Source organism: Prauserella halophila, assembly GCF_024171895.1.
GTDB lineage: Bacteria > Actinomycetota > Actinomycetes > Mycobacteriales > Pseudonocardiaceae > Prauserella > Prauserella halophila.
Genome location: NZ_JAMTCQ010000009.1, coordinates 152,661 through 268,003 on the forward strand (window position 1 = coordinate 152,661; position 115,343 = coordinate 268,003).

Below are 115,343 nucleotides of genomic sequence, written 5' to 3' on the forward strand. Positions count from 1 at the left end.
CGCTCCAGCGGCGTACCGGCCTGTCCGGAACTATCGCGTGGGTGACAGCAGGCGCTTGCGTCGTGCCCGAAGTGCATCGGAAATTTCGCGGTTTCCGTGCGCGGCGACGGCGTGGCTGTAGGCGTCGAAGAATTCGAGGTACAGCGGTATCAGCAGCAGTTCGAGCAGTCGGACGGCTTCCGCCTCGTCGCGAATTCCTCCATTTCGCCAGCCGAGCGCTGCGATCGCGAGTCCGGATGCGGTTCCGGTGGTGGAATACCACGAGACGGCGTCGCCGTTGTGGCCGATCCGGCCGGTTTCGAGGGTGTACAGGAACCGTGGCGGGAACAGTGCGGCTTTGGTCGCAGCACGGGCGCCCCGTTCGACCAATTCTGCGGGATTTCGCAGTGTGGCAAGGTAGTCGTCGTCGAACTTGGAGACCGCGAACCGCGCTCCCTCGGTCACGAGTTCGCTCGCCGTGGGCCGTACGGCAGGGCTGCGTGCATCGGTCCCGTGGAGTAGACGGCCCGATTGGAGCAGATCCAGTCGATCGATTGGCGGAAGGCGCTCGTACGGTTTCGGTTCTTGCCGGACTCCGTTCCAATCGGCCCAGAAGACGGAAAGCCGATCAGCCAATCCGTTCGGGCAATTCGCCCGGGTATCATGTTTGATCTGCTCGATTTGATCCGGCGAATATGCGGCACCGACGGGCGCGATCAATGCCACATCGATATCGCTGACGAGTGGCGCGAACCCGCCGTGAGCGAGGCTGCCGAGTGCGTACGCTGCGGCGAGCCGGTCGCCGAGTACTCCGATTGCAGCGTCCACCGCGGCTCGCAGTACGGCCTCGCCGTCGTCGGCGGCTTCGAGTGTCGAACTGTCCATGGCCTGATCATGACACCGCTTCCCGTGGCATGTTCTGTGCGCTCGGCGCCGGTGTCCGGGGTTCGGCTTAGAGTGGCGGTGTGACGTCGACGTGGTACTGCGCGCTGCTGCGGGGAATCACCCCGGGTAAGCCGAACATGCGCAACGAGAAGTTGCGCGGGGTGTTCGACGGTATGGGGTTCACCGGCGTAGCCTCGGTGCTGTCGAGCGGAAACATCGTGTTCGCTGCGGAAACCACCGACACGACGGCGCTCGAAGGCCGGATCAGGGGCGCCCTGCGTGGCGAGTTGGGAATCGGCGGCGAAACCATCGTGCGCAGCCGCAGCGAACTGGTGACCCTCGTCGACACGGAGCCGTTCGGCGAGCTGCAGCACGCTCGCGAGACGTACCTGACCGCGACGTTCCTGAAGGAGCCGCTCGAGCCGGTGCCCGAGCCGTTCCCCGAACCGGACGAACCGGCGGTGCGCATCGTCGGCTACGACCCCGGCGCGCGTGCGGTCCTGGCCGTCTCGGACAACACGTCCTCGTCGTCGCCGGACTTCATGGCCTGGCTGGAACGGCGGTTCGGCAAGGACATCACGACACGCACGTGGCTGACCGTCCACCGCATTCTGAAACGGATGCCGGACTGCGCGTAGCCCGCAACGCGACCCCCGGAACCCGCAACACGGTCCCCGGAACCCGCAACACGGCCCCTGGAATCCGCAACACGGCCCCTGGAATCCGCAACACGGCCCCTGGAATCCGCAACACGGGCCCCGGAATCCGCAACACGGGCCCCGGAATCCGCAACACGGGCCCCGGAACCCGCAACACGGCTGCAGCCGGTGCCGGCCGGCTGCAGCACCGAGTGCGATCAAAATTGGTAGTAGAGGAACGGGCTGAAGGTGCCCGTGGCGACGAGGATCGCGGCGTAGGCGATGCCGACCGTCATGACGCCGACGCGCAGGACGTTCGCCGGCTTCGTCCGCGCCGATTCGAGCAGCGGACCCATCACCGGACTCGCGGGCAGCACGAACACCGCCGCGGCGAGCAGCAGCAACACCAGCCGCTGGTTCGTCAGCGCCGAGGCGGCGACGTCCGTCAGACCCGCGACGTCCGGTACGAACATGTGCCCGATCATCGACAGCGCCTGGCCCAGGTCGGGTGCGCGGAAGAACACCCAGCCGATGATCACCAGCACGAGCGTCAGTGCGCGCCTCGCGATCCTCGGGCCTGCGGTGTCCGGCGTGCGCGCCCAGCCCGTCGCACGCTCCACGACGAGCAGCGCACCGTGGTACACACCCCAGATCACGTACGTCCACGCCGCGCCGTGCCAGAACCCCGTCAGTACGAACACGATCCACAGGTTGCGGTACGTGGCGTGGCCGCCCGAGCGGTTGCCGCCGAGCGGGATGTAGACGTAATCGCGGAACCAGCGCGACAGCGACATGTGCCACCGCCGCCAGAAGTCCGTGACCGTGACCGCCGAGTACGGGCGGGCGAAGTTCTCCGGCAGGCGGAACCCGAGCATGCGGCCCAGGCCGATCGCCATGTCCGAGTAGCCGGAGAAGTCGAAGAACAGCTGCAGTGTGAAGGCGATCGCGCCGAGCCACGCGATCGCGAACGTCATCTCGTCGGCAGGCGTGGCGAAGCACGTGGCGACGAACGGGGCCAGCGAGTCGGCGATGACGGCCTTCTTGCACAGGCCCAGCGCGAACCGCGGGAACCCGGCGGCGATGTCGTCCAACCGGTGGTGGCGGTGCTGCGGCAGCTGGTCGGCGATCTCGTGGTAACGCACGATCGGGCCGGCAGCCAGCTGCGGGAACATCGCGATGTACGTGCCGAACGACACCGGGTTGCGCAACGCGCGGCGCTCACCGCGGTAGATGTCGACGATGTACGAAATGTGGTGGAACGTGAAGAACGAGATGCCGATCGGCAGGGCCAGTTCGGCAACGGGGAAGTCGCCGCCGAACAGCTGCGCGAACCACGCGATCTGCTCGGTGGCGAATCCCGCGTACTTCCACACCAGCAGGATCGACAGGTCGAACCCGATGACGCCGATCAGCAGTCTGCGTCTACGAGTGTTGCTGGTCAGGCCCCAGTCGTCGGGTTCGAGCGTGGGGCCGGCGAGGAAGTTCACCACCATGCAGGCGATGAGCAGCAGGGTGAACGAGCCCGCGCCGGTGGCGTAGAAGATCAGGCTGCCGACGGCGATGATGCCGTTGCGCCACGCCCGCGGGCACACCAGCACCGCGATGAGCATCGCGGGCAGGAAGTACCACAGGAACAGTGGTGAAACGAACGACATCCGGCGGGCCCCCTCGGCTGATCCGAAGTGACCCTAGCTCAGCGCGACACGGCGTACGGGCGATACCGGTACGTTCCGGTGCCGGACTTGCCGAGCGTCACACCCGCCCGGCCGCACGGCGGCGCCGGGCGACCTCGGCCATCAGCACGGCGGCGGCCACCGATGCGTTGAGCGACTCGACCTCCGGCGACATCGGGATCGACACGGTGACGTCGCAGTTGTCGCGCACTAGGCGGGACAGGCCGCGCCCCTCGGAGCCGACGACGATCACCAGCGGATCGGTGGCGACGTCCAGTCCGTCGACGTCGAGCGTCGCGTCGGCGTCCAGTCCGGCGACCATCACGCCCTCCGACGCCCACGACTGCAACTGCCGCGTCAGGTTCGTCGCCACGGCGACCGGCAGCTTGGCGGCGGTTCCGGCGCTGGTGCGCCACGCCACGGCCGTCATGCTCGCGCTGCGCCGCTGCGGCAGCAGCACGCCGTGAGCACCGAACGCGGCGGCCGACCGGATCACGGCACCGAGGTTGCGCGGATCGGTCACGCCGTCGAGCGCGATGATCAGCGGCGGTTCGCCCGAGTCGCGCGCGGCGGCGAGCAGGTCGTCGGGGTGGGAGTACTCGAACGGAGGCACCTGCAGGCCGATGCCCTGGTGCACGGCGCCGCCGGTCTTGCGGTCCAGTTCGTCGCGCGGCACCTCGAGGATCGAGACCCCTTTGTCGGCCGCGAGCTGCACGGCCTCCTTCACGCGGTCGTCGGCTTCGATGTTCAGGGCGACGTACAGTGCGGTCGCCGGGACACCGGCGCGCAGCGATTCGACCACCGGGTTGCGGCCCGCGATGATCTCGGGGCCCTCGGCGGCCTTCTTCTGTGCGCGCTGGCGGTTGTCCTCGCGCTTGGCCTGCTGGACCGCCTTCTTCTGCTTCGGGTGCCCGGGGCGGTCCTCGCCCTTCGGCGTCGGGCCCTTGCCTTCGAGCCCCTTGCGGCGGTTGCCGCCGGAACCGACGACCGGGCCCTTCTTGGTGCCCTCTTTGCGGACCGCGCCGCGGCGGCGGGAGTTACCGGCCATGTCTGTCCTCAATCCCTCACTGTCCACGACGGACCATTGGGGGTGTCCTCCACCGCGATGCCCGCGGCGGTGAGCTGGTCGCGGATGGCGTCCGCGCGCGTGAAGTCCTTGTCGGCCCTGGCCTGCACGCGTTCGGAGAGCAGCGCGTCGACGAGCGTGCCCAGCGCACGGGCCTCACCGCTGTGGCTCGCAGCGTCCTGCCACTGCTTCGACAGCGGGTCGAGGCCGAGCACGTGGACCATCGCGCGCACCGACTCGGCGAACTCGAGTGCCTTCGTGTCGTCACCGGCATCGAGTGCGGTGTTGCCGTCACGGACGGTGTTGTGCAGCACCGCGAACGCCTGCGGTGTGCCGAGATCGTCGTCGAGCGCCGCGGCGAACTCGGCCGGAACCTCGCCGAGTCGCACCTCGCCACCGGCGCGGCGCAGGAACTGCTCGACGCGCCGGTATCCCTGCGCGGCCTCGGCCAGCGCCTCGTCGGAGTACTCGATCGTCGACCGGTAGTGCGGCTGGATCAGGTAGTAGCGCAGCTCGACCGGCCTGCACTTCCGCAGCATCTCGGGGATCGCCACGATGTTGCCGAGCGACTTCGACATCTTCTCGCCCGAGAGCGTCACCCACGCGTTGTGCAGCCAGTACCGCGCGAAGCCGTCGCCCGCCGCGTGGGACTGCGCGCGCTCGTTCTCGTGGTGCGGGAAGACCAGGTCGACGCCGCCGCCGTGGATGTCGAACTCCGAGCCCAGGTACGTCGTCGCCATGGCGGAGCACTCGAGGTGCCAGCCGGGACGGCCCTCACCCCACGGTGTCGGCCACGCCGGTTCGCCGGGCTTGGCCGCCTTCCACAGTGTGAAATCGCGCGGGTCGCGCTTGCCGTCGGCTGCCGTCTCGCCCTGCTGCACCTCGTCGGGGCGCTGGCCGGACAGCGAGCCGTAGTCGGGCAGGGACGTCACGGAGAAGTAGACGTCGCCGCCGGAGACGTAGGCGGCGTCACGGTCGATGAGCCGCTGGATGAGCTCGACCATCTGGGTGACATGACCGGTGGCGCGGGGCGAGATCGACGGTGGCAGGCACCCCAGCACGGTGAAGGCGTCCTCGAAGGCGCGCTCGTGCGTCGCGGCCCATTCCCACCACGGCCTGCCTGCGTCGGCTGCCTTGGTGACGATCTTGTCGTCGATGTCGGTGACGTTGCGGACCAGCAGCACGTCCAGTCCATTGTGGACGAGCCAGCGGCGCAGGACGTCGTAGTTCAGGGCACCGCGGACGTGCCCGATGTGCGGAACGCCCTGGACGGTGGCCCCGCAGATGTACATGGACGCCGTTCCGCTGCGCGCGGGCCGGAACTCCCGTACGTCCCTGGTCGCGGTGTCGTAAAGATGAAGGGCCACGCCCGAAATGGTACGGGTTACAACACGCCGTGCTCGCGGAGGGCGGCCCGCAGCCCATCGGCGCGCTCGGTCGTGGGTAGCGGCTCGACCAGCGCGAACTCGCATCCGATGGCGCGTGCGCCGCCGTCGGCGTCGGTGTGGTCGCCGACCATGAGGGTCGCCTCGGCGGGGCTGCCGAGCCGTTCGACGAGGATCCGGAACACCTCCGGATCGGGTTTGGTCACCCCGACCTCGTACGACAGGACGAACTCGTCGACACAGGCGTCCAGGCCCCGTGCGGTGAACGCGGGTCGGATGTCGAACGCGATGTTGCTGAGCACCCCGACCCGGACACCTGCGCTCGAGAGCTCCTTCAGCACGTGGGCGGTGTCCGGGTACGGCGTCCACTCGCCGGGGTCGATGAGCCTGCGGTACAGCGCCTCGGCCTGCTCGGTGCCGGGCACGCCGCTCTGCCGGAGAATCTCCAGGTAGGTCTTGCGGTGCAGCTCCGGGTCGAGGTCGCGGCGCTCCCAGGCGTCGCGGTGCTCGGCGTCGAGGTCGACGCTGAGGGTGACCGGTGTGGTCATCCGGCGCATCAACTCCGCCTGCTCGCCTGCGTCGAGTGGTGTTCCGTCGTCGTCGACGAGCCCGGTGAACCACGACTGCCGGTGTTCGAGCCGGAACAGCGTGCCGGAGAAGTCGAACATGACCGCCTGAATCGCCATGTCGACGACACTACCGAGGCGCCACGCCCGGCACGGCGCCGGACGTGATCACCGGGACAGGGGTGGTCACCGGGGCAGGAGCAGGGCAGTGGCGATGGCGGCGATGCCCTCACCGCGGCCCGTGAGGCCGAGGCCGTCGCTGGTCGTGCCCGACACGGCGACCGGACCGCCTGCGGCTTCCGAGAGCACCTGTTGCGCCTCGTCCCTGCGAATGCCGATCCGGGGCCGGTTGCCGATGACCTGCACGACGGCGTTGCCGACGCCGAAACCGGCGGTCTCGACACGGCGCCGCACCTCCGCGAGCAGCTCCGCGCCGTGAGCATCCGACCAGCGCGGATCCCCGGTGCCGAACACCGCACCCAGGTCGCCGAGCCCCGCGGCGGACAACAGCGCGTCGCACAGCGCGTGGGAGGCGACGTCGCCGTCCGAGTGGCCCGCACAGCCGTGGTCGTCCGGCCAGAGCAGTCCGGCCATCCAGCACGGCCTGCCTGCCTCGATCGGGTGGACGTCGACACCTTGGCCGATCCGGGTCATGGAGTGTTCTCCGTGCTCAGCAGGGCTTCGACGACGGCGACGTCGAACGGGGTGCGGATACGCATGCCGTGCGGATCGCCGGGGACGGCGTGAGCGCGACCTCCGAGGCGGGAGAGCAGGTCGGCGGGGCCGGCCGGGGCTCCGCCGGCGGCGAGCAGCTCCCCGAGCGTGTCGGCGCGCACGGCGACAGGGGCCTGTGCGTGGCGCAGCAGTGACCGGTCGCGGGTGCCGTGGACGACCCCGTCGGTGTCGACGACCTTGACGGTGTCGGCGACGGGTTCGACGGGAACAGCGGCGGGCGCGCCGTCCCGAACCGTGTCGACGACCGCCGCGACGACGGAGGCCGGGACGAACGCGCGCGTGGCGTCGTGGACCAGCACGACGTCGTCCGGTCCCGGGGCCGCGGTCCGCAGTGCCGATGCCACGGCTGCGCCGGACGGGACGGCTGGACCGGACGCGGGGCCGGACATCGAAGCGGGACCGGAGGTCGCGTCCCCGGAAGCCGTGTCGTTGCCGGAGGCCGCGTCGTCGGGAGCCGCGTCGTCGTCGGGAGCCGCGTCCCCGTCAGCCGCGTCGTCGGAGGTTTCGTCGTCGGAAACGACCACGACGCGGTCCCCGTCGCAGGTCAGAGGGGTGTGGACAGCACGATGCCGTGCCGGTCCCGCCACGACGATCCGGTCCACGCATCCGGAATCGAGCAGGCCGCGCACGGCATGTGACAACAACGGTTCCCCGTGAACAGGGAGCAACGCGCCGGAGCGCGAAGCATCCCCGTTCCCGAGTGGAACCAGTGCGATGACGTTCAGGGTCGTATGACCTTGTGCAATCGCTGGAGCTAGACGACCGCGGTTTCGAGAACCTCGTCGAGCAGCACCTCGGCCTTGCCTTCGTCGGTACTTTCGGCGAGCGCCAGCTCGCTCACGAGGATCTGCCGCGCCTTGGCCAGCATCCGCTTCTCGCCGGCGGACAAGCCGCGGTCCTTCTCCCGCCGCCAGAGGTCGCGCACCACTTCGGCCACCTTGTTCACATCGCCGGAGGCGAGTTTCTCGAGGTTGGCCTTGTACCGACGCGACCAGTTGGTCGGTTCGTCGGTGTGGGGAGCGCGCAGCACGTCGAAAACGTGATTGAGGCCGTCTTCGCCCACGACGTCACGAACACCGACGATCTCGGCGTTGTCAGCGGGAACGCGAACGGTCAGATCACCCTGCGCGACCCTGAGGACGAGGTACTGCTTCTCCTCGCCCTTGATCACGCGAGTCTCAATCGCTTCGATGAGTGCGGCACCGTGGTGCGGGTAGACGACGGTCTCTCCGACCTTAAAAACCATGTGTCCTCTGCCCCTTTCGCTGGATCCAGCTTAGCACGGCCGGTGTGTGTCCAGCCAGGCACCCGCGTTCGTCCTCGCAGGTCAGTGGGCTAATCGGGTACCAGTGGGGGCTTGACAACGACGGAATTCTCGTACTCGCCCAGGTGGGCCGGGATCCGTTTCCCGCGGCCCCGGAATCCATTATGGACATTTTTGCCGTCCGATTCCGGGTGAAGTGCCCGGTCAGGGGTGCCGGCCCCTGTGCCGCCCCTGCACAGTGTCGTGCTCACCACCAGGTGATGTCTGCGTGCGGCGGCCGGGATAGTCTGCCTGCAGACCGCTCCTCCCGGGAGGAGGTGGTGACGCGTTGCAGGCGCAAGGAAGGACTCGAGCAGTGAAACGTCGCATGATCGGTGCGGGCATCGCAGGTATCTCGCTCCTCGTCGCGGGATGCGGCGCAGGCCAGATCACGCAGACGGACACCCAGGTCGCCGGCGTCAACGGCGGTTCGTCGGACGTCGGTGCCATCGCCGTGCGCAACGCCCAGCTCGCCTTCCCCGAGGAGGTGGAGCCCGCCGCCTACCTGGAAGGTTCGGACGCGGACGTCGTCATGAGCATCGTCAACTCCGGCCAGCAGCCCGACGAGCTGGTTTCGGTGCGGAGCGAGTCGGCGGAGGGCACCGCCGTCGGCGGTACGACGTCGATTCCCGCCGACACCACGCTCGCCGTCGGCCCGGAGGAGCCGCAGGGCGGTGCGCAGCTGCACGCCGAGGTGACGCTCGAAGGCCTGCAGCGCGAGATCCGCCCCGGCCAGGACGTCACCGCGACCCTGACCTTCCGTGAAGCGGGCACCGTCGAGGTGGTGCTGCCGGTGAAGGTCCCGGACGAGCCGCGGCACGATGCGTCCACCGGCGAGGAAGAGCAGGGCGGGGGACACTGACCGGCTCCGCGCGCCGGCTCCGGCGCGCGTGACGGCGTGAGGCGGCACCGCCGGACTGTCGGTGGTGGCCGATACGGTCCCGGGCGTGGCCAAGAAGACGTCGAGTACCTACCGCTGCGCCGAGTGCGGTTACGAGGTCGCCAAGTGGGTCGGCCGATGCCCCGAGTGTCAGGCGTGGGGAACGATCGAGGAGCGCGGCGACGCGCGTCCACAGGTCGCCCGCGTGGCCGCGGGTGCGCCGAGTGCGCCCGCGCGTCCGATCGCGCAGGTCGACGTCGAGTCCTCACGTGCGTCGCCGACCGGCGTGTCCGAGCTCGACCGGGTACTGGGCGGTGGGCTCGTGCCCGGCGTCGTGGTGCTGCTGGCGGGGGAGCCGGGCGTCGGCAAGTCGACCCTGCTGCTCGAGGTCGCGTACCGCTGGGCCGCGGAGAGCGGTACGGCGGCGCTGTACGTCACGGGTGAGGAATCCGCCGGACAGGTGCGGCTGCGTGCCGAGCGCACCGGCAACGTCGACGACGCCATGTTCCTGGCCGCCGAGAGCGACCTGTCCGCACTGCTGGGGCACGTCGACGACGTCAAGCCAGGGCTGTTGATCGTCGACTCGGTCCAGACCATGTCGTCGCCGCAGGTCGAAAGCTCGCCGGGCGGTGTGCCGCAGGTCCGCGCGGTCACGTCGGCGCTCGTCGCGCTGGCCAAGGAACGGGGCCTGCCCGTGGTGCTCGTCGGGCACGTCACCAAGGAGGGGTCGGTCGCGGGGCCGCGCGTGCTGGAGCACCTCGTCGACGTCGTCCTGCACTTCGAGGGTGACCGGCATTCGACGCTGCGCATGGTCCGCGGCGTGAAGAACCGGTTCGGGGCCGCCGACGAGATCGGCTGCTTCGAACTGCGTGACGACGGCATCGCGGGCGTACCGGATCCGTCGGGGCTGTTCGTCAATCGGCATGCCGAAGCGGTGCCGGGTACCGCGGTGACCGTGACGGTCGAGGGCAAACGCCCGCTGCTGGCCGAGGTGCAGGCGCTCGTCGGCAAGTCGTATCTGAACCAGCCGCGGCGTGCGGTCAGCGGACTCGATTCCTCCCGGGTGAGCATGGTGCTGGCGGTGCTGGAGAAGCGCGGCGGGGTTCAGCTCGGGGACAAGGACGTCTACGTGGCAACGGTCGGCGGGATGAAGGTGACCGAGCCCGCGGTGGATCTCGCGGCGGCGCTCGCGGTGTCGTCGGCGTTCACCGATCGGGCGCTGTCGCCGAAGCTGGTCGCGATCGGTGAGGTCGGCCTGGCCGGTGAGGTGCGCCGGGTGACCGGCGTCGGCAGGCGATTGACGGAGGCGGCGCGCATGGGGTTCACGCACGCGCTGGTACCGCCGGACCCCGGGCCGCTGCCCGACGGCATCAAGGCCCTCGAGGTGGCCGACCTGGCCGGCGCCGTCCACGCCGTCGACTACGTCCCCGCGTAACGAACGTTTCGGGAGCGACCTGCGCTGCTCGGCGAACAGGGCAGCGGGAGAACAGGGCGGCGGGAGAACAGAGCTCCGAGCGCAGAGCGCCGGCCGGGGCGCCCCCGACGTACGCCCCGGCCGGCTACGCGGGGAGACGCATGCTCTCGGACGTGCTGCTGCATGTTTTCGGAATTTGTGATTCGAGTCACAGTTTTCGGGTTACAGTTTTCGAGTCACGCTTCCCGAGGTGCGACATCCGAGGCGCGGCGGTGGCGGGGCCCGGCGGCCGGAGCTCAGCGGGAGAGCAGCCTCGCGCAGCGGATGAGGCCGATGTGTGAGTAGGCCTGCGGGTGGTTGCCCAGCGACCGCTCGGCGACCGGGTCGTACTGCTCCGGCAGCAGGCCCGTCGGACCCGCTGCGTCGACGAGCTGGTCGAACAACTCCTCGGCCTCGGTGCGCCTGCCGGTGAGCAGGTATGCCTCGATGAGCCATGCGGCGCACAGATGGAAGCCGCCTTCGCCGCCGGGCAGGCCGTCGTCGCGGTGGTAGCGGTACACGGTCGCGCCGCTGCGCAGTTCGGCCTCGATCGCGGTGACCGTCTGCTGGAACCGCTCGTCGTGCGGGTCGAGCAGGCCTGCGAGGCCGACGAACAGCGACGCCGCGTCGAGGTCGGTTCCGTCGTAGGCCGTCGTGTAGGCCTTGACCTCGGAGTTCCAGCCGTTCTCGAGTACGTCGGCGGCGATCTCGTCGCGCAGGTCCGGCCAGCCGGCCGGGATCTCGCGGTCGTAGATCTCGCCGAGCCGGATGGCCAGGTCGAGCGTCTGCCAGCACATCACGCGGGAGTACACGCGGTGCCGCGGCACGTGGCGCTCCTCCCAGATGCCGTGGTCGGGTTCGTCCCAGCGGCCGCTGACGGCCTCGGCCATCGCCCGCACCATCTGCCAGTCCTCGTTGCGCAGGTCGCCGCGCGCCTCGGCCAGCGTCATGACGAGTTCGACGACGGGGCCGAAGACGTCGAGCTGCACCTGGTGGTTGGCGAGGTTGCCGACGCGCACCGGCCGGGAGCCCTTGTAGCCGGGCAGCGAGTCGATGACGGCCTCGGCACCGAGCTGCGTTCCGGCGAGCGTGTACAGCGGGTGCAGCCGCTCCGGGCCCGCGAGCGTCGACAGCACGCCGTGCAGCCAGCCGAGGAATGCCTCGGCCTCGTCGAGCGTGCCGAGCGTGACGAGCTCGCGCATGGTCATCGCGCCGTCGCGGATCCAGCAGTAGCGGTAGTCCCAGTTGCGGACGCCGCCGATCTCCTCGGGCAGCGAGGTGGTCGCCGCCGCCATCACGCCGCCGGTGTCGGCGTGAACCAGGCCGCGCAGGGTGAGCGCGGACCGGGCGACGAGTTCGGATTCCACGTCGGGCAGCTTCAGCGTGCCAGCCCAGGTGCTCCAGTACTCGCCCGCCTGTGCGCGGCGGTCGAGTTCGGGCAGTTCGTGCGGGTGCAGGTCGGTGGTGCCGCAGCGCAGTTCCAGCACCACCGGTGCGCCGGGCTCCGGTTGCACGAGCGCGGTCGCCGTGTCGTGCAGCCCGTCGCTGGTGATCTCCCAGCGCACGCCGGGCGAGCGCAGCACGAACGCTTCGGAGGTGCCGAGTAGCTGCAGTCCCTCCTCGTGGTTCACCAGCCGCACCGGCACGCCGCCGAACTCGGGTCGCGGCGCGAACACGACCTCAGCCGTCGCCTCGCCCGAGATCACGCGCAGGATGTCCGTGCGATGGGCGGGCGATTCGGGTTCCATGTAGTCGGTGACCAGTAGCCGCGACCAGCGCGTTTCCACGGTCATGGTGCCCGGCAGGTAGCGCTGCCCCAGCGGCAGGCCGCCCCGGTGCGGGGCGATGGTGAAGTGGCCCGCACCGTCGCCGCCGAGCAGGTCGGCGAACACCGCGGCCGAGTCGGGCCCGGGGTGGGCGAGCCAGGTGAGCTTCGCGTCCGGCGTCAGCAGGGCCACCGAGCGCGCCGAAGCCAGCATCGACAGTCGTTCGATCGGCGAGGCCTGTTCGCCGTAGAGCCAGTTGCGGCGTTCTTCGAGCAGGAACGCCAGGATCGTGGCGACCTGTTCGGTGTCGTCGACCCGGTGGTGCGCGAGCGTGTCACCGTCCCCGACCTTGATGCCCAGGTCGGGGCCCGTCAGCTGCTCGAACGCCTTCTCGTCGGTGACGTCGTCGCCGATGAAGAATGCGGCGGTGGCGCCCACCTGGTGGCGCAGCGTGTCGAGTGCGCTGCCCTTGTTCGTCTGCACGACCGAGAGCTCGACGACCTCTTTGCCGTCGGTGACCGACACGCCGTCCCAGGTGCAAGGTCCATTGTGGACCTCATTGACGATGCGGGCGGCGTCCTCCCTCGAGGCGCGGCGGACGTGCACGGCGACGCCTGCGGGTTTGACCTCCAGTTCGGCACCCCCGGCGCCGTCGACGATGCGCGTCAGCTCGGTCTCGATGCGGTCGTGCAGCTCGCGGGCCGCGTCGTCGAGGTCGTGCACGAAGCCGATGTCGAACTCGGAGCCGTGACTGCCCACCAGGTGCACCTCGGCCGGCAGTCGCGACAGGGTGGCCAGGTCACGCAGCGCCCGGCCGGAGATCACGCCGGCGGTCGTCTCGTGCAGTGCGGCCAGCGACCGGAGCGCACCGACCGATTCGGCCAGCGGCCGCGCCTCGTCGGGTACTTCGGTGATGGGCGCCAGTGTGCCGTCGTAGTCGCAAGCGATCAGCAGGCGCGGCGTCCTGGCGATCTGCATGATCGCGCGCCGTAGTTCGGCGGACAGGGCCTCGGCGGTCAACACGCCTCCTTGAAAACTGTTGAAAGTCCGCTTGCGTAGCGGTGTGGGTGGCAGAACCTCGGTCCCGGTCGTCGCTGCTCAAGGTGGCGCCTGCGCGCCGCCGTGGTTCCTCTCGAGGAGATGATCAGGAGCCGGTCCCGGCCCCGAGGGCTTCGAGGAACGAGCGCGCCCACCTGTCGACGTCGTGCGTCAGTACCTGACGACGCAAGGCGCGCATTCGTCGGCGACCTTCCGCGGGGTCGAGCTTAATAGCCTGTTCGAGGGCGTTCTTCACCCCGTCCAGGTCGTGCGGGTTGACCAGGAAAGCGCTGCTCAGCTCGGCCGCGGCGCCGGCGAACTCGGACAGCAGCAGCGCCCCGCCCAGCTCGTGGCGGGCGGCCACGTACTCCTTGCAGACGAGGTTCATGCCATCGCGCAACGGGGTCACGACCATGACGTCGGCGGCCTGGAACAGTGCGGCGAGCTCGCTGCGGTCGATGGACTGGTGCAGATAGTGCAGCACCGTGTGGCCGACCCGGCCGAACTCGCCGTTGATGCGCCCGACGATCTGTTCGATGTCGGCGCGCATCTGCTGGTAGTGCTCGACGCGCTCCCGGCTCGGCGTCGCCAGCTGGATGAACGTGACGTCGTCGGGCTCGACGCGGCCTTCCTGCAGCAGCTCGTGGAACGCCTGTAGTCGCAGGTCGATGCCCTTGGTGTAGTCGAGGCGGTCGACGCCGAGCAGGATCTTCTTCGGGCTGCCGAGTTCTTCCCGCACCTGCGCGGCGCGGTCGACGACGGACCTGGTGCGCGAGAGTTTGTCCAGGCCCGCGGCGTCGATCGAGATGGGGAACGCGCCGACGCGCACGGTGCGGTCGTCGACCTGCACCATGCCGGGCCGGGAGCGCACGCCGACCGACCCGCGGCTCGGTTCGAGGCCGATGAGCTGGCGCGCCAGCCACAGGAAGTTCTGCGCGCCGCCGGGCCGGTGGAACCCGACGAGGTCGGCGCCGATCAGCCCGCGCACGATCTCCGCCCGCCACGGCAGCTGCATGAACAGCTCCACCGGCGGGAACGGAATGTGCAGGAAGAAGCCGATGCGCAGATCCGGCCGCAGTTCCCGCAGCATCGTCGGCACGAGCTGCAGCTGGTAGTCCTGCACCCACACGGTGGCGCCCTCGCCTGCCACGGCTGCGGCGGCCTCCGCGAACCGCTGGTTGACGCGCACGTACGCGTCCCACCAGCTGCGGTCGAAGATCGGGCGCGCGACGACGTCGTGATACAGCGGCCACAGCGTGGCGTTGGAGAAGCCCTCGTAGTAGTCGCGGACCTCGGCCGAACTCAGGCGAACGGGGTGCAGGACGAGGCCGTCGTCGCTGAACTCGTCGACGTCCACGTCCGGTACGCCCGGCCAGCCGACCCATGCGCCGTCGCGGGAGCGGAGGAACGGTTCCAGCGCGGACACGAGCCCGCCGGGGCTCTGTGTCCAGCGCTGGTTCCCGTCCTCCGTGCGTTCGAGGTCGACCGGCAGCCGGTTGGCGACGACCACGAACTCCGCCCCTGCGCGTTCCCGCGGCCCCTTCGATTCCGGGGACGCCGTGGGCTCGGCGCTGCTCGAGGGCGCTGTTTCCGAGGGCGCTGTTTCCGAGGTCACTGCTTTCGAGGGCACTGCTTCGGACTTCTCCTGCGCTGGGGGCATGGGTCGACACTAGCGCGGTGCGGCTACTCCGGGTTCCCTCCCGGGTCGAGCGGCCCGGCCATGCGTGGCCCGGCGAGCTTGCGTTCCAGCCTGCCGAGTCCGGTTCGGACGGGCTGGGCGAGGAATTCGCCGAACACCACGCCCGCGGCGAGTGCGATACCCGTCGCGACTGCGCCCATCAGCGGCGTCATATTGCCGAAATCGGCCAATTCGGACAGTCCGCGGTACGTGGCGAAGCCGGGAAGCAGCGGGGTGATCCCGGAGACGGCGACGACGAGCGGCGTCACCTTCAGCCTGCGTGCCATGACGCCGCCGCCGAGGCCGACGAGCGTGGCCGCGACCGCCGCCGAGACGATCGGCCCCGCCGCGAGGATCATCAGCGTGCCGTAGGCGCACGCGCCGACTGCGCCCGCGCCCGCCGCGACCAGCAGCGGGCGGAGGCTCGCGTAGGACGCGAGCGCGAAGCACGCGGCCGCACCGATACCGGCCAGGACGACGATCGGCAGGTTCAGCACCTGCAGTGACGACACCGACGGCACGGGTGTGCTCGCGGCGCCGAGGTACTCGGCGAGCTGCATACCGCCCGCCACGCCGGTGATCAGTCCCGCCGACATCAGCGCGACTTCGAGACTTCGGCCCGCCGCGGTGACGTAGTAGCCGGTGATGGCGTCCTGCACCGACGAGACGGTCGACAGGCCGGACAGCAGCACCGTCAGCGCCGCAGCCACGACCAGCGTCGGTCTCTCCAGTGGCAGCACGTTCAGGTTGACCACGCCGATCGCCGACGCCGAGGCCAGCACGCCGCCGGTGATCTGCTGGAAGAAGAACGGCATGGACACGCGGTTCAGCATGCGGCCGATCCGGTCGGTCACCGAGCTGATCACGAAGGCGACGAGTGCGGTCCAGATGTCACCGCCGAGCAACAGCGCGATGAAGCCGGCCATGCCGCCCCACGCCAGCGTCGACACCCACCGCGGGTACGGGTGGCCGGCGCTGGTGACGCGGTGCAGTTCGGCGTAGGCCTCCTCGGCACTGAGCTTGTTACGGAGCAGCTTCTGCACGAGGCGCTCGGTGTCGGACAGCCGTGTGTAGTCGAGGCTGCGGGACCGGACCACGCGCAGGGCCGTCACCGGCGACAGTTCGCTGCCCCGGTGGCACGACACGGTGATCGACGTGAAGATCACCTCGACCTCGCAGTGGGGCAGGCCCAGTGCGCGGGTGAGCGCGAGGATCGTCGCGGTGACGTCGGAGGCGCCCGCACCGCTGGCCATCTGGACCTCGCCGATGCGCACGACGAGATCGAGCACCATGTGCACGGTCGGTTCGTCGGGAAGCTGGGGGCCGATCACGGTGTCGGGTTCGACCGCAGGGTGCTCGCCGGTGGGGGCTTCGAGGATCTGCCAGGCGCGCTGCCGGAGGTTACGGCCGCGATGCTGACGAGAACCACGGTTGTCGGTATCGTGCTTGCGATCCTCGGTCGGCGCTTCGAGGATCTGCCACGCGTGCCGGCGATGCCCCGCCGTCTTCGCGCGCGGCTTGAGTTTCATACGGCCCCACCTCCCTAGCTGCTCATCTGTTCCCTCATGGAATCGCCCACCGGGGCCGCACCGTTGCACTCCCGATCATGTGTCCTGTGACACGTTTCGGCGCGAGCCGTTGCACCGCGTCCAATTTACTCAATTGTAGGCGTTTTCGCAGGTGGGAGTGTGTGTTCGGCGTGTGTTGGACCGCTGTTTGTTGCGGGTTGCGGGAGGCTCGCGCGCGGCGGATCGCGCGGTTCTATACTGGGGACCGCGTCCCGCTCCGGCGGGGCCGTGCCGGCATAGCTCAGTTGGCAGAGCAGCTGTCTTGTAAACAGCAGGTCGCGGGTTCGAATCCTGTTGCCGGCTCCGTGTCGACCAGGGGGTTTCCGGAAACCGGAGACCCCCTGGTTCTGTTCGGTCTCAGCTCTGTTCTCAGCTCTGTTCTCAGCTCCGGTCTCAGGCCGGTCCCCGGTCTGGGCTCCGGCTTCGGCCTGGGGCTTGGCCCCGGCTCGGGCCTCGGGTCCGGTCCCGGTATCGGTATCGGTATCGGCTCGGGTCTTGGTCTCGGTTCGACGTTCGGATTCCGGTCACGTTGTCCGGCGGCGGGTGCGAACTCTCCCCCTCGTGATCGCCGAGTAGGTGCAGTCGAGTAACGGGTCCTGTTGTCTGGACGTGGAGCGGTCTCCATGGTTTCGCCGGCGCTTGTCCGAATTGTGTTTCCGGGTCGAGCTGTGTGCCGTCGAGGTGGATGTCGTCGAGGTGGATGTCGAGGTGCAGGTCGAACCGTCAGGGGATGAGCCGGTCGGCCGCGCCGGTCCGGTGAAGGTCGTTTCCCGTTTGGTGGATGTCATGTCGACCTTCGGTGTGTTTCGACGCGTGCCGTCGGTGGCTCAATCACCGGATTGTGTAATAGATATCTCGACCGTGTGTTTGATCAAGTAAAAATTGTGGACGACGTGAGGGAGAACATCGAGCGGCTCACCGCCTGGCCGCCACCCGTCCTCACCGGTCGGGTGGCGTTGTGAGCGGCAACCGCGCTGCGGTGACGAGCTCGTCGCCTTCGGCGCGTTCGTAGATCGCCCGTGACTCACGGCCGTCGATCTCGACGGTGGCGACGGCGTTGGGCAGGTGCGGGCCCCACACCCGTTGCCAGTCCACGTCGGCGGGTGCGACTCCGACCCGGCGTGCCCACCGGCGCATGACGGCCGCCAGCGGTCGCCACCACGCGATCCGGAAACCCCACGCGATGTAGGCGGGCGCCTCGTTGTGCACCGGCGAGCAGGTGAGCTGGTGGACCCGGGACCGCACCGGCTCACCGAACGTGGCTTCGGCGGCGTAGTGGTGGTGGACGTCGCCGGAGAGCACGGTGACCGAGGCCGGAGCGTCGCGGCGGCTCGCCACCCGGCGGATGAGGCGCGCGAGCCGGTCGAACGACCTCCGGAACGCCGCCCAGTGCTCCATGTCGAGAACCTGGCGGAGCATCTCCGCCCATCGGCCGCGCAGTCCTGGTTCATCGCAGGCGCGTTCGTTGATCGATTCCCCGTCGGAGATGGAGTGCGGCAGCAGCCACGGCAGCGAGGACCCGAGCAGCAGATGGTCGATCTCGCCCTCGGCGTTGTCCTCGATCCAGGTGAACTCGTCGTCGTCGACCATCGACCGGTCGCCGGGCTCGAGCATCCGCCCGGCCCTGGTGTCGATCATGAGCAGCCTGATCCGCCCGAAATCGCGTCGATAGGACCACCGGACGCTGGTGCTGTCGGCGTCGGCACGCTGCGCGAACTCGCGCAGCAGCGGTGCCGCATCGCCGTCGTGGCCGGTGACCGCCTTGAACACCTCGTCGTCGGCGAGTTCGTCCGGCCCGAGGTTGCCGAGATGCTGATACACCCAGTACGACACCAGCGCGTCGCGGATCCGCTCCGGCCACCACGGCTTCTTCGACATCTGCTCGCGCCACGCCCGCGAGGTGTTCCAGTCGTCGCGCACGTCGTGATCGTCGAAGATCATCGACGTCGGCACGGTCGAGAGCAGCCAGCGCAGCAGTGGTTCCGTCCAGCTCTCGTAGTAGAGGTGGGCGTACTCGTCGAAGTCGGTCACCTCGGCCCCGGGCGGCCGGCGCAGGTCCCGGCGGGTGGCCAGCCACTCCTTGGCCTCCGCGGTCGGCTCGTCGGCGTAGACCTGGTCCCCGAGCAGCAGCAGCGCCTCGGGCCACTCGGACTCGTCGAACTCGGCCATCCTGCGCGCGTACGCGATGAGCGCGTCGGATCCGATGCCGCGTTCGTGCCCCGGCCTGCGGCAGGAACCGAAAACCAGCCGGAAGGTACCCGCCCCCAGCGTCCGGATCCGGCAGGCCGGCAGGGCCGACCCCGGCTCCGGCCAGACGAGCTCACCGTCGAGCCGTACCTCGTACGGCGTGCTCGCGCCAGGCCGGAGCCCGTGGACGACGACCAGTGCGTAGTGGTGACCGTAGACCTCGAAGGTGCGGGCCGTGCTGCCCAGCACGTCGACCTCGCAGGAGGAGTCGGTCTCGACCCACACCGTTGCGGTGGTCTCGCCGACGTGCCTCAGCAGTGGTCCGAGTAGTAGTTGTGCCGTCACGCCAGCCTTCTTCACGAAATCGGGGTGGAGAGTTCGAGACCGGGCATCTCGCCGTTCCGGAAGGCGTCGGCGAACACGTCGACGATCTCGGCCTTGCGGTCACGCTCGCCCAGGCCGCTTTGCATGCTCACGCTTCTCGACCTCCGTCCGTAGCGGAGTGTGCAGCTTCGTCGGCCACGCTCGAAACACCCACCGGCGCCGCGACCGTCGGCGTCGATCCTGCCAGAACCGCGGGCCACGTGCCCCTGCGCTACGTGCCCGCGGAGGCCGCCGAGTGCAGGACATGCGGTGCCGAGTGCAGGACATGCGCGAAGGGGTGGGCCTACCCTGTCGCCATGCTGGATCTGCTGCTGCGCGACGTGCGCGCTCTGACGCTGAACCCCGCCCACCCGCGTGCCCACACGATCGGGGTATTGGGAGGGCGCATCGTCGGGGTGGACGACGAGGTCACGGAGCTACCCGCCCGCCACGTCGTCGACGGCGGAGGCGCCACCGTCACCCCGGGGTTCTCCGACGCCCACAACCACATGGTCTGGTACGGCCTGTCGCTCGCCGAGATGGATTTGTCGACCGCCACGACGCCGGAAGAGCTTTACGACGCGGTCGCGGCGGAGGCGGCGAAGCTGCCCGGTCACGGGTGGGTCATCGGTTCCGGATACGACGACTTCGCTCTCGGCGGTCACCCGGATCGCGCGGCGCTCGACCGTGCGGGCGGTGGCAGGCCGGTGTGGCTCAAGCACCGCTCGGCGCACATGGCGACCGTCAGCACGAAGATCCTCGAGTTCACCGGCGTGCTGGACGGCTCGGCCGTGGTCCCCGAGGGCGGGGCCGTCGAACGCGGCGCCGACGGCGCACCCACCGGACTGCTCGCGGAGCAGGCGCAGCAGCTCGTCGACCGGCTGGTGAAGCCGTACCCGGTGGGTGAGCTGGCGGACGCGATCACGCGCGCTTCGGCGGTGTATGCGGCCGAAGGCCTCACGCACGTCACCGAGGCGGGTATCGGTGGTGGCTGGATCGGCCACAGTCCCGCCGAGGCGGCCGCCTACCAGCTCGCGCGCGCCCGCGGGGACCTCAGCCAGCGCGTCGAGCTGATGCCTGCCCGCGAGGTGCTGCACGAGGTCGACGAGGCTTACGGCCTCGACCTGGGCCTGCGCACCGGGTTCGGTGACGAGTTCCTCCGCATCGGCCCGATGAAGATCTTCACCGACGGCGCGCTGTCGAGCCGCACCGCCGCGGTGACGGCGCCGTTCTGCGGGCACGGCGGCGGTGACGCCCACGGCCTGCTGGGCGACGACCCGGAGGTGCTCCGCAAGGCCATCCTCGCGGCACATCACGGCGGTTGGCGGGTGGCGGCCCACGCGATCGGCGACCGTGCCATCGACCTCACGCTCGACATCTTCGAACAGGCGCAGCGGGAACTGCCGCGGCCCGGGGTGCGGCACCGGATCGAGCACGCCGCCATGACGCGGCCCGAGCAGCTCGCGCGGATGGCCGAACTCGACGTGGTGCCGGTGCCGCAGCCCCGGTTCCTCTACGAGATCGGGGACACGATCGCCGACGCCATCGGCGAGGAGCGGATGCCGTGGGTGTACCGCAGCAAGTCCTTTGTGGACGCGGGGCTTCCCGTGGTTGGCAGTTCCGACCGGCCGTGTGTGTCGGCGGGTGCCCCGTTGCTGGGGATGCAATCGCTGGTCGAGCGTGAGACCAAGAGCGGCGCCATCGCCTCGCCCGGCGAACGCGTCGACGCCGAGCAGGCGCTGCGGGCCTTCACCACCGGCGCCGCCTACGCCGCGGGTCAGGAGAACGTGCGCGGGCGGATCGAACGGGGCATGTACGCCGACCTCGTGCTGCTCGACGACGACCCCACGGCCGTGCCCGGCTCGAAGATCGGCGGCATCGGCGTGCAGGCCACGCTCGTCGCAGGCCGGGCCGTGCACGGGGCCGACCGCTTCTCGTTCCCCGGATGAGCCGTTCGGCAAACCGCGGGCGCACGTGGTGAGACGAACCCGACACGCTACGTGGGGGCTGTACGGGCCTGCCGGCGGGTGGTGCGAGCCTGCGGGTGGCTGAGCGAATCGGGAGGTGCGTGATGAGGGAAACCGTGCGGGAACTGCTCGACGCGGTGGACAAGGCGTCGGATGAGGTCGGACGGGCCGCGACGATGCTGCTCGACTGCGTGGACGACGGCGGCGTCATCCACACGGCGGGTGCGGGTCACTCGGTGGCGATGGTGTGCGAGACGTTCTACCGAGCAGGCGGACTCGCCGCGGTGCGGCCGCTGTGGGATCCGGAGGTCGTCCCGCTCGGCGGAGCGCTGCGCAGCACCGCCGCGGAGCGGGAGATCGGCCGCGGGCGCTCGCTGGTCGAACGAGCACAGCCGACGCCACCCGACGTCGTGGTCGTGTTCTCCACGAGCGGGCGCAACCCGTATCCGGTGGAGATCGCGCAGGAGTCGGCTGCGCGCGAGGTGCCCGTGATCGCCGTCACATCGATCGCGGCGTCGGCGGGTTCGACGGATCGTGCGGGCACGCGGGTCGCCGACCACGCCGACCTCGTGCTCGACACGGGGGTGCCCGTGGGCGATGCCGTGTATCCGACGGCCGCGCCGCGTACGTCGGCGGTATCGACCGTTCTCGGCGCGTACACGTGGTCGGCGGTGCTCGCGGAGCTGCACCGGCAGGCGGATCAGCGTGGCAGCGTCCTTCCACTGTGGACGAGCGCCAACGTGTCCGGTGGCGATGAGCGCAACGCCGAGCTGTTCGCGCGCTACTCGGACCGCATCCCGGAACTGACGGCCGATCTGAGCTGAGAGTGGACTTGAGCTGACGGCGGAGGCTCGTCAGGGGTGCAGCGTCGCCACCGCGCCGAAACCGGCGAGCTCCACGATCCGCCGGGCCGGAGTGCCCGGCAGTGCGACGATGGCCAGTTCGGTCTGCAGCCGCTGCAACCGGCCTGCCAGGGTGAACAGGATGTGCAGTCCTGAACTGTCCAGATAGGACACTTCGGTCAGGTTCAGCGACACGTGCACCAGGTCGTTGTCGATCGCCTGGTACAGCTTGTCGCGCACCTGATCGGCGTTGGAGAGGTCGATCTCTCCGGTCACCGTGATCTCGACTCGCTGTGGTTCCGTTTCGTTGCGTGACTCGACGTGCGCCACCGTCATGACCGGTTCCCCAAGCTTCTGCGCAGATACACCGTCGTGCCCTCGTCGTCGTGGTCGATGCGCAGCTCGTCGCTCAGCTGCTGCATCAGCTGGGTCCCCCTGCCCCGGTTCGTGCCGCGGGCGGGCCGCCAGTTGCCGTGGTCCCGGACCGTCCCTTCGAGCAGGCCGTCCGAAGCCGTCAGCCGCAGCTCGAACCGGCCACCGGCCGGGCCGTAGGCGTGTTCCACGACGTTCGCGCCCGCCTCGCCGATGACGACCAGTACGTCGTCGAGGTCGTCGTCGGTGGCGCCGACCGTCGGAAGCCAGCGGCGCAGCGCCGCGCGGACCTCCGCGAGTGATTCCGGCACGGCGTCGAGCGTCAGTGTCAGCTCGGGCTGCACCGCGGCGGGATGACGCCGGATCGCCAGCAACGCGATGTCGTCATCGGTGGGGTCGGTGCCGACGAGGCGCAGCATCACGTTTGAGCACAGCGGTTCCGCAGGCCCCGACTCGACGACGTCGCGCAGCAGCGCCAGCCCGTCGTCGAGCGGTCGGTGCCTGCGCTCGACGAGCCCGTCGGTGTAGAAGAGCACGGTCGTGCCCGGGGCGACGTCGACGACCGTCGTCCGGCGTGGCCGCGGTACGGTGCCCGCGCCGACGGGCGGGTCGACGGGGATGTCCGGTAGCTCGGCGGGGGCGTTCTCGGGGGCCATCACAGGAGTGAGATGACCCGCCAGTGACAGATGCATGCGGCCGAGTGACGGCTCCCACATGGCATAGCTCACCGTGGCCATCATGTTCGGTTCGAAGTGCCGGATGTGGCGGTCGAGTTTGGTCAGGACCTCGGCCGGGTCGGCGGAATCGAGTGCATACGAGCGGGCGGCGGTGCGGAGCCGCGCCATGACGGTGGCGGCGTCGAGGCCCCGGCCGACGACGTCGCCGATCGTGGCGCACAGCCAGCCGGAGGGCAGTCGGAAGACGTCGTACCAGTCGCCGCTGGCACCGCCCGCTTCCCCGGGTGCGTACCGCGCGGCCATGTCGAGACCGGGAATCTCGGGAAGAGTGCCCGGCAGTAGCGTGCGCTGCAGTGAGAGTGCGGCGGCGTGCCCGGATCCGGTCAGCCGATTGCGGGTGACCATCGCGACCCGGTCGCCGGCCACCCGGAGGAACTCGACGTCGGTGTCGTCGAACTGGCACTCCGTGATTGAACCGACGTGCAGAACGCCGAGCAGTTCGCCGTCGGCTATGAGTGGAATGCCCGCCAACGACCGGATTCCGCGATGCCACAGGATCGGATTGACGACCGTCGTCTCGTCGACATGATTCAGCACGAGCGGTTCGCGTGTCGTCGCGATCCTGCCCGCGAAACCCTCGCCGAGGCGGACGCGGGCGCCCTGCCGGACCGCCTCCTCCATGCCGGACGACGCCGTGGTGACGAGATGCTGCCCGCTCGAATCGAGTAGCAGCGCGGTGGCCGTGTCGGCGGTGAGCAGTTCCCGGACCCGTTCGAGGATTTCCTCGAGCAGCCGTTCGACCTCCAGGTGGGCGAGCGCGGCGTCGGTGACCACCTCGATCCGGCGGAGGTGGTCCGTGACGCTGTCCGGGTGGGACTTCGGCATGGGGTTCAGGCTAACCCTCCGGCGCGTGCACGGCATCGGTTCGGTGCGGCCCTGTCGATTCTCCCTTCGTTCGTCGTGGGGCCGTGCTGTACGGGATGTCGACCGGTTGTCACCCGTGGTAGACGGTGTTTGCGCGGAGCGACGGGCGATCTGGGCCGAGAAGGGGTGCGAACAGGTCGCCTCGTGACGCTATGCGGTCCGTGGCCTCCGCGGCGGTGAATGTCACATCGCCCGGGTTGATGCAATCGGCAACTTCCTCCCATGCAACGGGAATGGAGACGGTGGGGTGAGGGCGTGCGCGCAGCGAGTACGGCGCGATCGTGGTCTTCTGGGGATTGTTCTGGCTCCAGTCGATCAGGACCTTGCCCGCGCGGAGCTTTTTCGTCATGCGGGAGACGACGAGGTCGGGGTGTTCGCTCTCCACTCGTTGCGCGAGACGTCTGGCGTACTCCCGCGGATGCTGCGAATCATTGGTGCGGATGGGCGAGTACAGCTGCATTCCCTTGGACCCGCTGGTTTTCGGATACGCGGCGAACCCGTCGTCGGCCAGTAGTTCGCGCAGCAGCCGTGCCACCCGGCAACATTCGACGACCGTGGCGGGTTCGCCCGGGTCGAGGTCGAACACGAGCAGATCCGGTTCGTGTACCCCGCCGCGGGGTCCGACGGTCCACTGTGGAACATGAAGTTCGAGACTCGCGAGGTTCGCCGTCCACACCAGTGTTGGGAGATCCTGCACGAGTGCGAAATCCGCGTACTCCGAGCCGCGGGAGCTGCCCGGAGTGTCGATGCGCACCGTGCGAATCCAGTCGGGGGCGTGGCGGGACACGTTCTTCTCGAAGAACGACGCGCCGTCGACCCCGTCGGGGAACCGCTTCAGCGTCAACGGGCGGTCCCGGACGTGCGGCAGCAGTACGGGCGCCACGGTGACGTAGAAGTCGATGACCTCACCCTTGGTGAAACCCGCGGCCGGATACAGCACCTTGTCCAGATTGGATAGACGAAGGGACCGGCCGTCGATGTCGACGACCGGGTTGTTCGGATCTGCGTTCACGACGGCAACTCCTCCGGAGCGCGATCGGGGCGGAGCCCGCGCCAGGACGGCGCGCGCAACCGGCCGTCCTCGGTCCACGCCTTGTACGCGACCTCGCCGACGAGCACCGGGCGCACCCAGCGTGCCCCGCGGGCCCGCTCGTGCGGAACGTCGTCGGCGGCGAACGGACGGTCGGCCGTTTCGAGCTCGCTCAGCCGGGCGGACAGCTCGGCGAGCATGTCGTCGGTGAATCCCGTTCCCACCTGGCCGATATAGCGCAGCGGGCGCCCGGCCGCGCCGCTGCCGCTGTCGGACCCGCTGCCGGAGTCCTCGGCAGGCAGTCCCAGCAGCAGCGAGCCGAACGTCCTCGCGCGCCTGCCCTCGCCGGGTCGCCAGCCGCCGATGACGACCTCCAGTGTGGCGTTCTCGGTGACCTTCACCCAGTCGTTGCTGCGCTGCCCCGGCCGGTACGGCGAACCGCACCGTTTGGCGACCACCCCTTCGAGGCGTTGCCACGAGGCGGCTTCGGCGACGGCCGTTCCGTCGTCGAAGCGAGGGGAGACCGCCGCGTGCGGTCCGGCGATCCCGAGCGATTCGAGCAGCTCGCGGCGCTCGGCGTACGGCGAGTCCAGCAGCCCGTGGCCGGCATGGTGCAGCACGTCGAAGACGACGTAGGTCACCGGAATCTGCGCGGCGAGTTGCAGGGCACGGGCGCCACCGGCGTGCATGCGCTGCTGCAGTGCGCCGAACGCGGGAACGCCACCGGTCAGCGCGACGATCTCCCCGTCGAGCCACACCGGTGCGGCCAGCTGCGAGGCGAGTCCCGCCAGCTCCGGGTAGACGCCGGTGATGTCACCGCCGCGCCGGGAGAACACGGCGAACTCGTCGCCGTCGGCGCGGACGAGCGCGCGTACGCCGTCCCATTTGAATTCGTACGACCAGCCGTCATCGCCGGGCAGCGTGCCCGGTGTGGCCAGCATCGGCAGCAGGACAGGGGGAAGCGGTTCGGGCTCTTCGGGGGCGTCGATGTCCGCCGTCATGGGCGACGGTCTACCCGATCCGGCCCGGGTTCACCCGCCGAGCCGCCGGCGCGCCCTTGCTGCGCCGCGACCCGGCGAGCCCGGCCAGTGCCGCCGAGTGGTTCGTGCCTGCCTTACCTCGCGCGCCGATTCCCGACTCTTGCAGGGGTATGCCCGCCCTCGCGCAGGCATGCGAAAGACTGCTCGATGATCTTGTTCCCGATACTCACCGGAGGACGACTCCTCGATGATGGGCCGCACGCACGCGCTCACCGGCTGGTGCGCCGGACTCGCCGTCGCACCGCTGGCCGGCGTCACCTCGTTCGCCCAGACGCTGGTGTTCGCCGCGACCACCGCGGGCTACGCACTGCTACCGGACCTCGACCATCCGGGAGCCCGGGCATCGAAGCTGCTCGGCCCACTGACCCGGCTCATCTCGCGGATACTGCGCGCGGCGTCGTCGGCCGTGTACTCGGTGACCAAGGGGCCGCGCGACGAGAACCACAGCGGTGTGCACCGGCACCTGTCACACACGGTGCTGTTCGCGGCGGCGCTCGGCGCAGCGGTGGCCGGGGGAACGGAGATGGGCGGCGCATGGGTCGTCGCGGTCGTGGTCCTGTTCGGACTGCTGCTGGCCGAGGACGCACTCGGTGACTGGCTGCTTCCCGTGGCAGGTGGTGCGGCGATCTGGTGGGCGTGGGAGGCGAAACCGGACGCGCTCGCCGAACTCGAAGCCATGGGCGGACTGCTCGGGCTGGCGGTCGCCGTCGGCTGCGTCACGCACTGTCTCGGCGATGCGCTCACCGAGTCCGGCTGCCCGTTCCTGTTCCCACTGCCCATCGCGGGCGAGACCTGGTACGAGCTGCGGCCGCCGTCGCTACTGCGGTTCCGCACCGGCAAGGGCGTCGAGAACAAGCTGATCTTCCCGGTGTTCTCCGTGCTCGCGGTGCTGCTACTGCCCGGCGTACTCCCGTGGCTGATCGACCTGGTGTCACCCGTGCTGTCCGGCACCCCCGCGGCCAACGGCTGACCCTCCCACCCGCGCGGGTTCTGCACTCTGTCCCGCGTGTTCTGCGTTCGTGCAGTATCGGGCGACGGCGGCGTGGATGATCGCGGCGATCCACCAGACGCCGCGGAGGGTCCGGTGCGCCGCGACGAATCCGCCCATGAGCGCGCCCAGCGGGGTCAGCCTCCCGTCCAGGGCCTTGTGGCTCGTCAGGACCCGCCCCGGCCGCACCTTCGCTCAGCACCTGCGCCGGCGTGACGACCGGCACCCCGCGGCGCGCTGCTGACGACCGTGCCCACCCGAACGGACGTCAGCGGAAGACGTGTTCCGGGTGCGGGTGGCTGAGGAAGTCGTGGTGGGAGATCTCCCAGCCGTAGGCGCCCGCGTAGCGGAATTCGAGCACGTCCCCTGCCCGCACCCGGTCGACGACGACGTCGCGGGCGAGCACGTCCTTCGGGGTGCACAGCTCGCCGACGATCGTCACCGGGGTGCCTGCGGCCTCGGGGCGGGGCAGGTCCGGCGGCCAGTCGTCGGCGGGACGCACGCGGAACGGATGGCTGTGCTGCCACGACGACGGCAGGCGGAAGTGGTGCGTACCACCGCGGACGAGGACGAAGTGCGTGCCGTGGTTGCGCTTGACGTCCAGCACTTCGGTCTCGTACGTACCGCAGGCCGCCACGAGGAACCGCCCGCATTCGAAGTCGACCTCCCTCCAGTGGGAAGGGAACGTGTCGACAAGACGACTCAGCTCGGTGGTGAACGCGGGCCAGTCGAACTGCGGTCCCACCATGCCGGGAAGGCCGGACTGCGCAGTGTTGTCGGACTGCGCAGTGTCGTCGGGCTGTGTGGTGTTGCCGGGCTGTGTGATGTCGCCGGGCTGCGGGGTGTTCTCTGGCGGCGCGTAGTTGACTCCGATGCCGCCGCCGACGTTGACGACGTCGCAGGCCACGCCGAACTCCCGCTCCCAGTCGAGGATCTTGTCCCGGTACAGCCGCAGCATGGCCAGATGTGCGGCTGGGGAGAGGTTGTTCGACAGGGAATGCAGGTGGAAGCCGGCGAAGCGCACGCCGGGCAGCTCCCGCACCGTCCGCATCGCCTGCCCCAGTCGGGCTTCCTCGATGCCGAACTGGGTGGGCGCTCCCGCCATGGCGATCGTCGCGGCGGGCAGCGCGTCCGCCAGGTTCACGCGCAGCAGCACGTCGGCGGTGCGGCCTGCCGCGGCGGCCACGCGAGACATCCGGTGTAGTTCGAGCACGCTCTCGGCGTGGAACCGCAGCACGTCTCCGGCGAGGGCGTCGGCCAGTTCCGTCGGCGTTTTCGCCGGTCCGCCGAACACCACGGGCACGTCGTCGCCCACCGCGCGCGCCTTGGCGAACTCGCCGCCGGAGGCGACCTCGAACCCGTCGACGAGCGGCGCAAGCGTGCGCAGGATCTCCGGCGCGCTGTTGGCCTTCATGGCGTAGAACATCCGGCAGCGCTGCGGCAGCGCGGCGACGACGTCGCGGACGTGCGCCGCCAGGCCGCCGAGGTCGTAGACGTAGCGGCAGGCCGGTTCGGGCGCGGTCACGGCACCTCCGGCGCGGTGGTGGCGGTGGTGCTCGCTGCAGTGGCGGCTGCGGGGGCGAGCGGATTGGGAACGCGGTGCAGACGCAGTTCCGTGTCGGGCTGAAGCCTGCGGGTCGTCAGCTTCTCCACGTTCACTCCCTCGGCGAAGACGTCGTAGCGGGCGTCGGGGAACCGGTCGAAGTAGCGGCGCAGGACGCCGGCGGTGATCGACCAGAAGTCGCGTTCGGCCAGGCCGTAGGCATCGGCGAGGAACATCGCCAGTTCGCCGACGCCGACGAACAGGAAGGCGTCGAGTACGAAATCGGCGACGAGGCCGGGATCGTCGGTCTCGACGAACGAGTTGCGGTTGGCGTGGTGCTCCGGTGCCGGCCGCAACGGTGGACAGCGCTCCGGGTCGGCGAGCCGGTCGCGGGAGAACCGCACGCCGTCGTGGAAATCGCGCAGCGCCACGCGCGTGGGAACGCCGTCGCGGTGCAGTAGCACCAGGTTCTGCGCGTGGGATTCGAGCGCGACGCCGTGGTGACACAGCAGGTGCAGCACCGGTACGACGACGACCTCGGCGAGCCGGCGGACCCACGCGGTGATGTCCTGGTCACGCAGCCACGGGGCGATGAGCGGGGTGCCGTCGAGGCCGCGCGCGGTGAGGCCCGTGAACGGTACGCCGGATTCGCCGGGGTCGAGATACGGGTGCAGGCTCTCGCGCCAGATGCAGGCCAGTGTGCCGTACGTACCGCTCCTGCGCAGCGGATCGTCGTCGGTGGGGGTGACGGCGGCGCCCGCGATCTCGCGCAGCAGCACGGGGCGCAGTTCGTTCCGGAGGAACGGGTCGGCGTCGACGATCCCGGCCAGCCAGTCGGAGATCAACGGTGCATTGTGGACCGTGTGCGGAGCGAGTACCCGGCTGGTAGAGGTGTTCACGAGCGACATCGCGAGTTTCAGACTCGGAAGCCACTGATCGGCCACATGGGACGGATCGGTCACGTGCGACGGATCGGCTACATGGGATGGGTCGGTCACGTGAGACGGGTCGGTCACGTGAGACAGAGTGCGGATCGACTGCTGTGGCCGGAATCGGTCGGGATCGGGGCCCAGCAGGGTGATCGCACCGGCGGCGATCTCGGGGGCGAAGGCCGTCGCCACATGGCGGTCCCACTGCCACGGGTGGACGGGCACGAGCGTGCGATCGCCGTCGACGGGGCGCCACGGGGCAGGTGTGAGGTCGTTCTCGTCGACGTGGGCGCCCGTCCCGACCTCGGCCAGCGACCGGTCGACCGAAAGCCACAGTGGACGGACGTCGGGGAAGAATTCCGGACCGTAGGCGAGATTCTCGAGAATGCCGAAGCCGATACGTGACTTGTACGTCGGATGGTAGCGGTGGCCGTCGGTGACAGCTCCTTCGAGGGTGTCGGCGTCCAGCCCGGCGAGCGGCTCCTTCTCGGTGCGCCTTCGGTGGTGCTGCGCGAGCGTGTCCTTGATCCGGGTTTCCTCGAGTTCCCGTGCGAACCGGGTGAGGTGTTCCGGATCGGCGTCGAGCAGGTCGCGGACGTCGGTGAGGAAGCCGCTGATCGACGTCGGCGGCGTGCCGTCACGGAGCAGCCGGTCCACGGTGATGCGGCCGAACGTCTCCCGGCGCCTGGTGAGGAACGTGTAGCGGACACCGTTCGGGCAGCGGATCTCGCCCTGCCGGGTCTTGCCGTCGTGCGGCACGGAACCGGCAGCGGCGCCGGCAGTGCCATCGGCAGCGGCACCGCCACTGGCAGCGGAACCGCTGTCGGCAGCGGCGCCGGCCTCATCGGTCTCGGTGGTGACGGTGACGGAGCCGGTGCCGAAGGCACCTTCGTAGAGCAGTGAACCGAGCAGCTGGTGCAGTACGCGTGCATGCACCGCCGCTGCGGCGGGTCCTGCCAGGGCCTCGGCAGCGAATGCCGCGCCGTCGAGTTTATCGCCTGTCATCGGCTCGTCGCCTTCCGGAGTGGGTTCGGGATTCGGACGTAGTGAGGGCGCTCGCCGCGCTGGGTGAAGCGGCTCAGCAGGTTGGTCTTCGCGGGGAGCTCGGGCAGGTCGAGAAGGCGCTCCGCGGCCGGAAAGCGCTCCAGTTGGGCGGCGGCGACCGTCCACAGTGCTCGCTCGCCTGCAGCGGTGTGCCTGCCGAGGGCATGGATGACGTGTGCCAACTGGTTCGTGATCGCGTGGTAGCACAGTCGCAGCCAGGACTCCCCGGCGTCGTGAAGTGCCGGACTGTCGGACGGCAGTTCCCCGGCGTGCTCGCGGCTGATCGCCACGCCCTCCATGTCGCGCACCAGGAAGCGGTCGGGCATCCCGTCGTCGCCGAGTCGTAGCAGCGAGTTCTGGACGTGTGCCTCGAACGCGATGCCGTGGTCGGCGAATGCCGTCAGCAACGGCACCTGCGCGATCGTGACATACCGCCGGAGCCATTCGGCGACGTCTCCCGAGCGCTCGGCACATCCGGCGAGCACGGTGGGCTCGTCGAGCAGTCCGGCCAGTACGTGCGCGCGCTTGTCGGGTGCGATCCGGCGTACGGCGTTGACCTCGGCCGCGAGATCGTGGCCGACGACGGCGGGGTCGAGCGTGCGCAGGCCGGTTTCGCCGACGACCTCGAAGCCGTCGTAGGCGGGGAGCCGTGCGATCGCACGGGCGGCGTCGGCGGAGCGGCGCAGGTGTTCGGCTGGCGTGTTGCGGACGAAGTTCGTGATACGCACGTGCAACGGAAGTTTCCAGGTCACGCCGGCAGCCGGATCGCACACGGTGCGCACCGACGACGTCGGGTAGACCTCGTCGCCCCGCGGTCCGAGTTCGATCACCGCGTCGTTGTCGAGGAGTCGCTGCACGGCGGGGTTGCACCGCAGCCGGCGCAGCTGCCACGGGTGGACGGGCACGGGCACGTATCCGTCCGGGACGGCGGCGGCGACGTCGTCGCGAACCGTGACCTCGCCCTCGTCCCTGGCGAGGCCGCGTGCGACGGCGAGGTAGGGCAGTCCGAACGAGACGCCCAGCTCCGGTGCGAAGGCGTCGACGTCGGCGTCGCTGAACCCCTCGGCGCTCTTCGGCGTCGGATGGAACGGATGTCCGAACAGGACATTCTGCTCGGAATCCCGTGCCGGATCGAGGCCGGTCCCACGGCGCAGGCGCGACAACGGCGGCCCGGACGGCGGCGACCCGGGAAGCGATGGCTGGGACGGTGGCTGTGGTTCGGACGGTGGCTGTGGTTCGGACGGTGGCTGTGGCTCGGACGGCGGCTGTGGCTCGGACGGCGGCTGTGGCTCGGACGGCGGCTGTGCCCGGGCGAGATACCGTGCGGTGCGGTTGATGCTGCCGTCGATCTGGGCCCGGAGTACGCGGGCGCCGGCGAATCCCGTGCGGCGTTCGAGCTCGCCGAGGAGCGTGTCGATCACGTCCGGGCGGGTCTCGGCGTAGTCGTGATGGCCGGTGGGCGAGGCGTACGTGACGGTCAGGTGCAGCACGCCACCGGTGGCCGGCAGCGGCACGGTCAACGGTCCCTCGGCGATGCTGTGGAAGTGGTTCTCCCGCAGGTACGCGTTGAGGATGCGCCGGACCGTGGCCCGGTGCGCGCGGGAGTGGGGCGATGGGAGCGTCATGTTCGGTGCGGAGTCGGGGATGTGAAGGGGTTCGACGCCGTGCCCGTCGCGGCGGGCATGCTCACGCCGCTCGACCGGCCGCGCTGCAGCAGCGGTCGCAGTACCTCGCGGCTCGGCCACGTCGGGGCGTGCAGCAACAGTTCGCGCAGGATCCGGACCTTTCGCCGCGTGGCCGGGTCGTCCCGGTGCAGTACTTCCCGCCGGTCGAGGCGGTCGGTCAGGGCCTCGCACAACTGGGTCCACAAGCGACTCTCGGGAACGGCGTAGTGGCGTGACAGGGCGTCGACGACGCCGTACAGGTTGACCTGGATCCCCAGGGTCTGCAGGTAGCCGACCAGCTCGGCGGGGTCGTCGAGGCGTAAGGACTGGCGCGCTCCGGGTTGGACGCGATATGCGGGGTCGGGCGCGGTCAGCCACGCGGGGCTGTAGCGCACCGTGTCGTGGTCGCGCAACACGAACCGGTTCCCGGCGAGCAGCACGTTCTGCCCGTGCACCTCGGGAAGTACGCCGTGGCACAGGAATCCGACAGCCATGGCGCAGAAGCCGTCCGCGAGCCCGCGGAAGAACGCCACCGGGTCGACGGGATGCGCAGCGTAGTGTTCCGGCGCGGCGAACGCACCCATCGGGACCGCCCCTGCGGCGTCGGCCGGATACCGGCGGAGCTGGGCGGCGAGCAGTCCGGGCCGGTCGGCGTACGGGTCGCCGTCCCAGCCGCACCACGACGTCTCGTCCGCGATCACGACCAGCTCGGCGAGTTCGGCATCGGCGGCTGCGACGTCGCGCAGGAGCCGTTCGCCGCGCTGGCCGTTGTCGAGGTAGCGCGGCGGCAGCATTCTGGCCGAGCCCAGCGTGTTCACGCCGAGTGGCAGCTTCACGTGAGGGCCCGCGCCGGGACCCGACGCCGCGGGCGCGAGCGTGCGCACGGACGACGTCGGTCGCCACCGGCCCGTCTCGCGCGCCGCGACCCGGATGTCTCCTGCGGCGAACTCCTCCGCGTACTCGGCGCGCAGTACGTGGTCGAGATGCCACGGATGCACCGGGACGAGTGTTTCACCGGTGTCCACGGCGGGCGCTCCCGGCAGTTCACCGATGTTCCACGGGCCGTTGCCGAACCGCAGGCGTGCGGTACGGACGGCGAGCCAGTCGAGGCCGGTCCCGCTGCGTCCGTAGCGGACCAGTTCGTCGGAGTTCCACCCGACGACGGCGCGTGCCGTGGGATGGAACGGTCTTCCCCGCGCGGCCGTCGTCAGCTCGGCGTCGTCGTGGATGCCGCCTGCGTCGGCCGGCACGGCGGCGTGGCGGGTGGCCGTATCGATGTCGGCGGCGAGCTGCTCGGCGTTGGCTCGTGCTGTGGCCGGTTGCCCGCCGGTGGTCCGCCCGGTGGAGGTCTGCCCGGTGGAGGTCTGCCCGGTGTCGTCCGGTGCGGGGGCAGGCTCGCGTGCGGCGACGAGCCGGAGCAGCTCGGCGGCGGTCACCTCGCGGCCGTCATGGCGGACCGGACCACCCGCATATCGCCACGGCTGCAGTGCGCCGCCGGGTCGCACGCGGAAATGCACGCAGCCGTGGCGGGTCCCGTCACCGACCCGGTAGTCCTCGCCGTCGAGTGTGCCGTCGGCGAAGCCGCACAGCCGTTCGCGGATCAGCGTGTCGAGCAGGTCGGTCATGACCGGGTCGGCGGCCTGCTGTGAGCTGGAAGGCGGCGTGGTGCAGGGCTGCGAGGTGGAAGGCGGTGTCGTGTCGGTCGGTGCGGTGTCATCGCAGTGCATGGCGGCTCCTCGGACTGGAACGGCGGCTCCTCGGCCAGGGGTGTCGCGGCCGGCTAGCCACGCGCGACCGCTTCGGCCAGCCAGGCGTCGTCGTAGACCAGGTCGAGGTAGCGGTCGCCCCGGTCGGGGAAGATCGCCACGACGCGGCAGGGGCGCGGAAGTGCGGGCAGGCTGCGGCGGACGGCGGCGACCACCGATCCGCTCGATCCTCCCGCGAAGATGCCCTCGGTGGCGAGGAGTTCGCGACAGGCCAGTGCGGCGTCGGCGTCGCCGACGTGTACGACGTCGTCGATCTCGTCCGGCACGCACAGCTCCGGCACCCGGCCTGCGCCGATGCCGGGGATGTCGCGTCGGCCGGGAGCGCCGCCGAAGATCACGGATCCGGCCGCGTCGACAGCCGTCACCCGGAGCGAAGGGAACTGTTCGCGCAGTCTCCGGGAACAGCCGAGCAGACTTCCCGTTGTGCTGACCGGTCCGAAAAGGACGGTAGGTGGTGCCGGCAGCTGTTCGACCAGTTCCGCGCCGGTGCCGTGGTAGAAGGCCTGCCAGTTGCGGTCGTTGGCGTACTGGTTGATCCACACTGCGTCGGGACGTTCGTCGAGGATCTCCCGCACGCGGCGCAGTCGCCGGCCGAGGTGATCGCAGGCCACGGTCTCGGGATCGGTGGGGTCGGCAGTGACTCCCGTGGCGGTGCCGGTGGCGGGATCGGGTCCCGGGTCGTCGGCCACGTCGACCAGTTCGACCTCGGCGCCCAGTTGCCGTAACAGGGCGAGATTGGCCCGGGTGGTTTTGGAGTCGACGACGCAGACGAACCGGAGCCGGTGTACCCGCGCGGCCATGGCGAGTGCGACGCCGAAGTTGCCGGAGCTGCTCTCGACGATGGTGCAGCCGGGGTGGAGTGTGCCGTCGTGCAGTCCGCTTTCCACGATGTAGCGCGCCGAACGGTCCTTCATGCTGCCGCCGGGATTCATCAGTTCGAGCTTGGCGAGTACCTCGACGTCGGGCTCGGGGAAAAGTCTGCGGAGCGCCACGACCGGCGTGTGGCCGATGCAGTCGAGGACGGAGTCGGCTGCGCTCCCGGGATGTGCGCTCCCGGGGTGTGCGTTCTCGGTGGGTGCGTTCTCGGTGGGTGCACTGCCGATGGGTGCTGTTCGGGGGTGGGGAGCAGCGATGGGCACGGATCACCTCGATGGGTCGGAGCCTCTGTAAGGATAGTCTTACCTTGGTTCCCGCTCCACTGTCAGGTGACCATTCGACCACGAATCGTGACTGCGAGTCGCGACTGCGAGTCGCGACTGCGAGTCGCGACCACGATGAGCCGCCCACCGGTTTCCGGTCCGTTTCGGCCGGGAATTGACCTTCGAGCTGCCTGAAGGGCCAGCATCGTCGCCATGCCCGAGACAGACCTGATCCCGATCGGAGCGTTCGCCCGCCGCAGCGGCCTCACCGCGAGCGCGCTGCGGTTCTACGGCGACTCCGGCGTGCTGCGGCCCGCTGACGTCGACGCGACCTCCGGATACCGCTACTACCACGTCGACCAGCTCGAACGTGCCCTTACGCTGCGCAGACTGCGTGAGCTCGACATGCCCCTGGTGACCGTCGAACAGGTGCTGACAGCCGATCCGGCCCATGCGGTACGGCTGATCGACGAGCACGTGGCGACACTGTCGGCGCGCGCCGACGCGGCCCGGCGGCTGGCTGTCGAGGTGAAGACGGCGCTGACCGGCGAGGACGCGGTGCCGTTGGCGACCATGAAGGGGCCGGTGTTCGCGGCGGCCGTCGACCAGGTACTCGTCGCGACCGGCGTCTCGGACGACTTCCCGGCGATCGCGGGCGTGCGGCTGGAGATGAGCGGGGAGGCGCTGACGTTGACGGCGACCGACCGGTTCCGGCTGTCCACCCGCACGCTCGTGCCGGACGAGTTGTCCGGCACGGCATGGTCGGCGACGTTGAGCGGGGACGACCTGCGCGCGGTGCTCGGTGACATCCGTGGCCGGCACGTCGTGCGGATCGAGGCGCTGCCGGACGGTGTGCGGTTCCGGACGGCAACCGGCGCCGGGACGGGTGGCGCGGGCGGTTCCGGCGGTGTTCCGGGGCACGTGCCCGGAGCGGTGCGCTGCCGACTGCTCGACGGCGAGTTCCCGGACCACCACGCGTTGCGGGCCAACCTCTCCGACCCGGTGGCGCGGGTGGTCGTCGCGAAGGACGGGTTGCTGCGGGCGATCGAAAGCTGCGACGAGCCCACGATCCGCCTGCGTACGCGTGCCGGCGAATGCGTGGTCGTCGAGTCGGGTGAGCCCGGTGGAGTCGATCCGGGCGGCACGGTTCACCCCCAGGGCGCCGTGTCGGAAGGGGCTGCGCGTGGTGCGCGGGTGCGCGGGGAGGTCGAGTGCGGGGAGGTCGAGCGCGTCGTGGAGGCGACGGTCGACGGTGCCGACACGGAGACGTGGTTCGGTGTTCCGGTGCTGCATCCCGCAGTGGTGACGGCGGTGGGGCCGGACGTGATGCTCGATGTCCGTGGCCCGTCGGAGCCGATCCTGGTGCGTTCGGCCGACAACGGGGACCTCGCCACCCTCGTGATGCCAGTCGGACCTCCCGCAGGGGCCTGACATCTCCGGACGTCGTGCCGGTGCGCCCGGCCGTTCCGGGTCGAGCGAGCTCAGTTGCAGGGGTGACTCAGTTGCAGGGGTGACGGAGCCCGGTCATGCCGAGCCGGGACCGTTGACGTTGCGGAGGGTGCGCATCGCTTCGGCGAGCTCCTCGGAGGAACGGTTTCCCAGCGGAGCGAGCACGCGCTCGCGCAGGATGTCGGCACAGGTCTTGCGTGCTGCCGACGCGACCTCGCGGCCGTGTTCGGTCAGGGAGGCGTACGTGACGCGTCGATCCTCGGAACTGGGTACTCGTTCGATGAGGTCGGCGGCAGCGAGGCGGTCGGCGACCTTGGTGAACCCGCCGCTCGATAGTGCGGCCTCTTTCGCCAGCCGGGTCATCGGCAATCGGTGATCCGGCGAGCGGACGAGGCGAACGAGGATGTCGAACGAGGCCGGTGGCAGGTCGTAGCGTTGCGCGATCTCGCCCATCAGTCGGTCCTGGGTGGCCAGGTAGCCCTCGATCACGAGGCCCCACCAGGTCACGATCTCGTCGTCGTCCGGCTCTGTGGTCACGGCGGTCACCCTATCCGACGCAGTCGATGCAGATTCTCGTGTCAACGAATCTCGCAAGACTGGAGCTTCCCAGGAAGATTCTCGCATAGAAAACTCTCGTAGAGACATGTCTTGCGTGAAAGATAGTTGAGGGCTATTATCGTGTCATCGAGTTTCGAGGAGATCGCCATGGGTTTTGAGACCAGCGGACTGCACCATGTCACCGCCATCGGCGGGGACCCGCAGCGCAACGTGGACTTCTACCTGCGCACGCTCGGGCTGCGCCTGGTGAAGACGACCATCAACTTCGACGATCCGGAGACCTACCATCTGTATTACGGGGACGAGGCCGGTCGCCCCGGGACTCTGCTGACCTTCTTTCCCTGGCGCGGGGTGCCGCAGGGACGGATCGGCACCGGGCAGGCCACGACGACGGCCTTCTCCGTTCCGGAGCACTCGCTCGGCTGGTGGAAACAGCACCTCGAGGCGTCCGGCACCATGCCGGGCACGGTGGTCACGCGTGACAGCGAGGAGTCGTTGCTCTTCCGTGACCCGGACGGTCTGCAGATCGCGCTCGTCGCGCACCCGCAGCCCGATCCGCGTGCCCCGTGGGACACACCGTTCGTGCCGGCCGAACACGCGATCCGCGGCCTGCACTCGGTGACCATGTCGGTGACCTCCGAGGAATCGACCGCTGCCATGCTCACCGGTGGGCTCGGACTGTCGCTCGCGAGCGAAGACTCCGGCCGGTTCCGCTTCCAGGCGGGCGACGGCGGTTCCGGAGCGCTCGTCGACGTGGAGGTCACACCGGATGCGCCGAAGGGCGTGGTCGCCGGCGGAACGGTGCATCACATCGCGTGGCGTGCCGTCGACGACGCCGAACAGCTGGCTCTGCGCGAGGAGCTCGTCGATGACGGCGTCGGGGTGACGTCGGTGCTCGACCGGCAGTACTTCCGCTCCATCTACTTTCGTGAGCCGGGCGGTGTGCTGCTCGAGGTGGCGACCGACCAGCCCGGCTTCGACATCGACGAACCGCTCCTCGAACTGGGACGCGCGCTGAAACTGCCGCCGTGGCTCGAGCCGACGCGGGAACAGATCGCCCGTGCGCTGCCGCAGCTGGAGCTGCCTGCGGCGAACAATCCGGTGCGGGCATGACGGGCCCGGCACTCGACCACCGGTACGTCGAGGGTTCGCAGGCCGAGCCGGTGCTGCTGCTCCTGCACGGCACCGGCGGCAGCCCGGACGACATTCTCGCGCTCGGCAAGGAGCTCCGCCCCGAGTCGACGATGATCGCGCCGGCAGGGCCGGTCTCGGAGAACGGGGCGGCGCGCTGGTTCCGCAGGCTCGCCGAAGGCGTGTTCGATGTCGAGGACGTCATCGTGCGCGCGGGTGAGCTGGCCGAGTTCATCGACGCCGCCAGGGAGTACTACGGCCTTGCCGGACGCAGGCTGGTTGCCGCCGGGTTCTCGAACGGCGCGAACATCGCCGCGGCCGTGGCGATGTTGCGGCCGGACGTGCTCAGTGAGGTGGTCCTGTTCTCCGCCATGTCGCCGCTGCCCGAGCCGCCCGCCGACCGCCTCGAGGGCACGCGGGTGTTCCTCGCGAACGGCAGGCATGACCCGATGGCGCCGCTCGACTCGAGTGAGCGGCTGGTGCGTACCTTCCGTGACCGCGGTGCGGAGGTGACCGAGCGCTGGCATCCCGGCGGGCACCAGATCACCGTCGACGGCCTCGAAGCCGCCCGGGAGTGGCTCCTGTCCTGAGTCGCGCGGGCCGGCCCAGGTACCCCGAACCGGGGGAACGAGCCGGGGAGCGAGCCAGGGAGCGAGCCTGAGCGGCGAGCCGGGGTCCCGAGCACCCCTGGCCGTCGGCGGGCCGGGATTTCCGGGTCCGCCGGGATTGTGGCCGTGCGTCCCGGCCGCTGGCCGATTACGGATTTCATGCCTGGGTGACGCGATCTGCCGGGCCTTGCTGCGGCTGTTCGTCGCCGCCGAATCTGGCCTGAACAGACCAGCTCGTCACTCTCCGTGTGATTCGCAAGTTGCAGACTGGTCCTGTCGGCGGATCCAGATTATTCCGTCGCGTTTTACAGTGCGTGTCTTCCGAAGCCGGATATCGGTGGGAGGTGCACGTGATGAAGGTCGGCGACATGGTCGATTGCCCGCGTTGCCACGGTTCGGGGCTGACGCCGAACCGCAAGGGGCCGTGCCCGAACTGCGGCGGCCTCGGGCAGGTGCCGCAACGGTAGGGACGCGGAGCAGGGCTCCGAAGAGACGGACCGCGACGAGACGGGCAATGGTGCGGCGGTGCCGTGCCGTGCCGTCCCGTGTCGTGGCGCCGTCCCGTGTTGTGGCGGCGTCCCGTGTCGTGGCGGCGACGGGCGGTGATCACCGAGTCCACTACAGGCGCCCAGTAGCATCAGGCGTGTGGAAACGGACGAGTTCATGCAGCGCGCGGGCAAGCTGGCCGGATGGGCGGCACGGACGGGCTACTCGTTGGGCAAACGCTTGCCGGGTGCCGACGGTGCGGAACGCTCGCTGCGCAATCTCGAACAGAAGGCACTCACCGAGCTCCACAAGCGGATGGAGGGCGCCAGTAACCGCAGGTTGCTCGAGCTGACCGAGCTGCCGAGTACGCCCTCGGGTGAGGAGGCCGCGGACGGCCACGGTGGGAACGGCTCCGGTTCGAGCAGCACGTCGACGGACGTTGCGATGCCGCTGCCGAGCGATCCGCTGCGGGCGGGCATGGCGGCGCTCCTGAACCGGTCCACGCATCTGAGCCGTGAAGGCGCGCGCGACTACCTGTACGCGTCGATCCTGCGGCAGCTCACGCCCGATGAGGCGCGCATCCTGTCGGTGTTGTCCGACGGTGCCGACTACCCGGTGGTCCAGATCGCCGAGCGCAAGACGGGCCGAGTCGTGCTGCGTAACGCGTCGACGATCGGTAAGACGGCCGGCGTGTCGGCGACGGCTCACGTGCCGGTGTACGTCTCGCGCCTGGTCGCATTCGGACTAGCCGAGGTCGATGACGAGCAGAATGAGCTCTCGACCCAGTACGAGATCCTGATGACCGACGAGACGGTGCGGAAGGCCGAGGATCTCGTCAAACGCCCCAAGATCGTTCGCGGTTCGTTGCGGATCACGCCGCTCGGCATCAACTTCTGGCTCGCCTGCGCGCCGTAACAGTGGCCTCTCGTCCGTCACCCACGTGTGGGTGCCGCGCTCTGGCGGTGAGCCTACCGATCGTGTGATCATGCGCGCTTGCGCCGATAACGAGGTCGGCGCAGCTGCCACAGCTGTGGTTCCGAGGCGCGGCGGTGATCGATGGTCGAGTACCTGCACGGGATAGTCGACGACTTCGTGCGGTATTGGCCTGTCTATTCGTCGATTCCGCTGGTTGCCGCGTTGATCGGCTGGGTGACCAAACTGGTCGCGATCCGCATGATGTTCGAACCGATCGAGTTCGTCGGGATTCGCCGTCGGGGCAGGCCGTTTCTGGGATGGCAGGGCATCGTGCCGCGACGGGCGGCGCGCATGGCGGGTATCGCGGTCGACACGATGACCGAGCAGCTGATTTCGCCGCGGGACGTCGTGCAGCGCCTGGATCCGGAGCGCATCGGCAAGGAGATCGAGGCACCACTGCGGGAAGCGATCGAAGAGATCGTCACCGACGTGGCCGAGCGGTATCAGCCCGACCTGTGGGAGCGATTGCCGGACCGGGCCCGGCGAATGGTGATCCGCCGGGTGCAGAAGCAGGCACCACACATGGTCGCGAGGGTCATTGACCAGGTCAAGGCCGACGTCGACTCCGTGTTCGACCTGAAGGACATGGTCGTCACACACCTGGTCAAGGACAAGACGCTGCTGAACCGCATCTTCCAGGAGGCGGGTCACAAGGAGTTCCGGTTCATCGGCCGCTCCGGACTGCTGTTCGGCGCCTTGATCGGCGTGGTCCAGATGATTGTCTGGCTGTTCCTGCGCGTGCCGCTGGTCATGCCTGTGTTCGGCCTGTTCATCGGGTGGTTCACCGATTGGCTGGCGCTGAAGATGATCTTCCGGCCGCTGCGGCCGCGAAAGTACTTCGGCGTGACGTGGCAAGGTCTGTTCCTCAAGCGCCGCGACGAGGTCACCGATGCCTACGCGGACCTGATCGCGACCGAGATCATCACGCCGCGCAACGTCATCGACGCCGTCCTGCGCGGGCCGATGTCCGACCGGGTGCTGACGATGATCGAACGTCAGGTGGATGCCGAGCTGGCTCGGCACACCGGTGCCGCGAAACCACTGGTGCTGTTGGCCATGGGTGGTGGACGGTACGGGGCGCTCAAGGACCGTATAGCCGGTTCGGTGATGACACGACTGCCCGATACGTTGCGCTATGTCGAGACCTATGCCGCCGATGCCATGGACATCCGCGGCACACTCGTGACGAAGATGCGTGAACTCGACGATGCCGAGTTCGAAGGCTTGCTGCGCCCGGCGTTCCAGCAGGACGAGTGGATCCTGATCCTCACCGGTGCGCTGCTCGGAGGCTTGTGCGGTGAGCTCCAGGTCCAGCTCGTGCTGCTGCTGACAGGGTGATCGTCGGTAGTTCGGGCCAGGTGCGGCGTCACTGCGGGCGCGGTGAAGGCGGGACGGATTCATGTCTCCGTCACCTGCGTTCCCGCCTCCGGGTCGTTGTTTCCATGATTTCCGTTTCCAGGACTTCCGTCTCCAGGCCTGCTGTTCGCAGTTCTGTCGTTTCCAGGGCGCCCGCTCTCAGGGCTCCCGTCTCCAGCACTGTTGGCTTCGCGGCGTCGGAATCCCGGAGTTCTGATTCCTCGGCGGTTGCCCTTGCGGGGCATCGGCCAGCGGTCTGTCGGCGGGTCGGTATCACTCCCGCGGGTTGTCGCGCTGCTGTCGCCGTGTCGGCTGTCGTCACCGCGTCGGCTGTCGTTGTGCGGTTGCTGTCGAGGTTGCTGTCGAATGGACTGTCGTCGCGCCGGTGGGCAGGTCGGTGCGCGGCGCGTCGGGTCCAGGACGGGTTCGGGTGCGGTCGTGTGGGTGGCTCCGTTGGGTGTGGTCACGGTCGTGATGCCGGTGTCGGGGTCCCGGTGGATGCTCCATCCGGGGTCGCTCTTGCGTGCGTGGTGGTGGTCGCATTTGGGACTCCCGTTGGTCGTCGAGGTGCTTCCGCCCGCGGTCCAGGCGGTATCGTGGTCGAAGTCGCATCGCCGAGCGGGGCGGTGGCACCACGGAATGCAGCATTCCCGGTCCCGCACCGCCACCAGTTCCCGGACGGCGGCCGTGGGGTGGCGTCGGGCCCTGCCGAGGTCGACGGGGCGACCGGTCCCCGGGTCGCACAACACCGCCCGCCACACACTCTTCGGGTTGGCCATGATTTCCCGCGCGATCGGTCCCGGTACGGGTCCGTATCCGTCGAGTTCGCACCCGTCGTCGGTGATGCCCAAGGCCGTATCGACAGGCAGGTGGATGAAGACCGACGCCGCCGTTTCCGGAACACTCACTCCTGGGTTCCGTCCCAGGAGCAGGTCGGCGGCGATGTCGGCCCGCAACTGATCCAGGGTGCGTTCGTCCTCGGACCGCGCACGTAATCTCCGCGCCAGCGCATCGACCCGGTGTGCGATGGCCGAGGCGATTTCGGCGGGTAGGCCGAGGGTGAACCGGGACATCGCGTGCTCGCCCGGGGTGAGCTCGAACGAGCGCCCACTCCGCGCTTCACGAGCTCTCGCGATCTGCCCGCCGGGGTCGACTCGTTCCACCAGGCGCCGGGCTCGTCGGGCCAGGTTGGCCGGGACCAGTGACGCTCCCGGGTCGACCGCCAACCGTTCGCTCAGCAGCTCGTCCACTTGCCGGGCGTGCTCGTCGGAGAGTGGTGCGGTCACGTCCAGCAACCTCCGTCCGCCGTAGGCCTCCACCCGCCCTGCCTGCATCAACCCCAGCACTGCCGGCATGCGCTGCACCAACGCCGTGCCACGTCCGACCCGCTGGGCCGCCTCGGCCGTCGACACCCCGAGTTCGGGTGCGACCTCGTCCGCGAGGCTGCGCACGTCACCGCCGTCCAATTCGGCCAGCCGTGCCAGCGCCACCATCTCGGCCGCGTCCGCTCGGGCACGTTCGTCACGTGCGGTACGTAGGGCCTGGATCAGCTCGTCTCGTTCCCCCATGGACTCGACACTATCGAACCCGTGTGCGAGTATCGAGGGTCCGATCAGGTGAGAGAACATACGATCGAAACGAGGAAAACATGAAGACAATTCGTTTCAGGTGGGTTCGTCCTCGATGGATCCGTTCTCGGCTTCTTCGGTGGTCTCAGTGGTCTCAGCGTCTTCGGTGTTCTCGGTGTTCTTGGTGGCAGCGTCGACCGACGGAACTGTGCTCGCCCGATGCCTCCGAGGCGGTAGTGGTGGACGCCGCGGTGCGGAATCGTGCGCAGTGGGCGGGAGTGCGTGCTCCGAGGCGGAGCGGCGGAAGTCCGGTGCGGCCCCGGCCGGAGGGTCCTGAATGGGCGACAGTCACCACAAGACCGAACCGGCAGCGTGTCGGCGCAGGCCGTGACACAACTGCCGACCAGGCCGTCGCGTCGTCGCCGGACCTCGCAACGCGCCGTGCAGCACCAACGACCCGCGCAAGTTCACCGGACTGGTTCGTGCTGCCGAGGGGGTCTCCCGTGAACGGTTCGTAGTACTCGCCGAACGAATCGTCGGAGGTGCGGCGCACACCTGGGACAGGGGACGCAGTGAGCAGGCCGTGGTCGACGACGTGTTCCACGTCGGTCCGATGTGGACGAGGTTTATTCGTCCGGGCCGGCAATGAACCGGCCTGGCGTGGCATCGTCGCGATACGCCGCCGACATACCGGGCTCGTCGGCCGTGCGGTACATCTGGAACCGGTGTCGGTGCGACCGTGGCTTGCCGAACAGTTCGTCGGGCATGTCCTCGTCGGCGCCTTCGATGGCCACGTCGTGCCCCTGGCCGGAGTCGGTTCCGCCGACGTCCTCGGAGTAGACGCACACGCCGGTGGCCACGTCGAGCCGTATCACGTAGGTGTCGGCGAACACCGTGCCGTGCGGCGGTTCGTGGTTCTCGGCTGCTTCCGACTCCGCCGAGTACAGCAGCGGGCAGCAGCCGCAGCGAGGGTCGTAGAACCGGGTGGTCCGCAGCCGTGCCTGCCAGGCGGGTCTGCCGTGGTGCTCGACCTCGGTGAGTTCGAGGATCTCGGTGCTCGTGGCGGGTCCGTCGCGGTCGTCGCCGTCGGTGTTGTCACCGTCGTCGCCGAAGGACCAGCCGTCGGTGAGCTCGTACGGGTCGAGCATCGCGACCCAGTGGTAGTTCTCGTACATCGGCGGTTCGCAGGAGAAGCGGACCGCCGGTACCTGGTCGGGCCGGTGGGCGAGGAGCCCGTCGGCGTCGAGGTCGACGACGGGTGGCTCGGTGGTGTCGGGGTCGGTGGAGCGGTCGAGGACGACTCCGTCGAGGGTCTCGACGCGTTGCCGACCCGGCTTGCGCACGTACGCGCGTACCGTGTGGACCGCCCGGTGCTCGCCCGTACGACGCCTGCCCGTGGTGAACCGCAGCGTGCGCCACCGCCACGGCGCCGAGCGTGCCAGCGCGCGGAACCGTTCCTCCGTCAGGTCCATAACCCCGTTGGTATCAGGCGAGCGCACCGCACGGCGAACACAATTGCGGACATGAGAAGTGTCGAGCTGCTGACCGATGCCTTCGGGCGGGTCCGGGAAATCATCCGCGACGTCGTCGAGGGGCTGGACGCCGACGCGCTCGCCGCACGCCTCGACGCCGATGCCAACTCGATCGGGTGGCTCGTGTGGCATCTGACGCGCGTGCAGGACGACCACATCGCCGACGTCGCGGGCCGCGAGCAGCGCTGGACCGCCGACGGCTGGTTCGAGCGGTTCGGACTGCCGTTTCCGCCCGGCGACATCGGGTACGGCCATTCCAGCGCCGACGTCGCCGCGGTCCGGGTGACAGACCCCGGACTGCTCGTCGGGTACCACGAGGCGGTGCATGCGCAGACCGTCGATTACCTCGCCGGGATCACCGACCCCGACCTCGACCTGGTCGTCGACGAGTCGTGGGACCCGCCCACGACCCTCGGAGTACGGCTGATCAGCGTCGTCGGCGACACGATGCAGCACGTGGGCCAGGCGGAGTTCGTCAAGGGCATCCTCCGCCGTCGGTGACGTGCCCGGGGAGCTGTGGATTCCTCGGCGGCAGCGCCGGAGACCCGAGTGACAGTGCCGGGGACCGGAGCCCGCGAGGGCGGCGAGGGCGGCGAGGGCGGTGTCGGCGCCCGGTCGGCTGATCGGGGCCGGCGCGTTCGCTGCGAGCGGCTACTTCTTCGCGGCGGCCTTCTGGGCCTTCTTGAAGTCGCGCACCTCGGCCAGGGTCTCCGGGTCGACGACGTCGGCGATGGAGCGGCGCGCCCCCTCCTCGCCGTAGGCGCCTGCGGCCTCGCGCCAGCCGTCGGGCTGCACGCCGCGCTGTTTGCCCAGCAGCGCCAGGAAAATGCGTGCCTTCTGGTCGCCGAACCCGGGCAGGGCCTTCAGCCGCTTGAGAACCTCCTTGCCGTTCGGGTCGCCGTACGTCCACAGCTCGGCGGTGTCGCCGTCGTAGTGGTCCACGATGTAGCGGGCGAGCGCGTGGAGCCGCTTACCCATCGACGCGCCGTACCGGTGGATCGCCGGTTTGGTCACGCACAGCTCGACGAAGGAGTCGACGTCCGTCTCGGCGATCGTGTGGACGTCGAACCCGTCCATCCGTTCCTGCAGCTTCCGCGGACCCGCGAAGGCCACTTCCATGGCCACCTGCTGATCCAAGAGCATGCCGCTGAGCAGGGCGAACGGGTCTTCGGAGAGCAGCTTGTCGGCATCGGCGTCGCCGGTGAGGTGCAACGTGGACATGTCGCCATTTTCGCACGCAACACCAGCGATGACGGCACACGATCCGGCGGTGGTCGGGTCGAGTTCGCCGGGTTCAACGCCGGGTCTGTCACGTCCGGTCGTTGCGGCTCGCCCGTTCCGGCACCGTCAATCGGCCCTGAGATGCCCCGGGGCGCCGCCGACGGTGTGTCGTCCATCGATGCGATTCGAGCGTTGGACGGCACGGTTTCGCGACTGGAGTCGCCGTGCCACAAGGTGCTACATGCTCGATGAGCTGTGGTGGGATGGCGAAGACGTTGCCCACACACGCACGCGTTCCGTCCGATACCCGGGTGCGACCGATATCGAGCCGGCACGGACGTTGGAGGCTGCTGCCGACTCGCACTGCATCGTGCGCAACTCCGCCCCCAAGAGTCGTGTCGGCTACGTCCGAATCATCGGGTACTCCGCAGAGGGCGGATGCATGCTGACCGGGATCGTCGATCCCGAGGGAAACTCCGGTGACTGCGTGGAAAACCCGCGGAGCCGATCTTCGCGCGTACATCGAGGGCAAGAAGGCATGAGCATGACCGACCCCGAGGCAGCCCGCCGCGCACGACACGACGCCGTTCGTGCTCAGGTCGCCGATGAGGAGAACGTCGCCGATGAGGAGAACAAGGCGACCGAAGCCGAGGTCGCCGAGAACGCCGCAGCCCTCGGCGTCTCGCTCCACCTGCGTATCAGCCGGTCTCTCGACCTTGAGTTGCGTCGACAGGCCGCCGCCGAGCACATCCCAACCCCTGCGCTCGCTCGACCGTGGCTGCGCACCCCCGATGTGTCACGGCAGGGCCGTTGATCCGGCACCAACGGTGACGGCGGATGCACACAAAGTTGTCACCGTTCTGCCTCTCGCGTCGGGGCGGCGGATGCCACTACCGTGCAGTGCGGTGGCTGTCCGGCGACGCCGCAACCCCGGCGGTCGTCACCGGAGTAGTCGTGAGTACGGCCGTGTCTTTAGCACAGCGGGTGTCTTGATCGGTAGCTCGCTGTCGTCATCATCACGCAGGTTTCTGCGTTGCTGCAGGTTAATCGGGTGATCGAGCGCGTTGCATGCTGAGACAGGAACGCGGACCTGTTAGATTGCTTCAATATGTCCGGAAAGCACACAAAGCGTGCCAACGGCGATAATGATTCGGCGGGCCACGTGGTGATCGAACCACCAGCGGCGGGTGACGGCGCGGCCCTCTGGCGAATAGCGCGTGATTCACAAAAGCTGGACTTGAACTCGTCCTACGCCTACTTGCTGTGGTGCCGTGATTTCGCCGACACATCCGTCGTCGCCCGCGCCGACGGGGAACCCGTAGGATTCGTGATGGGCTATCGCAGGCCTGCGAAGCCCGATTCGTTACTGGTCTGGCAGGTCGCCGTCGACGATTCCCAACGAGGTCGCGGCCTTGCCGGAAAGATGCTGGACGCGCTCCTCGAGCGCGCCGTTGCCGACGGTGTCCGTTACCTCGACACCACCATCACGCCGGACAACGACGCGTCCATCCGGCTGTTCACGTCGTTCGCGAAGCGCTGGGACGCGACGCTGGAACGGTCCGAGTTCCTTGCGGCGGCCGAATTTCCGGAGCCGCACGAACCGGAGGACCTGTTCCGCATCGGCCCGTTGAACGCGCCAGCCGACTGAATCGCCCGGCGCGAGCCGGCACAACCCGAGATTTGCCTGAAAAGCAGGAGCTGAGAACGTGAGCATCTTCGAAAAGCTCGAGTCCCAGGTGCGGAGCTACAGCCGCGGCTGGCCCGTGGTCTTCGACAAGGCCCAGGGCAGCTGGATCTACACCGAGGACGGCAAGCCGTACCTGGACTTCTTCGCCGGTGCCGGTGCCCTCAACTACGGGCACAACAACCCGGCGCTCAAGCAGGCGCTGATCGACTACATCTCCCGCGACGGCGTCACGCACTCGCTGGACATGTTCACCTCGGCGAAGCGGGACTTCCTCGAGTCGCTGGACGAGCAGATCCTGCAGCCGAGGAACATGGAGTACAAGGTCATCTTCCCCGGCCCCGGCGGCGCCAACGCCGTCGAGGGCGCACTGAAGCTGGCGCGCAAGGTGACCGGTCGCGAGTCGGTCATCAACTTCACCAACGCGTTCCACGGCATGACCCTCGGCGCGCTGTCGGTGACCGGTAACTCGATGAAGCGCGGCGCCGCGGGCATCCCGCTCGTGCACGCCACGCCGATGCCGTTCGACAAGTACTTCGACGGCGAGTTCCCCGACTTCTTCTACTTCGAGCGCCTGCTCGAGGACTCCGGCTCGGGCCTCAACGAGCCCGCGGCCGTGATCGTCGAGAGCGTGCAGGGGGAGGGCGGCATCAACGCCGCGCGCCTCGAATGGCTCAAGGGCCTTTCCGACCTGTGCAAGAAGCACGGCATCCTGCTGATCCTCGACGATGTGCAGATGGGCTGCGGCCGCACCGGCCCGTTCTTCAGCTTCGAAGAGGCAGGCATCGAGCCGGACATGATCTGCCTGTCCAAGTCGATCGGCGGTTACGGCCTGCCGATGGCGATCACGCTCGTGCGCCCGGACCTCGACGTCTGGTCGCCCGGCGAGCACAACGGCACCTTCCGCGGGATCAGCCCGGCATTCGTCACTGCCGCGGCCGCGTTGCGCACCTACTGGTCCGACGACGAGCTCGAGAAGTCGACCAAGGAGAAGGGCGAGCGCATCGGCGCCAGGTTCCGCAAGTTCGCCGAGGACTACCCGGACGCCGAGCTCATGGCCAAGGGCCGTGGCCTCGCGCGCGGCCTCGAGTTCGGAAGCGGGGAGACGGCAGGCAAGGTCGCTGCCGCCGCGTTCGACCGCGGCATGCTGCTGGAGACCTCCGGTCCGAGTGACGAGGTCGTCAAGCTGCTGCCGCCGCTGACACTCACCGACGAGGAGCTCGACAAGGGCCTGGAGATCATCTCCGAATCCGTCGAATCGGTACTGTCCCGCTGACGGTGCCGCCGGAAACGGCGCTCACCGCCCGGCTGCGTCCTCGGACGTCACGCCGGGCGGTGAGACGTCGTCGTGGCGTAGCAGCCGTCACCCCCGTTTTCGAGCACAATGTCGGGTAACACTCGATCCACCCGACCGAAGGAGTTGCCTTGTTCGTCCGCACCATCGACGACATCACGGACACCGACGCCGATATCAAGACCGACAACTGGCGCAGCAAGCGCATCGTCCTCGCCAAGGACAAGCTCGGTTTCTCGGTGCACGAGACCACGCTCTACGCGGGTACCGTGAACGACTTCTGGTACGCCAACCACATCGAAGCGGTGTTCATCACCCAGGGTGAGGGTGAGGTCGAGGACAAGGCGACCGGCGAGGTCCACCAGCTCAAGCCGGGTTCCATCTACGTCCTCAACAACGCGGACAAGCACCAGGTGCGCCCGCGGACCGAGATGAAGACCGTGTGCGTGTTCAACCCGCCGGTCACCGGTCGTGAGGTCCACGACGAGAACGGCGTCTACCCGCTGGTCGTCGAAGAGGACTGACACCCGACCTCCTCCTGCCGGCGATGTAACAGCCCGGTGGCGTAACCGAAGAGCTCCGCGGCAACCCGGCCGGCGTGAGGCGTCGTGACGACACGATGTTCGCGCGGCCGGGTTCTCGCGTTTCACGAGAGGAATAACCAGGAAGAAGGTAGAAACAGAGATTCGTAGGAGGAGAACGTGACTCTTGCGGACCGATTTTCCGAAATGTCCGGCAATGCCGATGTGTCCTTCCGTGGGGCTTACCCGAACGGCGGAACGGACGCCTACCCGACACGGTTGAGCGCCGGGGAACCACAGCTGCTCGATCGGCTCGACCCCGTCGTCCAGGGAAGCGCCGCGGACGGCCCGTTCGATGGCGAGGAGCTCGCGGCCCACGAGGACAAGGGCTACACGATCCTCGAAGGACTGATCACACCCGCCGAGGTGCAGGGCTATTGGCAGGAACTGGGGCGGCTCTTGTCGGACAGCAGCCTCAAGACCGACGAACGCGTCGTCACCGAGAAGTCGTCCGGTGAAGTGCGGTCGATCTTCGACGTGCACCGCGTCAGCGAGCTGGTCGGCCGGCTCGCCCGCGATCCACGGATCCTGGATCGCGCGCAGCAGCTCCTCGGCTCCGAGGTCTACCTGCACCAGAGCCGGGTCAACTACATGCCCGGCTTCCGCGGCAACGGCTTCTACTGGCACTCGGACTTCGAGACCTGGCACGCCGAAGACGGAATGCCGCGGCCGCGGGCGGTCAGCTGCTCGATCGCGCTGACCGACAACTACCCGTACAACGGCGGCCTGATGGTGATGCCCGGATCGCACCGGACGTTCGTACAGTGTCTCGGCGAAACCCCCGACGACCACTACAGGGCGTCGCTGAAGGAGCAGGAGATCGGCGTTCCGCGCGAGGACGACATCACCAAGCTCGCGGCCTCCTGTGGTATCGACCAGTTCACCGGGCCCGCCGGATCGGCGTTGTTCTTCGACTCGAACATCATGCACGGGTCGGGCAACAACATCACGCCGTATCCGCGGTCCAACATTTTCCTCGTGTTCAACAGCGTGGAGAACACGCCGGTCGAACCGTTCGCGGCGAGCAGTCCGCGCCCGGAGTTCATCGGCGCCCGCGACGTCACGCCACTGCGCCGCTGACCACTGCGCCGCTGACCACTGCGCCGCTGACCACTGCGCCGCTGACCGCTGCGCCGCTGACCGCTGCGCCGGCCGGAGCACACGCCGGTGACCGGTTGAACCATTGACAGGACCGAACCAACGCCGGCATCGGCGTCGGTGACAGGCTGTGTGAGGGGGCGGGTGTATTCGACCTTGCGCAGCCTGTTACCGTGTCGCCACCTCATCGCGCAGCGTTGAGCAGTCGTCCCCCAGCGGCTTGGTGACTCCTTTTGCTCGGGGTGGGCGCCGCGTGTCCGCGGTGGAGGCGGCGGAGAACGAGGAGTACGGCCCCGCGCCATCAGATCGGGACTGATGGCACGGGGCCGTATTCTGTGTCGGGCCCGAATGCGGCTCACCAGGGTGGCCACGTCGGCCGCGGGTTCTTACGCGGGTTCAGGAATGTGCAGGGTCACGAATGCGCGGGTTCAGGAATGCTCGTGCCATTCGACTTTCTCGGACGGCGGGTCGAGAGGCGCTTCGGTCATCCGGTTGGCCGTGGTCGACAGGGTGTAGGTGCTCAGGCCGAGGACGACGTCCAGGGCTGCGCGCCTGGTGAAGCCCGCGTCGAGGAACCGGGGCATACCCTCGCCGGACACGTTGCCGTTCTTCGTCAGCATGGCGGAGTGCATCGCGACGCAGTAGCGGCACCGGACGCGCGTCGTCACGGCCGTGATGACGACCTCGCGATCGACGGGCTCGAGTGAGCACTTGTCGAAGATGCCGTCGAGCGTGAGGAGCCCTTCGAGAAGCTCGGGCGACTCCGCCATCAGGCGGACGGGTGCCGGCAGGAACCCGAAGCCTTCCTCCGCGGACGTGACGCGAGCGTGAGCGGACGCGGGGGATCGTGTCCGGCGTGGTCAGTCGAACAGGCTCGTCTCGCCGTGAATGTCGAGCAGTTCGTACACGGGCCGGCCGCGGCGGCCGTCGATCGTGGTGGTGCGGACCACTCGCAGCCGCGCCGTGACGGGGCGGTCGAGGTTGACCTTGATCTGGTCGAGCAGGTCCGGCACCACCGCGCCCTGGATCGTGCTTCCGGTGTCGCGTTCGAGGTAGAAGATCCGCCTGCGGGTGCGGACGCCGTCGAGCCTGCCGGTCACGGTCTCGTAGCCGACGTCCTCGCGGGACTCCCGCAGGCTGTTGTTCAGCACGCGCGCCTGTTCCGTGGTCATGCTGCGCGTGACCTCCTCGCCCGATGTCGGCGTCAGCGTGAGGCCGAGGCTCGAGGTCTTGGTGACCGCACTGACGATGTCGCTCACCGCATTGCGGATCGTGTCGCGCTGCAGCAGTACCGCGTCGAGCGCACCGTCGTCGGAGCCGTTGATCGGCAGGAAGTCGCACAGCTCCTTCACCGACCGCTCCGACAGCGTTTCGATGCCGTCGTTGATGAGCGCGTCCGGATCGGACGTTTCGGGGAAGCCGAAGAACAACGCGTTGCCGGCCTGGCCGCGTTGCAACAGCGGCGCCTTCTCCCGGTCGGCGGGCTGGACGTAGGTGATCTCGCCCTGCGGGTTGCGCACGATGTGGCCGACCTTCGCCGTCGCGTCCTGCAGCGCGCGGCTGATGTCGGAAAACGCGTAGGCGTCCATCCGCGGCGAATCGAGCATCGACACGCGCAGCAGCGCCGACCGGCTCGGCCGTTCGAACTTCGCATGCGCGGCGCGGGCGGACGCGCGCGCCAGGTCGTCCAGCCACGTACCGCCGGGAATCGCGTCCGCGACGTCTTCGAAGCTCACCACGTCACCTCCGCGAATCCTTTGAACATGCCGTGGACCGGTCCGCGCGCCCAGGTCGGCTCCCACGTCTCCTCGTCGCCTGGCCGGCACAGGAAGCCGTCGAGCAGACCACTCATCGGACGGACCCGGTCGAGATACATCGCGGGCTGCTCGGCGATCACGCCGTTGAGCGTGAGCATCCCGTACAGGGCCTCGCGGGCCGGGCCGGTGAGGCGTTTGAGGCTGCCCCACTCGTCCGGGATCAGCAGCACGTCGATGTCCCGCGGCACGTTCTCGGAGCGAACGGCTATTTCCCCGGAGATCCACGCCCTGCCCGTGGGGATGAGCCCGCCGACGACGCCGAGGTAGCCGGACAGCGCGCTGAACAGCACCTCGCGCTCGTTGCGGTGCGGAGTGTCCCAGACGAATCTCTCGTACAGGTCGGACAGATCGGCGGGGTGTCGCCCCGGAGGCAGAACGTTGTCCGGTGTCCAGTAGGGGAGCGGCATCCACGTTCCTTACATCGCCGACGAAGCGCCGGAAGCGGCCCGGCGAACTTATCAGCCGCCACGGAGCGCGAGGTCAGCCGCCTGAACGGGGGATATCGTGTTCGGTTGCCCACTCGTCGGCTTCGTCCGGCCACTCGTTGCGCGTGTGCCACGCGCGCCGCGGCGGCAACGTTCCCGATGTCCGGCCCGCGCCGGTGGTCTCGTCGAGGGTGCCGATGATGTGATTTTCGGTGCCGTCGTCGGTGTGCGGTGAGTGCGCCTGCTCGACGTCGGGCGTGCGCGGGCCCCGCCGGTGTCCTCGGCCGTGGGCGGCGGGAACGTTCGAGTGATGGCTCGCCGCCTCGTCGGTGAGGTCCGGTGCCGCCGCAGGTCCGGTGGTCCGCGTCGTGGGGACGTCGCCTGCCGCCGCAGTCCCGGGTGTCGTCGCCGTGCCGGTGGTCGTCGTTCCCGTTGCAGCGTCGGAAGCCGTCGTCGTAGCGGCGGGGGCCGTGTCGCGTGCCGGGGTGGCGAACGCATCGGGGTCGGTGGGCCGCGTGGCCGAACCCGCTCCCGTGGTGTGTCTGCTCCGCGCAGGCCACGTCAGCAGTGCGCCCGCCAGTGCTCCGAGTGCGAAAGCGACGAGCAGCCAGAGCCAGATCTGTCCGAACAACCACAGCATGGGCGTTTCCCTCCTCGTCGTGGCGTGCCGTCGTCCTGAGCGGGTCGGCTGGGGTGCCGTCGTCCTGGTCAGTGCACGTGAATCTCCACCCGCCGGTTCATGCGGTCGGCCTCGGCGTCGGTGCCGTCGCTCAGGGGACGGGCGTCGCCGTGGCCGACGGTCGTCAGGCGGTCACGGTCGATGCCGGCGTCGGTGAGCTCGGCGGCCACGGCCTCGGCCCGCTCGCGGGACAGCGTGCGTGCCTCGTCGCTGTCGAGCTCCGGCACAGGCGCGACGTGGCCGGCGACCTCGAATCGGAGCGTGATGGGGGTCGAACGCAGGATGTCGGCCACGTGCGCGACAGCGCGTTCGCCTGCTCCGGTCGGCTCGTCACCGTACGGCACGAACCGGATCGGTATCCGCCGGAGCGCCTCGTCGATCGCCCGCTGCGCCCGTATCGCGGCCGGGTCGGCCTGTGACTCTCGCACGTCCACGGTGCGAACGCCGTCGACGTCTCCGACGATGGTGCGGACCCGATCACCGCCGTCCTGCGGAACGTCCGACACCGTGGCATCGCGCCCGTCCATCGTCACGGCGGGTGCGCGCAGCCCCGCGTCGCGCAACGCGGTCCGTGCCTCGTCACGCAGGTCGTGTTCGATCCGGTCGGCCGTCGCCCACGTCGCGCCGAACGCCAGTAGCCCCGACACGGCGAACGCGAGCGGAATCAGCCAGAATCGGCCGTTCTGCCTCGCCATGCACCGACGATAGGCGCGCTCGCCGGGCCCCGCGAACGCGAGCGACGGGTGTGACGCCTGTGAGTGGCGCGTCCGCGGAAGGTGCGGCCCGTCCCCGCAGCTGTGAACACGGTCCCGCAGCCGCGAACGCGGTGTTCGAGCTGCCACTCCGGCATCCGCGGGCCGGGCGAGACGGCACTCCGGAGATGGGCGGCGGTCGGCGCCCGGAGCGCGCAACACGGGCCCCGGAACCTGCAACACGGGCCCCGGAACCCGCAACACGGGTCGGTGGGTCAGTTGTCGGCGGGTTCGGTCAGTGTCGAGCCGTGCTGGCACCGGGGTGCCGTGCTCGTCTGCTCGCGCAGCGGCGTCAGGCTGGGACGCTTCGCCGTGATGCCGTCGCCGAGCGATTCGCCGCGCAGCTGACGGGCGATCCACGGCAGCAGGTGCACGCGGGTCCACTCCAGGTCGCTGCGCCGGAGCGTGAGCCAGGTCTGCTGACCGTCGGTCTCCGGCCACGGCTCGCGCCAGTCCTCGGCCGTGGGGACACCCAGCGCTTCCGCGGTGCGCAGTGCGATCCGCCGGTGGGCTTCGGCGGTGAAATGCAGCCGATCGCCACTCCACGCGCGGATGTCGTGCAGGGTTTCCATGGACCACAGGTCGACGATCTTCGTGTTGTGGCGGTCGGCGATCGCGCGCACGTGCGCGTTGTAGATCGCCACCTTGCCGCGCAGCATGCTGATCACCGACATGCTCTTCGTATCGGGTCCGGTGAAGATCAACACCTCGATCCCTGCGGCGCGGAGAGCGGCGATGCCGGCCTCGAACTCGGCGGCCTTCGCGTCGACGTCCGCGCCGGGCACGATGATGTCGTTGCCGCCGGCGCACACCGTGACCAGGTCCGGCTTGGTCTCCAGCGCCACCGGCAGCTGCTCGGTCATGATCTCGGTCAGCATCTTGCCGCGGACGGCGAGATTGGCGTAGGCGAAATCGGCGGAACCACCTGCGAGGATCTCGGCGAGCCGGTCGGCCCAGCCGCGGTACGTGCCGTCGGGCCGCTCGTCGTTCAAGCCCTCGGTGAAGCTGTCCCCGATCGCGACGAAGCTGCGGTATCCGGTCACGACGTCTCCCTCCGCCCTGTGCGCGCGCCTGTCTCCCAGTTGATCAACGGCCGGCGGGAGGCGCGGTCTTCCCCCGAAGATGCCTGCGTCGCGGGCGCCGGTCGGACCAGAGTGACAGTTTCCTCCTTCGAGGTCGACCTACGCAGCCGTAATGTGAAGTGCGGACCGTCCGGTGTGGTGAAGGTAACGTGACCGGATCCGACGATGCCGACGCGCGGAATCAGGCAAGGTGGAGATCGTGAGTGACACGCCGCCGCACGAGCCCCCGGCCGCCGCCGCGCCACGCCGCGAATCCCTGGCGAGCCTGCTGGGCGGGCGTAAAGGTGCGATCGACGCGAGCCTGCCGCCCGTGGCGTTCGTCGTCGGCTGGCTCGCGTCGGGGTCGTCGATCGGCTGGGGCGCGGCTGCCGCGATCGCGCTGAGCGCCGCCATCGGCTGCGTTCGCCTCGCCCGCGGCGACAAGGTCAAGGCGGTGCTGATCAGCCTGGCTGCTGTCGTGCTCGCGGCACTCATCGCCCTGCGCACTGGTCGTGCGCAGGACTTCTTTCTCATCCAGCTGTTGTCCAATGTGGCTAGTGCACTTGCGTGGCTCGTGAGCATCGCGATCCGCTGGCCGCTGCTCGGCGTGGTCGTGGGCACAGTGCTGGGGCAGAAGACGCGCTGGCGGAAAGACCCCGAGCTGCTGCGGGCCTACTCGCGCGCGAGCTGGGTGTGGGTGTTCGGCCAGTACACGCTGCGTGTCGCCGTGTTCGGCGCGCTGTGGTGGGCAGGCGAGGTCGTGGCGCTGGGCGTCGCGCGCACGGTGCTGTCGTGGCCGCTCGTCGCGCTGACCGTCGCCGTCAGCGGCTGGGTGCTGCACCGTTCGCTGCCCGAGAGTCATCCCGGACTGCGCCACCCGGTCCCGCCGTCGGCGCAGGAGGCGCCGCCGGTGGGCGAGGGGGCCACTCCGGCAACGGTCTCGACGCCGGAGGGCAGCGACTCGAACGGCAGCGATTCGAACGGTAGCGATTCGAACGGCAGTGGCTCGCCGGCCGGCGATTCGAACGGCAGCGATTCGACGGGTAGTGGCTCGACGGGTAGTGGCTCGAACGGCCGCGGCTCGACGTCGAAGGGCGGCGCGCCGTCGGACTCGGCGCAGTCGGAACCGGCATCCTCCGGCAGTACGAACGCGGGGTCCGCACCGCCGGGGCCGGAAAAGTAGGTGGCCCCCGGCGAGGGGGGAGGTCCGGGGGCCGGCGATCATCCTACTCTGTTCGGGTGAGGTACATGTTGGCCGAACCCCTCCAGGGCGGCCAGCCACGCGGCGCCCAGTACCCCGTCCTTGCTTTCGCGCATGTCACAGCCCTGCAGCCGCTCGTGGATGCGGGTACGGACCGGGTTGCCGGTTCCCAGGACGCTGCCGACGAGCACGATCGGCGTCTCCTCGTCGGTGTCCCGGGCCGCGATCGCGATGTCGGTCAGCCGGTCCGCGGCGTCGTCGGCGATGCGCGCTGCGACGGGATCGGATGCGGCTGCGGCGCTCACGAGTGGTGCGAACCGGGCCAGATGGACGGGGGTGTCCTGATTGACGGCCGTGATGAGCAGGTGGAACGCCCGCGGCTCGGCGGCGTCGACACCGGCCTCGGCCAGCACGGACGACGTCAGCGTGCCGAGTGGTTCACCCCTGGTCGGAGTTTCGCCACCGGCCAGGGCTTCATCCCTGGACAGAGCGTCGAGCGTGGCACGGACCGCCTCTCGGCCGATCCAGAAACCCGACCCCTCGTCACCGAGCAGCCAGCCGTAGCCACCGGAGACCGACACCATGCGCCGGTCGCGGATCCGGCCCGCGATCGACCCCGTGCCGGAGACGAGCACCGTGCCGTCCGGTGCGTCGGTGGCCGAGGCGAACGCGGTTTCCGCGTCCGAGACCACCTGCGGGGTGACGTCGAAGCCGGCCTCCCGCCATGTGCGCTCGAACAACGCGGCGACGGCCGGGTCGGTCAGCTTGCTCGAGCCCGCCATGCCCACGACGCAGTCGCCCAGCTCGGCGCGGTCGAGGTCGACGGTGGCGGCGGCGACGGCCTCGGCGATCGCGGACGCGGCCTTCTCCGGCGGGTGCGAGTTCGGGTTCGCCCCGCCCGCGCGGCCGGTGCCCAGCACGCGCATGCCGCTGTCGACGGCGCATGCCCTGGTGCTGGTGCCGCCCGCGTCCACTCCGACGACGTACATCAGCGCGTCTTCGTCACTTTGTGCAGGCCACGCGGGTTGTCGGGGTTGCCGCCCCTGGCCAGCGACAGGTGCAGGGCCAGGCGCTGCACCGGCAGGATCTCCAGGATCGGGGCCACTTCTTCCGCCGTTTCCGGCACGTCGATCCGCAGCGCCGCGGGCATTCTCGACGCCGCGGAGCCGACCGCGAGCACGTCCGCACCGCGCTCGCCGACCGCGTGCAGTACCTCGCCCATCACGTCGCCGCCGCGGCCCGTGCTGGCCATGCCCAGTACGGCCGTCTCCTCGTCGACGGCCGCGACCGGCCCGTGCAACAGGTCCGCACCGCTGTAGGCGTGGGTCTGCAGGTAACTCGTCTCGGCGAGTTTGAGCGACGACTCCAGAGCCGTGGCGTACGAGTACCCGCGCGCGGCAGCGATCACCCGATCGGCGAACCGGTACCGGTCCACCGCGCGGGCGACCTGGTCCGTCGAGTCGCGCAGCGCGGTCTCGGCCTGTTCGCCGATGTCGCCGACCGCGCTGCCGTCTCCGCCGCGGATGGCGTCGACCAGCAGGTACAGCGTCAGCAGCGTCGCCGTGTACGTCTTCGTGGCGGCGACGGCGTCCTCCTGCCCCGCGTGGATGTCCACGGCCAGGTCGGCGGCGGAGAACAGCTGTGACGACCGGGTGTTGCTGACGGCGACCGTGCGTGCACCCGCCTCGCGTGCCGCCTGGGTCACCTCGAGCAGATCGGGTGAGCCACCGCTCTGGCTGATCGAGACGACCAGGACGTCGCGCAGGTCGGGACGTGCGCCGTACAGCGTCGTCGTCGACGGGGAGACGAGGCCCACGGGCAGGCCGAGGAGCACTTCGATCAGGTACTTGGCGTAGATCGCGGCGTGGTCGCTCGAGCCGCGGGCGGCCAGCAGGGCGAACCGCGGGCGGTGCCGGGCGATTTCGGCTGCGACGGTCGCGATCTCGGCGCGGTGCTCGGCGATCGTGACCAGCATGTCTGGCTGCTGGTCGATCTCCGCGGTCATCAGCGCGCCGGGCTGCGCATCGGTCACGATGCTCCTCTCCTGCTCCCATTAAGGTCTAGACCAATACTAGACAGGTTGAACATGGGCCGCGAAGGGTAGTTTGGCGAGTGAGGCGTTTCGGGGCGCTGGAGTGGAGGAGTCGCCATGTTGGAGGTTTCCGGAGCGAAGGGCGGTACCGCAACCGTCGCACGCGGAGGACGTGAGCCGAAGTACTGGGCTCTCAAGCAGCATTTGTTGAATCAGCTGGATTCGCTACCCCCGGGGGCACCGATCCCCACCGAACGTTCACTCGCCGGGGAGTTCCACGTCTCCCGGACCACGGTCCGGCAGGCGCTGGCGGACCTGACCGCGGAGGGCAGGCTGCACCGGGTGCAGGGCAAGGGCACGTTCGCCGCCGAACCGAAGGTGGCGCAGCGGTTGCAGCTCTCGTCCTACACCGAGGACATGCTGGCGCAGGGACTGGAACCCTCGTCGCAGTTACTCGAAGTCGGCGAGGTGTTCGCAGAGGGTGATCTGCCGAAACTGCTCGGTATCCGGACCGGGGCCAAGGTTCTGCTGCTGCGCAGGCTGCGGCTCGCCGACGACGAGCCGATGGCGCTCGAGACCACCCATCTGCCGCTGGCCCGGTTCCGTGGACTGCGGCGGACGATGGTCGAGGGCGGGTCGCTGTACGAGGCGCTCGCCGAGCGCTACGGCGTCGAGATGGACCGGGCCGAGGAGACGATCGAAACCTCGCTCGCCGGTCCGGAGGAGGCCGAACTGCTGGGCGCCGACGTCGGCGTTCCGGTGTTGCTGCTGAACCGGCAGACGTTCGGCTCCGACGGCAAGCCGGTGGAGTTCGTGCGTTCGATCTACCGCGGGGACCGTTACAAGTTCGTCACTACGCTCACGAGGCCGTAGCCGGCGGTTTCACGGGGGCTTTACTGTCCTATGTAGACGTTGTTCGTGGTGTCCGTGATCACGTGGCGAATTCTCGTTCTTCCGAAACGACGGGACCTCCGGATGCGATGCATTCGGTGAGGGCGAGGGGCGCGAGCGCGGACCAGAGGGGCCATGATCGACGACGACAAGATCCACAAGGACGGCAGAGGGCGGAAGAAGGGCCGGAACGAGGCTGCGGCGAACCGTGCTGAGGCGAACGGAGCTGCGGCGAACGGAGCTGAGGCGAACGGAGCTGAGGCGAACGGAGCTGAGGCGACGGGTGCGGCATCGAACGGTGCAGCGTCGAACGGTGCTGTAACGACGGGCACTGCGTCGAACGGTGCAGCGTCGACGAGTGCTGCTGCGCAGGCGCGCGGTGAGGAGGGAAAGAGCGGGCTGCGGGCCGCACCGGTCATCGCGGGTGGTGTCGCAGCGACCACCGCGGCCTTCCTGTGCTCGTTCTTCGGCGTGTACGGGACGGTCATCGGCACCGGCGCGATCAGCGTGCTGAGCACCGTCGGCAGTGAGTTGTACCTGCGTTCGCTACGCAGATCCCGGGAGGCGGCCAGGCGGGCGAAGGCCCGGGCCGCCGCGCTGACCGAGTCGAAGGGCGGCGGCCGGTCGAAGGGCCGGACCGCCGTGCTGGACGTGCCGGCGGAGTCCCGGCAGTCCACGGCGACGCAGCAGCCCACGGCGGTGTATCGGCGGCCGACGGCCGTGCCGGGTGCGGTGCCGCACGGATCCGCGGCGGATCCGACGACGCGCCGGATCCTGTCGAACGCCGATCAGCCGACCGACTATCTCGGCGTGCCGGACCGAGCGGGTACCGCCGAGGGCGGCGAGGCGGGCTCGGCGTCGGACCCGGCGACAGGGCGCGGCCTGCTCCGGCGCCGATGGCTGGTGCTGGCGGCGACGAGCGCCGTCGTGTTCGGCATCGGGCTGCTGGTGCTCACCGGTTTCGAGCTGGTGAAGGGAGAGTCGCTGAACGGTCAGGGGCGCAGCACGGTCGGGGCGATCATCGGAGACCGTGGCCCGTCCGATTCCGGCGACGGTGCCGGGGACGGTCGCGACGGCGACACGCCTGCGACGACGGAGGGCCGGGCGCCCGCCGAGACCGTGGACCCCAGTGGTGGGGCGACGCCCGGCGAGGACGTGCCGCAGCCCTCGGAGGAGCAGGGCGGGGGACTGCCGACCGGGGAGCAGTCCGTCGAACCGTCGGAGCCGGCCGGCGAGCCGGAGCCGACGGAGGCCGACGAGCCGACGACGGCTCCGCCCGAGCAGCCCGCCGAGCCCGAAGCGGGAGACGCCGCTCCCGCCCCCTGACCGGGCTGCGCGGCCGTCGCGCTGGGCCGTGGTGCCGGGCCGTGGTGCCGGGCCGTGGTGCGCGACCGCCGTGCCGTCCGACCCGCTGTGCCGTCCGATCCGCCGTGCCGTCCGATCCGTGGTGCAACCCCGGTGGGGGTTCGCCGGGATGCGGACGTCTGAGTGCAGAACACGCGGTGCCGAGTGCAGGACACGCGCGAGCTGGATCAGCAGCGAGTTAGACCAGCGCGGCGCGGAGGGACGCGGCGGCGGCCTGCGGGTCGTCGGCGTCGGTGACGGCACGCACCACGACGGCACGGTCGGCACCCGCGGTCCGTACCTCGGGTATGCGCTCGCCGTCGATACCGCCGATCGCGAACCAGGGGCGCGGCGCACCGACCGTGCCGGCCACGTCGCGCACCAGGTCGAGTCCGGGGGCGCTGCGGTCCGGCTTGGTCGGCGTCGGCCAGCACGGGCCGACGCAGAAGTAGTCGACGCCCGGTTCGGACGCCGCGGCGCGAGCCTGGTCGAGCGAGTGGGTCGACCGGCCGATCACGGTGTCCTCACCCACGACGCGGCGCGCATGCGGCACCGGCAGGTCGTCCTGGCCGAGGTGCAGCACGTCCGCGCCCGCGGCCAGTGCGATGTCGGCACGGTCGTTGACGGCCAGCAGCGCGCCGCGGCGGGAGCACACCTCGGCGAGCGTCTCCAGGGCAGCGAGTTCGTCGGCCGCCTCCATCGCGGGCTTCTCACGCAGCTGAACGATGTCGACCCCGCCCGCGAGTGCCGCGTCGGCGAACTCCGCGAGGTCGGGGCGCATCGGTGTGCACAGGTACAACCGCGCGTCGGCGAGACGCGCGCGAATCCGATCACCGCTGAGGCCGGGCATGGCATCACGGTAGCGCTCCGCGGTAGGTTGGTGGTGTCCGCACGGGAGCCCTGCCGGGCTGAGAGGGAGTACCGGGCCGAGCCGCATCGGCGCTGACTCCGACCGTGGAACCTGATCCGGATCATGCCGGCGCAGGGAGCGTGAATCGTATGTCCGAGCCTGTCGCTCCGGCTTCCACCGCCGGTGCGAACGAGCCTGCCGCCGTGGGCAGCGCGACCGTGGGAGCAGCCATGGGCGCAGCGACCATGAGTACAGCGACCATGAGCGCAGCGACCGAGGTCGCCGTCGTGGGCGGCGGGGTCATCGGCCTGGCCGTCGCGTGGCGGGCCGCCTCCGCGGGACACCGCGTCACCGTGTTCGACCCTGCGCCGGAGCGTGCGGCCTCACGGGTCGCCGGTGGCATGCTGGCGCCGGTCACCGAGGCCTGGCCCGGCGAGGAGGAGGTGCTGGCGCTCGGTGAGGAGTCGCTGCGGCGCTGGCCCGCGTTCGCAGGCGAGCTGGCGGCCTGCGGGCACGATCCCGCCCTGTCGACCTCCGGCACCGTCGTCGCCGCGTTCGACCGTGCCGACGCCGAAACCCTGCACACCCTCGCCGGCTACCTGCACGACCTGGGCCGTGAGGCGACGTACGTGCCCGCGCGGCAGCTGCGCAGGACCGAACCCGGGCTGGCAGGCGCGATCACCGGCGGGCTCGTCGTGCCCGGCGATCTCGCGGTCGACACGCGCCGGCTGCTGGCCGCACTCCGCGCCGCCGCAGCGTCCTGTGGCGCGGTATCCGGCGGTGCGGTGTCCCGTGGCGCGGTGTCCGGCGGTGCGGCGTCCCGTGGCGTGGTGGAGGTCGCCGAGGAGGTCGTCGGAGTCGAGCCGGGCGTGGTGCACACCTCGCGGGGCGCGCATCGGGCCGACGCGATCGTCGTGGCCGCGGGTGCGTGGAGCCGGTCGTTGCTGCCGGAGTCCGGCGCGCACATCCGGCCGCTGAAAGGCGAGGTGCTGCGGCTGCGCTCGCGGCGCACCACGTTGCCGCCACCGGCCGGCACCGTCCGCGCGATGGTCGAGGGTGAACCCGTCTACCTCGTCCCGCGTGCCGGGGGCGACTCCGACGACGGCGACCTGGTGGTCGGCGCGACGCAGTACGAGGCGGGGTTCGACACCGCCGTCACGGCGCGCGGCGTGCGGCGGCTGCTCGACGCCGCCGAGCGCGTGTTCCCCGCGATCGCCGAGTACGAGGTCGTCGAGACCGCCGCGGGCCTGCGGGCGGGCAGCGCCGACAACCTGCCGCTGCTGGGCGAGGTCGCCGACGGCGTGTACGCCGCGACCGGGCACCACCGCGGCGGCCTGCTGCTGGCACCCGTCACCGCCGACGCCGTCGTCGCGTGGCTCGCGGGCGCGGCACCACCCCCGGGCGTCGCGGCCGCCCATCCCGACCGTGTGAAGGAGCGGGTCTGATGCGCATCCAGGTCAACGGCGAGTCCCGCGAGCTGCCCGACGACAGCACCGTCGCCGGCATGCTCGCCGCGCTGGAGCTGCCCGAACGGGGTATCGCCGTGGCCGTCGACGGAGTCGTGGTGCGCCGCACCGAGTGGGCCCGCGCCGTCGTCGGCGACGGGGCGCACGTGGAGATCCTCACCGCCGTTCAGGGCGGCTGAGGGGACGGAGGCTGACATGACAGGCGATCTCGCAGGCGAGCCGGCCGGCGTACTGGCGATCGGCGACCACAAGTTCACGTCGAGGCTGATCATCGGCACGGGCGGAGCGGCCAGCCTCGACGGTCTCGAACGCGCGCTCACCGCGTCGGGTACCGAGCTGACGACCGTCGCGATGCGCCGCGCCGACCTCGGTTCCGGTTCCGGGGTGCTGGACCTGCTGGGCCGGCTGGGTATCGCGTTGCTGCCCAACACCGCGGGCTGCCGTACCGCGGCCGAGGCGGTGCTGACGGCGCAGCTGGCCCGCGAGGCGCTCGGCACGGACCTGATCAAACTCGAGGTCCACGCCGACGACCGCACGCTGCTGCCGGACCCGATCGAAACCGTCGACGCGGCGCAGCAGCTCGCCGACGAGGGCTTCACCGTTCTCGCCTACACCAATGACGACCCGGTGACGGCGCTGCGCCTCGAAGAGGCGGGCTGCGCCGCCGTGATGCCGCTCGGTTCGCCCATCGGCACCGGCCTCGGCATCCGCAACCCGCACAACATCGAGCTGATCGTCGCGCGCGCCGGCGTGCCCGTGATCCTCGACGCCGGTATCGGCACGGCGTCCGACGCGACCCTCGCGATGGAGCTCGGCTGTGACGCCGTACTGCTGTCGACCGCCGTCACGCGCGCGCAGGACCCCGAGCGGATGGCCTCGGCGATGCGTGCCGGTGTCACGGCGGGCAGGCTCGCGCGTGAGGCGGGCCGGATTCCGCAGCGATTCTGGGCGCAGGCGTCGAGCCCGCCGCGGTGAACGGCCCGGCTCGGGACAGGTTGCGGCCACCCGTCGCACGTCGTTCTCGTGGCACCGGCGAGGGGAACGTATGGTGAACGCTCACTCCGTGCGACCGAAGGAGCGTAGGTGTCCACGCCGAACGACATTCCGCATCGGCTGTTCCTGTCCATCGGACGGCTGTCGCGGGCACTGCGGCAGGCCGGCGCGCCCGGCCCCGGCCACGGCGCGATCTCCGCGATGGCGACGCTCGACTCCCACGGCCCGCTCCGCCTCGGCGACCTCGCGGGGAAGGAGGGTGTCGCCGCGGCCACGATGTCGCGCATCGTGGCGACGCTCGTCGAGACCGGTTACGTGACCCGCGAACCCGATCCGGTCGATCGCCGCGCCTGGCTCGCCGAGCTCACCGACGAGGGCAGGCGCACGGTCCACGACGTCGAATCGGTGCGGGTTCGTGAGCTGTGCACCCGGATCGCGCGCCTTTCCGACGACCGCCGAGCCGCACTCGAGGCAGCACTCCCGGCGTTGGAAGCCCTCCTGGACGAGGAGTCCGACCCGACGTAGCCGCGTGTCCTGCGCCCGGCCCCGCGTGTCCTGCGCCCGGGCGCACGTGTTGCGGATCGCGGAGAGTGTGGGGTCAGGCCTCGGGGCCGGACTCCTCCGGGGCGAGGCGCCAGAAGGCCGAAACGGGGCCGATCTTCGCGCCCATCGGGTAGGAGTGCTCCACCGCCTTGCTCACGAACGCCTTGGCGAACCGGGCCGCGTCGACCGTCGGCATGCCGCGCGCCAGGCCCGCCGTCAACGCGGACGCCATCGCATCGCCCGCGCCGTGCGTGTGCGGGGTGTCGAGCCGCGGACCCGGCAGTTCGACGAACTCGGAGCCGTCGTAGAGCAGGTCGACGCATTCGCTGTCCTGCACCAAATGGCCGCTCTTGACCAGCACGTACCGGGGTCCGAGCTCGTGCAGCGCGAGCGCGGCGTCGCGCATCCGGGCCCGGCCGGTGACGTCCATGCCGGTAAGCAGGCGCACCTCGTCGAGGTTCGGCGCGAGCACCGTCGCGCGCGGCAGCAGCCGTTCCCGCAGCGCCGTGAGGCCGCCGTCGTCGAACAGCGGGTGGCCGGTCATCGACGCTGCCACCGGGTCGACGACGAACGGGACATGACCGTCGCGGCCGATCCCCGCGTCGTCGCAGGCGTCGGCGACCGCGTGGATGATGTCGGCCGAGGCCAGCATGCCTGTCTTGGCGGCGTCGACCCCCATGTCGCCGGCCACGGCGGCGATCTGCCCCGACACGACGCGTGCCGGGATGTCGGCCCGGTCGTGGACGCCGAGCGTGTTCTGCACCGTCACGGCCGTCACAGCGACGAGCCCGTGCACTCCGCAGGTCAGGAACGTGCGCAGGTCGGACTGCAGTCCCGCGGCCCCGCCGGAGTCGGAACCGGCGATCGTCAGCGCGGCAGGAGGTCGGGTGGTCATTCCTCCAGTGTCGCGTTCGCCTTCCGGATCAGGCCAGTGGGCGTCGCCATGAACACAGCGTGAACGATCGGTCCTTCCGGGTCATCGACGGCGCCTGCGACTCGTACTCTGTGAACACCGCGAAAATCGCGGAGACGCACGGGCTCGTGCACAAGCGGAGCCTGCCCTCCGACGGCCTGTCGTCAACGGCGTCGGTGTCTTCCCCGCTGAGCCGAACACGGGCCCCGGAAGGCACGACACGGACCCCGGAATCCGCAACACGGGCCCCGGAAGGCACGACACGGGCCCCGGAATCCGCAACACGGGCCCCGGGGCTCAGGCCTCGTCCGCCAGGCGCCAGAACGGTGAGACCGGCCCGATGCCGCCGCCCAGCGGGTAGGCCTCGGCGACACAGCGTTCGATGAACCGCTTTCCCTCCTCGACGGCCGCGGGCACGTCGGCGCCCCTCGCCAGGGACGCCGTGACGGCCGAGGCGAGGGTGTCACCGCCGCCGTGCGTGTGCGGGGTGTCGCGGCGCGGGCCGTCGAACTCCAGGTGCGCCGTGCCGTCGGAGAGCAGGTCCACGCAACGTGGCCCGCTGTCGTGCCCGCCTTTGACCAGCACCCACTGCGGTCCGAGCGCCAGCAGTGCCTCGGCCGCGGCACGCCTGCTCTCGGCATCGGTGACCTCGACGCCGGTCAGCATGCGGACCTCGTCGAGGTTGGGCGTCACGAGCGTGGCTCGCGGCAGCAGCTCGGTGCGGATCGCCTCGAGCGCTTCCTCCCGCAGCAGCGGATCGCCGTGCATCGAGGCGGCCACCGGGTCGACGACGAAGGGAACGGCCGTGTCCCGGCCGATCCCCACGTCGCCGAGGGTCTTGGCGACGGCCGTGATGATCTCGGCCGTCGCCAGCATGCCCGTCTTGGCGGCACCGGCGCCCATGTCGGCGGTCACGGCCCGGATCTGCGCGGTGACGATGTTCGACGGGACCTCGGCGAAATCCTCGACACCGAGCGAGTTCTGCACGGTCACGGCCGTCACCGCGGTCATGCCGTGCACGCCGCAGGCGAAGAACGTCCGCAGGTCCGCCTGGATACCCGCGCCGCCACCGGAGTCGGAACCGGCGATCGTGAGCGCGGTCGGCGGGGCCACTCCCGCGCCGACCGCGTCCGGGCGATCGCCGGTGCTCATTCCGCCACCGGGAGATAGACCCGGCTACCGTGGGAGGTGAACTCGTCGGACTTCTCCCGCATTCCCTCCTCGATCGCCTCCACGGAGGACAGACCGTGCTTCTCGGCGTAGTCCCGGATGTCCTGAGTGATCCGCATCGAGCAGAACTTCGGTCCGCACATCGAGCAGAAGTGCGCGGTCTTGGCGGGTTCGGCCGGAAGCGTCTCGTCGTGGTAAGCCCGCGCCGTGTCCGGGTCGAGCGACAGGTTGAACTGGTCGATCCAGCGGAACTCGAATCGCGCCTTCGACAGCGCGTCGTCCCGCTCCTGCGCACGGGGGTGCCCCTTGGCCAGATCCCCGGCGTGGGCCGCGATCTTGTACGTGATGACACCGGCCTTCACGTCGTCGCGGTTCGGCAGGCCCAGGTGCTCCTTCGGCGTGACGTAGCACAGCATCGCGGTGCCGTGCCGGGCGATGTCGGCCGCGCCGATCGCCGACGTGATGTGGTCGTAGGCCGGCGCGATGTCCGTCGTGAGTGGACCGAGTGTGTAGAACGGCGCCTCGCCGCAGAGCTCCTCCTCGAGCTCGACGTTCTCCTTGATCTTGTCCATCGGCACGTGGCCCGGTCCTTCGATCATCACCTGCACGCCGTGGTCGCGGGCGATGTGGGTGAGCTCGCCGAGCGTCTCCAGTTCCGCGAACTGGGCGCGGTCGTTGGCGTCGGCGATCGAACCCGGGCGCAGTCCGTCGCCGAGGGAGAACGTCACGTCGTAGGACCGCAGGATCTCGCAGAGCTCGGCGAAACGCGTGTACAGGAACGACTCACGGTGATGGGCCAGGCACCACGCCGCCATGATCGAGCCACCGCGCGAGACGATGCCCGTCACGCGCTGGGCCGTCAGCGGGACGTAGCGCAGCAGCACTCCCGCGTGGACGGTCATGTAGTCCACGCCCTGTTCGCACTGCTCGATGATCGTGTCCCGGTAGAGTTCCCACGTCAGCTTCTCGGGTTCGCCGTCGACCTTCTCGAGAGCCTGGTAGATCGGAACGGTTCCCACCGGGACCGGCGAGTTGCGCATGATCCACTCGCGCGTCTCGTGGATCCGCTTGCCCGTCGACAGGTCCATGATCGTGTCGGCGCCCCAGCGGGTCGCCCACACCATCTTCTCGACCTCTTCCTCGACCGAGGACGTCACGGCCGAGTTGCCCAGGTTCGCGTTCACCTTCACGAGGAAGTTCTTGCCGATGATCATCGGTTCGGACTCGGGGTGCTTGCGGTTGACCGGAATCACCGCTCGGCCCGAGGCCACTTCGGACCGGACGAACTCACCACTCACGCCCTCACGGACGGCGATGAACTCCATTTCCGGGGTGATCACCCCGTCGCGGGCCCACTCGAGCTGCGTCCGGTCCTCGGACGACCATCCCCGCCGCAGCGGGTAAAGTCCACTGTGGACATCGATGGTTGCTTCGGAGTCGGTGTACGGCCCCGATGTGTCGTAGACGTCGAAGTGCTCGTCGTTCGTCAGTGCGATGCGGCGCATCGGCACCTTCAGGCCGGACTCGGTGGGCGCGTACGCCTTGGCCGAACCTTGGATCGGTCCGGTCGTCACGGCAGAGTTGTCGGACATGGGCGTCGGCAACGACGTTCACTCCCTACGCTGGCATTATCCAGTCAGGTTCGTGCGGTCGGCGACACCGGGATCGGTCCCAGTCGCCCTCTCAGCCCGCCAAGGCGCGAGCTCCCGCGTTCGATGTACTTATTCCGACAGGGACGATGCCACCATCGGCCGTGACAAGCAACAGGCGGGCGCCCGCGGATTCCGTCGCGAACGCCCGCCCTGTCGTGTTCGGGGAAGGAAATCCCTGGGATTCCGGTACTTCCGGAGTCAGGGCTGCGTGGTGGGAAGCCAGTTGTTGCCTGCCACCGTCCAGTCGTTCTTCTTGAGCATCTTCTTCGCCGCGCGTGCATACCGGCCGATGAGACGGTCGAGGTAGATGTAGCCGTCGAGGTGGTCGGTCTCGTGCTGCAGGCAGCGGGCGAAGTAGCCGGTGCCTTCGACCTCGATGGTGTTGCCGTCGAGGTCACAGCCGGTCACCTTGGCCCACGACGCCCTGCCCGTCGGGTATGCCTCGCCGGGCACGGACAGGCAGCCCTCCCAGTCGTCGTCGGGGTCCGGCATCGTCTCCGGGACGTCGGACGTCTCGAGCTTCGGATTCACCACGACGCCCTTGTGCCGCACGCCCTCGTCGTCGGGGCAGTCGTACACGAACAGCCGAAGGTCGAGGCCGATCTGGTTGGCCGCCAGCCCGACCCCTTCGGCCGCGTACATCGTCTCGAACATGTCGTCGACGAGTGCGGCCAGCTTGTCGTCGTACTCCGTCACCTCGCGGGTGGGGTTGTGCAGCACGGGGTCACCGGCGATGACGATGGGATGAATGCTCACGTGCCCCATTCAAGCAGGATGGCGGAGCCATTCCTCGAGGGTGGTGGCCGGGCGAGCCGGTCCGGGACGCGCCGGGGCCGGGTTACACCACCGACGGTGGCCCTGCGTGATGTAATGACACCTGCGGAAACCACATCGGTGTTATTCGCCGGGAACGTTGCGAGGAGTCACATGGACGCCGCGGAGTCGACGGAGGGCACGGGTAGATCGTCTTCGCCGACGGGCGGCGCCGAGCCGGGTGAGGCGCTCACGGAGCGGGAGCGGGAAGTGCTCGCGTTCGAACGGCAGTGGTGGAAGTACGCGGGCGCGAAGGAACAGGGCATCCGTGAGTTGTTCGCGATGTCGCCGACGCGCTACTACCAGATTCTGAATCGACTTATCGACAAGCAGGACGCCATGCGCGCCGACCCGATGCTGGTGAAGCGGCTGCGGAAGGCGCGCGCGTCCCGGCAGCGGGTGCGTGCAGCACGCCGGTTGGGGATTGAGCTGCCATGAGCATCTTCGACGGTCTGTCCAGGCCTGTGCGCGCCGCCGGGATCGGCCTGCTGGCGGTCGCGGTGATCGCTGCGGTGATCGGCGGGGTCACGCTGGTGACCGGCGGTGACGACCAGGAGCCTGCGGCGCAGGAGACGTCCGAGACGAACTCGCCGGGTAGCGGAGACGGCGGCCGGTCCGGCTCGCCCGACGGGCAGCCGGGGTCGGGAGACGGATCGGACGGCTCGGGTGACGGCGCCGACGGCAACGGTTCGGGCGACGGTTCGGGCGACGACGCCGACGGCAACGGTAGTGACGGCAACGGCAGTGACGGCAGTGACGGCAGTGACGGCAGCGGTGACGGCAGCGGGGGCGAGGACGGAACCGCAGGCGGCTCCGGCGGCAACCGGGGCGGCAATGGCGCTGACGGGGCCGAGAACCAAAAGGTGAACGTCAAGGCCATGGACGTGCGGGTGTACAACAACAGCACGATCAGCGGACTGGCCCGCACGGCAGCCGACGACATGCGTGCCCAGGGCTGGAACGTCGTGGAAGAGGCCAACTACTCCGACGGTGTCATCCCCGAGAGCACCGCGTATTTCCGTCCCGGCACCGATGAGGAGCACGCAGCCCGCGCACTCGCCGACAGCCTCGGCACCAACGTCGCGAAGCGGTTCGAGGGCATTCAGGACTCGAGCCCGGGCGTCATCGTGATCGTGACGAAGGACTACGCCGACAACCGGTGACCGCGGCCCACCGGGCGGCACGAGACCCGTCCGGTGGCACGACTCCGCTCGGTACGGCGGCGTTCCACCACGCGGCACCGGCGTCCACCACTCGGCACCGGAACCGGCGAGGCCTGCCGTGCCCGGTCACCGGTGCCGCGCGTACTCCTCCAGATCGGCCAGCTGCTGCGGGTCGAGCGACGGCCGGACGACCGTTCGGGCCTTGTCCAGGTGGGCCGCGGTGACCTCGGTGGCCTCGAGTGATTCACGCATGGCCGTCAGCGCGGCCTCGCGGATCAGCGCAGCGCAGTCGGCCGCCGAGTAGCGTTCCAGCGATTCGGCCAGCTCGTCGAGGTCGACGTCGTCGGCGAGCGGCGTGTTCCTGGCGGTCGAGCGCAGGATGTCTGCGCGGGCACCGGAGGTGGGCGGCGGCACGTAGATCTGGCGTTCCAGCCTGCCGGGCCGCAGCAACGCCGGGTCGACGAGTTCGGGCCGGTTCGTGGCGCCGAGCACGACGACGTCCCGCAGCGGTTCCACGCCGTCGAGTTCGGTCAACAGCGCGGCGACGACGCGGTCGGCGACGCCGGAGTCGCTTCCCTGCCCGCGGCGCGGAGCGAGCGCATCGACCTCGTCGAGGAAGATCAGCGACGGTGCGGCGTCGGCGGCCCGATGGAACAGTTCCCGCACGGCCCGCTCCGATTCGCCGACGAACTTGTCCATCAGCTCGGCGCCCTTGACGGCGAAGACGTTCAGCGCGCCTTCGCCCGCGAGCGCGCGCACGAGGAACGTCTTGCCGTTGCCGGGCGGGCCGTAGAGCATCACGCCGCGCGGCGGTGCGACGCCGAGCCGTGCGAACGAGTCCGGGTAGCGCAGCGGCCACAGCACGGCCTCGCTGAGCGACTGCTTGATGTCCTCCATGCCGCCGACGTCGCCGAGCGCGAGGCCGCCGGTGGCGAGGGTGTCCGATTCGGACATCGAGATCGGGCGGACGGACGACAGCGCGTCGAGCAGATCCTGCTGCGCGATCGTGGGCCCGGAACCACCGCTGTCGTCGTCTCGCTGGCGCAGGGCTGCGCGGACGGCGGCGTCACGGCGCAGGGCGAGCAGGTCGGCGGCCACGAACCCCGGCGTCCGTTCGGCGACAGCCCCGAAATCCACTTCGGACTCCACCGGGACATCGCGGAACAGGATCCGCAGCAGTTCGGTGCGGATGCCTGCGTCGGGTTGGGAGAGCGTGAGTTCGCGGTCGAGCAGATCGGCCGCCAGGAGCCGGGAGTCGACGGCTTCGGGGTGAGCCGTCGTGGCGACGAGCGCGAATCCCGGCTCGGCAAGGGCGCTCCGAACCCGGTCGAGCAGCACGGTGGCGACGGGCGGCTGCTGCTGGGCCGGCAGCAGCGCGTCGACGTCGGTGAGCAGCAGCACGCCGGAACCGTCACCGGATGTGACGGTGTCGACGGCCTGGGCGAGCCGGTTCAGCGCGGCGTCGGGTTCGAGGACCGCGAGCGTCGGCGCGGCCAGTGTCACGATCCGGGCCTGTTCGGAGTGGGCGACCGACCGTGCGAGCGTGGCTTTGCCTACACCTTCCGGTCCGGCGAGCAGCACGCCGAGCCGCGTCGACGTGCCGAGCTTGGCGAGCAGGTCCGGCCGGTGGAAGGCGAGGTCGAACCACTCGGCGAGGGTGCGGGCGGCGGTGGAGTGTCCGGCGAGTTCGGACACGGGCACGGTGCCGGTGGTGTCGGACGGTTCGGTGACGGCGATCTCGGCGACGTCGGGTTCGGCCGCTGCGGGTGCGGACGTGGCCGGTGCCGGTTGCGACTGCTCCGTGCTGCCTGCGGCGGTGTCGGAGTCGGCGGCCTGCGTGGACTCGTCGCCGCGCCACCGGACGACGGTGGACTGGCCGACCACGACGGGGCCCGTCGCCGGTTCGGTGGCGGTGACGGTGAGCAGTTCCGACGTCCACGTCGCGCCGATCGCGCGCGACAGCGTGCCGCGGACGGCAGCGACGTCGGTGCCGGGCGGTGGGGACAGGTCCTGCGGGAGCAGCGACACGGCGTCGCCGACGGTCAGCACCTTGCCCGCAAGCGCTTGCCGCAGCGTCGGGGCGGTGAGCGACATCGTGGCGAGCCGGGATCCGGACACGGTGACGGTTCGCGCGACGGTCGCATTGCACGGCGCGACGACGACCTCCGAGCCTTCCGTGACGCCGAGGTTCGACATCGTGACGTCGTCGGCCAGCACGACTCCGGGGACGCCGTCGTGGGAAGGCGCGGCGAGGGCGGAGCTGGCGCGTGCACCGGTGAGGCGCACCGCGTCCCAGGCCCGCAGGCCGAGAGCGTCGAGCACCTCGGGATGCAGGCGGACGACGCCGCGGCGGGAGTCGAGCGCGGACGGAGTGTGGCGGACGGTGAGCATGATCTGAGCCGAGGACGTCACAGCCGCCACTCTAGGGGCAGCGGGCATCCGGCGCGGCGAGGATCGCAGATCTCGCGAACTCCGCCGGCGCCGGCGCCAGTGCCAGTGCCCCGAAGGGCACCTTCGGGGCACTCAACGCCCCCAAGGTGCCCTTTGGGGCGCTCAACGCCCCGAATCTTCCCCTCGCGTGACGGGCGTGTCCGCGGCGGGCGTGTCCGCGACTGGGTGCTCGCGACGGGGTGCCCGCGATTGGGGTGTCCCGGCGACGCCGGGATCAGCGTTCGCGTTGGCGGAGGCCGATGCGGCGCCAGCCGCGTTTGCGGGACGACGTCCGAGTCGGGTTCGCAGGCGGATACACCCGCGACACGTGCGACGTGGCAGTGCCGGCACCGGCACCGGCACCGTCGGAGTTTCCGCCGTCGCCGCGCTGAACGGCTCGGCGCGCCGCCCCGGCGACCCGGCGCAGCCGCGGTTTGCGCAACCCGAGCCGCCGCTGGCCGCGCAGGCCCCGGCGCATCGCACGGCGTTCGCGCCCCGGCACGTCCCATGCCTCGGGGTGCGCGGCGAGCCAGTGGTAGCGCCGCACCGCGTACGGGATGTGTGCCAGGTACAGCACCAGCGCGGCCGCGAGCGCGATCAGCGGGTACTGGATGACCGCAGCTGCGAGCAGTCCGACACCCACCAGCAGCGGTGCGACCGCCTTCGCCGGTGCGCGCAGTTTCTTCAGCGACAGCGTGGGGATGCGGCTGATCAGCAGTACGGCCGTGGCAACGGTCCACACCCAGACCACGGGCGGCGAGGACCACCAGCCGGTACCGAACTCGAGCGTCACGATCACGGGCAGCAGCGCCGTCAGCCCGCCCGCCGGAGCGGGCACGCCGACGAAGAACTCGCTCGCGAACGGCGGCTGTTCCTCGTCGAGCAGGGTGTTGAAGCGTGCCAGGCGCAGCACCATGCACACCGCGAAGATCAGCGCGACGACCCAGCCGAATCGGTCGTCGCCCGGCAGCCACACGTACAGCACCAGGGCAGGGGCGACACCGAACGAGATCGCGTCGGACAGCGAGTCGAGTTCGGCGCCCATCTTCGACGACGCGTCGAGCAGGCGGGCGATGCGCCCGTCGAGGCTGTCGAGAATGGCCGCGACGCCGATGGCGCCGATGGACAGCACGTAGGCACCGGTCAGGGCGAACTGCACGGCGGAAAGGCCCGCGCACAGTGCGAGCACGGTGATGGCGTTCGGCAGCAGCCGGACGCCGGGAGTCGTCCGGGACATCACGGGTCAGTCCCTCGCAACGGGTGCGGTTTCGGCGATGGCGGTCTCGCCGCCGACGGTGCGCTGTCCCTCGCGGACGAGGACGCGGCTGCCCGGCGGCAAATAGGTGTCGACGCGGGAACCGAAGCGGATCAGCCCGTAGGTCGTTCCGGCTGCGTGCCGTTCGCCCTCGGCGACCTGGCAGACGATGCGGCGCGCGACCAGCCCGGCGATCTGCGTGACGACGACGTCGTGGCCGGCATCGCTGCGCAGTAGCAGCGAGTTGCGCTCGTTGTCGTCGCTGGCCTTGTCGAGGTCGGCGGACAGGAACGTGCCCGGCCGGTAGGCGGCGCGTGTCACGGTGCCGCTCACGGGCATGCGCTGTACGTGGACGTCGAGCATCGACAGGAACACACTCACGCGCGTGAGTGGCTCGTCCGGCAGGCCGAGTTCGGCGGGCGGCACGGCGTCCGAAACCGCCGATACGGTGCCGTCCGCGGCGGCGACGACGAGATCCTGGCGCAGCGGCGGCACCCGGTGCGGCTCCCGGAAGAACGCCGCCGTGGCGAGCGTGCCCAGGCCTGCGACCAGTCCGAGGCTCGGCGACACCTTCCGCAGTGCCAGTGTCGCGGCGAGGCCACCGAGCACGAACGGTCTGCCGGCCGGGTGCATCGGCGGCAGCGTTTCCCTGGTGATCGCCGCGGCGTGGCCGAGGGCTCCAGCAGCCCGGGAGGTCGTGGAAGCCCGGGGATCCTCGGAAGCCGTGGACGCCGGTGTGCCGTCGGAAGCCATTTGTGCCGTCTGTTCCGTTCGCGTAGGTGAACCTCGAACGCGACCACGCTACTCCGCGCGGGCAACGCCCCGATCGCCGCCTCACGTCCGTTACAGGAGCAGGACCTCCACCTCGGAGTCCGCTGCCGCTTCGGTGGTGTCCTCGTCGAGCACGATCAGGCAGTTGGCCTGCGACAGCGCGGCGAGCAGGTGCGAGGCAGGGCCGCCGCGCGGGCCGACCACGCCGGTCACCGCGCCCTCGGGGTGCGAGTAGAAGCCGCGCCGGAACTGGCGCTTGCCCTGCGGGGACGTCAGCGTTTCGAGCAGCCGTGCGCGCACGTGGGTGCGGTCCGGGTCGGCGTGGCCGAGTGAGGACAGGATCGCGGGACGCAGGAACGCCTCGAACGAGACGAGCACGCTGACCGGGTTACCGGGGAGCGTGACGACGGGAACCCCGTCCCAGGTGCCGCAGCCCTGGGGGCCGCCCGGCTGCATGGCGACCTTCGTGAACGTCACGCCCGCTCCGGTGAGGGTGTCCTTGACGACCTCGTAGGCGCCCGCGCTGACGCCGCCCGAGGTGACGACGAGGTCGATGTCGGCGAGCCGGGGCTCGATGGCGGCGCGGAAGCTGTCGACGTCGTCGGCGACGCTGCGCACCGTGGTCACCTCGCACCCCAGCGCCCGCAGTGCGGCACCGAGCATGACGCTGTTGGACTCGTAGATCTGGCCGTGGACCAGCGGCTCCGGGGGCAGCACCAGTTCGGTGCCCGTCGACACGACGAGTACTCGTGGCGGCACGTACACGGCGAGCGTGTCCCTGCCGACCGCCGAGGCCAGGCCCAGCTGGGCGGGTCCGCACTCGGTGCCCGCCTCGAGCGCGACCGTGCCCGAGGTGACGTCCTCACCGGTGCGGCGCACGTGCGTGCCCGGCGCCGACTCGGCGTGGATCCGCACGCGCGTGGTGCCGCCGTCGGTGCGTTCGACCATCACCACGGCGTCGGCACCCTCGGGCATCGGCGCTCCGGTCATGATCCGGTGGGCCGTGCCGGGCGGCAGCGCGGGCACGTCGACGCGGCCCGCGGGGATGTCGGCCCCGACGGACAGCTCGACCGGCGCGTGCTCGCTCGCACCCGCGACGTCGGCAGAGCGCACCGCGTAGCCGTCCATTGCGGAGTTGTCGAACGGCGGCAGCGACACCGCAGCCGTGACGTCTTCGGCCAGTACCAGTCCGGCGCACTCGGCGACGGGCCTGCTCACGGCGGGCCGCCTGCCCAGCAACTCGGTCACCTGTGCGCGATGTTCGTCGACGGAGATCACACCGGTCATCCTCCCCGCCGACGGCGGCTGTGTCAGACTCTCCCCGCTCGGAGCCCACAGGGAGGCGGGCCCGTGTCACACCGGGGAGGTTCCATGCAGGTACAGCTGCGGCACCAGCCGTCGTTCGCCGTCGGGCGCGTCATGCTCGCCCCGGGCGAGCCCGTGTTCGACTTCGCGGGCCCCGGGCAGATCATGACCCAGACGCACACCCCGTCGGCGCCGGCGCTGTGGGTCCGGCAGCAGTCGCCGGGGCGGTAACGGCATGGAGGTCCATACCCGGCACACGCCGACGTTCGGGGTCGCCCGGATCGTGCTCGCCGACGGTGAGGCCGTGCAAGCGCCGGAGAAGGCGATCATGGCGAGCAGCTTCGGCGTCTCGGTGTCCCGGCCCGCGCGCGGCGAGCCGGCGGTGCTGACGGCGCCCGCGGGCGGCGGCTGGGTCGACCTGGCCCCCGAAAAGCCCGGCGACGTCTACCCGCTCGGATTCGACGGGCGCAGTGGCTGGTGCGTCTCGACGATGCCGGAGCGGCGGGTGCTGGCGCGGCCCGCGTCGGTGCGCCGTGACGAGACGTGGCCTGCGTTGCAGCATCTGTTCGGCGGTGACCACGGGTTCCTCGAGCACTACAGCGGTGCCGGTTCGCTCGTACTGAGCGCGGCCGGCCCGGTGGACCTGCTCAACGTCGACGCAGGCGAGATGATCACGGTGCGGCCCGCGTTCCTCGTCGCATATCCGGACACGATCCAGGTCCGGCTGCGGGCGCTCGATCCGGCGGGGACACAGTCCGTGCGCAGTGGGCAGGGGCTGGCGCTCGATTTCGCCGGCCCCGGGACGGTTCTGGTCCAGGCCAGGCGCTGATTTTTCGGGTTTCCACGCACCGCGCCGAACATCTTCTCGGACTCTCGACGACCGTTGTGGGCTGTGTGGGTGACCGAAATTTCCTCGAATGTCACTCAGTGCGCACATCGGGTGGCGAGAGGCCGGTGAGCCCGTTACCGCAAATTGACCATTGCCGAGCTGTGTGATTCCGGTAGCGTGATCGACGCTTGGAGCGCAGACAGGCTGTGCTTGAAGCATTTTTCGGTTTGCTACAAGGAGGACACCGTGGCAGTCGGCACGGTCAAATGGTTCAACGCGGAAAAGGGCTACGGCTTCATCGAGTCCCCGGAGGGGCCCGACGTTTTCGTGCATTACTCCGCGATTCAGGCAGAAGGATTCCGCACCCTCGACGAGGGTGACCGAGTGGAGTTCGAGATCGCCGCGGGGCGGGACGGCCGCAGTCAGGCTGCCGACGTCAAGAAGGTCTCGTAACTCTCGGGTTTCTTCTCGATCGGGGTTCCCCCGGCGCGTCGCACGACGGTCCGCTCCCGGTTCCCGGGTGTCCGTTCGCGGGTGACCGGTGGCCGGAGCTTTCCGACACTTCGCGTCCGGCCAGCGGTCCGACCGCTAGGCTGCGCGCTGTGTCAGGCGATGTGTCGGGGGACCTCACCGGTCGGCAGCTGGGCAATTACCGCATCGACGGTGTGCTCGGCCGCGGCGGCATGAGCGTGCTCTACGAGGCCACCGACGTGCGCCTCGGCCGCAGGGTCGCGCTGAAGATCGTCGGCGAGCGCGCAGGCGCCGATCCGGAGTTTCGCGATCGGTTCGTCGACGAGGCCCGCAACACCTCGGCCGTCGACCACGCCAACATCGTTCCGCTGTACGACTTCGGCGAACTCGACGGACTGCTCTACATCGCCATGCGCTACGTCGACGGCGCCGACCTGGCCGGCCTCGGCGGTGACGACCCCATGGATCCGGCGCGCGTGGTCGTGCTGCTCGACCAGGTCGCCGACGCCCTCGACACGCTGCACCGCGACGGGATGGTGCACCTCGACGTCAAGCCGGCCAACGTGCTCGTCACGAGTCGCGAGCGGGCGCGCGGGACGGTCGAACACGCCTACCTCGCCGACTTCGGCCTCACCGAACGCGGTGCCGCCACCCGCTGCTCGCGCGGCGGCGACTTCCTCGGCTCGCCCACCTACGCGGCTCCCGAGCACCTGCGCGGCGAACCGCTCGACGGCCGCACCGACCAGTACGCGCTCGCCTGCATGCTGTACTCCTGCCTGGCAGGCAGGCCGCCGTTCACCGGCGACGTGCAAACCGTCATCGCGGGCCACCTCAACCGTGAGCCGCCGTCGCTCTCGCGCGCCGTGCCGGGTCTGGGCAGCGGTATCGACGACGTCATCCGCACGGGCATGGCGAAGCGGCCGGGCGAGCGTTATGCCGGCTGTGTCGAGCTGATCGCCGCTGCCGGCGAGGCACTGACCGCCGCCGGGCACGCGGGCGACGGCTCAGCTCTGGGTGGCTCCGTGGCGGGCGGGGTTGCGGCAGGCGGCGCCCTGGCTGGTGGTGCCGTGGCGGGTGGAGCTGCGGCCGGTGGTGTTCCCGCCGGTGCGGCCGGGTCGGCGGCGACGCCGATCACCGAGCAGGTCACCGCCGGGCAGGCGGCGACCCCGCCGTCCGGAACGGAACGCAGCGATGTCCGGCACGGCGACACCCGGCACTCCAACACCAGGCACGGCGCGGCCGGACACGGCGCGATCGGAAACACGGCGCCGGGGCAAGAACCGGCGCCGCGACAGGAACCGGCGCCACGGCAAGCACCCGCGCCGGGACACGAAGAGGGAGGCCTGGTGCATTCTCAGCAGCCGGGACAACCCGGTCCGTACGGACCGCAGGGAGGCGGGCCGGGAACCGGAGGCCCGGGGCAGGGTCCCGGCGGCCCCGGTCAGGTCGGTCCTGGCCAGCAGGCTTCCGGTCAACCGGGCCCTGGTCAACCGGGCCCTGGTCAACCGGGTCCGGGGCAGGCGGGCCACGGCCAGCCGGGTCCGGGACAGCCGAGCCACGGTCAGCCGGGACCGGGACAGCCGGGTGCACCCGGTCCCGGCGGGCAGACGCCGGGTGGTCCGGGGCCGGGTGGTCCGGGACAGCCGCCGTACGGCACGCCACCCCCGGGCAACCCCGCGCAGACTCCGCCTCCCGGACTGGGAAGGCCGCCGCAGGGCGTTCCGCCCCCTGGCACGCCGCCCCCGGGTATGCCACCTCCTGGTCCGCCGCCACCTGGTCCGCCGCCACCCGGCATGCCGGGTGGCGGGCCGCCTCCCGGAGGTTTTCCGCCGTCCGGTGGGCCGCCGGGTCCGCCGGGACCCCCGGGACCCGGCGGCCCTGGCGGCCCTGGCGGCCCCGGCGGCCCCGGTGATTCCGGCGGCGGGAAGAGCGGCGGCAAGTGGTGGCTCTGGGCAGGCCTGGTCGTCGTCGTGGTTGCCGGTGCCGTCGTGGCCGTCCTGCTGCTGACCGGTGGGGACGAGGACAGCGAAGGCGGCGGTGATCCGGGCGGCGAACCCGGCACCTCGAGTTCGGTGCCCGAGATCCCGGTCGGACCCGGTGGTTCGCAGACCGCGCCCACGGCGGAGTCCTCGGCAAGGCAGGCGCCGCCGAAGTCGATTCCGGTGCAGCCGGAGAACTGAGCGTGCAGCAGGACCTCGAACCGTCTGCGGCCGGTCCGAGGTCCGGGGGCGAGCCCCGGCCGGATCGAGGAGGGTTCGGCGGCGTCCGGGTTCAGGTCGTGTACACGCCGGTCGGGTTCGCGTGGTAGCCCTTCGCTCCGACCACGTCGGCCAGCGGGCTGCGCGCCGTACCGGTGGTGCCGGCCAGCTCGACGGCGGTCCGGATGTCGTGGCGAGGCCGCCAGCCGAGCGTGGTGCGTGCGCGTTCGTTGGAGTAGACGCGGTCGAGTGCGGGCAGCATGCGCCACCCCCACTGCTCGTACCGGGTGGCCAGGTCCGGCAGCACGCGGGCGAACGCGGCTGGTGCGTCGGTGGCGAGTTCGGCGGCGTCGTCGCGGGTGAACGGCGTCGTGGCGCTGATGATGAACCGGTCGAACCCGAGCTCCGGTGCGCGGTGGGCGGCGAGCAGGTGGGCATCGACGACGTCCTCGAGGTCGACGCGGCGGTAGGCGTACTCGTTGACCTTGAGGTTCGTGTCGTCGAAGGCGCTGCGGACGTCGTCCCGGTCGTCGCCCTCGGGGAAGAATCGCGAGGTGCGCAGGACGACCACGGGCAGCTGCGCCTCGCGGGCGAGCAGTTCGCACAGGTCCTCGGCGGCGATCTTCGTGGCGCCGTAGACGTTGCGCACCACGGGGCGGACGTCCTCGGTGATCCACACCGCGGGTTCGCCGGGTGCGGGGGTGAGGGCGCGGCCGAAGGCGCTCGTGCTGCTGGTGAAGATCACGCTCCGGACACCGGCGGCGGCTGCTTCCTCGAGGATCGTCAGGGTGCCGGTGACGTTGACCTCGACGAAATCCTGCCGCGTGTGCGAACCCACGTGCGGTTTGTGCAGGGTCGCGGTGTGCAGGACGTGGGTGACCCCGGTGAGGGCGCGCCGCACGACGTCGCGGTCGGTGATCGAGCCGGTGACGGTCGTGAAGGGCGAGTCGAGGATGTCGAGGCCGACGACGTCGTGGCCGCGTTCGCGCAGCGTACGCACGACGGCTTCGCCGAGGTGGCCCGCGCTGCCGGTGACCAGGTATCGCTCCATGTCCGCCATCCAAACGATTCTGGTACGACCGTGTCAATTCGTTTCGTGGGGCCCCCTTTCTTGCACTCTCACCCGGAGAGTGCTAAACACGAGATTGGCACTCGGCACCGTCGAGTGCTAGGTAACCGGTCGCCGACCGGTGCCTGAAGGTCGGGACGGTGAGGCCACGTCCGGGAGATCCCGGTCTGGTCGTCCGTCGCGGGCACCGAGCCTGGCCTGTGACGTGTCCGATTACCGGAGGACCACACCCCAATGGCCAAACTGATTGCGTTCGACGAGGACGCCCGCCGCGGACTCGAGCGCGGGCTCAACACCCTCGCGGAGGCCGTCAAGGTGACTCTCGGCCCGCGTGGCCGCAACGTCGTGCTCGAAAAGAAGTGGGGCGCGCCGACGATCACCAATGACGGTGTCTCGATCGCGAAGGAGATCGAGCTCGAGGACCCGTGGGAGAAGATCGGGGCCGAACTCGTCAAGGAAGTTGCGAAGAAGACCGACGACGTCGCAGGTGACGGCACCACGACCGCCACCGTGCTGGCCCAGTCCCTCGTGAAGGAGGGCCTGCGCAACGTCGCCGCCGGCGCCGACCCGATCGCCCTCAAGCGGGGCATCGAGCAGGCCGTCGAGGCCGTCACCGAGCAGCTGCACAAGGCCGCTCAGGAGGTCGAGACCAAGGAGCAGATCGCTGCCACGGCCTCGATCTCGGCAGCGGACCGCACGATCGGTGAGCTGATCGCCGAGTCGCTCGACAAGGTCGGCAAGGAAGGCGTCGTCACCGTCGAGGAGTCCAACACCTTCGGCCTCGAGCTCGAGCTCACCGAGGGCATGCGCTTCGACAAGGGCTACGTCTCGGGCTACATGGTCACCGACGCCGAGCGTCAGGAGGCCGTGCTCGAGGACCCGTACATCCTGCTGTTCGGGTCGAAGATCTCGAACATCAAGGACATGGTCCAGCTGCTCGAGAAGGTCATGCAGACCAACAAGCCGCTGCTGATCATCGCCGAGGACGTCGAGGGCGAGGCTCTGGCCACGCTGGTCGTCAACAAGATCCGCGGCACCTTCAAGTCCGTCGCCGTCAAGGCCCCGGGCTTCGGTGACCGCCGCAAGGCGATGCTGCAGGACATGGCCGTCCTCACCGGCGGTCAGGTCGTCAGCGAGGACGTCGGCCTCACGCTCGAGAACGCCGACATCTCGCTGCTGGGCCAGGCCCGCAAGGTCGTCGTCACCAAGGACGAGACCACGATCGTCGACGGCGTCGGCGACGCGGAGCAGATCCAGGGCCGGGTCAACCAGATCCGCGCCGAGATCGAGAACAGCGACTCCGACTACGACCGCGAGAAGCTGCAGGAGCGGCTGGCGAAGCTGGCAGGCGGCGTTGCCGTCATCAAGGCCGGCGCCGCGACCGAGGTCGAGCTCAAGGAGCGCAAGCACCGCATCGAGGATGCGGTGCGCAACGCCAAGGCCGCTGTCGAGGAGGGCATCGTCGCCGGCGGTGGCGTCGCCCTGCTGCAGGCGTCCAACGTTGCGTTCGACGGCCTCCAGCTCTCGGGCGACGAGGCGACCGGCGCGAACATCGTGAAGGTCGCCGTCGAGGGCCCGCTCAAGCAGATCGCCGTCAACAGCGGTCTCGAGGGCGGCGTCGTGGTGGAGAGGGTCAAGGGCCTGCCGCAGGGCCAGGGCCTCAACGCCGCCACGGGCGACTACGAGGACCTGATCGGCGCCGGCGTTCTCGACCCGGCGAAGGTCACCCGTTCCGCGCTGCAGAACGCCGCTTCGATCGCCGGCCTGTTCCTGACCACGGAGGCCGTGGTCGCGGACAAGCCGGAGAAGAACGGCGGAGGCGCCGCTGCCGACCCGACGGGCGGCATGGGCGGCATGGAAGGCATGATGTGAGTCAGGCCTGAAGCCGTAGCGAGCCCCGGGAGCACCCAGTGCCCCGGGGCTCGCTCTATGCGGGCCCCGCGTGTTCTGCACTCAGGCACGCGTGTCCTGCATTGCGTACGGGATTCATCGTCCGGGCGAGACGGCCGCAGAGGGGCCCGTCATCCCTAGGCATGATCAACGCCACGGACTAGTGTCGGCCACATGCCTGGATCTGTGCTCGGAACCGAGGTGCGGCGGGTCGAGGACCCCGAACTGCTGCGCGGAGAAGCCACCTACGTCGACAACCTGCCGATCCCGGACGTCGCGCACGTCGCCTTCGTTCGCTCGCCCCTGGCCCACGCCGAGATCACGAGCATCGACAAGACCGAAGCCGAGCAGGCCGACGGCGTGCTGGCCGTCTACACGGCCGCGGACCTCGATCTTCCGCCGGTGCGCCAGCTGATGGTCGTCAACAGCGACTGCGTGCGCACACCGTTGGCAGCAGACCGGGTGCGGTTCGTCGGTGACGCGGTCGCCGCCGTCGTGGCGGAGACCCGTGCGGCCGCGGCGGACGCGGCGGAACTGGTCGACGTCGACTACGAGCCGCTGCCTGTGGTCGCCGATCCGGAGGAGGCGCTCGCCGACGACGCGCCGTTGCAGTTCCCGGAGCTCGGGTCGAACATCGCGGCCGGCGAACGCGACGAGGCCGGCGCGGAGGTGCTCGCGGACGCCGACGTGGTGGTGCGCGCGCGGATCGAGAACCAGCGCGTGGCCGTGGTGCCGTTGGAGGGCAACGCCATCGCCGTCGAACCGGGCGGCGGGTATCTCGGCGGCGATTACGACCTGACGATCCACGTGTCGACCCAGGGCCCGCACCTGCTCTGGCAGGTCGCGGCCAAGCAGCTCGGCGTGGCGGCCGAACGAGTCCACCTGGTGACTCCGCATGTCGGCGGTGCGTTCGGCGGCAAGTTCGGCATGTCGGCCGAGCACCAGGTGGTGATCGCGGCGGCCGGGCGGCTCGGTCGGCCGGTGAAGTGGGTGGAGACCCGCTCGGAGAACATGCAGTCGATGCCGCAGAGCCGGGCACAGGTCCAGTACGCCGAACTGGGGCTGAAGTCGGACGGCACGATCACCGGACTGCACTGCAACGTCCTCGGCGACTGCGGCGCCTACGCGGGCTTCGGCGGCGGGTTCGCGCTCGGTCCGACGCGCGTCATGTCGCAGGGCGTTTACCGGATTCCGAAGATCAGTTTCGGTGGGATCGCCGCGCTGACGAACACGACGCCGACCGGTGCGTTCCGCGGCGCGGGCAGGCCCGAGGCGGCGGCCATGCTGGAGCGGATCATCGACGTCGCCGCCGCCGAGCTGGGTACGGACCCGGTCGAACTGCGGCGGAAGAACTTCCTGCAGCCGGAGCAGTTCCCGTACCGGACGCTCGTCGGGGCGCAGTACGACTCGGGCGATTACGACCTGCCGTTGCGCGAGGCGCTGCGGGTCGCCGATTACGACGAACTGCGCAAGGAACAGCAGCGGCGCATCGAGGCGGGTGAGACGACGCTGCTCGGCGTCGGCGTGAGCACCTACGTCGAGATCACCGGCGGCGGTGGCGGCGGGGAGTTCGCCGAAGTCGAGGTGAGCGACGACGGGCGCGCGACGATCAGGGTCGGCACGTCCGGGCACGGCCAGGGTCATCCGACGTCGTTCTCCATGCTCGCCTCGAACGCGCTCGGTATCCCGCTGGAGCGGATCGACTTCGTCCAGTCCGACACGGCGCAGGTCCCGCGAGGTGGTGGTACCGGTGGGTCGCGGTCGTTGCAGGTCGGTGGCAGCGCGGTGCGGGAGGCCGGTGAACTGCTGGTGGCGAAGGCCAAGGAGCTGGCCGCGACGAAGCTCGAGGCGGCCGTCGAGGACATCGAGGTCACCGGGGAAGGCGGTCTCGGCGTGCTCGGCGTGCCGAACGCGAAGGTCGACTGGGCGGAACTCGCCGCCTATGCGGCGGAGAACGGAACCCGGCTCGCCGCCGACACGGATTTCACGCCGGGCGGTGCGACGTTCCCGTTCGGTGCGCACGTGTCGGTGGTCGAGGTCGACACGGAGACCGGCATGGTCACGCCGAGGCGGCACGTCGCCGTCGACGACTGCGGGCGCGTGCTGAACCCGCTGCTCGTGCGCGGCCAGCAGCACGGCGGCGCGGTGCAGGGCATCTCGCAGGCGCTGTGGGAGCACTTCACCTACGACGAGGACGGCAATCCGTCCACCGGCACGCTCGCCGACTACCTCGTGCCGTCGGCCGTCGAGGTGCCGACGCTCGAGGTGTCGAACACCGAGACCGAATCGCCGCTGAACCCGCTGGGCGCCAAGGGCATCGGCGAATCGGCGACGATCGGGTCGACCCCGGCCGTGCAGAACGCCGTGGTCGACGCCGTGAAGCACCTCGGTGTGCGGCACATCGACATGCCGCTCACACCGCAGCGGACGTGGCAGGCGATCCGCGCGGCACAGGCGGGCACACCCGTCGATCCGTGGCGCGATCCGCCTGCGGCGTTCGCCGCGTTGCCGGTCCGCGACAGCGGTCCCGACCCGCATGCCGACGAGGCGGCCGTCTAGGTCATCCAGGATCTGAACGCGTCGGCGTGGTCCCGGGCGAACTCGGCGACGTCCCGTGGTGCGCGGCCGAGGAGCCGGCCGACGGTGCCGGTGGTGACGTCGCCCCAGCCACCGGCGAACGCGCGGGCGTAGTCCTCGAGCATGCCGATGAGCCATTCCGGCACACCGTGGTCCCGCAGTGCCGTGCGCTTGGTCTCGTCGGTGACGGCGAGGTAGCGCACCGGGGTCCCGAGGACCTCGCCGAGCTGCTCGGCCACGTCGTCGAAGCCCAGTGACCGCGGTCCGGTGAGCGTGTAGGTCATCCCGTGGTGGCGGTCCGGGTCGTCGAGCAGGACGCGGGCCGCGCATGCGGCGATGTCGCGTGCGTCGATCATGCCGATCCGGCCTGCGGCCATGTTCAGCGAGAACGTGCCGTTCGCGGCGACCTCGGCCGCCTCGTTCAACAGGTTCTGCATGAACCAGTGCGGGCGCAGGATCGTCCACCGCAGATCGCTCTGTTCGGTCTCCCTGTCGGAGAGCGCGTGGAGCCTGCCGCTGCGATTCGGCGCGTCGTGGGCGGCGCCGACGACGGACAGCCGGACGACGCGTTCCGCGCCCGCCTGCCTGGCGGCCCACATGATGTTCGTGTTGTTCTCCGGTGCACGGGGACCGTTCGGCGTGAGCACCCAGACGTCCTGCACCCCCTCGAATGCCGGAGCCAGTGAGCCGGGGTCGTCGAGGTCACCGGTGACGGGCTCGGCACCGCGGGCGGCGATCGAGTCCGCCGCGGCCCCGGTACGGACGAGTGCCCGTACGTTCCGGTCGGAGTCGGCGAGGACGTCGAGCAGCGCGCCCGACACGGTTCCGGTCGCGCCGGTGAGCAGGACGGTGCGGGACATGGTCATTCTCCTTGTGCCGGGCCGGGAAGGCGGATGAGCTTGCGTGCGGTGTCGGGGGTGAGCTGTGCGGCACCGATCGCGGTGAGCGCGACGAGAAAGCCGACGCCCTGCCATGCGGTGAGCGTCTCGCCGGAGAAGAACCAGCCGAGGCCGGTGGCGACCGCGGGCGAGAGAAGACCGAGGAAGGACACGGCGGTGACGGGAAGTGCGCCGATGCCGTGGAACCACACCAGGTAGGCGAGCATGGTTCCCACGAGGGACAGCCACGCGTAGCCGCCGACGGCGGGAAGGTCGATCCCGGACGGCATCCCCTCGAAGGCGAGCGCGAAGGGCACCAGGACGAGCCCGCCCGCGGTGAGCTGCCACCCGGCGAGGGTGGCCGCGCCGACTCCGTCGGGTCTGCCCCAGCGTTTGGTGAGCACGACGCCCGAGGCCATGACTCCGGCACCCGCGATGCCGGCGGCGATGCCGAGTGGATCGAACGCGAACTCGCCACGCAACACGATCAGCCCGACGCCCACCACGCCCGCGACACCCCAGGCGAGCCGCCAGCGGGTGGGTTTCTCGCCGAGCAGCAGCAGCGCCAGACCTGCGACGAACAGCGGTTGCACGGCGTTGAGCGTGGCCGCGACGCCGCCGGGGAGCCGGTACGCGGCGACGAAGAGCAGCGCGAACCAGGCGCCGATGTTCAGCGTTCCCAGCAGCGCCGAGCGCCACAGCCACGTGCCGCGGGGCAGGTTCCGGGTCAGCGCCAGCAGGATCAGGCCCGCGGGCAGTGCACGGAGGACGCCGGAGGTGAGCGGGTGGCCCGGCGGCAGGAATTCCGTGGTGACCAGGTAGGTCGTACCCCAGCTGACGGGTGCCAGCGCCGCGAGTGCGGTCAGTCCCGCCGTGCCGGTGGGACCCGTTGCCGTGGCCGGTCCCGGTCTTGCCGGTGCCTCCACCATGCCAACTCCTCAACGTTGAACTATTTAACGATCGCGAGAGTAGGCATGTGTTACTTTCAGTGTCAAATACTTCGATGTTGAGATGTTCTGCGAAGGGTGGCCGCGTGGAGGACAACGTCGACTGGCGACTGGACCAGTGGCGGACCGAGCGCCCGGATATCGACGTCACGCCGATGGGGTCGGTGGCGCGGATCCAGCGGGCGTCCCGGCTGCTCGATCGCGCGCTCCGCGATCACTTCGCCGCACACGACCTGCAGCAGTGGGAGTTCGACGTGCTGGCGACGCTGCGCCGCTCCGGCGCTCCCTACCGACTGACGGCCGGTCAGCTCCTCGACTCGTCCATGGTCACCTCGGGAGCGATCACCAACCGGATCGACCGTCTCGTCGGTAAGGGGTTGGTCACGCGTGAGGTCGATCCCGCCAACCGGCGCAGTGTGCTGATCACGCTCACCGAACCCGGCCGGACGTTGGTCGACAGCGTCGTCGTCGACCACGTCGAGCTGGAGGCGACACTGCTCGGCGGCCTCGACCCACGCGAGCAGGAGCAGCTGGCCGACCTGCTGCGCCGGCTGCTGATCGGCCTCGGTGATCACCCGCCCGGCGCATAGTCCGGGGCGGGCTCACCGATCACCGATCACCGGGCGAGGTCGTCCCGAGTTCCCGGACGCGGTTCAGCCGCTCGTGCCACCAGCGCGTGGCTTCGGCGCCGGCCGGGTGGTCGGCGAACAGGTCCGGCTCCGGCGCCGTGTGCGGCACCGGGAGGAGACCGCCCACAGGGGAGAGCGGCGTGCTCGTCACGTCGGCCGTGAGCAGGCTCGCCGTTCCGAGTCCGCAGGCGAAGTCCAGCTCCGGCAACGCTCCGGCGAGCGCGAGCCCTGCGGCGAGGCCCACGCTGCTGTCGACCGCGGACGACACCACGCACGGCAGCCCGCACGCCTCGGCGACGTCGAGTGCCCGGCGCACCCCGCCCAGCGGAGCGACCTTCAGCACCGCGACGTCGGCCGCGCCCGCCACGGCCACGTGCAGCGGATCCTCCGCCCGCCGGATCGACTCGTCCGCCGCGATCCGCACGCCGACCTTCCGCCGCAGTTCGGCGAGTTCGGGCACCGACGGGCACGGCTGCTCGGCGTACTCCAGTCCGCCCGCCGCACGATCCAGTGCGCCGAGGGCGACTACGGCGGTGTCGACGTCCCACGCCGCGTTCGCGTCGACGCGGATCGCCCCGCGGGGCCCCAGCGCGTCGCGGACGGCCTCCACCCGGGCGCAGTCGTCGGCGAGCGACGACCGCGGGTCGGCGACCTTGACCTTCGCCGTACGGCAGGCCGACGCGGTGACCAGTCGGTGCGCGTGCGCAGGCGGCACCACCGGCACCGTCGTGTTGACCTCGACCGAGTCGCGTACCGGTGCCGGCCAGCCGTCCCGGCTCGCCTCGACGGCCGCCGCCAGCCACGGCAGGGATTCGGGGTCGTCGTAGTCGCGGAACGGGCCGAACTCGCCCCAGCCCGCCGGGCCGTGCAGCAGCATGCCCTCGCGCACGGTGATGCCGCGGAACCGGTTCCGTAGGGGCAGTGCGAACACGCCCGGCACGTCGGACCTCATCGCCCTCTCGTTCACCGCCTTCTCGTTCACCGGGCCATTGTCCGCGCGCGTTTCGCCCGGCACTCCGGCCGGGTACGCGCGAAAGTGACGCGATGCGAGAGGAGTGGTGGCTGTGACCGGCAGGCTCAGTGGCCGTCGAGTGGCTTTCCTGGTGGCGCCCGAGGGGGTCGAACAGGTCGAGTTGACCAGGCCGTGGAAGGCCGTCCAGGACGCCGAGGGCCTGCCCGAGCTGATCTCGTTCGAGTACGGCGACGTGCAGGCCTTCAACCACCTCGACAAGGCCGACGTGTTCCGCGCGGACAAAGCCGTCTCGGAGGCGTCGGTGGACGATTACCTCGGCCTCGTGCTGCCGGGCGGGGTAGCGAACCCGGACCTGCTCCGCACCGATCCGGCGTCGGTGCGGTTCGTGCGCGCGTTCGCCGACGCGGGCAAACCCGTCGCGGCGATCTGTCACGCTCCGTGGGCTCTCATCGACGCGGGCATCGCCGGCGGCCGGCGGCTGACGTCGTACCCGAGCCTGCAGACGGACCTGCGCAACGCCGGTGCCGAGTGGGTCGACGACCAGGTCGTGGTCGACGGCAGGCTGGTGACGAGCCGCAACCCGAACGACCTGCCCGCGTTCTGCGAGCAACTGGTCGAACAGTTGGCGCAGCAGGCCGAACAGGGGCACACCGCACCGGCGTGACGAGCCTCGTCGCCACCGGGTCGTCGCCACCGGTCTCATTCCCACCAGAACGCCCACAGCCGCTCGCCGACGAGGCCGCGGGCCACGGCGCTCAGCGTGTCCGGCTGGGCCGTGAACTGATCGAGGCAGAAGGCGCGATGCTCGGCTGCGAGCAACTCGGCGCGGTTGCGGGTCTTCGGCGGTGCGGCGACCGAGAGGACCATCTCGTCGTAGCCGAGACGGATCAGTGTCGCGCCGAACCGGTCCTCCCAGCTGCGCAGCACCGTCGACACCAGTTCGGCGCGGTCGGTGGTGCGCAGCATGCCCTGCCAGCCCAGTGCGGCGGGCAGGTCCGCGGGCCTGCCGACTTCGGCGATGCCCAGCCGGTGGCTTCCGCTCGCGACGAGACGGGAGCCCGTGTTGCCTGCCTCGGCCAGCGGGTCGGACTTGCGCGGGGACCGCCGGGCCAGCCCGGGGAACTCGGCGCCGAACGGTTCCAGGCACGTGCCGTCGCAGCACGGCCCCCGCCACCAGGAACGGAGGGTTTCACCGGGGTCGCAACGGCCGATGAGGTGGTCGGTCGGCACGTCCCGGGGTCGGTCGTCGATCCAGTCCTGCCCAGCCGTTTCGAAGCGCAGGTCCCGGGGGATGAGCACGGGCCAGCGGCCGGTCTGTGGGAAGGCGGCCACGCAGGCCAGGTACAGGTCGGGGTCGGTGATCGGGTCGTCGGACACCCACAACGCCTGGTGCATGCGTCCCGGCGGCAGAGCGAGACGGTCGCCGGAGTGGGGGTCGGAGTGGGAGCCGGAGTGGTCGCCGGTCCGGTTGGCTGTGGTCGATGTGAACATGGCCCGAACGCTAGTTCGACCCACCGACAGTTTCGGGGGTGAGTGGAGATCGTCCGCCGCAACCTCACTCGAACGGGTGATCGAACGAGTCGGCACGTGAACCCACGCCCGCGACCGAGCCGGAGGCGCCCACGGCCGAACCGGAGGCGCCCACGGGCGAACCGCGGTTACAGCGGGCGCAGCAGGTCGTCGGAGTCGATGATGCGGTAGGCGTAGCCCTGCTCGGCGAGGAAACGCTGCCGGTGGGCGGCGTAGTCGGTGTCGACCGTGTCGCGGGAGACGACGGAGTAGAAGTGCGCCTGCCGCCCGTCCTCCTTGGGGCGGAGCAGCCGCCCGAGCCGCTGCGCCTCCTCCTGCCGGGAGCCGAAGGTGCCCGACACCTGGATCGCGACCGTCGCCTCGGGCAGGTCGATCGAGAAGTTCGCGACCTTCGACACGACGAGCTTGTTGATCTCGCCCTTCCGGAACCGGTCGAACAGCGCCTCGCGCTCCTTGTTCTTCGTCGAGCCCTGGATGATCGGGGCGTCAAGTGCCGCGCCGAGCTCTTCCAGCTGGTCGAGGTAGGCACCGATGATCAGCGTCGGTTCGCCCTCGTGCGCCTCGACGACGTTCTTGATCACCGCCGTCTTCGTGTGCGCCGTCGACGCGAGGCGGTAGCGCTCCTCCGCGTCGGCCGTCGCGTACGCCAGCCGTTCGCCCTCGGTGAGCGTCACGCGGACCTCGACGCAGTCGGCGGGGGCGATCCAGCCCTGTGCCTCGATGTCACGCCACGGCACGTCGAACCGCTTCGGTCCGATCAGTGAGAACACGTCGCCCTCGCGGCCGTCCTCGCGCACCAGCGTCGCCGTGAGGCCGAGGCGGCGACGGGACTGCAGGTCGGCGGTCATCCGGAACACCGGCGCGGGGAGCAGGTGCACCTCGTCGTACACGACAAGGCCCCAGTCGCGGGAGTCGAACAGCTCGAGGTGCTTGTACTCGCCCTTCGACTTGCGCGTGATGACCTGGTAGGTCGCGATCGTGACCGGGCGGATTTCCTTCTTCTCCCCGGAGTACTCGCCGATCTCGTCCTCGGTCAGCGACGTCCTGGCGACGAGTTCGCGCTTCCACTGCCTGCCGGCGACCGTGTTGGTCACCAGGATCAGCGTCGTCGCCTGTGCCTGCGCCATCGCGGCCGCGCCGACGAGCGTCTTGCCCGCACCGCACGGAAGTACGACGACGCCGGAGCCGCCCGCCCAGAACGAATCGGACGCCTGCCGCTGGTACTCGCGCAGCGCCCAGCCGTCCTCCTCGAGGGATATCGGATGCGCCTCGCCGTCGACATAGCCCGCGAGGTCCTCGGCGGGCCAGCCCACCTTCAGCAGCGCCTGTTTGAGGCGGCCGCGCTCGGACGGGTGGACCGCCACGGTGTCCTCGTCGACCTGCACGCCCAGCATCGGCTTGATCTTCTTGCTGCGCTGGACCTCGGCGAGCACGGCACGGTCGGTCGTGGTCATCACCAGGCCGTGCGCGGGATCGCCGTGGATCTGCAGCCTGCCGTACCGGCCCATCGTGTCGACGATGTCGATCAGCAACGGCTGCGGAACGGGGAAGCGGGAGTAGGTGGTGAGGGCGTCCACCACCTGCTCGGCGTCGTGCCCGGCGGCCCGCGCGTTCCACAGCGCCAGCGGGGTGACGCGGTAGGTGTGCACGTGTTCGGGCGCGCGTTCCAGCTCCGCGAACGGTGCGATCGCGATCCGCGCGTCCGCTGCCCGGTCGTGGTCGACCTCGAGCAGCACGGTCTTGTCCGACTGGACGATCAGGGGGCCATCACTCACGCCTCCCTTTATACGTTCCGTTCGCGGGCGGTTGGGCCGTCCGGTGGTCAGCGCGCCCTCATACTGGAGCTTGACGCCCCGGCGCAATACCATCGCCGGGACGTCATGCTGGCTACCGCCGGTGTTGGTCCCGGCCGCCCCACGGTGGCTACGATCCGAGTGTCTTTCGCGCTGATATGAAGGAAGTCCGTTGCCCCGTCGCAGCCACGCCCCCCGGGACGAAGCGGCGGACATCCAGCGATCGGGCGGACGCTGGCGGTTGCGCAACTGGCGCCTGCGAACGCGCCTGCTCGCCGCTCTCTTCGTCCCCGTGCTGGCGATGCTGGGTTTCGCGGGGCTGCGCGTCGAGTCGAATCTGTCGCAGGCCGATGACTACGCCGCGGCGACCGAGCGCGTCCGGGTCGACGACACCGTCGCGAACCTCGTCCACGAGTTGCAGCGCGAGCGCGACCTGACCGTGCGGTACGTCGCGGGCGGACGCCAGGGGCAGCCCGTCGAGGTGCTCCGGCAGCGGGACCGGGTCGACGGTGCCCGGGGCGAATTCGAGAAGGCGCTCACCGCTGCCCGGCCCGAGCTGCCCGACCAGGCCGTCGAGGATTTCCGGCAGTGGGAGCGCCGCCTGGAGGGGCTGGCGGACGCGCGCTATGCGGGTCAGCATTCGTCACAACCCGCAGGGCAGGTGCTGGCCGCCTACAACGAGTTCGTCGCAGGACTGCTCGACATCGGAGGGCAGGCCGCGGTCGACACCCCGGACCGGGAACTGGCGCGCACCTACCTGGCCGCCGCGTCGGTGGCGCGGGTGAAGGACGCGCTGTCGATCCGCAGGGCGCTCGTCGGCGAGGCCCTCGCCTCGCGTGCGGTGAACCCGGCCCTGACGCGTGCGCTCGCGGGCGCCGACGCGCAGGTCGCGGATGAGCGGCACAACCACGCCGAGTTCGCGACCCCGGACCAGCGGCGGTTGCTCGACGAGGAGCTGACCCCGCTCGTCGACGCCACGTCGGGAACCGTCACCGCGGTGCTCGACGGCGACCCGTCGGCCGATCCGGCGACCTGGGACCGGCAGGCCACCCAGGCCGTCGACGCGGCCAAACGGGTGGAGGACGCGCTGCGGGAGGACGTACGCGACCGATCGTCGGCGCTGGCGTCGGAAGCGCGGTCGGACGCCCTGATCGACGGTGCCGTGATCCTCGGTGTGCTGCTGCTCGCCGGCCTGCTCGCGGTCGCGATCACGCGGTCCCTGCTGCGGCCGTTGCGGACGCTGCGCACCAGTGCGCTCGACGTCGCCCATTACCGGCTGCCGGAAGCGGTCAAGGGCATCCTGGCCGACCCGGACCCGCGACCGGAGGATGCGCATCGCCGGTCCGTCGAACCCGTCCGCGTGTACAGCAGGGAGGAGCTCGGCCAGGTGGCACGGGCCTTCGACGCCGTCCACGGCCAGGCGGTGCGGCTCGCGGGGGAGCAGGCGATGCTGCGGGAGAACGTCAACTCGATGTTCGTTAACCTCTCGCGCCGCAGTCAGGATCTCGTCGAACGGCAGCTCACGGTGCTCGACCGGATGGAGGAGCACGAACAGGACCCCGACGTCCTCGGCGGGCTGTTCGAGCTCGACCACCTCGCCACGCGGATGCGCCGCAACAGCGAGAACCTGCTCGTCCTGGCAGGGCAGGACGTCGGCAGGCCGTTGCCGGGCGCCGTCGCGGCCGAGGAGATCATGGGCGCCGCGTTGTCCGAGGTCGAGCACTACCAGCGCATCAGCGTCGCGGCGACCCCGCAGATCGGTGTCCGGGGCGAGATCGTCGGCGACCTCGTGCACGTGATCTCCGAGTTGTTCGAGAACGCCACCGACTACTCGCCGGACGACTCGCCCGTGTCGGTCGTCAGCGCCGTCACCCAGGACGGCGAGTGGCGGATCGACATCACCGACCGCGGTGCAGGCATGCCGGAGACGGAGATCCGCAGGGCGAACGTACGCCTGTCCGAGGTGCCGGACGTCGACGTCGAGGTGTCGCGGCGGATGGGGCTCTACGTCGTCGCGCGGCTGGCCAGGCAGCACGACATTCGCGTGTGGCTGTCGGCTGCGGATCTGATGGGCCTGACCGCGACGGTCGTCGTGCCCGCGGCACTCGTGCGACAGGCGGATTCGTCGCCGCGGGAGTCGCCGGTCGCGCTCGAATCGGCGACCGGCGAGGAGGAGCCTGCGCAACAGGGGCCGCCGTCGTCGGTCGTGTTCCGGCCGGAGCCGCAGCGTCGTCCGGCGACGGCGCTGCCCTCGGAACCCGAACCGTCCGAACCACTCGCAGCCGCGGACGAACCCGTGGACGGCCCGGCGAGTGCGCCGGTGAGCAAGCGCGCGCCCGGGCAGGGGTCCGTGCGGGAGCAGCCCGTCGCCGAACTGTTCGCCGATCCCTATGCCGGCGCGGACACGTTCACCAGGCCGGTTCCGGAACCGGCCCCGGCTCCGGTGTCACCACCGGGGCCGGAGCCGGAGCAGGAATCGGAACCGGGACCGGGGCCGGAGTTGGCATTGGAGCCGAAGCCGGAGCCGGAGCAGGAGCCCGAACGGGAGCCGGCGGTCGAGTCGGCGATCGAACCGGATACCGCGGCGGCATCCGGCGTTCCGGCCGGCCCGGGGATCACCGACGGGGCGGAGCCTGCTCCGGTGTTGCCGCGGCGCAGACCCGCGGTGTCGGAGGTGCTGTCCGAGGGCGGGGACGAGTCCGCCGCGCCTGCGGGGGCCGAGCATGCCGACCATGCCGAGGGTGCCGACCGCGCTGAGCATGCCGACCGCGTTGAGCGTGTGAAGGCTCCACCGGAGATCGGGGACATCGACAACACCGGGAACATCGGGCACACCGGGGACGTCGAGGACACCGCCGGGTACGCAGAGGATGCGGGCGGGGCCGGCGAGGGCGGTCTTTCCGGTGCCGGGCCCGCCGATGCCGTGAGCGCCGAGCGGCCCGTACAGCCGCGACGGCCGGTGCGGCGTCCCGGCGCCGCGCCCGCCGCGGACGAGTCGCTCACCGAGGAAATTCCCCGCATCGTGGGCGTTCCCGACTCGGGGCGTGCCGCGGTCTTCGGCAGGCGCGAGGCGGACTGGGACGAGGACCCGGACGCCGCGTCCGCCGCGGCACACCCACCGGTGCCGGAGTCGGCTGCCGAGGTCACGGACGGACCGACCGCGCCCATTCCGGTGGTCGGCTCACTCGAGGCGGCCACGGAGACGGCTGCCGGATCGACCGCAGCCACTGCAACGTCCGCTGCGACGTCCGCTGCGAACCCGCCCGCGACCGAGCCCGATGTGGTCGCAGGCATTCCCACCGGGGCCCGGATCGACGAGGTGGCCCCGGCCCGCGGCGAGAGTCCCGGCGACGGGCCGGCTGCGGAGCGTGTGGCACGCCCGCCCAGGGAGCCGGAGTCCGGACCGGCCGAGCAGACCGATGTGTCGGGGTGGGGGCCCGGTCCCACCTGGCCCATGCGCGACGGCGACGAACCGACTGCGACACCCCGATCGCGGCCCGAACCCCGGCCACAGCCCGCGGCCCGGCCACAGCCCGAACCCCGATCGCAGCCTGCGGCCCGGCCACAGCCCGAGCCCCGACCCCGGCCCGAGTCCGAGCCCCGACCCCGGCCCGAGTCCCAGCCCCAGTCCCAGCCCCAGCCACGACCTGCGCCGATCTCTCCCAGGGAATCGGAACCGGCGCTCGGTGACGACGCGCCCACCGACCGGATGGCGATCTATCACCGGCTCATGACGCGGTGGTTCGAACCGGGTGGCGACGACCAGGACTGGCCCGTCGAGCCTGCCGGTTACAACGGCTCCGGTCAGGGCGGTGGCCCCGGCCGGAGCGACTCGCCCCGCAACGGTGCCGAACCCGGCAGGTGGCACCGCAACGGTGACGGACGTGCCGTGCCCGGCGAGGGCGCCGAACCGCACCCGGCCGGGCCTGCCGGCTTCGGACCGGGCGGCGCTGGACAGGGTGGCTACGGACAGGGTGGCTACGGACAGGGCGGCGCCGGACAGAGCCACCCCGGTCAGGGCGGCTTCGGACAGGGCGGCTTCGGACAGGGCGCTGCCGAGCGCAACGGCACGGGACCCGCCGGCACCGATCCGGACCGGACGAACGCCGACGGGACCACTGCCGAGGGGGCGACCGCCGACCGCGCAGCGGCCGACGGGACCGCCGGGACCACTGCGGGGCAGTCCGGTCACCGCAACGGGAACGACACCGACGGGGGCCGGCCGCGGCTGCAGTCGACGTTCATCGACCGGTCGCCCGAGGCGATCCGCGATCGGATGTCGGGACTGCAACAGGCCACGGCCCGCGCCAGGCACGCTCGCAGCCGCTGAGCCCTGGCTCACCCGGAAGGCGCACACGGCTCGCGTTCGGCACCGACCTCGACACCGATACCGGCCTCGGCTTCGACACCGCCACCGGCGCGGTGCCGGTCAGCTCCGCGCGGCGGCCTCCGCGGTATCCGCAGTCCCCGCGGTATCCCCCGTCTCGACGGTCGTGGTCCCGGGTCCGGATTCCGCTGTCGCGGGATCCGGTTCGCCGGGGCGCTGCACCTGCGGGCTCTGCAGCAGGCGCGCGACCTCGCCGCGCAGGGATACGAACCGCTCGGACTCGCGGGTCGTGATCTGGTTGCGTTCGGCCGGCAGGTCGATGGTCAGATCCGCGACGATCGAGGCGGGCGATTTCGACAGCACCAGCACCCGGTCGGCGAGGTAGACGCTCTCGTCGATGTCGTGCGTGACCAGCAGGATCGTGCTGCCCAGGTCGCGCTGCACCCGGCGGGTCAGGTCCTCCAGTTCGCCGCGGGTCTGCGCGTCGACCGACGCGAACGGCTCGTCCATCAGCAGCAGTGCAGGCCTGCTCACCAGCGCCCGCGCGATCGACACGCGCTGCTGCATCCCGCCGGAGAGCTGCCATGGGTACTTCTTGCCGACTCCGGACAGGCCCACCGATTCGAGGACCTCGGCAGCGCGCTGTGAGCGCTCGGCCTTCGACACCTTCTGCCAGCGCAGCGGGAACTCGACGTTCTTCGCCACGGTCAGCCAGGGGAACAGCGAACGGCTGTAGTCCTGGAACACGACGGCGAGGTCGCCCGGCACGCCCGACACCTCGTCGCCGTGCAGCCGGACGGAACCACCCGTCGCGGGAATGAGCCCGGAGATGCAGCGCAGCAGGGTCGACTTGCCGCAGCCGGACGGGCCGACGATGCACGCCAGCTGCCCGGATTCGATGGTGAACGCCAGGTCCCGCACGGCGACGTGCGCGCGCTCACCCTGGCCGTACTGGTGGGTGAGGCCGGAAACCTCGAGCATGGTCGGCACGGTCAGCCTCCTACGGGCGCGTCACAGGTCGGGGTCAGGGGGCGGACGCCGCGGAGTCTCATGCGTCGTCCCCACGGGTGGGCTGCCAGCCGAGCACGAGGCGTTCGACGGCCAGCAGTGCGCTGTTGAGCGCGTAGCCGAGTACTCCGAGCAGCAGTACCCACACCCACATCTCGGTGTACTGGACCGTCGACTGCGTGGTGGACAGCTGCAGGCCGATCCCACTGCCGCTGACGATCTCGGCGACCACCATGAGCAGGATGGCGATCGACAGGCTCAGCCGCAGGCCGGCGAAGATCTTCGGCATCGCGGCGGGCAGCACGATCATCCCGATCCAGTACCGCCGTGGTGTGCCGAGCGAGCGAGCGGTGTCGATCTTGACCTCGTCGACCGAGCGCACTCCGTCCACGGTGTTGAGCACGATCGGCCACAGGGTGGAGAACACGATCGCCGCGATCTCCATCTCCACCCCGATACCGAATATCACCATGAACGCGGGCATCAGTGTCACGGGCGGTACGGAACGCAGGAACGAGATCAGCGTGCCGCAGTAGTCCATCGCCCAGTCGGAGCGGCCGAGCGCGGTGCCGAGTGCGATGCCGAGCACGGCGGAGGCGGCCCACGCACCGAGGGCCGTCGCCAGGCTGGGCAGCACGATCTCGAAGACGGCGTCGCTCAGCATGAGCCGCCAGGCGGGGCCGGACAGCAGCAGGTCGACCGCGGTGCCGAGGATCGCCGTCATCCGGGGGAAGTAGACGCTGTCGGCGCCGATCGCGATCAGTTCCCACAGCAGCAGGGCTGCGGCGAAGACGAGCCAGGTCACCACGGCCGAGCCGAGGATGCGCGTCCGTTTGCCGGCGAGAGTCGTGGCGCTCAACGTGCCGCCCTTTCCTCGGTGTCGGCCCAACGGAACAGTCGCCTGCCGCTGCCGACGAGCGCGGAGTTGATCGCCCAGCCCGCGAGGCCCGCGAGCACGGTGCCCGCCATGACCTGGTCCAGGTGCCCGTTGTTCATCCCGCCTTCGAGGATGTAGCGGCCGAGCCCGATCTCCGATGCCGCGACGTACTCGACGCTGATGACCGCGATCAGTGCGATCGAGGCGGCGACCCGGATACCGGTGAAGATGAACGGCGCGGCGTGGGGCAGAGCCACCCAGGTGAGCGACTGCCTTCGGTTGGCGCCGGTCGCGCGGGCGGAATCGAGCAGTACCGGGTCGATCTCGCCGAAGGCGTAGATCGTGTTGAACAGGATCGGCCACACCGCGGCGTAGACGGCGAGGGTGATCTTGGCGTCCGGTCCGCTGCCGATGGTCACCATGACCAGTGGGATGAGCGCGACGGCAGGGATCGGGCGCAGGAACTCGATGAGTGCACGGGCCGCCGACTGCAGTGCGGGCACGCTGCCCAGCACGAGCCCGGCCGGCACGCCGATACCGATGGCGACGCCGAGCGCGATCAACCAGGCCAGCAGGGTGGCGACGACTCCGCGGAGGAATTCCGCGTCGCCGAGCAGGCTCACGAAGGTGGTGGTGACCTCACTGGCCGGCGGGACCCAGTAGTCCGGCAGTACACCGGCCTGCACGGTGATCTCCCAGAGCAGGAAGAAACCGAGCAGGCCGGTGAGTCCTTTGGCGAACTTGAGCACGCCGGTTACTTGGCCGAGTCGTCCTCGCCGGTGTCCGGCGGGACGATCATGTCCTCGACGTCGATCTTCTTGTCGAGGGCGCCACGGTCGACCATCAGGTCCGGAACTCGCTGGATGCGCTCGGGGTCGAGGCTGCTCTCGAAGGTCAGCAGCGTCGTCATCGGGGCGAGGTCCTCGGGCAGGCCGATGTGCTCGACGAGGATCGGGTCGATGACCTTGGTGCGGTCGGCGGTTTCGGCCTCGTCGCTGGCCTTGGCCATGGCGCGCTGGAACGCGGCGACCGTCTTCGGGTTCTCCTTGGCGAAGTCGGCGGTGGCGCCGTACCCGGCCATCGGCAGGTTCTCCAGCGGTCCGGTCATCGGGTCCCAGCGGGACTCGGCGCCCATCTGCTGCTGGTTCATGGCGATGAACGGGTCAGGGAAGAACGCCGCGTCGATGCCCTTGCCGAGGCCCTTCTGCGACGTGCTGAAGCCGCCGGGCTGCCAGTCGACCTTGTCGAGGTCGACGTCGTTGGCCTCGGCCCACGCCTTGGTGAGGATGTCGGCCAGGGTGTCCGGCGGGGTCACACCCACGGTCTTGCCCTCGAGGTCCTTCGGCTCTTCGAGCGGCGAGTTCTTCGGGACCATGATCGCGTTGGACTTCGGTGCCGCGGACGAGGCGTCGGCGATCAGCTTGAGATCCATGTCGCCGGCGGCCTGGTGCGAGAAGAAGCCGGTGTAGCCCGAGTAGATGACGTCGACCTCGCCCGCGTTCAGCTTGTTGAAGCCGATGTCGGCGCTGTCCACCTTGATCGGGTTGACCTTGAGGCCCTCGTCGGCGAAGTAGCCCTGCTCGCGAGCGAGGTAGAACGCGGAGAGATCGATGGTGCCCTGGACCGATACGTTGATCTTCGATTTCTCGACCTGGGCGTTGCCACTGTCCTCGTCCTCGGAACCGCCGAGCAGCCCGCAGCCGCTGACGGAGGCGAACACGGCGAGGCCGGCGGTGAGCGCGGCGAGACGCCGGCCGCTGGCACGGCGTTGTGATGGACGCAAGGCAACTCCTCGTGGGACTAGATGATGGCGTGGGGGTGACCACAAGGCCCGAACCTGCGACGTCGCTGGTCTGGACCAGGCACACCGAAGGTGCGGCCCCACTCTATTAAGCGGGCAAAGCGATCACAACGGGTACTCAATACGAATGGATGAGTGTTAGGTGTCACCCTCCCGGTAAGGAGTTGGATTATGAAACACTACTGAACGTGTTCTTGAGTGCCGGACAGAGAGACGACGAAGTGAACGCCGAGTAACGCAGCGAAGGGTTTCGCCTCGTTCTGAGCTAAGAGGGTTACGTGCCAACAGGTCGTTCGCTACTGTCTGCCTCTGCCTACTCGGGAATCGGGTTGCACGTTCACTGAACTGAGTGTCGGTCGACAACGAGGATCGGGATGTCGCGACGGACGAACCGTTGACGGGGACGCGGTGCTTGGAGTCGAGATGCGGCATTCATCCGGGAGACGTGGTTACTGAGCGGGTGTACCGCGTCGATGCCGGAGTGGGAGGTGCCGGCCCGGCGGTCGGTCGCCACCGCCGTCGCTGGTGCATCCGTCGCTGGTGCATCGGGCCCTCCGGGCGGCAGGTCCCGGTCGGGACGGCAAATCGGCAGGAGCCGTAGGGCTCGAACTTTGGGAGTGTGCTCGTAGTGCTCGACGAGAAGGCGGAGGAAGGGCGGGCCGGCGGCGACGGTCCGGACGACCCGGCCGCCGAGGCGACTGCCTCCCCGTCGGCCGCAAGCAGCGGCGGCAGCGGCGGACGCGGTCTCCGCAACTGGCGGCTGCGGTCCAAACTCGCGCTGATTCTGATCATTCCCACGATCACCGCGCTCGTGCTCGCCGGCATGCGGGTGTACGACTCCCTGGACCGGGCGAATCAGCTACGGCAGACCGCGGATCAGGTGCAGCTCGCCGACCAGATCAGTGACGTCGTCCATCAACTCCAGATCGAACGTGAGCTCGCCGTGCTCAAGCTCGGCGCCCCCGCGGGAAACACCGAACGCGCGGACCTCTTCACCGCCCAGGTGGAACAGGTCGACACCGCAGTGGGGCGGCTGAACGACCTGGCGGCGGAGCTGTCCGTCGACGATCCCGCCATGCAGGCGCGCTACGACGCCGGGGTGAACCGGCTGGGTGTGCTCGACTCGATGCGGCAGGCGGTCACCGAGGGCGCGATGACCCCGCGCACGTTGCTCGACCAGTACACGCTGCTCATCACCGGCCTGGTCCAACTGGACCGTGAGGTCACGACCGCGATCAACGACCGCGACCTGCTCCGCGACAGCAACGCGATCCACGCGCTGTCGGAGGCCAAGGAATACATCTCGCTCGAAGGCGCGATCGTCTCGCTCGCGGCGCAGCGGAACGACTTCCCGCAGTACATGGTCGAGGACGCCAAGGACGCCATGGCCAGTGGCGAGTCGGCGTCCGAGGACTTCAACGCCTATGCCTCGCTGGCGCAGCGGCAGTACTTCATCGACACCGTCTCCGGCACGGAGATCGACCGCAGGCAGATGCAGCGCGACCAGGCATTCGCGCGCGTCGGCAACGACGAGCCGCCGCAGATCAACCAGCAGCAGTTCGTGGGCGACCTCGCGGTCACCCGCGACAACTACCGAGAGGCCGAGTCCGGCCTGCTGAGCGAGCTGGAACAGCAGTCGGCCGGCCTCGCCGAGGACGCGACGTTCGGTGCCTGGCGTGACGCCGTCATCGTGGCCCTTGCGCTGGTGGCCGCGCTGGCCCTGATGCTCTGGGTCTCGCGCTCGATGCTGGCGCCGCTGCGGACGTTGCGGGAGAACGCGCTGGAAGTGGCCTACGTCCGGCTGCCGGAGACCGTTCGCCGCATCCTGGCCGACCCGAACCCGATGGAGGCGTCCCGCAAGGGCATCAGCCCGGTGCCGGTGGAGACCAAGGAGGAGATCGGCGAAGTCGCCCGGTCGTTCGACGTGGTGCACGAACGTGCCGTGCGCATGGCCGCCGAACAGGCGCTGCTGCGCGAGAACGTCAACGGCATCTTCGTCAACCTCTCGCGGCGGAGCCAGCGGCTGGTGGAACGTCAGCTCGGCGTGATCGACAGGCTCGAGTCCGACGAGCAGGACCCCGACCAGCTGGCGCACCTGTTCGAACTCGACCACCTCGCGACCCGGCTCCGCCGTAACGGCGAGAGCCTGCTGGTGCTCTCCGGCGCCGGCCTGTCGAAGTCCATGGCGAAGCCGGTGGCCGCGGCCGACGTCGTCGGCGCCTCGGTGTCGGAGATCGAGCAGTACGCCCGCGTCGAGGTCGGCAGCGTTCCGGACGCCGCGGTACACGGCCGCGCCGTCAACGACCTGGTGCACCTGCTCGCCGAACTGCTCGACAACGCGACCTACTTCTCCGAGCCCGACACCAGGATCAGCGTGCGGGCCGCGGTGACGCGCAAACGTTCGCTCGCCATCCAGATCACCGACCGCGGTGTCGGTATGGACGAGGACCAGTTCGCCGAGGCCAACGAACGGCTGGCCGACCCGCCGGACCTGGACGTGTCGGTGACCCGGCGGATGGGCCTGTACGTGGTCGCACGCCTGGCCCAGCGGCACGGCATCGACGTGCGGCTTCGGGAGAACGAGGACATCGAGGGCGGCGTGGTCGCCCGGGTCGTCGTGCCGCGTGAACTGCTCACCGACGCGCCCGGTGGCCCGCAGGGCATGACCCCCGCGATGGGCGGTCAGCACAACGGCTCGTACGCGGGCGTTCCGGCCGCGGCGGAGCTGCCCATGCGGCGGCTCGACGACGCCGACGGTGTCGGCGAGGTCGTGGCCGACAACCCCGCTGCGCAGCCGGCCAGCGCGTTCGAACCGGCACCGCCGCTCGACGACTCGCCGTGGCCGAGCGCGGAAGACGTCCCGGAGGACGCCTCGGAACTCGACTACCTGTCGGGGACCCCGGTCGGCGGCGACTCGGCGACGACCGTCATGCCCGCGGCGTCCGGTCCTGCGGGAGGTGGCCCCGAGGACGACCAGCCCGGGCTGACACCGCTCGACCAGCCGATCAGCCTCGACGACCTGGTCGGCGGGCCGAACAAGGCCGCGGGTCCGTTCGTGAGCCCCGCCGAGCGGGAACCGGACTCGCTGCCGAAGCGCACCCCCGGGGAGACGACCGGGTCCGCGAAGTCGGCGCCGTCGCAGCCCGCCCAGCCCGCGCCGTCGCAGCCCGCCCAGCCGCCGCAGCCTGCCGGTGGCAACACCGCCGGTAACGGCACGGGTGTCGGCACCGCCGGCACCGGTGGGCCGACTGCGACGGGCGACGGCCGCTCCGGTGCCGGTTCGGTGCCGGAGGACGATCCATTCGCGCTGCCGAAGCGGGAGCCGCGCTACGTGGCGCCGGAAACGGCGGCGGGTCCCGGGCCGTCGCACCGGGCGGCCGGTAACCGGACCGCAGCTGCCGCGGGTGCCACGGGTACCGCTGCGGCGCACGAGCCGGATGCCGCGCACGGAGCGGATGCGGCGCAGTCCGGAACCGGAGGCGCCGCGCTCGAAGAAGAGGCGCCGACCAAGCGACTGCCGATCTACCAGTCGGTGCTGTCGCGGTGGTTCAGCGAGGAAGAAGAGGAGCCGGAGGCAGGGGCCGGCGACCAGGCCAGCGACGTCGCGGACGCAGGCACCGCGCGTGCGGGCGCTTCTCCCGGTGGCGCCTCCGCCGGAGGAGTACAGGAGGACTGGCGGAGCGTGTCGGACACCGGTTGGGAAGCGGCGCAGTCGTTGCTCGAACCGAAGGGCGAGGAGATCACGACGGCGGGCCTGCCGAAACGGGTGCCGAACGCGTATCTCGTACCGGGCTCGGTCACCGAGGCGGGTGACTCGCCCGCTGCCGGCGCCGCGCAGGCAGGCACCGAGACGTTCGCCGATCCGGCGGCATCGGAGCCTGCGGCATCGGAGCCCGCGGCCTCCGCGCCGGCGGCCTCCGCACCGGCAGCGGCCGCTCCTGCGGCGGAGAAGCCCGCGGTGTCGCGTTCGGCCGAGGCTGCGCGCACCCGCATGGCCTCGTTTCAGCGTGGATTCACCAGCGGCAGGCACGCACTGCAAGAACAACCGGATCAAGCAGGCACACAGTTCGAAGCCGAGTCGAACGGTTCGACCGGCAACGGCGTTCACGGGGCGAAGGAGTAAGAGTTGACACGCACTGGTTCGATGCAGCCGGGTACGCCCCGGCAGGGCAATTCCGGCCAGGCCGGGAGCTTTGCCTGGCTGATCACGGACTTCGTGCACCGGGTCCCCGGGGTCGCACATTCCGTGGTCGTATCCGCGGACGGGTTGCTGCTGGCTTCCTCGAAGGGCCTGCCGAAGGACCGGGCCGATCAGCTGGCCGCGGTGGCGTCGGGGCTGACCTCGCTCGCCCGCGGCGCCGCCCAGGTCTTCGAAGGCGGTCCGGTGGCCCAGACCGTCGTCGAGATGGCCAACGGCTTCCTGTTCCTGATGTCGGTCTCCGACGGCTCGTGTCTCGCCGTGCTCGGCGCCCCGGACAGCGACATCGGCCTGGTCGTGTACGAGATGACACTGCTGGTCGACCGGGTCGGCCAGCAGATGACCCCGGAACTGCGCGCGCAACTGCAGGGCAGCACCGGCCGGTGAGCTCACCGTCACGAGGATTTTGGCGCGAGGTTGTCGATGATGTATCCACCGACAGTGAGCACACACTGAGGAGCCGCCGTGGATTCCGGGCACTCACGAGGTGATCGACGACCGGACCGGGCACCCGACCCCGGCCCGGCGGACGAGCAGGACGGTCGCGCCGACGAGGCGTGGCGGCCGATCAGGCCCAGCAAACGGGTGGACCGCGAGAGCGACTGGCTGTACCAGTCCGACGAAGAGCCGGACGACCCCGCCGACTTCAGCGTGTCCGAATACCGGGAACGCCTGATGGGCGGTCCCGGTTCCGAGCTGTACGGCTCGCACGAGGTGCCGCCCCGCAGTGGCAGGCCCGAACGCGAGGACCCGGATTTCAGCAGCGGCTATCACGTTCCGTACGCGGAGAACTCGCCGAGAGGTTCGAACGAGGGCGCCCGTGACGTCGACCGCTACGACGACGAGTTCGGCCGCGACGGTTACGACACGGGCGAGTTCCGTACCGGTGGCTTCGGCACCGGCCGGTTCCCGCCGGTCGACGACGGCTTCCGCCCGTCGCCCGTACCCCGCCAGTCGTCGGGTGACACGTTCGGACCGCAGCGGATCGATCTGGGAGGTTCCGGACCGGTGCCCGAGGAAACACCGTCCGAGAGTTCGGGGCTGGTCCGACCCTACTTTCGTACGAAAGGACGCACCCGGCCGAGCCAGGACCTGGCGGTCGAGACGCTGATCTCGACGTCGGAACGGGGCAGGCGGCTCGACGGGGTGCGGGTACCGGAACACAAGCACATCTGCGGGCTCTGCCTCGACACCAGGTCGGTCGCCGAGGTGGCCGCCCTGCTGAAGATGCCGCTCGGTGTGGTGCGGGTTCTGGTTGGTGACGTTGCCGGTCTCGGGCTGGTGCTGGTGCACTCCCCGAACACGAACACCATGGTGGGCGACCGGCCCAGTATCGAATTCATGGAAAGGGTTCTCAGTGGCCTTCGGCGAATTTGATTCCGACACACCTGCGCCTGCCGCTGGAGGACCGACGTCCTCGACGAAGATCGTGGTCGCGGGTGGTTTCGGTGTCGGGAAGACGACCCTGGTCGGTGCGGTGTCGGAGATCGACCCGCTGACGACCGAGGCGTCGATGACCGAGGCGAGCGTGTCCGTGGACGACCTGTCCGCGACGCCGCAGAAGGCGACCACGACGGTCGCCATGGACTTCGGCCGGATCTCGCTCGACTCCGACCTCGTGATGTACGTCTTCGGCACGCCGGGTCAGCATCGGTTCTGGTTCATGTGGGACGACCTGGCGAAGGGTGCCATCGGCGCGGTCGTGCTGGTCGACACGCGGCGGTTGGCCGACGCGTTCCCGTCCATCGACTTCTTCGAGAACCGCAAGCTGCCGTACATCGTGGCCATCAACTGCTTCGACCGGCTGCTGCATCACTCGATCGAGGACGTACGGCACGCGCTGACGATCTCCCCTTCGGTGCCGATCATGGCCTGCGACGCCCGGCAGCGGGACTCGGCCAAACAGGTGCTGATCTCGGTTGTGCAGCACGCCATCACCCACGACTCCGCTCTCCAAGCGGGGTGACGGAGCGGCCTGCGGTCCGGACCGCTCCGCCGGGTGCCGCCGCTCAGGTGAAACCGCGTGCGGCTGTGGGCCTCGAGGTCGAGTGCGGTGCGGGCGCCTAATACTCTGACGCCCGTGCCGATGTGCGCGTGCGAAGGAGGGGCAGTGACCGATCCCGGAACCCGCGGCGACGTCGGCGGCTTCCTCACCGACTTCGTGCGTCGGGTCTCCGGTGCCGCCCACGCGGTCGTCGTGTCCGCGGACGGGACGCTGGTGGCGGCCTCGGCCGGGCTGCCCCGGGACCGGGCCGATCAGCTGTCGGCGGTCGCATCGGGCTTGGTCTCGCTCACACACGGCGCGGCGGAGTCGTTCAACGGCGGCGGCGTCAATCAGACTGTGGTCGAAATGGACCGCGGTTATCTGTTCCTCATGTCGGTCGGTGAAGGGTCGTGCCTCGCGGCATTGGCGTCCCCGTCGACCGATATCGGCGTGCTCGCCTACGAGATGGCCGTGCTCACGGACCGGCTCGGCCGGGACGGTGGTCTCCTGTTGCGCAGCGGTGGTGAGGACCGGTGACGCCGATGCACGAGTGGGACCCCTCGGACGGGGACGCGCTGTACCAGAGCTGGGGACCGGAGCACGACTCCCCGGACCGCTTCGACCTCGGCAGCCTGCCACGGCAGCCGCGGTCCGGGCGATCCTCGCCCGGATGGCCGACCGGACAACCTCCCTCGGAACAGCCGGCCAGGGAACCGCGGCCGCCCACGCCGCGCCGCAGCTCGTCGTCACCGTCCTTCCCGCCCGCTTCGCAGGGCGGCTCGCAGGATGGAACCGCGCGTGGCGGGGCTGCGGAGCAGGCCGGGCCGCAGCGGCTGCACCGGTCGCTGGTGCGGCCGTACGCACGCACGGGCGGCCGGGTCGCGCCCGCGACCGACCTGCAACTCGAATCGCTGGTCTCGGCCTACGACGTGGCGGGTGCGATCGCGTCCGGAGCGGTGGCCTCGACGATGCAGCGATTCATCTGCGACCTGTGTGCGGAGGAGGTCAAGTCGATCGCCGAGATCGCCGCGTACGCACGCCTGCCACTGGGCGTGGTGAAGGTGATCGTGTCCGACCTGGCCGACGCAGGCGCGGTGTCGATCCAGCGACCCGGCATGGTGACCGGCGATCGCTCTTCGCAGGCGTTCATGGAACGCATCCTGGAAGGCCTCAAGTCGCTGTAACCCCACGTGCCCTGCGCTCAGACCCGCGTGTTGTGCGTTCAGGCTTCGACGAGGGCGGCCGACGTGATGCGGTGCAGTGGGTAGCGTTCGTTGTCGGAACCCTCGAGGATGCCGCTGCCGACGCGGACGGGGGTGACGATGCGCTGGGTGGCGGTGCCGTGGGAATCGACGAACCCGATCCACACCTCGCGCTGTTCGCGCGTGGCCTGGGAGAGCAGGGCCATCGTCGCCGACGTGTCCGCCCCGCCGCCGCCCGCGGGCAGGCGGACGGTGGTGCCGCGCCGGGTCGTGGCCGCGCGGTCGCCCGCACGGACGTGTGCCAGCACGGCCGAGACCTGTTCCTCGCTGATCGGCGCCGGTGCATGGCTGGACCGCTGGGTGGGCCTGTTCCGGGCCGGAATCCGCCGTCCACTCGGGCGCAGGTCGAGGATGCGGCCGTCGGGCCCCTCCGCGGCGGGCGTGAACCCGGCACCGCGCAGCGCATCGAGTAGTTCGGCCAGCGGATGCGGGCTGACGAGCACGGTCGGTGCGATCTTGCGCAACGCGTAGTCGCTGCCCACCGAATGCGCCATCACCTCGGCGATGAGCACCTCGTCGTCGCAGCGCAGGAACGAGGCCGCCGCGCCGCCGCGGAGCCGGCCGTGGCGGCGGGCCACGTCGTCGATCAGGTACGTGAGGCCCTGCGGAACGGGTGTCGCCGAGCGGGTACGGAACAGTTCGTGCAGGTCGTCGGCGGTGCGGCCGGTGTCGAGCGCTCGCCGCACCGACGCCTCGGTGACGCGATAGACCGTTGCGTGGCCTGCGGATTCGACGTCGGCGACCGCGGTGACCTCCGTGGCCAGGTCGGCCTCGAGCGGGCCCGGCGCCACAACGGTCAGGTCGGCCTGCACGAGCACCTCCCCGACGGGCGTGGGCATGGCGTCGGCCATGGCGCTCGCCGCGTTGTGCGGGTCGTCCTCGAGCAGGGCCGACGCGGCAGCGGTGATCGCGCCGAGCGCCACCATGCCGAGCGCCGCGCCCTCGGACATCGTCGCGCGCGCGATGTCGTCGCGCAGCCGTCCGCCCTTGCGCGGTGCGTGCCACGCGAGGTGGGCGACGAGCTCGTCGACACTCTTCACGCCCGCGCCGCCCGGGAGGCCGGACAGAGTCGACAGGACCCGTCTGCGCAGCATCGGCGCGTTCGGCCTGCGCAGTTCCTCGGACAACGCCGCGAGCGCCTTGTCCTTCTCGTCGCGCTGCCCGGCCAGTCCCGGCAGGCGCGGCAGCTCGAGCCACGCCTGCGCCAGCGTCATCCACCGGATCGCGGACGGCGACGACAACCACGAATCGGTCAGCGTGGTCGGCACCCATTCGGGCGTGGCGTCGTCACTGGCCGCCACGAGGCCGGCACCGGCGACGACCTCGGCGAGCAGAGCCAGCCGGGTTTCGTCGACGTCGATCTCGCGGGCCAGCCGTTTGACCTCGCGCACGCCGAGCCCGCCCGACTTCAGCACCGGCGACGGGGTGTCGGACCAGGTGCGCAACAGCGACTCGGCATGGCGCAGCAGTTCCATCGCCTCGCCCGCGCCCGCCTCATCCACAGTGGACTGTCCGTGCGGATGGACGGGCAGCTCCGGTTCGGCGAGTTCGCCGGGCCGGTGGATCGCGCCGCCGCGCAGCCTCAGCCCGAGTTCGCGGGGCAACTCGACGGTCGCCTCGTCCCGCCGGATCAACAGCCCGCGTGCGAGCAGCTTTTGTACGGGTGTCTCGGCGAGTTCCCACGGCACGTCGGCCGCGGCGTCGCGCGTGCGGCCGATCGGCGGGCCCGCCGACAGCTTCTGCAGCAGCGCACGTTCGTCCTCGCCGAGGTCGAGCGCGTCGGGCTCGGTGCCGGCAAGTGACGGCACCGAGTCGCCGAGGCCTGCGGGAAACGGGCCGAACGTCTCCCTGGCGCCCGGTGGGATCTGGATCTCGCCGGAATCGGGGTCGTCCCACGCCAGCGCCAGCTCGAACAGGCCGGCAGGCGCGGGCTCGTCGCCCAGCAGCTCGGCCAGCCGCTGCGGCGTGACCGGTTCGGTGTCGGCGCCCGCCACGACGAGTCCCTCGTAGGTGGACAGCGTCGCCGAGTCGAGCTGTTCACAGGCCCTGGCGATCGATCCCGGGGTGCCTGCCCGGGTCGCGAGGACGGTCGAATCGGACGGCGGTGGCGTCGCCAGGTCCCGGCGAGCGCGCAGCAACGAGGCCATTCGGTCGTCCGGAAGCGAGCGCAACCAGTCCGCGAGAGCGAGGGCGGGCATCGTGACCAGGATATCTCCCGGGTTCCGGCATCGGGCACACTGTGCTGGACTCGACAGGCGCAGACTTGACATGCGCAGACTCGACAGGCGCAGGCAGTGTCCGCGGGCGGGCGCATTCGCGGACCGAGGTGATGGAGGACGACGTGGCCAAGGCCAGCGAGCGGAACGACCACCGGATCGACCCGGAATGGCCGGAGGCGGACGACGGTCACCCCGTGTCGGAACTCGCCGCCGATCGGCAGGGCGCGCTGTCGCCTTTCGGGGACGTGTCGTTCCCGCTCGACACGGTGCCGTACGACCACCCGCACACCGAGATCAACAAGCGGTCCTGACCCCGGTTGCCGCGCCGCCGGTGAGCGGCGAGAAGCCGGCGTGAAGTTACTGACCGGTCACCCGGTCGGGGGCCGGTGGCGCGCGGCGCCCGGCTAGTGTTGACGGGCGAATCATGCAGGTTCCCTGACGACACGGGGGTAGCGACATGCCGGTTCCCGGCCCGGGTTATTCGATCACCGTTCGAGTCGACGCGCCGCCGTCGGCCAGCGCGGCCGGGGACCTCACGACCGCCGTGGGCAAGGTCGGCGGCGTGCTGACGGCGTTCGACGTCGTCGGATCGGACGCCGACGCCATCGTCGTCGACATCACGGCCAACGTGTCCTCCACCGACCACGCCGAGGACATCACCGGTGCGCTCAACGCGCTGCCCGGCGTCGAAGTGCGGAAGGTCTCCGACCGCACGTTCCTCATGCACCTCGGCGGCAAGCTCGAGGTCAGCCCCAAGGTCGCGTTGAAGAACCGTGACGATCTCTCCCGCGCCTACACGCCGGGTGTCGCCCGGGTCTGCCAGGCGATCGCGGCCAATCCCGAGGACGCGCGCAGGCTGACGATCAAGCGCAACTCCGTCGCCGTCGTCACCGACGGTTCGGCCGTCCTCGGGCTGGGCAACATCGGCCCCGGCGCCGCACTTCCCGTCATGGAAGGCAAGGCGGCGCTGTTCAAGAAGTTCGCAGGTGTCGACGCGTGGCCGGTGTGCCTGGACACGCAGGACACCGAGGAGATCATCCGCACCGTGCGCGCGCTCGCGCCGGTCTACGCCGGCATCAACCTCGAGGACATCGCCGCGCCGCGCTGCTTCGAGATCGAGGCGCGGCTGCGCGAACAGCTCGACATTCCCGTCTTCCACGACGATCAGCACGGCACCGCCATCGTCGTGATGGCTGCGCTGCGCAACGCCCTGCGTGTGGTCGACAAGGGCATCGAGAACTGCCGCGTCGTCGTGAGCGGCGTCGGGGCGGCCGGATCGGCGATCATCCGGCTCCTGCTGCGCCGTAACCCGGCCGACGTGATCGCGGTCGACATCGACGGCGTCGTCCACACCGGACGCGAGAACATGGACCCCAACCTGCAGTGGGTCGCCGAGCACACCAACGCCGACGGCATGACCGGAACCCTGCACGAGGCCCTCGCGGGTGCCGACGTGTTCATCGGGGTGTCTGCTCCGAACCTGTTCGGAGCAGAGCAGGTCGCCACGATGAACGACGACCCCGTGGTGTTCGCGCTCGCCAACCCGGACCCGGAGATCGACCCGATCGAGGCGCAGCAGCAGGCCGCCGTCGTCGCGACCGGCCGCAGCGACTACCCGAACCAGATCAACAACGTGCTGGCGTTCCCCGGCGTGTTCCGCGGTCTGCTCGATGCCCACGCTCGCGACATCGACGACGACATGCTGCTCGCGGCCGCCAACGCCGTCGCCGATGTGGTCGACGACCGCCTCAACGCGTCGTTCGTCGTGCCGAGCGTGTTCGACAACGCCGTCGCGCCCGCGGTGGCCGAAGCCGTCAGGTCGGCGGCGGCGCCGGCGCAGGGGGACAAGCAGGCGAAGTAGCCTCGACGGTGTGAGCGAGCCAACGAGGGAACTCAGCCACGTCGACGAGTCGGGCAACGCCCGGATGGTCGACGTGTCCGCCAAGGACGTCACCGCGCGCACGGCCGTCGCCAGCGGCCGGATGCGCACGACCGCGGAGGTCGTCGACCTGATCTCGGGAGGTGGCCTGCCGAAGGGCGATGCGCTGGCCACCGCCCGGATCGCGGGCGTGATGGGGGCGAAGAAGACGCCCGAACTCGTTCCGCTGTGCCATCAGATCGCGCTGACGAAGGTGGACGTGAGCTTCGAACTCGAAGAGGCCGCGGTGCGCATCGAGGGAATGGCACGCACCAGCGACCGGACGGGTGTCGAGATGGAGGCGCTGACGGCGGTCACGGTCGCAGGGCTGGCGCTGCACGACATGATCAAAGCCGTCGACCCCGCCGCGACGCTCGACGACGTCCGGCTCGAGTCGAAGGACGGCGGCAAGACCGGGACGTGGCGGCGCGGTGAACAGGGCTCCGGTGGGCAGGGTTCCGGTGGGCAGGGTTCCGGCGAGGACACGGGCGGTGAGCGATGAGTCGTGAGGCCAGGGTCGTCGTCGCGTCGAACCGGGCGTCGACGGGCGTGTACGAGGACCGGACCGGCCCGCTGATCGCGGCGTGGCTGACCTCGCACGGTTACACGACGCCCGATCCGATCGTCGTCGGCGACGGTGATCCGGTGGAACAGGCGCTGCGCGACTGTGTCGCCGGCGGCGTCGACGTCGTCGTCACGACCGGCGGTACCGGCATCTCACCGACCGATCGCACCCCGGAGGCGACCGCCGCGGTGCTGGATCGCGAGGTGCCGGGGCTGGCGGACGCCGTGCGGGCCGCAGGGGCCGACGCCGTGCCCGCGGCGATGCTGTCGCGCGGGGTCGCCGGTGCGGCGGGACGGACGCTGATCGTGAACCTGCCCGGATCGACCGGTGGGGTGAAAGACGGGCTCGGCGTGCTCGAGTCGGTGCTGGACCACGCCGTCGACCAGCTCCGGGGCGGTGACCACGTGCGGGGCAGTGATCATGTGCACGACAGTGATCATGTCCACGGCGGTGAGCAGGTGTCGGGCGGTGAGCAGGTGTCGGGCGGTGAGCAGGTGCACGGTGGCGACCCGGTGGGAGCGGAAGCCGGTGCCGCGGTGCGGATTCTGCGGGCCGACGTCACCGAGGAGCCGCTGTCGGTCGACGACCACGCCGAGCTGGTGGGTGAGGATGCGGCGGGGGCGGTCGTGACCTTCAGCGGGGTGGTGCGCGATCACGACGGCGGTCGCACCGTGTCGTCCCTGTACTACGAAGGCCACCCGTCGGCACCGTCGGTCGTGGCCGACGTCGTCACGGAGGTGGCGAACCGCCGCACGGGCGTACGGGCGGTCGCCGTCAGCCATCGCATCGGATCGCTGCAGATCGGTGACGTGGCGCTGGCGTGTGCGGTCGCCGCGGAGCACCGCGGTGAGGCGTTCGCGACCTGCTCGGACCTGGTCGACGAGGTCAAGGCGCGGCTGCCGGTGTGGAAACACCAGTGGTTCACCGACGGCACCGACGAGTGGGTCAACAGCCCCTGACCGCAGCCCTGTGACCGCAGGCCGTGCCGGGATCGCGGTGCAGGCGGGGCGCACCCGTGGTCAGGGTGGCCCGGCTCGGATTCGGCCGGCCCGGGCGGGCCGGCTGCCGTGAGTCGGGACGGCGCGGGGCGGAATGGTGCGAGTGCCCCGGGCACTGCTCCGTCCGTGGGAGTGCGCCCGCTGACATTCGCATCAAGCCGGTTGGTCGATAAGGTCCCGGACAGGCGTAGGGCCCCACCGTCCGGGGGACACGGTGGGGCCCTACGTGCCGAGCGGGGTCGGTGACCGACACCGCTCGGCATCCGCGCCGTTCGGGAGCGCGGTCGGAGTCAGTCGATCACTCGGTGGCGATCTTCTGGTCGACCACGATGTAGTCGGGGTTGCTGATGAAGTCCTCGTTCAGTTCGACGAGCTTCTGGTAGCCGCCCTTGACGTCCTGCTTCTCGGCGATCTTGGTGAGCGTGTCGCCCTTCTCGACCTTGTAGTCGCCGTCCGGGTTGGACTTGGCGACGGGCGCCGGGGCGGACTTCGGAGCCGGGGCGGACTCCTCGGCCGGGGCGGATTCCTCGGCCGGGGCCGGGGCCTCGGCGGTCTCCTCGGCCGGAGCCGGGTCGGTTGCCCCGGTGTTGCTGCCCTGGTAGCTGGCGGTGGAGCCGGCCTGAGCGCCGCACACCGGCCAGGCGCCGATGCCCTGGCCCTCGAGCGTGCGCTCGGCGACGGCGATCTGCTGCGCACGCGACGCGTTCGCCGGGTTGCCGCTGCCGCCGTAGGCCTCCCAAGTGCTCTGGGAGAACTGCAGGCCGCCGTAGTAGCCGTTGCCGGTGTTGATGCTCCAGTTGCCGCCACTCTCGCACTCGGCGATGGCGTCCCAGTTCACGCTCTGAGCCTGCGCGGGGGTCGCAGCCAGGGCCAGCGGGGCGCCCACGGCCAGGCCCGCGACAGCGACCCGGGCCATGGTGCGCGAAGCGGTGGAGGACTTACGGTGCTTGCCTCGATAAGCCATTTTCGACTCGGTCTCGCCTTCCGCGCCGTACGTGGATCAGGGCGGGCCGCAACAGTCCGGCCGGCTTTCGGGATGCCGGCGCGTGCCGTGCGTTCGGGTCCGTTCCCTCTCGTCCCAGTCCAGAAGTTCTTTCGCTCGGGGTCGGTTCCGGAATCCGCGGACTGGGTTCGGCGCGTCGGATCCCGGTCTTGCTCGTGGTCGGTCGGGGCCAACCGAGATGCGACGGTACGTAACGAAAACGCCGATCGGAAATTTTCGAGCATGTGTCATGGGTCACAGTAACGGCGTGCAACCTTTTGCGATGATGTCGTCATCGCAGGTCAGGTCGCCGTTATGGGGCCGTTTCCGTTCCGAGATCTTTCACTCTTCGTGAGGCTTGTGTCACGCCGTTTCGGCGCGAATGGACCGTTCGTGAAGTCCACTTCGCACCGGTGTATACCGGCAAACCGGACACCTCCCGCGGTCCTGGAGGAGTGTGGACAGCTCCGTGTTGCCGCAGTCGGTCGGCCGGGTGGCGGCCGGGCGAACTCGCCGGTAACTCCGATGGGGCGATGGTCCGGGGTGATGGTCCGGACAGGTGCAGGATCGCCACCTGCGGGCCGGTCCGCCGCCGTGCGTCCGTCGTCCGGACCACTGCGCCCCGTGTCGCGTGAGGGGCTCCGGTCCGGACGAATCGCCCACACGAGTCAACGGCTTCCGAACTGCCTGGCGTCCGAACTGCCTAGTGTCCGCGCGGTGGGGTGGCCGAACCGCGCAGTGTTTGAAGCGCGCAGTGTTCGAAGCGCGCAGTGTTCGAGTTGTGAGGTGGTCGAGCTGTGCGGTTCGCGCTGTCGAAAGGTCCGGACGACCGGCGGGGCAGCCCGCGCCGGTGCGATCGCCGGGCTGCGGGACCGCACGCCGGAGCCGCTCGCCTTGCAGGCGCGTGGTGCCGCCTGCAAGACGGTATGAGCCCTACCTGTCCGGGCCTCGGCGGGTCCGGTCCGAGTGCCGGCAGCAGCCGATGTCAGCGGAACTCAGCCGTGCCGGGCTCGTGCCGGCGATTCAGCCCCCTGCGAACGGCGGCAGCACGTCGAACTCGCCCTCGGGCGGCAGTGGGCGCTCCGTGTCGCGTACGGCGACGCCGTCGACGAGAAAGCTTGCGGCGTCGAGGATGCGCGGCAGCGAGCCGGGATGGCGCGTGCGCAGTGCGGCGACCGCGTCGGCCACCGTGGCACCGGCGGGCAGTTCCAGGGCCTCGGATTCGACTCCTGCGGCCGCGCGGGCGGACGCGAAGTACCGCACGC

The 115,343-nt window shown here is 70.2% G+C and carries 99 protein-coding genes, 1 tRNA gene, 3 pseudogenes and 2 riboswitches (1 of these 105 only partly in view); of the genes and pseudogenes, 47 read left to right on the top strand and 56 right to left on the bottom strand.

Annotated features, from left to right (window positions below):
- Nucleotides 1-30 precede the first annotated feature (30 nt).
- Entirely contained in the window at nt 31-807 is a 777-nt protein-coding gene (locus tag LY41_RS06885; protein WP_253863038.1) for a hypothetical protein, read from the bottom strand.
- A 137-nt stretch (nt 808-944) separates the two neighbouring features.
- On the opposite strand from LY41_RS06885, the gene LY41_RS06890 reads away from it, so the two are divergent.
- Nucleotides 945-1,502 carry a DUF1697 domain-containing protein gene (locus LY41_RS06890; RefSeq protein WP_253863039.1) on the top strand — a complete coding sequence of 186 codons (558 nt, stop codon included), beginning with the start codon at nt 945-947 and terminating at the stop codon, nt 1,500-1,502.
- A 218-nt stretch (nt 1,503-1,720) separates the two neighbouring features.
- On the opposite strand, the gene LY41_RS06895 is transcribed toward LY41_RS06890, so the two are convergent.
- The 7 genes from LY41_RS06895 to LY41_RS06925 all read right to left on the bottom strand — a co-directional run bounded on the left by LY41_RS06895 (nt 1,721) and on the right by LY41_RS06925 (nt 8,173).
- Nucleotides 1,721-3,157: an MBOAT family O-acyltransferase gene (locus tag LY41_RS06895; RefSeq protein WP_253863040.1), complete on the bottom strand. Its 1,437-nt coding sequence runs from the start codon at nt 3,155-3,157 to the stop codon at nt 1,721-1,723.
- 97 nt (nt 3,158-3,254) lie between these two features.
- Nucleotides 3,255-4,223: a 23S rRNA (guanosine(2251)-2'-O)-methyltransferase RlmB gene (gene rlmB / locus LY41_RS06900; RefSeq protein ID WP_253863041.1), complete on the bottom strand. Its 969-nt coding sequence runs from the start codon at nt 4,221-4,223 to the stop codon at nt 3,255-3,257.
- Nucleotides 4,224-4,231: 8 nt separating this feature from the next.
- On the bottom strand, nt 4,232-5,608 hold the full coding sequence (gene cysS / locus LY41_RS06905) for a cysteine--tRNA ligase (protein ID WP_253863042.1): 1,377 nt from the start codon (nt 5,606-5,608) through the stop codon (nt 4,232-4,234).
- Nucleotides 5,609-5,625: 17 nt separating this feature from the next.
- Entirely contained in the window at nt 5,626-6,312 is a 687-nt protein-coding gene (locus tag LY41_RS06910) for an HAD family hydrolase (protein WP_253863043.1), read from the bottom strand.
- A 66-nt stretch (nt 6,313-6,378) separates the two neighbouring features.
- Nucleotides 6,379-6,846, bottom strand: coding sequence for a 2-C-methyl-D-erythritol 2,4-cyclodiphosphate synthase (gene ispF, locus LY41_RS06915; protein ID WP_253863044.1), 468 nt, complete (start codon nt 6,844-6,846; stop codon nt 6,379-6,381).
- Nucleotides 6,843-7,451 carry an IspD/TarI family cytidylyltransferase gene (locus LY41_RS06920; RefSeq protein ID WP_253863045.1) on the bottom strand — a complete coding sequence of 203 codons (609 nt, stop codon included), beginning with the start codon at nt 7,449-7,451 and terminating at the stop codon, nt 6,843-6,845. Before LY41_RS06920 ends, ispF begins: the two co-directional genes overlap by 4 nt.
- A gap of 230 nt (nt 7,452-7,681) precedes the next feature.
- On the bottom strand, nt 7,682-8,173 hold the full coding sequence (locus LY41_RS06925; RefSeq protein ID WP_253863046.1) for a CarD family transcriptional regulator: 492 nt from the start codon (nt 8,171-8,173) through the stop codon (nt 7,682-7,684).
- 373 nt (nt 8,174-8,546) lie between these two features.
- Here LY41_RS06925 and LY41_RS06930 point away from each other — a divergent pair, with 373 nt between their 5' ends.
- A complete protein-coding gene (locus LY41_RS06930) occupies nt 8,547-9,092 on the top strand; it encodes a copper chaperone PCu(A)C domain-containing protein (protein ID WP_253863047.1) in 546 nt (181 codons plus the stop codon).
- 85 nt (nt 9,093-9,177) lie between these two features.
- A complete protein-coding gene (gene radA / locus LY41_RS06935) occupies nt 9,178-10,545 on the top strand; it encodes a DNA repair protein RadA (protein ID WP_253863048.1) in 1,368 nt (455 codons plus the stop codon).
- A 275-nt stretch (nt 10,546-10,820) separates the two neighbouring features.
- Here radA and otsB read toward each other — a convergent pair whose 3' ends face one another.
- The 3 genes from otsB to LY41_RS06950 form a co-directional block, all read right to left on the bottom strand.
- Nucleotides 10,821-13,349 (bottom strand): trehalose-phosphatase, encoded by a 2,529-nt coding sequence (gene otsB / locus LY41_RS06940; RefSeq protein ID WP_253863049.1) that lies wholly within the window; start codon nt 13,347-13,349, stop codon nt 10,821-10,823.
- Between the two features lie 124 nt (nt 13,350-13,473).
- The gene (locus tag LY41_RS06945) at nt 13,474-15,027 is read right to left on the bottom strand and encodes an alpha,alpha-trehalose-phosphate synthase (UDP-forming) (RefSeq protein WP_253863050.1); all 1,554 of its coding nucleotides are present in this window, start codon (nt 15,025-15,027) and stop codon (nt 13,474-13,476) included.
- Nucleotides 15,028-15,050: 23 nt separating this feature from the next.
- Nucleotides 15,051-16,574, bottom strand: a complete 1,524-nt coding sequence (locus tag LY41_RS06950; protein ID WP_253863051.1) for a threonine/serine exporter family protein — start codon at nt 16,572-16,574, stop codon at nt 15,051-15,053.
- A 269-nt stretch (nt 16,575-16,843) separates the two neighbouring features.
- Here LY41_RS06950 and LY41_RS06955 point away from each other — a divergent pair.
- A tRNA-Thr gene (locus LY41_RS06955) sits at nt 16,844-16,916 on the top strand.
- A 378-nt stretch (nt 16,917-17,294) separates the two neighbouring features.
- Nucleotides 17,295-17,492 (top strand): hypothetical protein, encoded by a 198-nt coding sequence (locus LY41_RS06960; protein WP_253863052.1) that lies wholly within the window; start codon nt 17,295-17,297, stop codon nt 17,490-17,492.
- 60 nt (nt 17,493-17,552) lie between these two features.
- Here the strand turns inward: LY41_RS06960 and LY41_RS06965 are convergent, their stop codons facing one another.
- A complete protein-coding gene (locus LY41_RS06965; RefSeq protein WP_253863053.1) occupies nt 17,553-19,145 on the bottom strand; it encodes an alkaline phosphatase D family protein in 1,593 nt (530 codons plus the stop codon).
- A gap of 335 nt (nt 19,146-19,480) precedes the next feature.
- Here LY41_RS06965 and LY41_RS06970 point away from each other — a divergent pair, with 335 nt between their 5' ends.
- Entirely contained in the window at nt 19,481-21,112 is a 1,632-nt protein-coding gene (locus LY41_RS06970) for an amidohydrolase (protein WP_253863054.1), read from the top strand.
- A 122-nt stretch (nt 21,113-21,234) separates the two neighbouring features.
- Nucleotides 21,235-21,954: an SIS domain-containing protein gene (locus tag LY41_RS06975; RefSeq protein WP_253863055.1), complete on the top strand. Its 720-nt coding sequence runs from the start codon at nt 21,235-21,237 to the stop codon at nt 21,952-21,954.
- Between the two features lie 30 nt (nt 21,955-21,984).
- On the opposite strand, the gene LY41_RS06980 is transcribed toward LY41_RS06975, so the two are convergent.
- The 4 genes from LY41_RS06980 to ligD (LY41_RS06995) all read right to left on the bottom strand — a co-directional run bounded on the left by LY41_RS06980 (nt 21,985) and on the right by ligD (LY41_RS06995) (nt 25,976).
- Nucleotides 21,985-22,308 carry an STAS domain-containing protein gene (locus LY41_RS06980; RefSeq protein WP_253863056.1) on the bottom strand — a complete coding sequence of 108 codons (324 nt, stop codon included), beginning with the start codon at nt 22,306-22,308 and terminating at the stop codon, nt 21,985-21,987.
- Nucleotides 22,305-23,906 (bottom strand): ATP-binding SpoIIE family protein phosphatase, encoded by a 1,602-nt coding sequence (locus tag LY41_RS06985; protein ID WP_253863057.1) that lies wholly within the window; start codon nt 23,904-23,906, stop codon nt 22,305-22,307. The genes LY41_RS06980 and LY41_RS06985 overlap by 4 nt, the downstream gene beginning before the upstream one ends.
- A gap of 109 nt (nt 23,907-24,015) precedes the next feature.
- Nucleotides 24,016-24,957 carry a non-homologous end-joining DNA ligase gene (gene ligD, locus LY41_RS06990; RefSeq protein WP_253863058.1) on the bottom strand — a complete coding sequence of 314 codons (942 nt, stop codon included), beginning with the start codon at nt 24,955-24,957 and terminating at the stop codon, nt 24,016-24,018.
- Nucleotides 24,954-25,976, bottom strand: a complete 1,023-nt coding sequence (gene ligD, locus LY41_RS06995; protein WP_308292214.1) for a non-homologous end-joining DNA ligase — start codon at nt 25,974-25,976, stop codon at nt 24,954-24,956. Before ligD (LY41_RS06995) ends, ligD (LY41_RS06990) begins: the two co-directional genes overlap by 4 nt.
- A 226-nt stretch (nt 25,977-26,202) precedes the next feature.
- Between ligD (LY41_RS06995) and LY41_RS07000 the strand changes: the two genes are divergently transcribed.
- A complete protein-coding gene (locus tag LY41_RS07000) occupies nt 26,203-26,985 on the top strand; it encodes a metal-dependent hydrolase (RefSeq protein WP_253863059.1) in 783 nt (260 codons plus the stop codon).
- Nucleotides 26,986-27,271: 286 nt separating this feature from the next.
- On the opposite strand, the gene LY41_RS07010 is transcribed toward LY41_RS07000, so the two are convergent.
- The 5 genes from LY41_RS07010 to LY41_RS07030 are packed head-to-tail and all read right to left on the bottom strand — an operon-like array spanning nt 27,272 to nt 35,088.
- Nucleotides 27,272-28,528 (bottom strand): type III PLP-dependent enzyme, encoded by a 1,257-nt coding sequence (locus LY41_RS07010; RefSeq protein WP_253863060.1) that lies wholly within the window; start codon nt 28,526-28,528, stop codon nt 27,272-27,274.
- Complete coding sequence (locus LY41_RS07015; RefSeq protein ID WP_253863061.1) at nt 28,525-30,480, bottom strand: IucA/IucC family protein; 1,956 nt, start codon at nt 30,478-30,480, stop codon at nt 28,525-28,527. The genes LY41_RS07010 and LY41_RS07015 overlap by 4 nt, the downstream gene beginning before the upstream one ends.
- The gene (locus tag LY41_RS07020) at nt 30,477-32,144 is read right to left on the bottom strand and encodes an IucA/IucC family protein (RefSeq protein WP_253863062.1); all 1,668 of its coding nucleotides are present in this window, start codon (nt 32,142-32,144) and stop codon (nt 30,477-30,479) included. Before LY41_RS07020 ends, LY41_RS07015 begins: the two co-directional genes overlap by 4 nt.
- Nucleotides 32,141-33,910, bottom strand: a complete 1,770-nt coding sequence (locus LY41_RS07025; protein WP_253863063.1) for an IucA/IucC family protein — start codon at nt 33,908-33,910, stop codon at nt 32,141-32,143. Before LY41_RS07025 ends, LY41_RS07020 begins: the two co-directional genes overlap by 4 nt.
- Nucleotides 33,911-33,963: 53 nt before the next feature.
- Nucleotides 33,964-35,088 carry a pyridoxal-phosphate dependent enzyme gene (locus LY41_RS07030; protein WP_253863064.1) on the bottom strand — a complete coding sequence of 375 codons (1,125 nt, stop codon included), beginning with the start codon at nt 35,086-35,088 and terminating at the stop codon, nt 33,964-33,966.
- A 213-nt stretch (nt 35,089-35,301) separates the two neighbouring features.
- On the opposite strand from LY41_RS07030, the gene LY41_RS07035 reads away from it, so the two are divergent.
- A complete protein-coding gene (locus LY41_RS07035; RefSeq protein ID WP_253863065.1) occupies nt 35,302-36,519 on the top strand; it encodes a DNA polymerase III subunit beta family protein in 1,218 nt (405 codons plus the stop codon).
- 93 nt (nt 36,520-36,612) lie between these two features.
- Here the strand turns inward: LY41_RS07035 and LY41_RS07040 are convergent, their stop codons facing one another.
- Nucleotides 36,613-37,074 (bottom strand): MarR family winged helix-turn-helix transcriptional regulator, encoded by a 462-nt coding sequence (locus LY41_RS07040; RefSeq protein ID WP_253863066.1) that lies wholly within the window; start codon nt 37,072-37,074, stop codon nt 36,613-36,615.
- Nucleotides 37,075-37,242: 168 nt separating this feature from the next.
- Here LY41_RS07040 and LY41_RS07045 point away from each other — a divergent pair, with 168 nt between their 5' ends.
- The 4 genes from LY41_RS07045 (at nt 37,243) to LY41_RS07060 (ending at nt 41,633) form a co-directional block, all read left to right on the top strand.
- Complete coding sequence (locus LY41_RS07045) at nt 37,243-38,208, top strand: ring-cleaving dioxygenase (RefSeq protein WP_253863067.1); 966 nt, start codon at nt 37,243-37,245, stop codon at nt 38,206-38,208.
- Nucleotides 38,205-38,816, top strand: a complete 612-nt coding sequence (locus LY41_RS07050; protein ID WP_253863068.1) for an alpha/beta hydrolase — start codon at nt 38,205-38,207, stop codon at nt 38,814-38,816. The genes LY41_RS07045 and LY41_RS07050 overlap by 4 nt, the downstream gene beginning before the upstream one ends.
- A gap of 663 nt (nt 38,817-39,479) precedes the next feature.
- Nucleotides 39,480-40,235, top strand: a complete 756-nt coding sequence (locus LY41_RS07055; protein WP_253863069.1) for an Abi-alpha family protein — start codon at nt 39,480-39,482, stop codon at nt 40,233-40,235.
- Between the two features lie 141 nt (nt 40,236-40,376).
- Nucleotides 40,377-41,633: a DUF445 domain-containing protein gene (locus LY41_RS07060; RefSeq protein WP_253863070.1), complete on the top strand. Its 1,257-nt coding sequence runs from the start codon at nt 40,377-40,379 to the stop codon at nt 41,631-41,633.
- A gap of 59 nt (nt 41,634-41,692) precedes the next feature.
- Here LY41_RS07060 and LY41_RS07065 read toward each other — a convergent pair whose 3' ends face one another.
- Nucleotides 41,693-43,219, bottom strand: a complete 1,527-nt coding sequence (locus tag LY41_RS07065; RefSeq protein ID WP_253863071.1) for a DUF222 domain-containing protein — start codon at nt 43,217-43,219, stop codon at nt 41,693-41,695.
- A 626-nt stretch (nt 43,220-43,845) separates the two neighbouring features.
- Nucleotides 43,846-44,691, bottom strand: a complete 846-nt coding sequence (locus tag LY41_RS07070; RefSeq protein WP_253863072.1) for a hypothetical protein — start codon at nt 44,689-44,691, stop codon at nt 43,846-43,848.
- 51 nt (nt 44,692-44,742) lie between these two features.
- Between LY41_RS07070 and LY41_RS07075 the strand changes: the two genes are divergently transcribed.
- The gene (locus LY41_RS07075) at nt 44,743-45,252 is read left to right on the top strand and encodes a mycothiol transferase (RefSeq protein WP_253863073.1); all 510 of its coding nucleotides are present in this window, start codon (nt 44,743-44,745) and stop codon (nt 45,250-45,252) included.
- Nucleotides 45,253-45,402: 150 nt separating this feature from the next.
- On the opposite strand, the gene LY41_RS07080 is transcribed toward LY41_RS07075, so the two are convergent.
- Nucleotides 45,403-45,972, bottom strand: coding sequence for an HhH-GPD-type base excision DNA repair protein (locus tag LY41_RS07080; protein ID WP_253863074.1), 570 nt, complete (start codon nt 45,970-45,972; stop codon nt 45,403-45,405).
- 544 nt (nt 45,973-46,516) lie between these two features.
- Here LY41_RS07080 and LY41_RS07085 point away from each other — a divergent pair.
- The 5 genes from LY41_RS07085 (at nt 46,517) to thpD (ending at nt 50,611) form a co-directional block, all read left to right on the top strand.
- Complete coding sequence (locus LY41_RS07085) at nt 46,517-46,786, top strand: hypothetical protein (protein WP_253863075.1); 270 nt, start codon at nt 46,517-46,519, stop codon at nt 46,784-46,786.
- A 294-nt stretch (nt 46,787-47,080) separates the two neighbouring features.
- Nucleotides 47,081-47,620 (top strand): diaminobutyrate acetyltransferase, encoded by a 540-nt coding sequence (gene ectA, locus LY41_RS07090; RefSeq protein WP_253863076.1) that lies wholly within the window; start codon nt 47,081-47,083, stop codon nt 47,618-47,620.
- A 58-nt stretch (nt 47,621-47,678) separates the two neighbouring features.
- Nucleotides 47,679-48,932 carry a diaminobutyrate--2-oxoglutarate transaminase gene (gene ectB, locus LY41_RS07095; protein ID WP_253863077.1) on the top strand — a complete coding sequence of 418 codons (1,254 nt, stop codon included), beginning with the start codon at nt 47,679-47,681 and terminating at the stop codon, nt 48,930-48,932.
- A 149-nt stretch (nt 48,933-49,081) separates the two neighbouring features.
- On the top strand, nt 49,082-49,474 hold the full coding sequence (locus LY41_RS07100; RefSeq protein ID WP_253863078.1) for an ectoine synthase: 393 nt from the start codon (nt 49,082-49,084) through the stop codon (nt 49,472-49,474).
- 204 nt (nt 49,475-49,678) lie between these two features.
- On the top strand, nt 49,679-50,611 hold the full coding sequence (thpD, locus tag LY41_RS07105; protein ID WP_253864018.1) for an ectoine hydroxylase: 933 nt from the start codon (nt 49,679-49,681) through the stop codon (nt 50,609-50,611).
- Between the two features lie 446 nt (nt 50,612-51,057).
- Here thpD and LY41_RS07110 read toward each other — a convergent pair whose 3' ends face one another.
- From LY41_RS07110 to LY41_RS07135, 6 genes are all read right to left on the bottom strand, one after another.
- Nucleotides 51,058-51,399, bottom strand: coding sequence for a carboxymuconolactone decarboxylase family protein (locus tag LY41_RS07110; protein WP_253863079.1), 342 nt, complete (start codon nt 51,397-51,399; stop codon nt 51,058-51,060).
- Between the two features lie 90 nt (nt 51,400-51,489).
- Entirely contained in the window at nt 51,490-52,365 is an 876-nt protein-coding gene (locus tag LY41_RS07115) for a hypothetical protein (RefSeq protein WP_372493133.1), read from the bottom strand.
- On the bottom strand, nt 52,362-52,853 hold the full coding sequence (locus tag LY41_RS07120; RefSeq protein WP_253863081.1) for a DUF6932 family protein: 492 nt from the start codon (nt 52,851-52,853) through the stop codon (nt 52,362-52,364). The genes LY41_RS07115 and LY41_RS07120 overlap by 4 nt, the downstream gene beginning before the upstream one ends.
- Before the next feature lie 73 nt (nt 52,854-52,926).
- Entirely contained in the window at nt 52,927-53,511 is a 585-nt protein-coding gene (locus tag LY41_RS07125; RefSeq protein ID WP_253863082.1) for a hypothetical protein, read from the bottom strand.
- Nucleotides 53,512-53,579: 68 nt separating this feature from the next.
- Nucleotides 53,580-54,245, bottom strand: a complete 666-nt coding sequence (locus LY41_RS07130) for an OmpA family protein (RefSeq protein ID WP_253863083.1) — start codon at nt 54,243-54,245, stop codon at nt 53,580-53,582.
- Between the two features lie 272 nt (nt 54,246-54,517).
- Nucleotides 54,518-55,345: an SGNH/GDSL hydrolase family protein gene (locus LY41_RS07135; protein ID WP_253863084.1), complete on the bottom strand. Its 828-nt coding sequence runs from the start codon at nt 55,343-55,345 to the stop codon at nt 54,518-54,520.
- 235 nt (nt 55,346-55,580) lie between these two features.
- Between LY41_RS07135 and LY41_RS07140 the strand changes: the two are divergent.
- Nucleotides 55,581-56,243 (top strand): annotated as a pseudogene (locus LY41_RS07140) (DUF3159 domain-containing protein); the annotation flags it as partial.
- A gap of 341 nt (nt 56,244-56,584) precedes the next feature.
- On the opposite strand, the gene LY41_RS07145 reads toward LY41_RS07140, so the two are convergent.
- A complete protein-coding gene (locus LY41_RS07145) occupies nt 56,585-57,556 on the bottom strand; it encodes an N-acetylglucosamine kinase (RefSeq protein ID WP_253864019.1) in 972 nt (323 codons plus the stop codon).
- Nucleotides 57,553-58,569, bottom strand: a complete 1,017-nt coding sequence (locus LY41_RS07150) for an SIS domain-containing protein (RefSeq protein WP_253864020.1) — start codon at nt 58,567-58,569, stop codon at nt 57,553-57,555. The genes LY41_RS07145 and LY41_RS07150 overlap by 4 nt, the downstream gene beginning before the upstream one ends.
- A gap of 144 nt (nt 58,570-58,713) precedes the next feature.
- Between LY41_RS07150 and LY41_RS07155 the strand changes: the two genes are divergently transcribed.
- Both LY41_RS07155 and LY41_RS07160 read left to right on the top strand, forming a co-directional pair.
- Nucleotides 58,714-59,469: a GntR family transcriptional regulator gene (locus tag LY41_RS07155; RefSeq protein ID WP_253863085.1), complete on the top strand. Its 756-nt coding sequence runs from the start codon at nt 58,714-58,716 to the stop codon at nt 59,467-59,469.
- 153 nt (nt 59,470-59,622) lie between these two features.
- On the top strand, nt 59,623-60,813 hold the full coding sequence (locus LY41_RS07160; protein ID WP_253863086.1) for a hypothetical protein: 1,191 nt from the start codon (nt 59,623-59,625) through the stop codon (nt 60,811-60,813).
- Between the two features lie 217 nt (nt 60,814-61,030).
- On the opposite strand, the gene thiE is transcribed toward LY41_RS07160, so the two are convergent.
- The gene (thiE, locus tag LY41_RS07165; RefSeq protein WP_253863087.1) at nt 61,031-61,681 is read right to left on the bottom strand and encodes a thiamine phosphate synthase; all 651 of its coding nucleotides are present in this window, start codon (nt 61,679-61,681) and stop codon (nt 61,031-61,033) included.
- A 31-nt stretch (nt 61,682-61,712) separates the two neighbouring features.
- A riboswitch (TPP riboswitch) is annotated at nt 61,713-61,836 on the top strand.
- A gap of 105 nt (nt 61,837-61,941) precedes the next feature.
- Between thiE and thiO the strand changes: the two genes are divergently transcribed.
- The 4 genes from thiO to LY41_RS07185 all read left to right on the top strand — a co-directional run bounded on the left by thiO (nt 61,942) and on the right by LY41_RS07185 (nt 64,665).
- Nucleotides 61,942-63,126 carry a glycine oxidase ThiO gene (gene thiO / locus LY41_RS07170; RefSeq protein ID WP_253864021.1) on the top strand — a complete coding sequence of 395 codons (1,185 nt, stop codon included), beginning with the start codon at nt 61,942-61,944 and terminating at the stop codon, nt 63,124-63,126.
- A complete protein-coding gene (gene thiS / locus LY41_RS07175) occupies nt 63,126-63,326 on the top strand; it encodes a sulfur carrier protein ThiS (RefSeq protein ID WP_253863088.1) in 201 nt (66 codons plus the stop codon). Before thiO ends, thiS begins: the two co-directional genes overlap by 1 nt.
- Nucleotides 63,327-63,342: 16 nt before the next feature.
- Nucleotides 63,343-64,122: a thiazole synthase gene (locus LY41_RS07180; RefSeq protein WP_253863089.1), complete on the top strand. Its 780-nt coding sequence runs from the start codon at nt 63,343-63,345 to the stop codon at nt 64,120-64,122.
- A 108-nt stretch (nt 64,123-64,230) separates the two neighbouring features.
- Nucleotides 64,231-64,665 carry a MarR family winged helix-turn-helix transcriptional regulator gene (locus tag LY41_RS07185; protein WP_253863090.1) on the top strand — a complete coding sequence of 145 codons (435 nt, stop codon included), beginning with the start codon at nt 64,231-64,233 and terminating at the stop codon, nt 64,663-64,665.
- Nucleotides 64,666-64,738: 73 nt separating this feature from the next.
- Here the strand turns inward: LY41_RS07185 and thiD (LY41_RS07190) are convergent, their stop codons facing one another.
- The 4 genes from thiD (LY41_RS07190) to LY41_RS07205 form a co-directional block, all read right to left on the bottom strand.
- On the bottom strand, nt 64,739-65,578 hold the full coding sequence (gene thiD / locus LY41_RS07190; RefSeq protein WP_253863091.1) for a bifunctional hydroxymethylpyrimidine kinase/phosphomethylpyrimidine kinase: 840 nt from the start codon (nt 65,576-65,578) through the stop codon (nt 64,739-64,741).
- A gap of 315 nt (nt 65,579-65,893) precedes the next feature.
- Nucleotides 65,894-66,748, bottom strand: a complete 855-nt coding sequence (gene thiD / locus LY41_RS07195) for a bifunctional hydroxymethylpyrimidine kinase/phosphomethylpyrimidine kinase (RefSeq protein ID WP_253863092.1) — start codon at nt 66,746-66,748, stop codon at nt 65,894-65,896.
- Nucleotides 66,745-68,358 carry a phosphomethylpyrimidine synthase ThiC gene (gene thiC / locus LY41_RS07200; RefSeq protein WP_253864022.1) on the bottom strand — a complete coding sequence of 538 codons (1,614 nt, stop codon included), beginning with the start codon at nt 68,356-68,358 and terminating at the stop codon, nt 66,745-66,747. The genes thiD (LY41_RS07195) and thiC overlap by 4 nt, the downstream gene beginning before the upstream one ends.
- A 5-nt stretch (nt 68,359-68,363) precedes the next feature.
- Nucleotides 68,364-68,486: riboswitch (TPP riboswitch) on the bottom strand.
- A gap of 130 nt (nt 68,487-68,616) precedes the next feature.
- Nucleotides 68,617-69,174 (bottom strand): peptide deformylase, encoded by a 558-nt coding sequence (locus LY41_RS07205; RefSeq protein WP_253863093.1) that lies wholly within the window; start codon nt 69,172-69,174, stop codon nt 68,617-68,619.
- 171 nt (nt 69,175-69,345) lie between these two features.
- Here LY41_RS07205 and LY41_RS07210 point away from each other — a divergent pair, with 171 nt between their 5' ends.
- On the top strand, nt 69,346-69,669 hold the full coding sequence (locus LY41_RS07210; protein WP_253863094.1) for a DUF3263 domain-containing protein: 324 nt from the start codon (nt 69,346-69,348) through the stop codon (nt 69,667-69,669).
- The gene (locus LY41_RS07215) at nt 69,666-70,394 is read left to right on the top strand and encodes a LytR C-terminal domain-containing protein (protein WP_253863095.1); all 729 of its coding nucleotides are present in this window, start codon (nt 69,666-69,668) and stop codon (nt 70,392-70,394) included. Before LY41_RS07210 ends, LY41_RS07215 begins: the two co-directional genes overlap by 4 nt.
- Before the next feature lie 126 nt (nt 70,395-70,520).
- On the opposite strand, the gene LY41_RS07220 is transcribed toward LY41_RS07215, so the two are convergent.
- The 4 genes from LY41_RS07220 to moeA all read right to left on the bottom strand — a co-directional run bounded on the left by LY41_RS07220 (nt 70,521) and on the right by moeA (nt 76,137).
- Nucleotides 70,521-72,785 carry an AAA family ATPase gene (locus tag LY41_RS07220; RefSeq protein ID WP_372493216.1) on the bottom strand — a complete coding sequence of 755 codons (2,265 nt, stop codon included), beginning with the start codon at nt 72,783-72,785 and terminating at the stop codon, nt 70,521-70,523.
- Between the two features lie 274 nt (nt 72,786-73,059).
- Nucleotides 73,060-74,061: a CDP-diacylglycerol--serine O-phosphatidyltransferase gene (pssA, locus tag LY41_RS07225; RefSeq protein ID WP_253863097.1), complete on the bottom strand. Its 1,002-nt coding sequence runs from the start codon at nt 74,059-74,061 to the stop codon at nt 73,060-73,062.
- A gap of 6 nt (nt 74,062-74,067) precedes the next feature.
- Entirely contained in the window at nt 74,068-74,832 is a 765-nt protein-coding gene (locus tag LY41_RS07230; protein WP_301296778.1) for a phosphatidylserine decarboxylase, read from the bottom strand.
- A 90-nt stretch (nt 74,833-74,922) separates the two neighbouring features.
- Nucleotides 74,923-76,137 (bottom strand): molybdopterin molybdotransferase MoeA, encoded by a 1,215-nt coding sequence (gene moeA / locus LY41_RS07235; RefSeq protein WP_253863098.1) that lies wholly within the window; start codon nt 76,135-76,137, stop codon nt 74,923-74,925.
- Between the two features lie 84 nt (nt 76,138-76,221).
- Here moeA and LY41_RS07240 point away from each other — a divergent pair, with 84 nt between their 5' ends.
- From LY41_RS07240 to LY41_RS24025, 4 genes and pseudogenes are all read left to right on the top strand, one after another.
- Nucleotides 76,222-76,386: a hypothetical protein gene (locus tag LY41_RS07240; RefSeq protein ID WP_253863099.1), complete on the top strand. Its 165-nt coding sequence runs from the start codon at nt 76,222-76,224 to the stop codon at nt 76,384-76,386.
- 4 nt (nt 76,387-76,390) lie between these two features.
- Nucleotides 76,391-76,984 carry an AIM24 family protein gene (locus LY41_RS07245; RefSeq protein ID WP_253863100.1) on the top strand — a complete coding sequence of 198 codons (594 nt, stop codon included), beginning with the start codon at nt 76,391-76,393 and terminating at the stop codon, nt 76,982-76,984.
- Between the two features lie 246 nt (nt 76,985-77,230).
- Nucleotides 77,231-77,437, top strand: coding sequence for a cold-shock protein (locus LY41_RS07250; protein ID WP_253856698.1), 207 nt, complete (start codon nt 77,231-77,233; stop codon nt 77,435-77,437).
- A gap of 149 nt (nt 77,438-77,586) precedes the next feature.
- Nucleotides 77,587-78,912: pseudogene (locus tag LY41_RS24025) on the top strand (serine/threonine-protein kinase); the annotation flags it as partial.
- A 36-nt stretch (nt 78,913-78,948) separates the two neighbouring features.
- Here LY41_RS24025 and LY41_RS24030 read toward each other — a convergent pair.
- Nucleotides 78,949-79,014 (bottom strand): annotated as a pseudogene (locus tag LY41_RS24030) (hypothetical protein); the annotation flags it as partial.
- Nucleotides 79,015-79,726: 712 nt separating this feature from the next.
- Entirely contained in the window at nt 79,727-80,713 is a 987-nt protein-coding gene (locus LY41_RS07260) for an NAD-dependent epimerase/dehydratase family protein (protein ID WP_253863101.1), read from the bottom strand.
- Between the two features lie 243 nt (nt 80,714-80,956).
- Here LY41_RS07260 and groL point away from each other — a divergent pair, with 243 nt between their 5' ends.
- Both groL and LY41_RS07270 read left to right on the top strand, forming a co-directional pair.
- Entirely contained in the window at nt 80,957-82,594 is a 1,638-nt protein-coding gene (gene groL / locus LY41_RS07265; protein ID WP_253863102.1) for a chaperonin GroEL, read from the top strand.
- A 192-nt stretch (nt 82,595-82,786) separates the two neighbouring features.
- Nucleotides 82,787-85,171 carry a xanthine dehydrogenase family protein molybdopterin-binding subunit gene (locus LY41_RS07270; RefSeq protein ID WP_253863103.1) on the top strand — a complete coding sequence of 795 codons (2,385 nt, stop codon included), beginning with the start codon at nt 82,787-82,789 and terminating at the stop codon, nt 85,169-85,171.
- Here LY41_RS07270 and LY41_RS07275 read toward each other — a convergent pair.
- On the bottom strand, nt 85,168-86,049 hold the full coding sequence (locus LY41_RS07275) for an SDR family oxidoreductase (protein ID WP_253863104.1): 882 nt from the start codon (nt 86,047-86,049) through the stop codon (nt 85,168-85,170). The genes LY41_RS07270 and LY41_RS07275 overlap by 4 nt on opposite strands.
- Before the next feature lie 2 nt (nt 86,050-86,051).
- Entirely contained in the window at nt 86,052-86,996 is a 945-nt protein-coding gene (locus LY41_RS07280; protein ID WP_253863105.1) for an EamA family transporter, read from the bottom strand.
- A gap of 104 nt (nt 86,997-87,100) precedes the next feature.
- On the opposite strand from LY41_RS07280, the gene LY41_RS07285 reads away from it, so the two are divergent.
- A complete protein-coding gene (locus LY41_RS07285) occupies nt 87,101-87,604 on the top strand; it encodes a MarR family winged helix-turn-helix transcriptional regulator (protein WP_253863106.1) in 504 nt (167 codons plus the stop codon).
- A 19-nt stretch (nt 87,605-87,623) separates the two neighbouring features.
- Here LY41_RS07285 and LY41_RS07290 read toward each other — a convergent pair whose 3' ends face one another.
- Complete coding sequence (locus tag LY41_RS07290) at nt 87,624-88,595, bottom strand: o-succinylbenzoate synthase (RefSeq protein ID WP_253864025.1); 972 nt, start codon at nt 88,593-88,595, stop codon at nt 87,624-87,626.
- A gap of 106 nt (nt 88,596-88,701) precedes the next feature.
- Here LY41_RS07290 and LY41_RS07295 point away from each other — a divergent pair, with 106 nt between their 5' ends.
- Complete coding sequence (locus LY41_RS07295) at nt 88,702-89,280, top strand: type 1 glutamine amidotransferase domain-containing protein (RefSeq protein WP_253863107.1); 579 nt, start codon at nt 88,702-88,704, stop codon at nt 89,278-89,280.
- Nucleotides 89,281-89,315: 35 nt separating this feature from the next.
- Here the strand turns inward: LY41_RS07295 and LY41_RS07300 are convergent, their stop codons facing one another.
- Nucleotides 89,316-90,107: a DUF4253 domain-containing protein gene (locus LY41_RS07300; protein WP_253863108.1), complete on the bottom strand. Its 792-nt coding sequence runs from the start codon at nt 90,105-90,107 to the stop codon at nt 89,316-89,318.
- Between the two features lie 167 nt (nt 90,108-90,274).
- Complete coding sequence (locus tag LY41_RS07305) at nt 90,275-91,921, bottom strand: DNA repair helicase XPB (RefSeq protein ID WP_253863109.1); 1,647 nt, start codon at nt 91,919-91,921, stop codon at nt 90,275-90,277.
- Nucleotides 91,922-92,111: 190 nt separating this feature from the next.
- On the opposite strand from LY41_RS07305, the gene LY41_RS07310 reads away from it, so the two are divergent.
- Entirely contained in the window at nt 92,112-96,269 is a 4,158-nt protein-coding gene (locus LY41_RS07310) for a sensor histidine kinase (RefSeq protein ID WP_253863110.1), read from the top strand.
- A 99-nt stretch (nt 96,270-96,368) separates the two neighbouring features.
- Here LY41_RS07310 and LY41_RS07315 read toward each other — a convergent pair whose 3' ends face one another.
- The 4 genes from LY41_RS07315 to LY41_RS07330 form a co-directional block, all read right to left on the bottom strand.
- Nucleotides 96,369-97,247 (bottom strand): ABC transporter ATP-binding protein, encoded by an 879-nt coding sequence (locus tag LY41_RS07315; RefSeq protein WP_253864026.1) that lies wholly within the window; start codon nt 97,245-97,247, stop codon nt 96,369-96,371.
- 67 nt (nt 97,248-97,314) lie between these two features.
- Nucleotides 97,315-98,133 (bottom strand): ABC transporter permease, encoded by an 819-nt coding sequence (locus LY41_RS07320; protein ID WP_253863111.1) that lies wholly within the window; start codon nt 98,131-98,133, stop codon nt 97,315-97,317.
- Entirely contained in the window at nt 98,130-98,900 is a 771-nt protein-coding gene (locus LY41_RS07325; protein WP_253863112.1) for an ABC transporter permease, read from the bottom strand. Before LY41_RS07325 ends, LY41_RS07320 begins: the two co-directional genes overlap by 4 nt.
- Before the next feature lie 5 nt (nt 98,901-98,905).
- Nucleotides 98,906-99,934 (bottom strand): ABC transporter substrate-binding protein, encoded by a 1,029-nt coding sequence (locus tag LY41_RS07330; protein ID WP_253863113.1) that lies wholly within the window; start codon nt 99,932-99,934, stop codon nt 98,906-98,908.
- Nucleotides 99,935-100,571: 637 nt separating this feature from the next.
- On the opposite strand from LY41_RS07330, the gene LY41_RS07335 reads away from it, so the two are divergent.
- The 6 genes from LY41_RS07335 (at nt 100,572) to LY41_RS07360 (ending at nt 107,318) form a co-directional block, all read left to right on the top strand.
- Nucleotides 100,572-104,075: a sensor histidine kinase gene (locus LY41_RS07335; protein ID WP_253863114.1), complete on the top strand. Its 3,504-nt coding sequence runs from the start codon at nt 100,572-100,574 to the stop codon at nt 104,073-104,075.
- 3 nt (nt 104,076-104,078) lie between these two features.
- On the top strand, nt 104,079-104,537 hold the full coding sequence (locus LY41_RS07340; RefSeq protein ID WP_253863115.1) for a roadblock/LC7 domain-containing protein: 459 nt from the start codon (nt 104,079-104,081) through the stop codon (nt 104,535-104,537).
- 78 nt (nt 104,538-104,615) lie between these two features.
- The gene (locus tag LY41_RS07345; RefSeq protein ID WP_253863116.1) at nt 104,616-105,527 is read left to right on the top strand and encodes a DUF742 domain-containing protein; all 912 of its coding nucleotides are present in this window, start codon (nt 104,616-104,618) and stop codon (nt 105,525-105,527) included.
- Entirely contained in the window at nt 105,508-106,116 is a 609-nt protein-coding gene (locus LY41_RS07350; protein WP_253863117.1) for a GTP-binding protein, read from the top strand. Before LY41_RS07345 ends, LY41_RS07350 begins: the two co-directional genes overlap by 20 nt.
- Before the next feature lie 120 nt (nt 106,117-106,236).
- Nucleotides 106,237-106,671 (top strand): roadblock/LC7 domain-containing protein, encoded by a 435-nt coding sequence (locus LY41_RS07355; RefSeq protein WP_372493217.1) that lies wholly within the window; start codon nt 106,237-106,239, stop codon nt 106,669-106,671.
- 5 nt (nt 106,672-106,676) lie between these two features.
- A complete protein-coding gene (locus LY41_RS07360) occupies nt 106,677-107,318 on the top strand; it encodes a DUF742 domain-containing protein (RefSeq protein ID WP_253864027.1) in 642 nt (213 codons plus the stop codon).
- Between the two features lie 38 nt (nt 107,319-107,356).
- Here LY41_RS07360 and LY41_RS07365 read toward each other — a convergent pair whose 3' ends face one another.
- On the bottom strand, nt 107,357-109,594 hold the full coding sequence (locus tag LY41_RS07365; protein WP_253863119.1) for a helicase-associated domain-containing protein: 2,238 nt from the start codon (nt 109,592-109,594) through the stop codon (nt 107,357-107,359).
- 131 nt (nt 109,595-109,725) lie between these two features.
- Between LY41_RS07365 and LY41_RS07370 the strand changes: the two genes are divergently transcribed.
- The 4 genes from LY41_RS07370 to LY41_RS07385 all read left to right on the top strand — a co-directional run bounded on the left by LY41_RS07370 (nt 109,726) and on the right by LY41_RS07385 (nt 113,057).
- Complete coding sequence (locus tag LY41_RS07370) at nt 109,726-109,926, top strand: hypothetical protein (RefSeq protein WP_253863120.1); 201 nt, start codon at nt 109,726-109,728, stop codon at nt 109,924-109,926.
- A 146-nt stretch (nt 109,927-110,072) separates the two neighbouring features.
- Entirely contained in the window at nt 110,073-111,476 is a 1,404-nt protein-coding gene (locus tag LY41_RS07375) for an NAD-dependent malic enzyme (protein ID WP_253863121.1), read from the top strand.
- Between the two features lie 10 nt (nt 111,477-111,486).
- On the top strand, nt 111,487-112,035 hold the full coding sequence (moaC, locus tag LY41_RS07380) for a cyclic pyranopterin monophosphate synthase MoaC (protein ID WP_308292215.1): 549 nt from the start codon (nt 111,487-111,489) through the stop codon (nt 112,033-112,035).
- On the top strand, nt 112,032-113,057 hold the full coding sequence (locus LY41_RS07385) for a molybdenum cofactor biosynthesis protein MoaE (protein ID WP_253863122.1): 1,026 nt from the start codon (nt 112,032-112,034) through the stop codon (nt 113,055-113,057). The genes moaC and LY41_RS07385 overlap by 4 nt, the downstream gene beginning before the upstream one ends.
- 337 nt (nt 113,058-113,394) lie before the next feature.
- Here LY41_RS07385 and LY41_RS07390 read toward each other — a convergent pair whose 3' ends face one another.
- Nucleotides 113,395-114,060 (bottom strand): LysM peptidoglycan-binding domain-containing protein, encoded by a 666-nt coding sequence (locus tag LY41_RS07390; protein WP_253863123.1) that lies wholly within the window; start codon nt 114,058-114,060, stop codon nt 113,395-113,397.
- A 1,041-nt stretch (nt 114,061-115,101) separates the two neighbouring features.
- Nucleotides 115,102-115,343, bottom strand: partial view of a MoaD/ThiS family protein gene (locus LY41_RS07395; RefSeq protein WP_253863124.1) — the 3' portion only. The gene runs 13 nt beyond the window's last position; only the last 242 of its 255 coding nucleotides appear in the window; its start codon lies beyond the right edge, outside the window; its stop codon occupies nt 115,102-115,104.

Bases quoted from the DNA above. Each gene is read 5' to 3' on its own strand.
- rlmB (WP_253863041.1), bottom strand. From the start codon at position 4,223: ATGGCCGGTAACTCCCGCCGCCGCGGCGCGGTCCGCAAAGAGGGCACC.
- LY41_RS07160 (WP_253863086.1), top strand. From the start codon at position 59,623: ATGATCGACGACGACAAGATCCACAAGGACGGCAGAGGGCGGAAGAAG.
- LY41_RS07060 (WP_253863070.1), top strand. From the start codon at position 40,377: ATGGTCGAGTACCTGCACGGGATAGTCGACGACTTCGTGCGGTATTGG.
- thiD (WP_253863091.1), bottom strand. From the start codon at position 65,578: ATGACCACCCGACCTCCTGCCGCGCTGACGATCGCCGGTTCCGACTCC.
- LY41_RS06910 (WP_253863043.1), bottom strand. From the start codon at position 6,312: ATGGCGATTCAGGCGGTCATGTTCGACTTCTCCGGCACGCTGTTCCGG.
- LY41_RS07280 (WP_253863105.1), bottom strand. From the start codon at position 86,996: ATGGTGGAGGCACCGGCAAGACCGGGACCGGCCACGGCAACGGGTCCC.
- LY41_RS07155 (WP_253863085.1), top strand. From the start codon at position 58,714: ATGTTGGAGGTTTCCGGAGCGAAGGGCGGTACCGCAACCGTCGCACGC.
- LY41_RS07385 (WP_253863122.1), top strand. From the start codon at position 112,032: ATGAGTCGTGAGGCCAGGGTCGTCGTCGCGTCGAACCGGGCGTCGACG.
- LY41_RS07020 (WP_253863062.1), bottom strand. From the start codon at position 32,144: ATGACGCTCCCATCGCCCCACTCCCGCGCGCACCGGGCCACGGTCCGG.
- LY41_RS07275 (WP_253863104.1), bottom strand. From the start codon at position 86,049: ATGTCCCGCACCGTCCTGCTCACCGGCGCGACCGGAACCGTGTCGGGC.
- groL (WP_253863102.1), top strand. From the start codon at position 80,957: ATGGCCAAACTGATTGCGTTCGACGAGGACGCCCGCCGCGGACTCGAG.
- LY41_RS06895 (WP_253863040.1), bottom strand. From the start codon at position 3,157: ATGTCGTTCGTTTCACCACTGTTCCTGTGGTACTTCCTGCCCGCGATG.
- LY41_RS07000 (WP_253863059.1), top strand. From the start codon at position 26,203: ATGATGGGCCGCACGCACGCGCTCACCGGCTGGTGCGCCGGACTCGCC.
- LY41_RS07080 (WP_253863074.1), bottom strand. From the start codon at position 45,972: ATGTCCACGTTGCACCTCACCGGCGACGCCGATGCCGACAAGCTGCTC.
- LY41_RS07300 (WP_253863108.1), bottom strand. From the start codon at position 90,107: ATGTTCACATCGACCACAGCCAACCGGACCGGCGACCACTCCGGCTCC.
- LY41_RS06975 (WP_253863055.1), top strand. From the start codon at position 21,235: ATGAGGGAAACCGTGCGGGAACTGCTCGACGCGGTGGACAAGGCGTCG.
- LY41_RS07240 (WP_253863099.1), top strand. From the start codon at position 76,222: ATGCAGGTACAGCTGCGGCACCAGCCGTCGTTCGCCGTCGGGCGCGTC.
- LY41_RS07210 (WP_253863094.1), top strand. From the start codon at position 69,346: ATGGACGCCGCGGAGTCGACGGAGGGCACGGGTAGATCGTCTTCGCCG.
- LY41_RS07360 (WP_253864027.1), top strand. From the start codon at position 106,677: ATGCACGAGTGGGACCCCTCGGACGGGGACGCGCTGTACCAGAGCTGG.
- LY41_RS06945 (WP_253863050.1), bottom strand. From the start codon at position 15,027: ATGCCCCCAGCGCAGGAGAAGTCCGAAGCAGTGCCCTCGAAAGCAGTG.
- LY41_RS07245 (WP_253863100.1), top strand. From the start codon at position 76,391: ATGGAGGTCCATACCCGGCACACGCCGACGTTCGGGGTCGCCCGGATC.
- ispF (WP_253863044.1), bottom strand. From the start codon at position 6,846: ATGACCCGGATCGGCCAAGGTGTCGACGTCCACCCGATCGAGGCAGGC.
- thiC (WP_253864022.1), bottom strand. From the start codon at position 68,358: ATGTCCGACAACTCTGCCGTGACGACCGGACCGATCCAAGGTTCGGCC.
- LY41_RS06950 (WP_253863051.1), bottom strand. From the start codon at position 16,574: ATGAAACTCAAGCCGCGCGCGAAGACGGCGGGGCATCGCCGGCACGCG.
- LY41_RS06980 (WP_253863056.1), bottom strand. From the start codon at position 22,308: ATGACGGTGGCGCACGTCGAGTCACGCAACGAAACGGAACCACAGCGA.
- LY41_RS07120 (WP_253863081.1), bottom strand. From the start codon at position 52,853: ATGCCGCTCCCCTACTGGACACCGGACAACGTTCTGCCTCCGGGGCGA.
- LY41_RS07110 (WP_253863079.1), bottom strand. From the start codon at position 51,399: ATGGCGGAGTCGCCCGAGCTTCTCGAAGGGCTCCTCACGCTCGACGGC.
- thiO (WP_253864021.1), top strand. From the start codon at position 61,942: ATGAGCGCAGCGACCGAGGTCGCCGTCGTGGGCGGCGGGGTCATCGGC.
- ligD (WP_308292214.1), bottom strand. From the start codon at position 25,976: ATGACGGCGGACATCGACGCCCCCGAAGAGCCCGAACCGCTTCCCCCT.
- LY41_RS07260 (WP_253863101.1), bottom strand. From the start codon at position 80,713: ATGGCGGACATGGAGCGATACCTGGTCACCGGCAGCGCGGGCCACCTC.
- pssA (WP_253863097.1), bottom strand. From the start codon at position 74,061: ATGTCCCGGACGACTCCCGGCGTCCGGCTGCTGCCGAACGCCATCACC.
- thiD (WP_253863092.1), bottom strand. From the start codon at position 66,748: ATGAGCACCGGCGATCGCCCGGACGCGGTCGGCGCGGGAGTGGCCCCG.
- LY41_RS07290 (WP_253864025.1), bottom strand. From the start codon at position 88,595: ATGAGGTCCGACGTGCCGGGCGTGTTCGCACTGCCCCTACGGAACCGG.
- LY41_RS07035 (WP_253863065.1), top strand. From the start codon at position 35,302: ATGCCCGAGACAGACCTGATCCCGATCGGAGCGTTCGCCCGCCGCAGC.
- thpD (WP_253864018.1), top strand. From the start codon at position 49,679: ATGTCCGGCAATGCCGATGTGTCCTTCCGTGGGGCTTACCCGAACGGC.
- LY41_RS07215 (WP_253863095.1), top strand. From the start codon at position 69,666: ATGAGCATCTTCGACGGTCTGTCCAGGCCTGTGCGCGCCGCCGGGATC.
- LY41_RS06970 (WP_253863054.1), top strand. From the start codon at position 19,481: ATGCTGGATCTGCTGCTGCGCGACGTGCGCGCTCTGACGCTGAACCCC.
- LY41_RS07270 (WP_253863103.1), top strand. From the start codon at position 82,787: ATGCCTGGATCTGTGCTCGGAACCGAGGTGCGGCGGGTCGAGGACCCC.
- thiS (WP_253863088.1), top strand. From the start codon at position 63,126: ATGCGCATCCAGGTCAACGGCGAGTCCCGCGAGCTGCCCGACGACAGC.
- LY41_RS07375 (WP_253863121.1), top strand. From the start codon at position 110,073: ATGCCGGTTCCCGGCCCGGGTTATTCGATCACCGTTCGAGTCGACGCG.
- LY41_RS07315 (WP_253864026.1), bottom strand. From the start codon at position 97,247: ATGCTCGAGGTTTCCGGCCTCACCCACCAGTACGGCCAGGGTGAGCGC.
- LY41_RS07230 (WP_301296778.1), bottom strand. From the start codon at position 74,832: ATGGCTTCCGACGGCACACCGGCGTCCACGGCTTCCGAGGATCCCCGG.
- LY41_RS07065 (WP_253863071.1), bottom strand. From the start codon at position 43,219: ATGGGGGAACGAGACGAGCTGATCCAGGCCCTACGTACCGCACGTGAC.
- moeA (WP_253863098.1), bottom strand. From the start codon at position 76,137: ATGACCGGTGTGATCTCCGTCGACGAACATCGCGCACAGGTGACCGAG.
- LY41_RS07150 (WP_253864020.1), bottom strand. From the start codon at position 58,569: ATGACCGCGGAGATCGACCAGCAGCCAGACATGCTGGTCACGATCGCC.
- LY41_RS06985 (WP_253863057.1), bottom strand. From the start codon at position 23,906: ATGCCGAAGTCCCACCCGGACAGCGTCACGGACCACCTCCGCCGGATC.
- LY41_RS07180 (WP_253863089.1), top strand. From the start codon at position 63,343: ATGACAGGCGATCTCGCAGGCGAGCCGGCCGGCGTACTGGCGATCGGC.
- LY41_RS07125 (WP_253863082.1), bottom strand. From the start codon at position 53,511: ATGCTGTGGTTGTTCGGACAGATCTGGCTCTGGCTGCTCGTCGCTTTC.
- LY41_RS07015 (WP_253863061.1), bottom strand. From the start codon at position 30,480: ATGACAGGCGATAAACTCGACGGCGCGGCATTCGCTGCCGAGGCCCTG.
- LY41_RS07390 (WP_253863123.1), bottom strand. From the start codon at position 114,060: ATGGCTTATCGAGGCAAGCACCGTAAGTCCTCCACCGCTTCGCGCACC.
- LY41_RS07045 (WP_253863067.1), top strand. From the start codon at position 37,243: ATGGGTTTTGAGACCAGCGGACTGCACCATGTCACCGCCATCGGCGGG.
- LY41_RS07370 (WP_253863120.1), top strand. From the start codon at position 109,726: ATGGAGGACGACGTGGCCAAGGCCAGCGAGCGGAACGACCACCGGATC.
- LY41_RS07075 (WP_253863073.1), top strand. From the start codon at position 44,743: ATGAGAAGTGTCGAGCTGCTGACCGATGCCTTCGGGCGGGTCCGGGAA.
- LY41_RS07355 (WP_372493217.1), top strand. From the start codon at position 106,237: ATGTGCGCGTGCGAAGGAGGGGCAGTGACCGATCCCGGAACCCGCGGC.
- LY41_RS07070 (WP_253863072.1), bottom strand. From the start codon at position 44,691: ATGGACCTGACGGAGGAACGGTTCCGCGCGCTGGCACGCTCGGCGCCG.
- LY41_RS07025 (WP_253863063.1), bottom strand. From the start codon at position 33,910: ATGCACTGCGATGACACCGCACCGACCGACACGACACCGCCTTCCACC.
- LY41_RS07365 (WP_253863119.1), bottom strand. From the start codon at position 109,594: ATGCCCGCCCTCGCTCTCGCGGACTGGTTGCGCTCGCTTCCGGACGAC.
- LY41_RS06925 (WP_253863046.1), bottom strand. From the start codon at position 8,173: ATGGTTTTTAAGGTCGGAGAGACCGTCGTCTACCCGCACCACGGTGCC.
- LY41_RS07220 (WP_372493216.1), bottom strand. From the start codon at position 72,785: ATGCTCACCGTCCGCCACACTCCGTCCGCGCTCGACTCCCGCCGCGGC.
- thiE (WP_253863087.1), bottom strand. From the start codon at position 61,681: ATGCCCGGCCTCAGCGGTGATCGGATTCGCGCGCGTCTCGCCGACGCG.
- LY41_RS07085 (WP_253863075.1), top strand. From the start codon at position 46,517: ATGACCGACCCCGAGGCAGCCCGCCGCGCACGACACGACGCCGTTCGT.
- ectA (WP_253863076.1), top strand. From the start codon at position 47,081: ATGTCCGGAAAGCACACAAAGCGTGCCAACGGCGATAATGATTCGGCG.
- LY41_RS07050 (WP_253863068.1), top strand. From the start codon at position 38,205: ATGACGGGCCCGGCACTCGACCACCGGTACGTCGAGGGTTCGCAGGCC.
- LY41_RS07130 (WP_253863083.1), bottom strand. From the start codon at position 54,245: ATGGCGAGGCAGAACGGCCGATTCTGGCTGATTCCGCTCGCGTTCGCC.